98 protein-coding genes, 3 tRNA genes and 1 pseudogene (2 of these 102 cut by a window edge) are annotated in these 115343 nt (G+C 65.1%); 60 read left to right on the top strand and 42 right to left on the bottom strand.

Going from position 1 to position 115343, the window contains the following annotated elements:
• A protein-coding gene (locus tag ACY34H_RS21130) for a MipA/OmpV family protein (protein ID WP_464979425.1) crosses the window boundary here: on the top strand, positions 1–677 show its 3' portion. It extends 301 nt beyond the left edge of the window; only the last 677 of its 978 coding nucleotides appear in the window; the start codon falls outside the window, past its left edge; its stop codon occupies positions 675–677.
• A 71-nt stretch (positions 678–748) separates the two neighbouring features.
• A complete protein-coding gene (locus ACY34H_RS21125) occupies positions 749–1396 on the top strand; it encodes a hypothetical protein (protein ID WP_464979424.1) in 648 nt (215 codons plus the stop codon).
• Positions 1397–1520: 124 nt separating this feature from the next.
• Here ACY34H_RS21125 and ACY34H_RS21120 read toward each other — a convergent pair whose 3' ends face one another.
• Positions 1521–3386 (bottom strand): methanol/ethanol family PQQ-dependent dehydrogenase, encoded by a 1866-nt coding sequence (locus ACY34H_RS21120; protein ID WP_464979423.1) that lies wholly within the window; start codon positions 3384–3386, stop codon positions 1521–1523.
• Positions 3387–3699: 313 nt separating this feature from the next.
• Between ACY34H_RS21120 and ACY34H_RS21115 the strand changes: the two genes are divergently transcribed.
• Entirely contained in the window at positions 3700–5796 is a 2097-nt protein-coding gene (locus ACY34H_RS21115; protein WP_464979422.1) for a sigma-54-dependent Fis family transcriptional regulator, read from the top strand.
• Between the two features lie 64 nt (positions 5797–5860).
• Positions 5861–6808, top strand: a complete 948-nt coding sequence (locus ACY34H_RS21110; protein WP_464979421.1) for a beta-propeller fold lactonase family protein — start codon at positions 5861–5863, stop codon at positions 6806–6808.
• 112 nt (positions 6809–6920) lie between these two features.
• Here the strand turns inward: ACY34H_RS21110 and ACY34H_RS21105 are convergent, their stop codons facing one another.
• The 15 genes from ACY34H_RS21105 to ACY34H_RS21035 form a co-directional block, all read right to left on the bottom strand.
• Positions 6921–7337, bottom strand: coding sequence for a DUF4279 domain-containing protein (locus tag ACY34H_RS21105; protein ID WP_464979420.1), 417 nt, complete (start codon positions 7335–7337; stop codon positions 6921–6923).
• A gap of 131 nt (positions 7338–7468) precedes the next feature.
• A complete protein-coding gene (locus tag ACY34H_RS21100; RefSeq protein WP_464979419.1) occupies positions 7469–8434 on the bottom strand; it encodes an ATP-grasp domain-containing protein in 966 nt (321 codons plus the stop codon).
• A gap of 46 nt (positions 8435–8480) precedes the next feature.
• Positions 8481–9416, bottom strand: coding sequence for a quinoprotein dehydrogenase-associated putative ABC transporter substrate-binding protein (locus ACY34H_RS21095; protein WP_464979418.1), 936 nt, complete (start codon positions 9414–9416; stop codon positions 8481–8483).
• Positions 9413–9781 (bottom strand): c-type cytochrome, encoded by a 369-nt coding sequence (locus ACY34H_RS21090; protein WP_464979485.1) that lies wholly within the window; start codon positions 9779–9781, stop codon positions 9413–9415. The genes ACY34H_RS21095 and ACY34H_RS21090 overlap by 4 nt, the downstream gene beginning before the upstream one ends.
• A gap of 84 nt (positions 9782–9865) precedes the next feature.
• Positions 9866–10213 carry a hypothetical protein gene (locus ACY34H_RS21085; RefSeq protein ID WP_464979417.1) on the bottom strand — a complete coding sequence of 116 codons (348 nt, stop codon included), beginning with the start codon at positions 10211–10213 and terminating at the stop codon, positions 9866–9868.
• A 10-nt stretch (positions 10214–10223) separates the two neighbouring features.
• Positions 10224–10802 carry an S-(hydroxymethyl)glutathione synthase gene (gfa, locus tag ACY34H_RS21080; RefSeq protein ID WP_464979416.1) on the bottom strand — a complete coding sequence of 193 codons (579 nt, stop codon included), beginning with the start codon at positions 10800–10802 and terminating at the stop codon, positions 10224–10226.
• A gap of 40 nt (positions 10803–10842) precedes the next feature.
• Entirely contained in the window at positions 10843–11949 is a 1107-nt protein-coding gene (locus ACY34H_RS21075; RefSeq protein ID WP_464979415.1) for an S-(hydroxymethyl)glutathione dehydrogenase/class III alcohol dehydrogenase, read from the bottom strand.
• A 217-nt stretch (positions 11950–12166) separates the two neighbouring features.
• Positions 12167–14494 carry a TonB-dependent receptor gene (locus ACY34H_RS21070; protein ID WP_464979414.1) on the bottom strand — a complete coding sequence of 776 codons (2328 nt, stop codon included), beginning with the start codon at positions 14492–14494 and terminating at the stop codon, positions 12167–12169.
• 200 nt (positions 14495–14694) lie between these two features.
• On the bottom strand, positions 14695–15378 hold the full coding sequence (locus tag ACY34H_RS21065) for a response regulator (protein ID WP_464979413.1): 684 nt from the start codon (positions 15376–15378) through the stop codon (positions 14695–14697).
• Positions 15379–15472: 94 nt separating this feature from the next.
• Positions 15473–16600 carry an acyl-CoA dehydrogenase family protein gene (locus tag ACY34H_RS21060; RefSeq protein ID WP_464979412.1) on the bottom strand — a complete coding sequence of 376 codons (1128 nt, stop codon included), beginning with the start codon at positions 16598–16600 and terminating at the stop codon, positions 15473–15475.
• A 63-nt stretch (positions 16601–16663) separates the two neighbouring features.
• Positions 16664–17332, bottom strand: coding sequence for an SDR family oxidoreductase (locus ACY34H_RS21055; RefSeq protein ID WP_464979411.1), 669 nt, complete (start codon positions 17330–17332; stop codon positions 16664–16666).
• Positions 17332–18531 (bottom strand): acetyl-CoA C-acyltransferase, encoded by a 1200-nt coding sequence (locus ACY34H_RS21050; RefSeq protein WP_464979410.1) that lies wholly within the window; start codon positions 18529–18531, stop codon positions 17332–17334. The genes ACY34H_RS21055 and ACY34H_RS21050 overlap by 1 nt, the downstream gene beginning before the upstream one ends.
• The gene (gene aceK / locus ACY34H_RS21045) at positions 18528–20330 is read right to left on the bottom strand and encodes a bifunctional isocitrate dehydrogenase kinase/phosphatase (protein WP_464979484.1); all 1803 of its coding nucleotides are present in this window, start codon (positions 20328–20330) and stop codon (positions 18528–18530) included. The genes ACY34H_RS21050 and aceK overlap by 4 nt, the downstream gene beginning before the upstream one ends.
• A gap of 44 nt (positions 20331–20374) precedes the next feature.
• Positions 20375–21559, bottom strand: a complete 1185-nt coding sequence (locus tag ACY34H_RS21040) for an isovaleryl-CoA dehydrogenase (protein WP_464979409.1) — start codon at positions 21557–21559, stop codon at positions 20375–20377.
• Positions 21560–21727: 168 nt separating this feature from the next.
• Positions 21728–22138, bottom strand: coding sequence for a MerR family transcriptional regulator (locus ACY34H_RS21035; protein WP_464979408.1), 411 nt, complete (start codon positions 22136–22138; stop codon positions 21728–21730).
• Between the two features lie 78 nt (positions 22139–22216).
• Between ACY34H_RS21035 and ACY34H_RS21030 the strand changes: the two genes are divergently transcribed.
• Together ACY34H_RS21030 and ACY34H_RS21025 are read left to right on the top strand one after the other, a co-directional pair.
• A complete protein-coding gene (locus tag ACY34H_RS21030; RefSeq protein WP_464979407.1) occupies positions 22217–23257 on the top strand; it encodes an MBL fold metallo-hydrolase in 1041 nt (346 codons plus the stop codon).
• Between the two features lie 355 nt (positions 23258–23612).
• A complete protein-coding gene (locus ACY34H_RS21025) occupies positions 23613–24020 on the top strand; it encodes a hypothetical protein (protein ID WP_464979406.1) in 408 nt (135 codons plus the stop codon).
• Between the two features lie 28 nt (positions 24021–24048).
• Here the strand turns inward: ACY34H_RS21025 and ACY34H_RS21020 are convergent, their stop codons facing one another.
• Together ACY34H_RS21020 and grxD are read right to left on the bottom strand one after the other, a co-directional pair.
• Entirely contained in the window at positions 24049–24669 is a 621-nt protein-coding gene (locus tag ACY34H_RS21020; protein ID WP_464979405.1) for a UbiX family flavin prenyltransferase, read from the bottom strand.
• 6 nt (positions 24670–24675) lie between these two features.
• Entirely contained in the window at positions 24676–24993 is a 318-nt protein-coding gene (gene grxD / locus ACY34H_RS21015) for a Grx4 family monothiol glutaredoxin (RefSeq protein ID WP_464979404.1), read from the bottom strand.
• A 229-nt stretch (positions 24994–25222) separates the two neighbouring features.
• Here grxD and ACY34H_RS21010 point away from each other — a divergent pair, with 229 nt between their 5' ends.
• Positions 25223–25765 (top strand): DUF2812 domain-containing protein, encoded by a 543-nt coding sequence (locus ACY34H_RS21010; protein ID WP_464979403.1) that lies wholly within the window; start codon positions 25223–25225, stop codon positions 25763–25765.
• A 100-nt stretch (positions 25766–25865) separates the two neighbouring features.
• Here ACY34H_RS21010 and ACY34H_RS21005 read toward each other — a convergent pair whose 3' ends face one another.
• Positions 25866–28229 carry a Tex family protein gene (locus ACY34H_RS21005; RefSeq protein ID WP_464979402.1) on the bottom strand — a complete coding sequence of 788 codons (2364 nt, stop codon included), beginning with the start codon at positions 28227–28229 and terminating at the stop codon, positions 25866–25868.
• A gap of 171 nt (positions 28230–28400) precedes the next feature.
• Here ACY34H_RS21005 and ACY34H_RS21000 point away from each other — a divergent pair, with 171 nt between their 5' ends.
• The 30 genes and pseudogenes from ACY34H_RS21000 (at position 28401) to tatC (ending at position 58455) form a co-directional block, all read left to right on the top strand.
• Positions 28401–31532, top strand: a complete 3132-nt coding sequence (locus ACY34H_RS21000; protein WP_464979401.1) for a DEAD/DEAH box helicase — start codon at positions 28401–28403, stop codon at positions 31530–31532.
• A gap of 11 nt (positions 31533–31543) precedes the next feature.
• Complete coding sequence (locus ACY34H_RS20995) at positions 31544–32554, top strand: PAS domain-containing sensor histidine kinase (protein ID WP_464979400.1); 1011 nt, start codon at positions 31544–31546, stop codon at positions 32552–32554.
• 67 nt (positions 32555–32621) lie between these two features.
• Positions 32622–33302, top strand: a complete 681-nt coding sequence (locus ACY34H_RS20990; protein ID WP_137315264.1) for a response regulator transcription factor — start codon at positions 32622–32624, stop codon at positions 33300–33302.
• Positions 33303–33413: 111 nt separating this feature from the next.
• Positions 33414–34112 carry a transposase gene (locus tag ACY34H_RS20985; protein ID WP_464979399.1) on the top strand — a complete coding sequence of 233 codons (699 nt, stop codon included), beginning with the start codon at positions 33414–33416 and terminating at the stop codon, positions 34110–34112.
• A 322-nt stretch (positions 34113–34434) separates the two neighbouring features.
• A complete protein-coding gene (locus ACY34H_RS20980; RefSeq protein ID WP_464979398.1) occupies positions 34435–39150 on the top strand; it encodes a glutamate synthase-related protein in 4716 nt (1571 codons plus the stop codon).
• A gap of 29 nt (positions 39151–39179) precedes the next feature.
• Positions 39180–40643, top strand: a complete 1464-nt coding sequence (locus ACY34H_RS20975; RefSeq protein WP_131148610.1) for a glutamate synthase subunit beta — start codon at positions 39180–39182, stop codon at positions 40641–40643.
• 272 nt (positions 40644–40915) lie between these two features.
• A complete protein-coding gene (locus ACY34H_RS20970) occupies positions 40916–41719 on the top strand; it encodes an ABC transporter ATP-binding protein (RefSeq protein WP_464979397.1) in 804 nt (267 codons plus the stop codon).
• A complete protein-coding gene (gene mlaE, locus ACY34H_RS20965) occupies positions 41716–42501 on the top strand; it encodes a lipid asymmetry maintenance ABC transporter permease subunit MlaE (protein ID WP_464979396.1) in 786 nt (261 codons plus the stop codon). The genes ACY34H_RS20970 and mlaE overlap by 4 nt, the downstream gene beginning before the upstream one ends.
• A gap of 80 nt (positions 42502–42581) precedes the next feature.
• Positions 42582–43046 carry an outer membrane lipid asymmetry maintenance protein MlaD gene (gene mlaD / locus ACY34H_RS20960; RefSeq protein ID WP_464979395.1) on the top strand — a complete coding sequence of 155 codons (465 nt, stop codon included), beginning with the start codon at positions 42582–42584 and terminating at the stop codon, positions 43044–43046.
• A gap of 32 nt (positions 43047–43078) precedes the next feature.
• Positions 43079–43822: an MlaA family lipoprotein gene (locus ACY34H_RS20955; protein ID WP_464979394.1), complete on the top strand. Its 744-nt coding sequence runs from the start codon at positions 43079–43081 to the stop codon at positions 43820–43822.
• 144 nt (positions 43823–43966) lie between these two features.
• Positions 43967–44611, top strand: a complete 645-nt coding sequence (locus ACY34H_RS20950) for an MlaC/ttg2D family ABC transporter substrate-binding protein (RefSeq protein ID WP_464979393.1) — start codon at positions 43967–43969, stop codon at positions 44609–44611.
• A gap of 58 nt (positions 44612–44669) precedes the next feature.
• Positions 44670–44978, top strand: a complete 309-nt coding sequence (locus ACY34H_RS20945) for an STAS domain-containing protein (protein ID WP_464979392.1) — start codon at positions 44670–44672, stop codon at positions 44976–44978.
• 246 nt (positions 44979–45224) lie between these two features.
• Complete coding sequence (locus ACY34H_RS20940; protein ID WP_464979391.1) at positions 45225–46154, top strand: ABC transporter ATP-binding protein; 930 nt, start codon at positions 45225–45227, stop codon at positions 46152–46154.
• Positions 46151–46912, top strand: coding sequence for an ABC transporter permease (locus ACY34H_RS20935; RefSeq protein WP_464979390.1), 762 nt, complete (start codon positions 46151–46153; stop codon positions 46910–46912). The genes ACY34H_RS20940 and ACY34H_RS20935 overlap by 4 nt, the downstream gene beginning before the upstream one ends.
• Before the next feature lie 33 nt (positions 46913–46945).
• On the top strand, positions 46946–47188 hold the full coding sequence (locus ACY34H_RS20930) for a BolA family protein (protein WP_464979389.1): 243 nt from the start codon (positions 46946–46948) through the stop codon (positions 47186–47188).
• Positions 47189–47227: 39 nt separating this feature from the next.
• Positions 47228–48478 carry a UDP-N-acetylglucosamine 1-carboxyvinyltransferase gene (gene murA / locus ACY34H_RS20925; protein WP_464979388.1) on the top strand — a complete coding sequence of 417 codons (1251 nt, stop codon included), beginning with the start codon at positions 47228–47230 and terminating at the stop codon, positions 48476–48478.
• Between the two features lie 15 nt (positions 48479–48493).
• Positions 48494–49171, top strand: a complete 678-nt coding sequence (gene hisG / locus ACY34H_RS20920) for an ATP phosphoribosyltransferase (protein WP_464979387.1) — start codon at positions 48494–48496, stop codon at positions 49169–49171.
• Positions 49172–49221: 50 nt separating this feature from the next.
• Positions 49222–50541 (top strand): histidinol dehydrogenase, encoded by a 1320-nt coding sequence (hisD, locus tag ACY34H_RS20915; RefSeq protein ID WP_464979483.1) that lies wholly within the window; start codon positions 49222–49224, stop codon positions 50539–50541.
• Positions 50538–51287, top strand: a pseudogene (locus ACY34H_RS20910) (DNA-methyltransferase); the annotation flags it as partial. The gene hisD and the pseudogene ACY34H_RS20910, both read left to right, overlap by 4 nt.
• Before the next feature lie 255 nt (positions 51288–51542).
• Positions 51543–52631 carry a histidinol-phosphate transaminase gene (hisC, locus tag ACY34H_RS20905; protein ID WP_464979386.1) on the top strand — a complete coding sequence of 363 codons (1089 nt, stop codon included), beginning with the start codon at positions 51543–51545 and terminating at the stop codon, positions 52629–52631.
• A 37-nt stretch (positions 52632–52668) separates the two neighbouring features.
• Positions 52669–53271, top strand: a complete 603-nt coding sequence (gene hisB, locus ACY34H_RS20900; RefSeq protein ID WP_137315246.1) for an imidazoleglycerol-phosphate dehydratase HisB — start codon at positions 52669–52671, stop codon at positions 53269–53271.
• A 33-nt stretch (positions 53272–53304) separates the two neighbouring features.
• Positions 53305–53943 (top strand): imidazole glycerol phosphate synthase subunit HisH, encoded by a 639-nt coding sequence (gene hisH, locus ACY34H_RS20895; protein ID WP_464979385.1) that lies wholly within the window; start codon positions 53305–53307, stop codon positions 53941–53943.
• 47 nt (positions 53944–53990) lie between these two features.
• Positions 53991–54803: a 1-(5-phosphoribosyl)-5-[(5-phosphoribosylamino)methylideneamino]imidazole-4-carboxamide isomerase gene (hisA, locus tag ACY34H_RS20890; protein ID WP_464979384.1), complete on the top strand. Its 813-nt coding sequence runs from the start codon at positions 53991–53993 to the stop codon at positions 54801–54803.
• A gap of 1 nt (position 54804) precedes the next feature.
• On the top strand, positions 54805–55566 hold the full coding sequence (hisF, locus tag ACY34H_RS20885) for an imidazole glycerol phosphate synthase subunit HisF (RefSeq protein ID WP_464979383.1): 762 nt from the start codon (positions 54805–54807) through the stop codon (positions 55564–55566).
• Positions 55567–55575: 9 nt separating this feature from the next.
• The gene (gene hisI, locus ACY34H_RS20880) at positions 55576–56016 is read left to right on the top strand and encodes a phosphoribosyl-AMP cyclohydrolase (protein WP_464979382.1); all 441 of its coding nucleotides are present in this window, start codon (positions 55576–55578) and stop codon (positions 56014–56016) included.
• Positions 56013–56378, top strand: a complete 366-nt coding sequence (locus ACY34H_RS20875; RefSeq protein WP_464979381.1) for a phosphoribosyl-ATP diphosphatase — start codon at positions 56013–56015, stop codon at positions 56376–56378. The genes hisI and ACY34H_RS20875 overlap by 4 nt, the downstream gene beginning before the upstream one ends.
• A gap of 14 nt (positions 56379–56392) precedes the next feature.
• The gene (locus ACY34H_RS20870; RefSeq protein ID WP_464979380.1) at positions 56393–56764 is read left to right on the top strand and encodes a histidine triad nucleotide-binding protein; all 372 of its coding nucleotides are present in this window, start codon (positions 56393–56395) and stop codon (positions 56762–56764) included.
• 151 nt (positions 56765–56915) lie between these two features.
• Entirely contained in the window at positions 56916–57149 is a 234-nt protein-coding gene (gene tatA, locus ACY34H_RS20865) for a Sec-independent protein translocase subunit TatA (protein ID WP_464979379.1), read from the top strand.
• A gap of 14 nt (positions 57150–57163) precedes the next feature.
• A complete protein-coding gene (gene tatB, locus ACY34H_RS20860) occupies positions 57164–57694 on the top strand; it encodes a Sec-independent protein translocase protein TatB (protein ID WP_464979378.1) in 531 nt (176 codons plus the stop codon).
• Entirely contained in the window at positions 57694–58455 is a 762-nt protein-coding gene (gene tatC, locus ACY34H_RS20855) for a twin-arginine translocase subunit TatC (RefSeq protein WP_464979377.1), read from the top strand. Before tatB ends, tatC begins: the two co-directional genes overlap by 1 nt.
• A 78-nt stretch (positions 58456–58533) precedes the next feature.
• On the opposite strand, the gene ACY34H_RS20850 is transcribed toward tatC, so the two are convergent.
• The 5 genes from ACY34H_RS20850 to ACY34H_RS20830 form a co-directional block, all read right to left on the bottom strand.
• A complete protein-coding gene (locus ACY34H_RS20850) occupies positions 58534–60399 on the bottom strand; it encodes a DUF885 domain-containing protein (RefSeq protein WP_464979376.1) in 1866 nt (621 codons plus the stop codon).
• Between the two features lie 93 nt (positions 60400–60492).
• Positions 60493–60981, bottom strand: coding sequence for a hypothetical protein (locus tag ACY34H_RS20845; protein ID WP_464979375.1), 489 nt, complete (start codon positions 60979–60981; stop codon positions 60493–60495).
• Between the two features lie 54 nt (positions 60982–61035).
• On the bottom strand, positions 61036–61395 hold the full coding sequence (locus ACY34H_RS20840) for a hypothetical protein (RefSeq protein WP_464979374.1): 360 nt from the start codon (positions 61393–61395) through the stop codon (positions 61036–61038).
• A gap of 84 nt (positions 61396–61479) precedes the next feature.
• A complete protein-coding gene (locus ACY34H_RS20835) occupies positions 61480–65655 on the bottom strand; it encodes a DEAD/DEAH box helicase (RefSeq protein ID WP_464979373.1) in 4176 nt (1391 codons plus the stop codon).
• Positions 65652–67601 carry a S9 family peptidase gene (locus ACY34H_RS20830; protein ID WP_464979372.1) on the bottom strand — a complete coding sequence of 650 codons (1950 nt, stop codon included), beginning with the start codon at positions 67599–67601 and terminating at the stop codon, positions 65652–65654. The genes ACY34H_RS20835 and ACY34H_RS20830 overlap by 4 nt, the downstream gene beginning before the upstream one ends.
• Positions 67602–67671: 70 nt before the next feature.
• Here ACY34H_RS20830 and hemE point away from each other — a divergent pair, with 70 nt between their 5' ends.
• Entirely contained in the window at positions 67672–68751 is a 1080-nt protein-coding gene (hemE, locus tag ACY34H_RS20825; protein ID WP_464979371.1) for a uroporphyrinogen decarboxylase, read from the top strand.
• Positions 68752–69127: 376 nt separating this feature from the next.
• On the opposite strand, the gene ACY34H_RS20820 is transcribed toward hemE, so the two are convergent.
• Positions 69128–69361, bottom strand: coding sequence for a hypothetical protein (locus ACY34H_RS20820; protein ID WP_464979370.1), 234 nt, complete (start codon positions 69359–69361; stop codon positions 69128–69130).
• Here ACY34H_RS20820 and ACY34H_RS20815 point away from each other — a divergent pair.
• The 3 genes from ACY34H_RS20815 (at position 69353) to ACY34H_RS20805 (ending at position 74227) form a co-directional block, all read left to right on the top strand.
• A complete protein-coding gene (locus tag ACY34H_RS20815) occupies positions 69353–71386 on the top strand; it encodes a primosomal protein N' (RefSeq protein WP_464979369.1) in 2034 nt (677 codons plus the stop codon). The two genes, ACY34H_RS20820 and ACY34H_RS20815, sit on opposite strands and share 9 nt — an antisense overlap.
• 115 nt (positions 71387–71501) lie before the next feature.
• Positions 71502–72947, top strand: a complete 1446-nt coding sequence (locus ACY34H_RS20810; RefSeq protein WP_464979368.1) for a dihydrolipoyl dehydrogenase — start codon at positions 71502–71504, stop codon at positions 72945–72947.
• A 161-nt stretch (positions 72948–73108) separates the two neighbouring features.
• Positions 73109–74227, top strand: coding sequence for an HD-GYP domain-containing protein (locus ACY34H_RS20805; protein WP_464979367.1), 1119 nt, complete (start codon positions 73109–73111; stop codon positions 74225–74227).
• Between the two features lie 30 nt (positions 74228–74257).
• On the opposite strand, the gene ACY34H_RS20800 is transcribed toward ACY34H_RS20805, so the two are convergent.
• On the bottom strand, positions 74258–74740 hold the full coding sequence (locus ACY34H_RS20800; protein ID WP_464979366.1) for an SRPBCC family protein: 483 nt from the start codon (positions 74738–74740) through the stop codon (positions 74258–74260).
• 149 nt (positions 74741–74889) lie between these two features.
• Here ACY34H_RS20800 and ACY34H_RS20795 point away from each other — a divergent pair, with 149 nt between their 5' ends.
• From ACY34H_RS20795 to ACY34H_RS20780, 4 genes are all read left to right on the top strand, one after another.
• Positions 74890–76962: a UvrD-helicase domain-containing protein gene (locus tag ACY34H_RS20795; RefSeq protein ID WP_464979365.1), complete on the top strand. Its 2073-nt coding sequence runs from the start codon at positions 74890–74892 to the stop codon at positions 76960–76962.
• Positions 76959–77171, top strand: coding sequence for a SlyX family protein (locus ACY34H_RS20790; protein ID WP_464979364.1), 213 nt, complete (start codon positions 76959–76961; stop codon positions 77169–77171). Before ACY34H_RS20795 ends, ACY34H_RS20790 begins: the two co-directional genes overlap by 4 nt.
• Positions 77171–77782, top strand: coding sequence for a transglutaminase-like domain-containing protein (locus ACY34H_RS20785; protein WP_464979363.1), 612 nt, complete (start codon positions 77171–77173; stop codon positions 77780–77782). The genes ACY34H_RS20790 and ACY34H_RS20785 overlap by 1 nt, the downstream gene beginning before the upstream one ends.
• A gap of 151 nt (positions 77783–77933) precedes the next feature.
• A complete protein-coding gene (locus tag ACY34H_RS20780) occupies positions 77934–78485 on the top strand; it encodes a porin family protein (protein ID WP_464979362.1) in 552 nt (183 codons plus the stop codon).
• 31 nt (positions 78486–78516) lie between these two features.
• Here the strand turns inward: ACY34H_RS20780 and ACY34H_RS20775 are convergent, their stop codons facing one another.
• From ACY34H_RS20775 to ACY34H_RS20765, 3 genes are all read right to left on the bottom strand, one after another.
• Complete coding sequence (locus tag ACY34H_RS20775; RefSeq protein ID WP_464979361.1) at positions 78517–79143, bottom strand: response regulator; 627 nt, start codon at positions 79141–79143, stop codon at positions 78517–78519.
• Complete coding sequence (locus ACY34H_RS20770) at positions 79140–80363, bottom strand: sensor histidine kinase (RefSeq protein ID WP_464979360.1); 1224 nt, start codon at positions 80361–80363, stop codon at positions 79140–79142. Before ACY34H_RS20770 ends, ACY34H_RS20775 begins: the two co-directional genes overlap by 4 nt.
• Positions 80364–80539: 176 nt before the next feature.
• Entirely contained in the window at positions 80540–81844 is a 1305-nt protein-coding gene (locus tag ACY34H_RS20765) for a GMC family oxidoreductase N-terminal domain-containing protein (RefSeq protein WP_464979359.1), read from the bottom strand.
• A gap of 141 nt (positions 81845–81985) precedes the next feature.
• Here ACY34H_RS20765 and ACY34H_RS20760 point away from each other — a divergent pair, with 141 nt between their 5' ends.
• Together ACY34H_RS20760 and ACY34H_RS20755 are read left to right on the top strand one after the other, a co-directional pair.
• Complete coding sequence (locus ACY34H_RS20760; protein ID WP_464979358.1) at positions 81986–84127, top strand: M3 family metallopeptidase; 2142 nt, start codon at positions 81986–81988, stop codon at positions 84125–84127.
• Between the two features lie 20 nt (positions 84128–84147).
• Complete coding sequence (locus ACY34H_RS20755) at positions 84148–86241, top strand: M3 family metallopeptidase (protein ID WP_464979357.1); 2094 nt, start codon at positions 84148–84150, stop codon at positions 86239–86241.
• Positions 86242–86441: 200 nt separating this feature from the next.
• Here ACY34H_RS20755 and ACY34H_RS20750 read toward each other — a convergent pair whose 3' ends face one another.
• Positions 86442–88124 carry an alkaline phosphatase D family protein gene (locus ACY34H_RS20750; RefSeq protein WP_464979356.1) on the bottom strand — a complete coding sequence of 561 codons (1683 nt, stop codon included), beginning with the start codon at positions 88122–88124 and terminating at the stop codon, positions 86442–86444.
• Positions 88125–88286: 162 nt separating this feature from the next.
• Between ACY34H_RS20750 and ACY34H_RS20745 the strand changes: the two genes are divergently transcribed.
• Positions 88287–88571 (top strand): DUF4404 family protein, encoded by a 285-nt coding sequence (locus ACY34H_RS20745; protein WP_464979355.1) that lies wholly within the window; start codon positions 88287–88289, stop codon positions 88569–88571.
• A gap of 230 nt (positions 88572–88801) precedes the next feature.
• Here the strand turns inward: ACY34H_RS20745 and ACY34H_RS20740 are convergent, their stop codons facing one another.
• Positions 88802–89314, bottom strand: coding sequence for a DUF1269 domain-containing protein (locus ACY34H_RS20740; protein WP_464979354.1), 513 nt, complete (start codon positions 89312–89314; stop codon positions 88802–88804).
• A 280-nt stretch (positions 89315–89594) separates the two neighbouring features.
• Between ACY34H_RS20740 and ACY34H_RS20735 the strand changes: the two genes are divergently transcribed.
• The 4 genes from ACY34H_RS20735 to ahpF all read left to right on the top strand — a co-directional run bounded on the left by ACY34H_RS20735 (position 89595) and on the right by ahpF (position 97275).
• A complete protein-coding gene (locus tag ACY34H_RS20735) occupies positions 89595–91844 on the top strand; it encodes a YgiQ family radical SAM protein (protein ID WP_464979353.1) in 2250 nt (749 codons plus the stop codon).
• A 211-nt stretch (positions 91845–92055) separates the two neighbouring features.
• Positions 92056–94842 (top strand): EAL domain-containing protein, encoded by a 2787-nt coding sequence (locus ACY34H_RS20730; RefSeq protein WP_464979352.1) that lies wholly within the window; start codon positions 92056–92058, stop codon positions 94840–94842.
• A 209-nt stretch (positions 94843–95051) separates the two neighbouring features.
• Entirely contained in the window at positions 95052–95615 is a 564-nt protein-coding gene (gene ahpC / locus ACY34H_RS20725; protein WP_464979351.1) for an alkyl hydroperoxide reductase subunit C, read from the top strand.
• 67 nt (positions 95616–95682) lie between these two features.
• Positions 95683–97275 carry an alkyl hydroperoxide reductase subunit F gene (ahpF, locus tag ACY34H_RS20720; protein WP_464979350.1) on the top strand — a complete coding sequence of 531 codons (1593 nt, stop codon included), beginning with the start codon at positions 95683–95685 and terminating at the stop codon, positions 97273–97275.
• 115 nt (positions 97276–97390) lie between these two features.
• On the opposite strand, the gene ACY34H_RS20715 is transcribed toward ahpF, so the two are convergent.
• The 5 genes from ACY34H_RS20715 to ACY34H_RS20695 all read right to left on the bottom strand — a co-directional run bounded on the left by ACY34H_RS20715 (position 97391) and on the right by ACY34H_RS20695 (position 99539).
• On the bottom strand, positions 97391–98506 hold the full coding sequence (locus ACY34H_RS20715) for an AI-2E family transporter (protein WP_464979349.1): 1116 nt from the start codon (positions 98504–98506) through the stop codon (positions 97391–97393).
• Positions 98506–98991, bottom strand: a complete 486-nt coding sequence (locus tag ACY34H_RS20710; protein WP_464979348.1) for a cyclic nucleotide-binding domain-containing protein — start codon at positions 98989–98991, stop codon at positions 98506–98508. Before ACY34H_RS20710 ends, ACY34H_RS20715 begins: the two co-directional genes overlap by 1 nt.
• 222 nt (positions 98992–99213) lie before the next feature.
• Positions 99214–99290, bottom strand: a tRNA-Asp gene (locus ACY34H_RS20705).
• A 75-nt stretch (positions 99291–99365) separates the two neighbouring features.
• Positions 99366–99442: transfer RNA gene (locus ACY34H_RS20700), tRNA-Asp, on the bottom strand.
• Between the two features lie 21 nt (positions 99443–99463).
• Positions 99464–99539, bottom strand: a tRNA-Val gene (locus tag ACY34H_RS20695).
• A 157-nt stretch (positions 99540–99696) separates the two neighbouring features.
• On the opposite strand from ACY34H_RS20695, the gene ACY34H_RS20690 reads away from it, so the two are divergent.
• Together ACY34H_RS20690 and ACY34H_RS20685 are read left to right on the top strand one after the other, a co-directional pair.
• The gene (locus tag ACY34H_RS20690) at positions 99697–100974 is read left to right on the top strand and encodes an MFS transporter (RefSeq protein ID WP_464979347.1); all 1278 of its coding nucleotides are present in this window, start codon (positions 99697–99699) and stop codon (positions 100972–100974) included.
• Positions 100975–101035: 61 nt separating this feature from the next.
• The gene (locus ACY34H_RS20685) at positions 101036–101872 is read left to right on the top strand and encodes a helix-turn-helix domain-containing protein (protein WP_464979346.1); all 837 of its coding nucleotides are present in this window, start codon (positions 101036–101038) and stop codon (positions 101870–101872) included.
• A 34-nt stretch (positions 101873–101906) separates the two neighbouring features.
• Here ACY34H_RS20685 and ACY34H_RS20680 read toward each other — a convergent pair whose 3' ends face one another.
• Both ACY34H_RS20680 and ACY34H_RS20675 read right to left on the bottom strand, forming a co-directional pair.
• Positions 101907–103658 (bottom strand): methyl-accepting chemotaxis protein, encoded by a 1752-nt coding sequence (locus ACY34H_RS20680; RefSeq protein WP_464979345.1) that lies wholly within the window; start codon positions 103656–103658, stop codon positions 101907–101909.
• 14 nt (positions 103659–103672) lie between these two features.
• Entirely contained in the window at positions 103673–104764 is a 1092-nt protein-coding gene (locus ACY34H_RS20675) for a porin (protein ID WP_464979344.1), read from the bottom strand.
• Positions 104765–104978: 214 nt separating this feature from the next.
• On the opposite strand from ACY34H_RS20675, the gene dinB reads away from it, so the two are divergent.
• Together dinB and ACY34H_RS20665 are read left to right on the top strand one after the other, a co-directional pair.
• Positions 104979–106130, top strand: coding sequence for a DNA polymerase IV (dinB, locus tag ACY34H_RS20670; protein ID WP_464979343.1), 1152 nt, complete (start codon positions 104979–104981; stop codon positions 106128–106130).
• Positions 106131–106400: 270 nt separating this feature from the next.
• Positions 106401–107297, top strand: a complete 897-nt coding sequence (locus ACY34H_RS20665; RefSeq protein WP_464979342.1) for a recombination-associated protein RdgC — start codon at positions 106401–106403, stop codon at positions 107295–107297.
• A gap of 15 nt (positions 107298–107312) precedes the next feature.
• Here the strand turns inward: ACY34H_RS20665 and ACY34H_RS20660 are convergent, their stop codons facing one another.
• Together ACY34H_RS20660 and ACY34H_RS20655 are read right to left on the bottom strand one after the other, a co-directional pair.
• Positions 107313–108854 carry a methyltransferase regulatory domain-containing protein gene (locus ACY34H_RS20660; protein ID WP_464979341.1) on the bottom strand — a complete coding sequence of 514 codons (1542 nt, stop codon included), beginning with the start codon at positions 108852–108854 and terminating at the stop codon, positions 107313–107315.
• A gap of 26 nt (positions 108855–108880) precedes the next feature.
• The gene (locus tag ACY34H_RS20655; protein ID WP_464979340.1) at positions 108881–109366 is read right to left on the bottom strand and encodes an asparaginase domain-containing protein; all 486 of its coding nucleotides are present in this window, start codon (positions 109364–109366) and stop codon (positions 108881–108883) included.
• Positions 109367–109519: 153 nt separating this feature from the next.
• Here ACY34H_RS20655 and ACY34H_RS20650 point away from each other — a divergent pair, with 153 nt between their 5' ends.
• Positions 109520–110272 (top strand): L-asparaginase, encoded by a 753-nt coding sequence (locus tag ACY34H_RS20650; RefSeq protein WP_464979339.1) that lies wholly within the window; start codon positions 109520–109522, stop codon positions 110270–110272.
• A 51-nt stretch (positions 110273–110323) separates the two neighbouring features.
• On the opposite strand, the gene ACY34H_RS20645 is transcribed toward ACY34H_RS20650, so the two are convergent.
• A complete protein-coding gene (locus tag ACY34H_RS20645) occupies positions 110324–111325 on the bottom strand; it encodes a D-2-hydroxyacid dehydrogenase family protein (protein ID WP_464979338.1) in 1002 nt (333 codons plus the stop codon).
• 393 nt (positions 111326–111718) lie between these two features.
• Here ACY34H_RS20645 and ACY34H_RS20640 point away from each other — a divergent pair, with 393 nt between their 5' ends.
• A complete protein-coding gene (locus ACY34H_RS20640) occupies positions 111719–113584 on the top strand; it encodes a phosphoenolpyruvate carboxykinase (GTP) (protein ID WP_464979337.1) in 1866 nt (621 codons plus the stop codon).
• Positions 113585–113710: 126 nt separating this feature from the next.
• Positions 113711–114253, top strand: a complete 543-nt coding sequence (locus tag ACY34H_RS20635; RefSeq protein ID WP_464979336.1) for an ankyrin repeat domain-containing protein — start codon at positions 113711–113713, stop codon at positions 114251–114253.
• A gap of 18 nt (positions 114254–114271) precedes the next feature.
• On the opposite strand, the gene ACY34H_RS20630 is transcribed toward ACY34H_RS20635, so the two are convergent.
• Positions 114272–115027 carry a ZIP family metal transporter gene (locus ACY34H_RS20630; RefSeq protein ID WP_464979335.1) on the bottom strand — a complete coding sequence of 252 codons (756 nt, stop codon included), beginning with the start codon at positions 115025–115027 and terminating at the stop codon, positions 114272–114274.
• Between the two features lie 116 nt (positions 115028–115143).
• On the opposite strand from ACY34H_RS20630, the gene ACY34H_RS20625 reads away from it, so the two are divergent.
• A protein-coding gene (locus ACY34H_RS20625) for a TetR/AcrR family transcriptional regulator (RefSeq protein WP_464979334.1) crosses the window boundary here: on the top strand, positions 115144–115343 show its 5' portion. Its footprint extends 424 nt past the window's final position; the window shows 200 of its 624 coding nt (coding positions 1–200); its start codon is at positions 115144–115146; the stop codon falls past the right edge of the window.

Here is a 115343-nt window from a genome sequence, read left to right as displayed (position 1 = left end):
CGAAAATGTTCGGGCTCGGCACCGTTGGCGACAATGCCGGCAACCCCGGCGGCCCGGCCACGTGGCAGCCGGACCCGATCACCGGACTCCCGCCGCCCAAGGATGCCGGCGATGGCGTCAAGGAAGATGCGCCCCAGATGGCGGGCGGCGACGGCATCGCCGCCGATGAGGGCGGAGAAGGCATCACGCCCGACAACTCCGTCAATCTGCTGGACGGCGTGCACACCATCAAGCGCCGCGTGCTGTACGGCGGCTTTGTCAATTTCTACCTGACGCCGCAGCTGCGGCTGACGACCAATGTGCTGTACGGCGCCGGCAACGACCGCAACGGCTTGCGCATGCACGTGGCCGTGCAGCACCTGCAGCAGGATATCGCGCCGCACCACACGCTGGCGCTGTCGGCCGGCGTCACGCTCGTCAACCGCGCCTACAACATGGCGTACTTCGGCGTGACGCAGGAAGAAGCCGACAATTTCGGTTTCCATGCCGAGTACCACCCCCGTGGCGGCATCGAGGATGTGCGCGCCGGTGCGCGCTGGAACTGGGCGCTGTCGCCGGCATGGATGGCGACGACGGGCTTGCAGGTCAGCCGCCTGGTGGGCGACGCCAGGAAAAGTCCGCTCGTGGAGCGGCCGACCAATGTTTCCCTGTCGACGGCGCTGGTCTACCGGTTCTGATGATGTCCCCCCGACTCCTTGCCGCACGTGTGCCGTTGCTGCTCGCCCTGTGCCTCGGTGCGGGCGGCTGCATGGCACAGGCACAGGCACAGGCACAGGAAGCCGGCTGGGTCAGCTACCGCGATGCCTACCGGTCGATGGTGGCGTTCGCGAAATATGGCAAGGCCAAGAATTTCTTGCAGAACCATTACCAGGTGGCGCCGAAGGATGGCAACCAGCCTCTCGATGGCCTGCGCCTGACGCTTTCCGGCCGTACCACGCAGCTCAATCTCCCGCTCGACGCAACGGGCCGCACCACTTTCCCCCTGCTGAAGGCGGCTTACGACGAGAATGCCATGCTGGTATTGAATCGCCAGATCAGCCATTACACGTTCGGGCCGCAAATATCGATCGTTGCGCGGGTGGATGGCGTGTATGAAAGCGCCGACCTGCGCGCCGCCTGCGACCAGGCGCTGCAGTACCTGCGCCATACCGATGCCGGCTACAGCGGCCGCCACTGCGCCGGCGTGCGCTTTGCCTTCCTGCCGAAGAGCGACGCGGCGGTACGGGTGCGCGAACCGCTGCGCGAATCGGCGCTGCCGGCCGGGCAGGGGGCCGCGTTCGATGGCGATGCCAATACCGGTTTCCGGGTGATGGTGTACCGGTTTGCCGAGTGGCCGGAAAAGGTGCAGGTGATCAGCCAGAATGCGCCGGTGGCGATTGCACCGGTGATCGAGTGAGGCTGTCGGGGCTGGCCTTGGAGCGCATGGCGTCCTTGCGGCGCCTTGCGATGCCGAAGCACCGCAAGGCATTGCGCCTGGCGCACCGTGACGGCGAAGTGCGGCGTTTAGTGTCCTGCGGCGCTTACCGGTCCTGCGCCGCCGTCCTCTCGCCGGCGGGCACCACGGCGTCCGGCAACGCGAACACGGTCAGCACGCCACCGAGCTCGGTGTATTTCGCCAGGTCCTTATAGCCGCCGGCGGCGCCGAGTCCGTCCGTGCTCTTCGTCAGGCCGGCCGCAAGCCCGATGCCGGCCCAGCCGCCAATGCCGGACAGGACGCCGATATACTGCTTGCCCTTGTATTCCCACGTGTTGATGTTGCCGATGATGCCGGACGGCGTCTTGAATTTCCAGAGCTCCTTGCCGTTGTGGTCGACGGCCTTCAGGTAGCCTTCCAGCGTGCCGTAGAACACCACGTCGCCGGCGGTGGACAGTGCGCCGCTCCACACCGAGAATTTCTCCGGCTTCGACCAGACGATCTTGCCGGTACCGGCATCCCAGGCGATGAAATTGCCCAGGCCGCCATGGCTGTTCGGCGCCGGGTACATTTCCAGCGTCGCGCCCACGTACGGCTGACCCGCCACGTACTCCACCTTGAATGGCTCGTAATCCATGCACACGTGGTTGGTCGGCACGTAGAACAGCCCGGTCTTGCGCGAGTAGGTGGCCGGCTGCTGGTCCTTCGAGCCCAGCGCGGCGGGGCAGACGCCCTTCGAATTGACTTCCTCGCCGTTCTGGTCGGTGCTGTACTTGGCCACCACCTGCGGCCGGCCCGTCTTCATGTCGATGTGCGTGGCCCAGTTGACGGCCGGGTCGAACTTCTCGGCAATCAGCAGCTCGCCGCTGACGCGGTCCATCGTGTAGCCGAAGCCGTTGCGGTCCAGGTGCACGAGCGCCTTGCGCATCTTGCCCTTCACCTTCAGGTCGGCCAGGATCATTTCATTGACACCGTCGTAATCCCATTCGTCGTGCGGCGTCATCTGGAACGCCCATTTCGCCATGCCCGTATCGAGGTCGCGCGCGAAGATCGTCATCGACCATTTGTTGTCGCCCGGGCGCTGGCGCGGATTCCACGTGCTGGGGTTGCCGGTGCCGTAGTACACCGTGTTCAGTTCCGGATCGTAGCTGTACCAGCCCCACGTGGTGCCGCCGCCCAGCTTCCACTGGTCGCCCTTCCAGCTCTTCAACGAGGAATCCTTGCCGACGGGTGCCATCTTGCCGTTGGTCCAGGTCATCGTCTTCGCCGGGTCGATCAGCATGTCCTTGTCCGGCCCGGTGCTGTGGGCCTGCCAGACCAGCTTGCCCGTATTCATGTCGTAGGCGGTGAGACGCCCGCGCACGCCGAATTCACCGCCGCTCACGCCGGTCAGCACCTTGTCCTTGAAGATGTGCGGCGTGTTGGTCGTGGTTTCGCCCTTCTTCGGGTCGCCCGTCTTGACCTTCCAGATTTCCTGGCCCGTCTTCGCGTCGAGCGCCACGAGGGTCGTGTCGGCCTGCTGCAGGAAGATCTTGCCGTTCGCGTACGCGACACCGCGGTTGACGACGTCGCAGCACATCACGGGAATCACGGACGGGTCCTGCTTCGGCTCGTATTTCCACTTGATGCTCTGGTCTTCCAGCGCGATCGCGAAGACCTTGTTCGGGAACGGGCTGTGCACGTACATCATGTCGCCGATGACCAGCGGTCCGCCCTCGTGCCCCCTCAGCACGCCGGTGGAAAACGTCCAGGCCACCGTCAGCTGGCCGGCATTGGCGGCGTTGATCTGTTTCAGCTCGCTGTAGCGCTGGTTGGCCAGGTCGCCGGCCTGCATCGCCCAGTTCTTCGGGTCCTTCGTCAGTTTCTCGACATCGGAGTCGGCCATGGCGAATGCGGGCAGGATGGCCAGCGCGAGGCATGGCCACCAGCGGCCGGGCCGCGTGGCGCGGGTGACACGGTTCAGCAGGAACATGGGGGGTCTCCTTGGTTTTATGGCCCGGCACGATGGTGGACGAGCACTAGCCCAGGGATACGCGCATGGAACGTGCCAGCGGCAGTCAGGGCGCGGACCGTGCGAAATGTTCAAAATCAGACCAGCCGGGGTGCGCCACTGTGCCGCATCCGTGGCAACGACGCTGTGCAGGTGTCGCATGGCGCTCCACTTTTTTGTAATTTCCATATTTATTCTGGTACGGCAGCGTACTATCCTGAACAACAGCGCAACACGTTGAGAACAGCCGCGGCAGGATGCCGATGCCGGCACCGCCAGCGGCGAAGGAGACAGCATGTCCGATGGTGCCCTGGCCCATGTCCGGCGGGTGCGTTCGATCGTCCAGGGCCGCGACGGCTCCGAGGCGGCCGGCTCGTGCAACGCCATTACCCGTTCGTGGATCCGTTGCCTGCACGATTACCAGCTCGACCCCGGCCGGCGCGAAGAGCCGGAAGTGGTGGATGCGGCCGAACTGGCCGAGCGGCGCGAGCGGCTGGCGGGCGTGCAGGCCGTCGCCAAGGTCGAGATGGCCAACCTGTACCAGCAACTGGCCGGCTCGGGCTATGCGATCGTGCTGACCGACGCCGCCGGCGTGCTGCTCAATTATTTCGGCGACCCCGGCTTTACCCACGCAGCATCCCGGTCGGGCCTGATGCCCGGCGCGGTGTGGAGCGAACGGGCGCAGGGTACCAACGGCATGGGCACCTGCCTGGTCGAGCGCCGCCCCGTCACCGTGCACCAGGACGAGCATTACCTGGTCCGCCACATCGGCCTCAGCTGTGCCGGCGCCCCCATCTTTGACCATGAAGGCGAAATCGTCGCGGCGCTGGATGCGTCCGGCGAATCGCGCCTGGCGCAGCAGCACACGCTGGCACTCGTCACGATGTCCGTGCAGATGATCGAGAACCGCGTCTTCCTCGACCGCTTCCGGCACGACTACATCCTGCGCTTCCATAACCGGCCCGAATTCATCGGCACGCTGAGCGAGGGGGCGATCGCGCTGGACCCCGCCGGCAAGGTGCTGGCCGCCACTCGCTGCGCGCTGTTCCAGCTGGGCTTTACGGCGCCGGCGGACATCGTCGGCCGCGACATCACGGAACTGTTCAACAGCTCCTTCCCCGGCCTGGTCGACAGTACGGTGCGCAAAGCTTTCCATGCGGTGCCGATCTTCGGCCTGCGCAATGGCGCCCGTTTCTACAGCGTGATGCTGCCGCCGGTGCGCGTCACGTCGCCTGCCGGCAGGCAGGCCGCCGCATCCACGGGGCAGGCGCCTTCGCCGCTGGAGCGCGTGCATTTCGGCGACGCGGCCATGGCCGCCAACGTGCGCATCGCCACCCGCGTGTGCGAGCGCAACGTGGCGATCATGCTGGTGGGAGAAACCGGCACGGGCAAGGAAGTCTTCGCCCAGGCGCTGCACCGGTCCGGCCCGCGCGCCGGCAAGCCCTTCGTGGCCATCAACTGCGCGGCCATTCCGGAAACGCTGATCGAAAGCGAACTGTTCGGATACCGTGCAGGCGCCTTCACGGGCGCCAGCAAGGAAGGCCAGCAGGGCAAGCTGTACCAGGCCAATGGCGGCACGCTGTTCCTCGACGAAATCGGCGACATGCCCTACCCCTTGCAGGCCCGCCTGCTGCGCGTGCTCGAAGAGCGCACCATCGTGCCGCTGGGCGGCGGTGCCCCGTTGCCCCTGGATATCCAGGTCACCAGCGCCACGCACTGCGACCTGCAGCAAATGATCGCCGACGGCACGTTCCGCGAAGACCTGTTCTACCGCCTGCAGGGCATCACGCTGCGGCTGCCGCCCCTGCGCGAACGCAGCGACGTGCGCGCCCTCGTCAGCCTCATTGTCACCGAGGAAAGCGATGACGGCGCGCCGCTGTCGCTCGACGAAACGCTGCTGGCCGCGCTGGAACGGCAGCGCTGGCCGGGCAACCTGCGCCAGTTGCGGCACCTGCTGCGCGCGATGATCGCGCTGCGCGAATCGGATCACCTGACGGTGCACGACCTGCCGCCGGAGTACCGCACCGGGGTCGTGGCGCGGGACATGCCCGTGCGGGGCAGCGAAGCGGCCGCGCCGGGCACGCCCGATCCCGGCCTGCACGGCACAGGCCCGCTGGGCGCAGGCCTGCCGCTGGACGATGCGCTGGCCGCCGAATCCTGTGCACCCGATTCGCTTGGTGCCGATCCGCTTGCCGCCGATCCGCCTGACACTGAGCCGCAAGGCTTGAATCCGCTGGAACATGCCGAACGCGATGCCTTGCTGCGCGAGCTGCAGCGGCACGGCTGGAACATTTCCACGGTGGCGCGGCAGCTCCATATCAGCCGCAACACCCTGTATCGCAAGGTGCAGCGGCTGCATATCCGTCATCCCGGCAAGGCCGTACCTTGCTGACCGGACGATAACGATGGTGGGAGCGCTATCGGCGCCGCCACATTTGCCCTGAAAGGAACCGCCCATGCCGCCGCTTCGCCGCCTCCTTGTTCCCGCCGCCCTGCTGGCCTGCGTACCCGCCCTGTTCGCCGCGCCATTCGCCTATGTGCCGAATGAAGGTTCCGGCACGATCTCCGTGATCGATACGGCCACCGACCAGGTCGTGGCGGAAATACCCGGCGGCAGCAAGCCGCGGGGTCTGGCGGTGAGCCGGGATGCGCGCTGGCTCTACGTCAGCGACCAGCCGAAAAACCGGCTGCAGATCGTCAGCCTGGAGCGCCGCGCGCCGGAAGGCACCGTCGACCTGGGCGAATCGCCCGAGGGCGTGGCGCTGTCGCCGGATGGCCGCTGGGTCGTCGCCGCCGTCGAGGAAAAGCACGAGATCGTCGTCACGGATACCCGCACGAACACGCGTGCGTTCGCCATTCCCGTGAAGGGCCGCAATCCCGAACACGCCGTGTTCAGCCCGGACGGCAAACAGCTGTTCGTCAGCGCCGAGAACGGCGACGCGGTCGACATCATCGACATGGCGGCGCGCAAGCAGGTGGCCCAGGTTGCCGTAGGTGCCCGGCCGCGCGGCATCGGCTTCCTTCCCGACGGCAGCCGCGCCTACGTGGCGGCCGAGAATGCCAACGAGGTGTACGTGATCGACGCGGTCACCCACGCCGTCGTCGCCCGCATTCCGGCCGGCCTGCGCGCCAACGGCGTGGCCGTGCATCCAGATGGCAGCCGGGTCTACGTGTCCAACGGCGGCGCCGCCAGCGTGTCCGTCATCGACACGAAGACCAATCGGGTGGTGGCCACCGTCGGGGTCGGCGAACGGCCGTGGAACATGGCGCTGACGCCCGATGGCGCCAAGCTGTATGTGGCGAACGGCCGCTCGGGCAGCGTGTCGGTGATCGATACGGCGCGCAATGAAAAGCTGCGTGATATTGCGGTGGGCAAGCTGCCGTGGGGTGTGGTGGTACGGTGAATGCGGGGCGGTCTGGCTCCAGGCGCATTGAGTGAAGCGAACGGCTGTTCTGGCCGATTTCTACCGTAGAGTGTACGACAGCTTTCGCCCCGAAGCGGACACAGGTCACTTGTCAGTCGTCATCTAACGGAGCATAGATATCTACGGAAAGAGCGATGTTACGCTCACCGAGGGCTCGCAATGTTTGCGGCGAGACCTCGATGCCTTCGTTTGATTCCTGCATGAACCAGCCGCAGAAAATGTCCATCTCGAATCTGCTTGCAAGCGAAGCCCAGTCATCGAGGCTCACGTCGATGTCAGCCAGTAGCCGAGAAATTTGGTCATCGAAATCGGCGCTTTCAGTAGGTTCTGCGTCGAGTATCCATGCACCTGTTTTTTTCACAACGACTGCACCGGATGAGGTCGAGTATTGATAGCCCTTGACCCACCCTTGCGTATAGAAGTGACCGAACAGGCGGCTCAGTTCCTCTGGGATGAGATCATCACCAAATACACGAAGTGCGGCCCGACACCTGTTTAATGTTGTCATATTCACCTGGCTTTATGAGTGCGACGACAGTCCGCTTCTGGCCGATTGCAGACCTCTTCGAATCCAAGTCTACGGTCTATGTCGCGACAACAGCAAGTAACATCCACCCAGAGCATCGCCAATGGCTGGGCCTACCCCGGCGCAAACGCCGGCACATCCACGATGCACGCCGGCATCCGCCCCGGTGACGACATCGGCATCCCCGCCTGCAGCAGCGCCAGCACCGCTCCGGCCGGGTTGATGCCGGTCGAGGCATGCAGGCCGGCATAGGAAATCGTCAGCCGCGGGTTCACGTCCAGTACCAGCGGCCCGCTGTCGGCCAGGATGAAGTCGACACCCGCATAACCCCACAGGCCCGGCAGCGCGGCGGCGACGGCCAGCCCCAGCGCTTCGAGCTGGGGCGCCATGCCGGCCAGGCCGTTGATCGTGACGCCGAGGAAGCGGAAATGATTGTCGTGCACGGCCATGCGCTGCTCGTTGCAGGCCAGCACGCACGCGGCGCCGTCGCGGCACAGCAGCGACAGGCTGCCCACGCGGCCGGCGACGAACGGCTGCAGCACGAGTTCCCGTCCGGCGTGCGCGGCGGCCGCCTGTTGCGCCGCGCGGCGATCGTGGAACAGCCGCGTATCGGTGCAGCCCGCGCCGTCGTCCGGCTTGACGACCCAGGCGCCGGGCGCCGCCGGCAGCGTGTCGCCAGGGCTGAAGGTGGCCACGGTGGGAATGCCCGCGCCCAGCAACGCATGGCAGGCTGCCCGCTTGCTGCCGGCGAGCCGCACCGCGGCCGGCGTGCTGCCCAGCAGGATCCGCCCGTGCCGCAGCACGTCCAGCGACAAGCGTTCCAGCAGTCCGCTGCCCACGGGCGCCAGCGGCCACACGGCGTCGGCCGCCAGCACGCAGTCGGTGAAGCACCGGTCGAAGGCGCTGCCGGCAGGGCGCGCTGCCGCGTCGTCGAGCGTCAGCAGTTCGACACCGGGCAGCCGCCGCAGGTCGGCGCACAGCGCGCGCAGCATCAGCTCACCGTCGAAGCGTTGGGACGCGGACGGCCGCGTGGCTCCCGCTCCGCCGGCGCAGGCATGATCGAATGCGAAGACTTTCAAGGTTGCCACCTGCGGCCTCCGCCATGGCACGTGCCGGCCCTATGGGTCAGCGCGCCGGGTCCGTTTCGATCAGCCGCCCCTGTGCATCGAGCAGCGGCACGCCGTATTCGGCGAGGATGGCGCCGATGCGTTCGCGGTTACTGTCGATCAGGCCGTCGATGCGCTGTTTCAGTTCCTTGTCGCCGAAGCGCACCGCCATCGCGATCTCGAAGTCGAAGCGGCTGCCCGGTGACGATGCGAGCGGCACGGCCACAATGCGGTGCTGCGGCGACCGTCCGGCGAAATAGCCGGCAATCGGCCCCCAGACGAAGGCGATATCGACCTTGCCCTCGGCCAGGTCGTTCTCGACGATCTGGCCGGGATATTGCTCGGCATCGCCGGATTGCGGCTGATACGACACGACCTGGCCCATCATGCCGTGCGCCAGCAGCCAGTCCGCCACCGGCGAGCCGCCGAACACGCCCAGCTTGAGCCGCGCGCGCCGTTCCGGCGGCAGCGCCAGCAGGTCGTCCAGCGTGCGCACGCCGTCGAGACCGTTGCCGCCCACATAGGCCATCGCATAGGTGGAACGGTAATAGGGCCGCGTCACGATGCCCAGGTCGAACCCGGTCGCCACGCCGGTGACCAGGTCGCACTTGAAACGGTCCGTGCCCGGTTCCTTCGCGCGCAGCGTGTTGCGGATGAAGCCCATGCGCTGCGGGAACCACGTGTAGGCGATATCCCAGCCCAGCTCCTGCGCGAACAGCGCGGCGATGCGGTTCTCGAAGCCGGCCAGGTCGCGCCGCGAGAACGGCAGGTTGTTCGGGTCCTGGCAGACCCGCAGCACCGGCCGCCCGCCAGTCTCCACCTTGGGCTCCACCTTGGCCTCTACCCCGGGCTTCACATCGGGTACGGCCTGCCCGGCAGGTTGCGATGCCGCCGGCCCCGGCAACGCCAGGCACAGCAAGGCAGCGCCGAGCAGCGCCGCGATCCGGGGCGTCATTTGCCGGCCTCCTGCAGCTTGCCGGGCGCGATGGCGCCATCCGAGCGGCCCTTCAGGTAGGCGTACAGGTTGTCGATATTGTCGACCACCTGCTGGCTGCCGTCGAAGTTGGGCATGCCCTTGTCGATCCGGCCCTGCAGCACCGTGTTCTTGAAGTCGTCCTTTGACAGAGTCTTCAGGCTCGTCGTCAGTGCGGGGCCGACGGCGCCTTCCTGCTGCGCGCCGTGGCACCGTTCGCAGGCCAGCGCGCGCCAGGTGCGCCAGCCGCTCATGGTTCGTGCATCGACCTTGTTGCCGTCCACCACCTGGTAGGGCGTGGCGTCGGCCAGGGCCGCCGGCGCGGCCATGCACATGGCCAGCGCCATGCCATGCACCGCATAACGTACATAAAGCAGGCAACGGGGAAATGAGAGTGTGGTCACATCGAATTCCTGTCAAATTTGCACGCGCTAGCGCAGCATGCAGGCCTTTGCCGCATCGGCCTGGATTGCCTTGTACTTCGCCGCCATCGTCTTGACGCCTGGCGGGTCGCGGAATTCGGCGCCGCGCGGTCCTTCCAGCGTCTGGTAGCGCAGCGCGGCGGACATCGTCACATAGTCGTCGTACGCCAGTTGCGCGCCGACCCGGTCGATCACGCAGGCGCACTGGTACAGGGTTTCCTGCTTGCCGCCATGGTTGTTCATGCACTCGAGCACGTACTCGACCCGTGCCACGGTGGGGAAATCGTTCGGGGGCGCGGCGGGCGTTCCTCCCGCAAGCAACGGGAGCAGCAGTGCCGCGGCAAGGATCGCCTTCATGCGCGCCTCCTCAGCCGGCCTGGCGCGGCGTGCCCGCCAGTTTCGCGGCATTGGCCGCCAGCGCGTCCATCAGCGGCGGCGACAGGCAATCGTAGGGCGGCAGTCCCAGCTCGTTCAGGCGCGCGCGGATCGCCCCCATCTGTTCCGGGGCGGCGCCCGACTCGATGACGGACGAGACGAAGGCGGCGAACGTGGGCGGCGCCCAGCCGGGTTCGCCCGACAGCTCCGTGTGCACGAAATCCAGGCCGTAGAACGCGTGCTGGGCGTTGTCGATGCGCCCGTACAGGTGCACGCCGCAGCCGGTGCAGGCATGGCGGCGGATGGTGGCGGTGGGGTCCACCACCTGCAGCTTGTGGCCGTTGGCGGTGACTTCGACCTTGTCGCGACCGACCACGGCGATCTGCGAAAACAGCGCGCCGTCCGGCTTCCAGCATTTGGTGCAGCCGCAGGCGTGGTTGTGCGCCACCTGGCTGCCGATGCGCACGGTAACGGGATCGGTGGCGCAGCGGCACGTCAGCGTGCCGCCCTGGAAGCCCGGCGTTTCCGGGGCAATGCCCGCATCGATGGCGGGATGGATATGGATGGCCATGCTGTCTCCTTGTGGTGATTTGTTCGTGATGCGTGTTGGGTCAGTACAGGACGACGGAACGGATCGACTCGCCCCGTTTCATCAGGTCGAAGCCTTCGTTGATGCGCTCGAGCGGCAGGGTGTGGGTGATCAGGTCGTCGATGTTGAGCTTGCCGTCCATGTACCAGTCGACGATCTTCGGCACGTCGGTGCGGCCGCGCGCGCCGCCGAAGGCGGAGCCCTTCCATTGGCGGCCCGTCACCAGCTGGAACGGCCGTGTAGAGATTTCCTCGCCGGCGGCCGCCACGCCGATGATGAACGACTGGCCCCAGCCCTTGTGCGTGCACTCGAGCGCCTGCCGCATCAGCGCCGTATTGCCGACGCACTCGAACGAGTAATCGGCGCCGCCACCCGTCAGCTGCACGATGTGGTCGACGACGTTCTCCACGTCGCGCGGATTGATGAAGTCCGTCATGCCGAAGCGGCGCGCGATGTCGACCCGGCCGGGATTGATGTCGATGCCGATGATGCGGTCCGCGCCGATCATCTTCGCGCCCTGGATGACGTTCAGCCCGATTCCGCCCAGCCCGAACACGGCGACGTTGGCGCCTGCCTCCACCTTCGCCGAGAACACGACGGCGCCGACGCCCGTGGTCACGCCGCAGCCGATGTAGCACGCCTTGTCGAACGGCGCGTCCGCGCGGATCTTCGCCAGCGCGATCTCGGGCACCACGATGTAGTTCGAGAATGTCGAGGTGCCCATGTAGTGCAGGATGGGCTTGCCGTCGAGGGTGAAGCGGCTGGTACCGTCCGGCATCAGCCCGCGCCCCTGCGTCGTCCGGATCGACTGGCACAGGTTGGTCTTGCGGGACAGGCAGAACTTGCACTGCCGGCACTCCGGCGTGTACAGCGGGATCACATGGTCGCCGGCCCGCAGCGACGTCACGCCCGGCCCCGTTTCCAGCACGACGCCGGCGCCTTCATGGCCCAGGATCGCCGGGAACAGGCCTTCGGGATCGGCGCCCGACAGGGTGTAGTAGTCGGTATGGCAGATGCCGGTGGCCTTGATTTCCACCAGCACTTCGCCGGCCTGCGGCGGCGCAAGGTCCACGGTCTCGATCGTCAGCGGGGCGCCCGCCTGCCAGGCAATGGCAGCTTTTGTTTTCATCGTCTCTCCTGGGGCGACGGACCGTTCCGGCGCCATGGCGCGGCGCACGGCGGCCGCAAGGAGGTAATGGCAAATTGCGTGCCAATGATCCCGGCGGGGAAAACGCGGACAAATGCGCGGGATCGTGCGGGGAGCGTGCCTTGAACGCGGCATCGCGCGGGGCGGTTGTGCAGGATCGGATCACCCGGCGCCGCCGCTGTTCCGTTTCCGGGGCGTGTCAGAAACGGTAGCGCAGGCCGGCCAGCACCGTGCGCGGCGCACCGGGCGCGACAAAGCGTGCCGGCGCCGCATCGGCGCCGGGTGCCAGCGGCCGGCCACCCGGGAACACATCTTCCGCCACGGTGCCGTAGGTTTCAAAGCGCCGGTCGAACACATTGTTGACACGTACAAACACTTCCCAGCCGGGGACAGGCTGCCAGCCGGCACGCAGGTGCAGCAGGGCGTGGCCGCGGATGCGCCAGTCGGCCCGCTGCGGCGGCTCGTCGTCTTCCGCGTCTTCCGTCAGGCCGTCCTCGTTGCCCTGTGTGAGCAGGTTGGATACCGCCAGCACGTCCACGCCCACGGTCCAGCCGGGCGCGGGAGCCCAGTCCGCACCCAGCTTCAATGTGTGCCGCGGCAGGCCCGCCAGCCGAGTACCCGAGGTTGCGCGCACATTGCGTGCGCCGGTAAACAGCACGCCATCGGCGGCATACACGGCGGCCAGGTAACTGTAGCTGGCCCGCAGCGTGACGTCGCCCAGCCGCGCCATGCCGCCGGCATCGACCCCCGCGTGGCGCGTGCGCGGGAAATTGGCGAAATAGCCCTGCTGGCTGGTGCCGGCACTGTGGAACAGGATGTCGTCGCGGTTCACGGTGCGGTACAGCGACAGCGCCGCGTCCGCGCTGGCGGTACGCCAGCGGACGCCGGCTTCCACGGTGCGCGATACCACCTGGGCCAGGTAGGGATCGGCCTGCAGTCCCACCGGCAGGCGGCAGGGCTGCGCCGGATCGGCACAGCCCAGCTCGATCACGGTCGGCACGCGGTTGCTTTGCGCCACATTGGCAAACAGCGTCAGCGCGGCATCGACCTGCCGGGCAATGCCGAGCGACGGGTTGAGTTTTCGGTAGGTAAACACTTCGCGCGGCTGCACGCCTTCGTCGTTCGTCAGCGTATTCGCCACCCGGGCGTGGTTGAACCGCGCCGACAGCGTGGCATAGGTGCCGGGCGCCAGCCGCCACGTGTCGCTCGCGTAGAGTCCCGCCATGCGGGCGCGGCCGGTGACCGACGATGACGGTTCACGTTCCTCTTCCGGATCGGCCAGCACCTCGCGCGTGGCGCTGAAGAAGCCCTCCTGCTCGAATTGGGCGAAACGGACACGGTTGCGGTCGAACGACAGGCCCGCGCTCAGCTGGTGATCGCCGCGCGTGACGGCCAGCTGGACGCTGGCGCCTTCGCCACGCTGCCGCGACGCGGTGGTGTTCAGTACCGCCGGATGGGCTGGTGAATGAGCGTCTTCGTCGCAGGCCGGATCGTCCGGCTCCGCGGCGCAGTCGCCGGACTCGGCCGCCCCTTCGGCCTCCTCTTCGGCCCCCTCTTCGGCCTCCTCGCCTGCATCGTCGTTCACATCGCCATTGACGGTGTCGCGCCGGCTGTGGCGGACGTATGCCGCCGCCGTCAGCACGGCACCGCTGCCCAGCTGCTGGTGCAGGTTGAAGGCCAGCTGGCCGAGACGGTTGCGCGTGCGGTCGGGGTGGGTATAGACGGCGCGACGGTCCAGGTCGTACAAGCCGGGCGCGTCCGCCGTGCCCCCCGGCAGCAGCCCGTTGCCGAGCAGCTTGCTGCGTCCGCCCAGCAGCGAAACACTCCAGTCCGACCCGCCGGCGCTGCGGCCCACTTTCAGGAACACGTTGCCGAGCCGGCCCGCCGAGTGATTGCGCCAGCCGTCTTCGTCGAAGGCCGTTGCCGCCAGCAGCGTATGCCATCCGGCTGACGCGGTGCCATAGGACATGTCGAGCCGGCGGCGCGCGCCGCTGCCCAGCGTGGCTTCCGCCATCAGGCCGGGATGGCTGCGGCCCGACTTGGTTGTCAGCGACAGCGCGCCGCCCAGCGTATTCAGGCCATACAGGGGGTTCGAGCCAGGCACCAGCAGGATCCCGCCCAGCGCGGCTTCCGGCACCATGTCCCAGTTGATCACGTCGCCGAACGGCTCGTTGACGCGCACGCCGTCGAGGTACACGGACAGGCCCTGGCCCGAGCCCAGCACCGGCGACGCCCGGTAGCCGCGGAACGTGACGTCAGTCTGGAACGGGCTGCCGGAAATATCGTTGACATGGATGCCCGCCGCGTGGCGCGACAGGTAATCGGCCAGCGTATCGGCGCGCGCCTGCGTGACCTCCCGGTCGGTGGCGCGCTGCACCGCATAGGGCAGGCGGTCGCGCTCGATGGCGGCGGCGGATTGCGGTGCGATGCCGACGATTTCCACAATGGGCAGCGGCCCAAGGGGAAAGTCAGGCGTGCCGGCGAAGGCAGCGGGAGCAAGCAGCACCGCGCCGGCGGCGAGCGGCATGCGCAGTGATGAACGCCATGGTGAACGTGACAGCGGACAGGAAACTTGCCGGGTTGGCCGGCCGGTTTTCGCACTCTTCAAGATAGGACTCGCTGGTGGCAATATCGCTGAGTCTTATCCTGAAGCTAATTACATGCCATGCATGGCGATGCGTGGCTGGACAGGGACTGTACCGAATCCGGTACAGTTGCGCCGGATTCTTACTGGGCCCACGCGGAAGGGGAGAACAGGTAGCCCTCGCCCCACACGGTCTTGATCTTTTCCGAATCGGTATCGTCGAACTTGCGGCGCAGTTTCGAGATGCTGTTGTCGATGCTGCGGTCGAGGCCGTCGAATTCGATGCCGCGCATTTTCTTCAGCAGCGCATCGCGCGACAGCACGGTGCCGGCCGATTCGGCCAGCACCAGCAGCAGCTTGTATTCCGTATTGCTCAGCACGCAGGGTTCGCCGCGCCAGGTCACCGTGCGGTCGCTGGTGGCGATCGACAGCGCGCCGAACGTCAGCTGGTCGGTGGCGCCCTTGCCCTGGGCGCGGCGCAGCAGTGCACGCAGGCGGGCCAGCAGCACGCGCGGCTGCACCGGTTTGTTGATGAAGTCGTCCGCGCCCTGTTCCAGCAGCGATACCTCGTCGTAGGAATCCTCGCGCGCCGTCATGATCAGGATCGGCACCTTGGTGATGTCGCGCAGCTGGCGGCAGACCAGCATGCCGTCCAGCCCGGGCAGCATCAGGTCGAGGATTACGATGTCGGGCGGGCTTGCCTTGAAGCGCGCCAGTGCTTCGTCGCCCCGGCTCACCACGTCCACCTTGAACTCGTAACCCGCAAGATATTCCGTGACCAGGTCGGCCAGGCGGGCGTCGTCTTCCACCAGCATCACTCGATACATAGCAAATCTCCTATTTGTCTATTGTATAAGAGCAATGGCAAAAAAAGATCATCCGGTACGTCGGGAGGACAAAACCATACAGTTTCGCGACAACTCACAGCGCCCGGGCGATCAGCAGTTTCTGGATGTCGGAGGTGCCCTCGTAGATCTGGCAGACGCGTACGTCGCGGTAGATCCGTTCCACCGGGAAGTCGGACACATATCCATAGCCGCCGTGCACCTGGATTGCATCCGAGCACACACGTTCCGCCATTTCGGACGCGAACAGCTTGGCCATCGCCGCTTCCTTCAGGCAGGGCAGTCCGGCATCCTTCATCGACGCCGCGTGCAGGATCAACTGGCGCGCGGCCTCGATCTGCGTTGCCATCTCGGAGAGTTTGAATTGTACCGACTGGTGCTGGAAGATTGGTTGCCCAAATGTCTCACGATCTTTTGCGTAGGCGAGCGCGGCGTCGAAAGCGGCACGCGCCATGCCCACCGCCTGCGAGGCGATGCCGATGCGTCCGCCTTCCAGGCCGGACAGGGCGATCTTGTACCCCATGCCTTCCTCGCCGATCAGGTTGTCCGCCGGGATGCGGCAGTTGTCGAACACGATCTGCGCGGTATCGGACGAGTGCTGGCCCATCTTCTGCTCCAGGCCGGCAACGATGTAGCCGGGCGTGGCAGTCGGCACCCAGAAGGCGCTGATGCCTTTCTTGCCGGCGGCCTTGTCGGTGACGGCGAGCACGATCGCCACGTCGGCGTACTTGCCCGAGGTGATGAACTGCTTGACGCCATTGATCACGTAGTGATTGCCATCGCGCGTGGCCGTGGTGCGCAGTGCGGCCGCATCGCTGCCCGTGTGCGGTTCCGTCAGGCAGAACGCGCCCAGCATCGCGCCGCCCGCGAGCGGGCGCAGCCATTGCTCCTTCTGCGCCGGGTTCGCGTACATCATGGCAATGCTGCAGACGGGGCAGTTGTTGACGGAGATGATCGTCGACGTGCCGCCATCGCCGGCCGCGATTTCCTCCAGCACCAGGGCCAGCGATACATAGTCGAGACCGGCACCGCCGTTTTCTTCCGGCACCGCTACGCCGAAGGCGCCCAGCGCCGCCAGCTCCTTCAGCTCCGCCTGCGGAAAGTGGTGCTCGCGGTCCCAGCGCGCCGCCTGCGGCGCCAGCCGCTCGCGCGCATAGTCGCGCAGCGCGTCGCGGATCATCTGGTGTTCTTCGTTCAGTACCATGGGTCTCCCTGTTTTAATTGAACGCTGCAACGGCTTTTTCAGCCATTCCCACCATTACCACCATTACCACCCGATCGGCTGCCCGTCGTACGTGACGAATACCGGCTGCGCGGAAGCGGGCAGGGCGGCCAGCGTGGCGCGGATGCCGCTGGCGCTGTCCGCCGGCGCCAGGTCGGCTTCGGCGCCGCCCATGTCGGTGCGCACCCAGCCGGGGTGCAGGGCCGCGCACGTGGCGCCCTGGCCGCCGAATGCCAGCGCGGTATCGACCAGTACCGAATTGAGCGCCGCCTTGCTGGCGCGGTACAGCGAGCCGGTCGCACTATGCCGTTCGCTCAGCGAGCCCATCTTCGACGACATCACGGCCAGCTTGCCGCCGGCGGCGGCCACCATCGGTGCGACGATCGGCAGCAGCCGCATCGCCGCCAGCACATTGGTGTGCATGACATTGTCGAAATCGGCCTCGACGGGGAAGCCATCGTGCCGCGGGCCGTACACGCCGGCGTTCAGGATCGCCACGTCGAGGTGCTCGCCATCGAGTTTCCAGCCCAGCCCGGCCACCGCCTCGACGTTGTTAACGTCCAGCACGTGCATTTCCGCGCCCAGTGCGGCCAGCTCCGCGCCATCGTCCGCCTTGCGGGTGGTGGCGATCACGCGCCAGCCGTCCTGCAGGTACTGGCGCGCCAGTTCGTGGCCGATGCCGCGCGATGCGCCGATGATCAGTGCCACCGCCATTACACGAGCTCCACGCCGACTGCCGTCGCTTCGCCGCCGCCGATGCACAGCGCCGCCACGCCGCGCTTGCCGCCGCGCTCCTTCAGCGCGCCCAGCAGGGTCACGATGATGCGCGCGCCGGAAGCGCCGATCGGGTGGCCCAGCGCGCAGGCGCCGCCGTGCACGTTCACTTTGGCATGGGCGATGTCCAGCTCGTGCATGGCCGCCATCGGTACCGCCGCGAAGGCCTCGTTGATCTCGAACAGGTCCACGTCCGCCACCTTCCAGCCGTTCTTGCCGAGCAGCTTCTGGATCGCGCCGACCGGCGCCGTGGTGAATTCGTTCGGCGCCAGCGCGTTCGTTGCATGGCCGACCAGCTTCGCGATGATCGGTGCACCCAGTTTCCGGGCCGTCGATTCGCGCATCAGCACCAGCGCCGCCGCGCCGTCGTTGATCGACGACGACGAGGCCGCCGTGATCGTGCCGTCCTTTTTAAACGCCGGCCGCAGGGACGGAATCTTTTCCACCTTCGCCTTGGCCGGACCCTCGTCCGTGTCGATGACGGTGTCGCCGGCGCGGCCCGATACGGTGACGGGTGCGATTTCCCATGCGAACTTGCTGCCGGCCGCCGCCGCCTTGGCACGCTGCACCGATTCGATCGCGTAGGCATCCTGCTGCTCGCGGGTGAAGCCGAACTTCGTCGCGCATTCTTCGGCGAAGGTGCCCATCGAGCGGCCGCCGCCGGTCTTTTCATCCTTGCTGTAGGCGTCTTCCAGGCCGTCCAGCATCATGTGGTCGAACAGCATGCCGTGGCCGATGCGGTAGCCGCCGCGGCCTTTCGGCACCAGGTAGGGCGCGTTGGTCATCGATTCCATGCCGCCGGCGATGACGACGTCCGCGCTGCCGGCCACCAGCTGGTCGTGCGCGAAGATCGCCGCCTGCATCGCCGAGCCGCACATCTTCGATAGCGTGACGGCGCCGGTGGAGGTCGGCAAGCCCGCCTTCAGCAGGGCCTGGCGCGCCGGCGCCTGGCCCTGGCCCGCCATCAGGCAGTTGCCGAAATACACGTGCTCGACGAGTTCCGGCGCGATGCCGGCGCGTTCCACGGCGGCGCGGATCGCCACGGCGCCCAGGTCATTGCCGGACAGGCTGGAAAAATCGCCCTGGAAGGCGCCCATCGGGGTGCGCGCGGCGCCGACGATAACGACAGGATCATTCATTGGATGGTCTCCGGTAAGGATGGCACCGTCGCCGGTGCCGGGGAATGGCAGAATCGGATGGATTGCGGGTAGGGGAACACGTCCTCGACGATGCCGCCGAGAATGCGGTCCTTGCGCTGCTGCCACCACTCGGGCGTCAGCAGTTCGGCATGGTGCCGCAGGAAAGCGCGGCGGATATTCGGATTACCCAGCAGGAACTGGCCGAACTGTTCGGGAAACACGTCGTGGCGCGCGACCGGGTACCACGGTTCGGAGGCCATTTCATCCTCCTCGTTGCGCGCCGCCGGGATCGCCCGGAAGTTGCAGTCGGTGACGTATTCGATCTCGTCGTAGTCGTAGAACACCACACGGCGGTGGCGGGTCACGCCGAAGTTCTTGTACAGCATGTCGCCCGGAAAAATGTTGGCCGCCACCAGGTCGCGGATCGCGTTGCCGTATTCAACGATGCCGTGCTCCAGCTCCGCCGCGTTGCCGCTGCGCTCGGCCTGCGACAGCCACAGGTTCAGCGGCGTCATGCGGCGCTCGATGTACAGGTGCCGGATGATCAGCTGGTCGCCTTCTTCTTCCACCTGGGATGGCGCGTGGTGTTTCAGCTCGGCCACCAGCGCATCGGCGAAGCGCGCGCGGGGAAACGCCACGCAGGAGTACTCGAGCGTGTCCGCCATGCGGCCGACGCGGTCGTGGTACTTGACCAGCAGGTATTTCTCCTTCACCTGGGCGCGCGTGGTGTCCTTCGGCGGCGGATAGAAATCCTTGATCACCTTGAATACATAGGGGAAGGAGGGCAGTGCGAACACCAGCATCACCAGGCCGCGGATGCCGGGCGCGGTGTCGAACATGTCCGACGAATGCTTCAGGTGCTGCAGGAAGTCGCGGTAAAACGCCGTCTTGCCCTGCTTTTGCAGGCCCAGCACCGTGTAGATCTCGCTGCGCGGCTTGTGCGGCAGCAGCGTGCGCAGGAATTGCACGCAGGCGGACGGCACCTCCATGTCCACCATGAAGTAGGCCCGGGTAAACGAGAACAGGCTCTCGACCTGGCGCCGGTCCGTCAGCACGGCGTCGACCACCAGCCGCCCGGCACTGTCATGCAGCAGCGGCAGCACGAAGGGCAGCTCCTGGTCGCCGTTCACGGCCTTGCCGACGAGATAGGCTCCCTTGTTGCGGAAAAACGGGCTGGACAGGATCTGGAACTGCGCGTTCGGCGCCATCTCGTCGAAGAACGGCGCCAGGCTGTGTTCCACGCGGGCGATGTCGCGCGCCAGGTCGGCGAACGGGGTCGCGAACTGGAAATTGGTGACGATGCGGGCCAGCGTGAAGCGCATGCCATCGGCCTGCGGGTAATACACGCGGTAGGTGGGCGCCGCCTCGTCGGTATCGATGTATTCGGTGGAGACCACCGGGCGAACGAAGATGAACTCGTTGTTGAAGTAGCGCCGGTGCAGCATCTTGCAGCAGACGGAATTGAAGAACGTTTCCGCCAGCTCCGGGCGCTTGTGGCGCGTGAGCAGGCCGATGTAATGCAGCTTCGACTCGCGCCATGCCTCGTCGGTCAAGTCCTCGGGCTCGTAGTCGTCTTCCAGCGATTGCACGCATTCGTCGACGCGGCGGTCGTAAAAACCGATCCGCTGGCGCGCCGCCTCCTGCGCCGCCGCCCACTCTCCACGCTCGAAATAGCCGCGCGCGTCCTGGCTGGCCTGGCGGAACAGGCTGTAGTGCTTGTCGAAGCCGTCGAGGATCGCGCGCGCGATGTCGAACGCGATCTGCGAGGACAGCAGTTTGGGAAAGGCGGGCTCTGTCATCATCGTTCAGCGTGGCCAACGCTTTTCTGTGCTGGTCTCCCGGATTACATCGTTTCCGCGAACAGTTCGCGGCCGATCAGCATGCGGCGGATTTCGCTGGTGCCCGCGCCGATTTCGTAGAGCTTCGCGTCGCGCCACAACCGTCCCACCGGGTATTCGTTGATGTAGCCGTTGCCGCCCAGCGCCTGGATCGCCTCGCCGGCCATCCAGGTGGCTTTCTCCGCGCTGTACAGGATCGCGCCGGCCGCATCCTTGCGCAGCGCGCGCACCTGTTCCGGCGCCGCCGCACGGTCGCAGGCCTGGCCTACCGCGTACACATAGGCCTTGCAGGCCATCATGGTGGAATACATGTCCGCCAGTTTTCCCTGCATCAGCTGGAACTCGCCGATCGGCTGGCCGAACTGCTTGCGGTCGTGCACGTAAGGGACGACGACATCCATGCACGCCTGCATGATGCCCAGCGGCCCGCCGGACAGCACGGTGCGCTCGAAGTCCAGGCCGGACATCAGCACATTGACACCCTTGCCTTCGCCGCCCAGCACGTTCTCGGCAGGCACCTCGCAATCCTGGAAGACCAGTTCGCCGGTATGCGAGCCGCGCATGCCCAGCTTGTCGAGCTTCTGCGCGATCGAAAACCCTTTGAAACCTTTTTCGACCAGGAACGCGGTCATGCCGCGCGGCCCCGCCGCCAGGTCGGTTTTCGCGTAGACCACCAACGTATCCGCATCCGGGCCGTTGGTGATCCACATCTTCGTGCCGTTCAGTACGTAATGGTCGCCCTTGCGGTCGGCGCGCAGCTTCATGCTGACCACGTCCGACCCCGCGTTCGGCTCGGACATCGCCAGCGCGCCGATATGTTCGCCCGAGATCAGCTTCGGCAGGTACTTGCGCTTCTGCTCTTCATTGCCGTTGCGCTTGATCTGGTTGACGCACAGGTTCGAGTGGGCGCCGTAGGACAGCCCCACGGAAGCGGAAGCGCGCGAAATCTCTTCCATCGCCACGATATGGGCCAGGTAGCCCATGCCCGCGCCGCCGTATTCCTCGCCGACGGTAATGCCGAGCAAGCCGAGCTCGCCCAGCTTGCGCCACAGGTCCATCGGGAACTGGTCGGTGCGGTCGATGTCCGCTGCACGGGGGGCGATTTCCGCCGCGGCGAATTGCTGGACGGCTTCGCGCAAGGCGGCGATGTCTTCGCCATGGTCAAAGGTCAGGCCTGGGAGATGCAGCATGTCTTCCTCGTCTTCTCGAATAGGTTTAGCCAATGGCGCCCGGTGATGCTCAATTACACTCGGTGACGCTCATTTACGCTTATTGAAGCTTATTAGGCGCATTGACGCGCATTACGTTAACGTAAACGTAAAGCGCCGCGCAGGCAAGGGCCGTGTGGCCCTTCGAGCTCAGCCGTTTGCCCCCAGCTGTTCGCCATGTTCCTGCGCCGCCAGCAAACGCCGGCATTCGTCCTCGTGTGCGGCGATTTCCGCCAGCGACATCTCGATATCCTCGCGCTGCTGCTCCAGTGTTTCGCGGTGCTGGGCCAGCACCGTGAGGAAACGGTGCATCTGCGCCGCGGTATCCTTGGGCGTTTCATACATGTCGACCAGGCTCTTGATCTCGGAGAGCGACAGCCCGAGGCGCTTGCCGCGCAGCGTCAGTTTCAGCCGGGTGCGGTCGCGCGGCGTGTAGACCCGGTTGCGGCCGCCGGCGCCTTCGCGCGACGGCGCAAGAATGCCCTGGTCTTCATAGAAGCGGATGGCGCGCGGCGTGATGTCGAACTCGCGCGCCAGCTCGGTGATGGTATAGGTTGGCATGGCTTACAATAAGTGACTTCCGTTTACGTAACGTCAAAGCATCACGGACATTGTAGCGCACCGCCACTCTGGAGAATCATGAACCCGCTCGAAGCCCAGCTGCATTATCCATTCGGCGACACCGTGCCGGCGCCAGGCGACGCACTCGATATCGCACCGGGCATCCGCTGGCTGAGGCTGCCGCTGCCGTTCGCGCTGGACCACATCAACCTGTGGCTGCTCGACGACGCGGACGATACATATACCGTAATCGATTGCGGCGCCGCCACCGATGCCAGCCGCGCCGGGTGGGAAGACGTGATGGCGCGCCATTTCGGCGGCAAGCCGCTGGCCCGCGTGCTCGTTACCCATTGCCATCCCGATCATGTGGGGCTGGCCGACTGGCTGTGCACCCGCTGGGGCGCGCCGCTGGCGATGACGGCCGGGGAATACGGCTTCGCGCGGATGATGGCGGCCGCGCTGCCCGGCGTCGACGGCACCGGCGCGGTCGACCATTTCCGGCGCCACGGCCTGTCCGACCCGGACATGCTGGAGAAAATGCAGAGCCGCAAGAATTACTATCCGTCGCTGGTGCCGTCCGTGCCGCATGCCTATTTCCGGCTGGAGCATGGCCACGAGGTGGACATTGGCGGCCATGCCTGGCGCGTGATCACGGGGTTCGGTCACTCGCCCGAACACGCTTCGCTGTACTGCGCCGCGTTGAACGTGCTGGTTGCCGGCGACATGGTACTGCCGCGCATTTCCACCAACGTGTCCGTGTTCGCCATCGAGCCGGAGGGCAATCCGCTGCAGCAATACCTCGATTCGCTGGAGCGTTTCGCCGGCCTGCCGGACGATGTGCTGGTACTGCCCGCGCATGGCAAGCCGTTCCGCGGCCTGCATACCCGGATCGCGCAACTGCGCGACCACCATGCCGCGCGGCTGGAAGAAGTGGTGACGGCTTGCGCGCAGCCCTGCTCGGCCGCCGACATCGTCCCATTGATGTTCCGCCGTCCGCTGGACGCCCACATGCTCAGCTTCGCGCTCGGTGAAGCGCTCGCCCACCTCCACAAATTATGGCGAGATGGTATCGTGCGCCGTGAAACGGATAGTGGCGGCATCATACGTTTCCGCATTTGATACTGGCAAAGTAGCAGTCAAGCGGCAGTTCTCCTGGCTGGGTTTCCCGGGGATGGAATTGATTGGGGATGCGCATCAGGCACAACCCCGGCTTCGTGTTACTTCTGTAGTTGCATTAATCACAATTGATCTGTCTGTTGAGACAGACAAGGGCACCCGCCCCCATTGACGCCTCCTGCGATCGGTGCAATAAAGCAACATATTGCGCAAAATATTGCTTTAAAGGTAGTTTGAGGGCTGGAATCGGTGATTGATTGGAGGTTACAATGTTAATTGTATCCACCCCGATTTTGTCACAATTGGTCTGGCGGAACTTGAGACTGACATTCAGATTGTGACGTGAAATAGTGCAACTATGAATTCTTCGAATGAACGCGAGAGCTTCAGCCAGCGGCTCCAGCAGGCTTTAAAAAACGCCCACTACTCCCCTGATAGTCCGACACGGCTGGCGCGGGAATTCAACATCCGGTTCGAAGGGCGGCCGATCACCGTGCATGCGGCACGCAAATGGCTTGTCGGCGAGGCGATTCCCACGCAGGAAAAACTGCGGATGATTGCGCAGTGGCTGGGCGTGCCGGCGGAGTGGCTGCGCTTTGGCGGGCCGGAATCGGCAACGCCGGCCAGCGAAGGCGGCAATGGCTTGTCGCGTTTCGAGTCGGCGGACGTCAAGCTGATTGCGGATCTGCAGCGCCTGGATGAACACCACCGCCAGATCGCGCGCGAATTCATCCGCATGCTCGTGCGGGTCAATTACCAGAAATAAGCCGGCAGCGTGGCCGGGCAGGGGTGGGTCAGCCGCCCAGGCCGTTCCAGCGCGGTGCCGCGCCGTTTGCCCCCTCCAGGCCGATCAGGTCGAGGACGCGGGCCACCGTGTGATCGACCAGGTCGTCGATCGTCTGCGGCCGGTGATAAAAGGCTGGCAGCGGCGGAAAAACAATGCCCCCCATCTCCGTGACAGCCGTCATGTTGCGCAGGTGCGCCAGGTTGAACGGCGTCTCGCGCACCATCAGCACCAGCCGGCGGCGCTCTTTCAGCATCACATCCGCAGCGCGCGCGATCAGGTTGTCGGCGAGGCCATGGGCCACCGCGGCCAGCGTTTTCATGGAGCAGGGCGCGATCACCATCGCGTCGCTCAGGAACGATCCGCTGGCGATCGATGCTCCCACGTTGTGGGCCTTGTGCACGACATGCGCGAGCGCTTCCACGTCGCGCCGGGCCATGCCGGTTTCCTCGTGCAGGGTCAGCACCGCGGCGTCCGAAATCACCAGGTGAATCTCGACCTGGAAGGGCGCGGCGCCGGAAGGTGATGCGGGCGCGGAAAGCGCGCGCAGCGCCTGCAGCAGCCGCACGCCGTACACGGCGCCGGTGGCGCCCGTGATGGCGACGATGATCCGCCGCGCACGCCCGCTCATGGCGGCTTAGCCGTTATTGTCCAGCAGCTTCTTCAGTTCGCCCGACTCATACATCTCGCTCATGATGTCCGAACCGCCGACGAATTCGCCGCGCACGTACAGTTGCGGGATGGTCGGCCAGTTCGAGTATTCCTTGATGCCCTGGCGCACTTCGCCGTCTTCCAGCACGTTGACGGTGGCGATGTTCTCGACGCCGCAGGCCTTCAGGATCTGGATCGCGCGGCCGGAGAAGCCGCACTGCGGGAATTGCGCGGTGCCTTTCATGAACAGCACCACCGGGGTGCCGGTCACGGTTTCCTTGATCCACTGTTGTACGTCGCTCATAGCTGCCTCAATAAGAAAAATACGTTAATAGCGGCATTTTACAGGGATTCCCGTGCTTGCTGCAGTGGCGCGGCCGCGTGGCGGAAAGCGGCGGGGGCACCGTGCCGCGCCAGGCCCGTTGCGGTTGGCGTACCGGCGCCGCACTGTAGCTTTTTGTGCTGCGGTGCACAGTTGCCTCCGTGCTACCATATTCCGCTGGTAGCGCTAGCCAGGACAGGAGGATCGCGCGATGGAAGGGGACGGTGGCAACAAGCGGGTCAGGAAATTCAAGCTGGGCGCCGCCTGGCATCCCGAGCGCATCGAACGCTGGCTGGAAAGCCAGTCGGCCCAGGGACTGCACCTGGAATCGGTGGCGCCGTTCGGCATCTATACATTCCACGCCGACCTGCCCGAGCCGCATGACTACCGGATCGATTTCGCATCGACCAGGGAGATCGAAGATCCGCATTATGTGGAAGCACCCACCGCCGCCGGCTGGAAGCTGGCCGGCCACTCGATGAGCTGGATGCTGTGGCGTGCACCGAAGGGCGAGGCGCGCGACATCTTCTCGCATGCGCCAGCCCGGGTGAGTACCTATCGACGCCAGGCCGTTGCGATGCTGATCATCGCCGGCATCCAGGTGCCGCCGCTGGTCAGCGGCACGCTGGCGCTGCGCCAGCTCGACGAGCTGGCCTGGGCCAGCGTGCTGATCGTCTCTTCCGCCGTGATGTCGCTGGCGCTGTATGCGCTGGCCCGGGTGGCGGGGAGGCTGCTCAGCGTGAAGGACTCCTGAGCGCGGCACGGGAGGCCGCGCCTTCCCGTGCACGGGAGGCCGCGCCTTCCCGTGCACGGGAAGGCGCACAGGAACGTGCACTGCGGCGCGCGTTTCTCCGTCAGCCGCGCAGCTTGGCGAAGGCGGCCGCCATCGAACCGCCCAGCGCCGGTTCGCGCGCCGTGTTCTTCTGCTGCTGGCTCACGGCACGGCGGTCGTTGCGGCGCTCGTCACTGCTGCCGCCACGCTGTTCCGGACGGGAACCCGCCGCGGGTGCGCTGTCGGACAGGCGCATGGTAAGGGCGATGCGCTTGCGCTTCACATCCACTTCCAGCACCTTCACCTTGACCACCTGGCCGGCTTTCACGACCGTGTGGGGGTCTTTCACGAAGCTGTTCGACAGCGCCGAGATGTGCACCAGGCCATCCTGGTGCACGCCGATGTCGACGAAGGCGCCGAACGCGGCCACGTTGGTGACCACGCCTTCCAGGATCATGTCGGGCCGCAGGTCGGCGATTTCTTCCACGCCTTCCTTGAACGTGGCGGTGGTGAACTCGGGACGCGGATCGCGGCCCGGTTTTTCCAGTTCCTTCAGGATATCGGTCACCGTCGGCACACCGAATTTTTCATCGGCATACCTGGCCGGCGACAGCGTCTTCAGCACCGAGGACGCGCCGATCACGGACTTGATGTCCTTCTGGATGTCGGCCAGGATCTTTTCCACCACCGGATAGGATTCCGGGTGCACGGCGGAAGCATCGAGCGGGTTGTCGCTGTTCATCACGCGCAGGAAGCCCGCCGCCTGTTCGAACGTCTTGTCGCCCAGCCGCGGCACCTTCTTCAGTGCCGTGCGCGACGTGAATGCGCCCTTCAGGTCGCGGTAACTGACGATGCTCTGCGCCACACCGGCGGACAGGCCGGACACCCGCGCCAGCAGCGGCGCCGAGGCGGTGTTGACGTCCACGCCCACGGCGTTCACGCAATCCTCGACCACCGCATCCAGCGTGCGTGCCAGCTGGGTCTGGCTCACGTCGTGCTGGTATTGCCCCACGCCGATCGATTTCGGGTCGATTTTCACCAGTTCGGCCAGCGGGTCCTGCAGGCGGCGCGCGATCGACACCGCGCCGCGCAGCGACACATCCATGTCCGGCAATTCGCGCGAGGCGAATTCGGATGCCGAATAGACCGACGCGCCAGCCTCGGACACGACGATCTTCGTGAGCTTGAGCTCCTGATGCCGCTTGATCAGGTCCTGCGCCAGCTTGTCCGTCTCGCGCGACGCGGTGCCGTTGCCGATCGAGATCAGCGACACATTATGTTTCGCGGCGAGCTGGCCCAGCGTGTGCAGCGTGCCTTCCCAGTCGTTGCGCGGCTGGTGCGGATACACGGTGGCGGTATCGACCACCTTGCCGGTGGCGTCGACGACCGCCACCTTCACGCCGGTGCGCAGACCGGGATCGAGGCCCATCGTCGCGCGCGGGCCGGCCGGCGCGGCCAGCAGCAACGCCTTCAGGTTGGTGGCGAACACAGCGATCGCATCCAGCTCGGCTTTCTCACGCAACGCACCCATCAGTTCGGTTTCCAGATGCATGAAGCTTTTCACGCGCCAGGTCCAGCGCACGGTGTCGGCCAGCCATTTGTCGGCCGGGCGGCCGGCGGACTTGATGCCGAAGCGCGCGGCGATGCGGCTCTCGCAGGGATTGTGCGGCGCGTCCCATTTCGGCTTTTCCGCTTCGGTGTCGAGGCGCAGCGCAACGTCCAGCACGCCTTCGCGGCGGCCGCGCATCAGCGCCAGGGCACGGTGCGACGGCACGTTGGCGAGCGGTTCCGAGTAATCGAAGTAGTCGGCGAATTTTTCGCCTTCTTCCTGTTTTCCTTCGATAACTTTCGATTCCACCACGCCATGGTCCTGCACATATTCGCGCAATGCCTGCACCAGGTTCGCGTCTTCGGCGAAGCGCTCCATCAGGATCTGGCGGGCGCCGTCCAGTGCGGCTTTCGTATCGGCCACGCCCGGATTGTTGCCGTCCGGCGTCGTGAAGGCTTCGCGCAGGTAGCCGGCCGCCTCGGTATCGGGATTGAGCGTGGGATCGGCCAGCAGGCGCTCGGCCAGCGGCGCCAGGCCGGCTTCGATGGCGATCTGCGCCTTCGTGCGGCGTTTTTGCTTGTAGGGAAGATATAAGTCTTCCAGCCGGGTCTTGTCCTCGGCATGCAGGATGGCGTCCAGCAATTCCGGCGTCATCTTGTTCTGCTCGGTGATCGACGCGACGATGGCATTGCGGCGCTCTTCCAGCTCGCGCAGGTAGCGCAGGCGCTCTTCGAGCAGGCGCAGCTGGATATCGTCGAGGCCGCCGGTGGCTTCCTTGCGGTAGCGGGCGATGAAGGGGACGGTGGCGCCCTCGTCCAGCAGGGCGATCGCGGCGGCCACCTGGGCCGGCTTGGCGGCCAGCTCGACGGCCAGGCGTTGTTCGATGGAAGGCAGCATGTGTTTGGTTCTCAACAGACAAGCTTTTAATAATACATGACGCGCCCCTGCCATGGAGACGCCATATAAGTTGGAGGATAAGTTAGAACATAAGCAAACACAGGATGGCTGTTGGCGGATAATATTGCATGTTGCTGTTTTTGAACCGTCCTGAATACAACGATGCGACCAATGGATTTGACCCGCGACGAAGCTCCCGCAACTCCCGCTGCCCCCGCCTCTGCTCCCCCCAGCCCGCCGGCAACCCAGCTGCCGTACGCGGTCGCCATCTGGTTGCAGCGCGTCGACGCGGCTGCGCACCCGAAGGCGAAACTGGCCCCGGTCGATTCCGATCCGAAACAAACCAGCTACAAGCTGATCTACGTGCTCGCCCCGACCTCCGGCGGCCGCCATGTGGCGCTGGCCCTGTACAAGGCGCGGCTGCGTCCGAACGGCGACGTGGCCGCCGCCAGTCCCGTCAATGAGGTGTTTTCGCTGCTGTCCGCGCCGCCGCCGTTCCTGGAACCGGGCGACGAAGACCTGGTGCGCTTCTTCGTGGCCATGCGTACCGGCCCGAATTCGCCCACCGGCAGTGCGACGGAACCGCGCGGCAAGATCGGCGCGGCCTTGCTGCAGATGCTGTCCGAGCAAGAGAAATTGTTATGGGCAAATTCCTGGGCGGACGTCGGCAATGGCCTGGTGTATCCGATGAAGGCGGGCCAGGGGCGCACGGCCAACCTGGCCTGGCGCGAAGAGGGCAAGGGCTTGCGGCTGGGCTGGAAGGTGGAGGCGCCGGACAACGTGCCCGCCAGCGCGCGCCACGCCGGCGCCGACCAGATCGACTACATGCTGCCGACCGAACCGCCGTGGTATATCGACAACCTGTCGTGCGGCGTGCTGAACCTGAACCAGGGCGGGGCCGACATCCCGCTGGCCGAACTGCAGGCACTGGTTGCGCAGGCGCCATTGTTGATGCCGAACGACAAGATGCGCGTGTCGCAGCTGCTGCTGGCGCACGGCCTGCAGCAGCTGATGCCGCTGCCCCAGCCATTGCCGCAGCGCCTGCGCGAAGATGTCCGGCCGCGCCCGATCCTGGTGCTCGATGCGGCGCAACTGTCCGACGGCTCGGCGCAGAAGTGGCACGACTACGCGGTGCTGTCGTACGACTACGACGGCGAACGCGTGTCGTTCGATCCGTCGCAGCGGGTGGTGCGCCAGCGCGGCGAAGTCACCGAAATCATCGTCCGCAACGAGGCGCTTGAAAACGCGGCGCTGGACACGCTGACGCACCTGGGCTTCCGCAAGCCGACCGCCCTGCCGCTGTCATCCGTGCGCGGCGGCCTGCTGCTGGCCGGCCAGGCTGACTGGATCCGCTTTGCCGAATCGGGCATCGACGCGTTGCAGGCGGAAGGCTGGCAAGTCGAGAAGACGCCGAAATACCGCTATGACATGACGCCGGTCAACGAGTGGTATGCCGAAATCGAGGAAGAGGGCGCCGAAACGGGCCATGCGTGGTTCGAGCTGGAACTGGGCATTACCGTCGGCGACGAGCGCGTGCCGCTGCTGCCGGTGCTGGTGCAGATGATCCGCAACATGCCGAACGATTTCAGTGCCAAGGCGCTGTCGGTGCATGGCGAAACGGACCAGATGCTGGCAACGTTGCCCGGCGGCACCCGCGTGGCGCTGCCATGGGCGCGCCTGAAACCGATCCTGGGCACCCTGGGCGAGCTGTACTTCAACGACAAGATCCGCCATGCCGTACGCATGAGCACGCTGGACGCGGCGCGCCTGGACGAACTGGCCCGCACCGGCGACTTCCACTGGACGGGCGGCGAAGAGCTGCGCGACATGGGCCGCCGGCTGAACCAGTTCTCGTCGGTCAAGCGCGTGGAAACGCCGGCCAGCCTGCACGCCACGCTGCGCGACTACCAGACCGAGGGCCTGTCGTGGATGCAGTTCCTGCGCGAATACGGCCTGGCCGGCATCCTGGCCGACGACATGGGTCTCGGCAAGACGGTACAGACGCTGGCGCACATCCTGGTGGAAAAGGAATCGGGCCGGATGACGCATCCGACCCTGGTGATCGCCCCCACTTCGCTGATGGGCAACTGGCAGGACGAAACGGCCCGCTTTGCGCCCAGCCTGAAGGTGTTGTTGCTGCAGGGTAAGGATCGCGCCGAGCTGTTCGACAAGATCCCGGAGGCGGACCTGGTGCTGACCACCTATGCGCTGCTGCCGCGCGACGAGGAAAAACTGCGCGAGCACGATTTCCACATGGTGATCCTGGACGAGTCCCACTACATCAAGAACACCCGCTCGAAGGCGGCGCAAAGCGCCAGCCTGCTGCGCACCAAGCACCGGCTGTGCCTGTCCGGCACGCCGCTGGAAAACCACCTGGGCGAACTGTGGTCGCAGTTCCACTTCCTGCTGCCGGGCCTGCTGGGCGACGAGAAATCGTTCAACTCGCAATTCCGCCATCCGATCGAGCGGCAGGACGACCCGTTGCGCCGGATGTTGCTCAACCGTCGGATCAAGCCGTTCCTGCTGCGCCGTACCAAGGACAGCGTGGCCAAGGAATTGCCGCCGAAGACGGAAATGGTGCGCAAGGTCGAACTGACCGGTGCCCAGCGCGACCTGTACGAAACCGTGCGGCTGGCGATGGACCAGAAAGTGCGCGAGGAAATCGACCGCAAGGGCGTGGCGCGCAGCCAGATCGTGATCCTGGAGGCGCTGCTGAAGCTGCGCCAGGTCTGCTGCGATCCGCGGCTGGTGAAGTCGCTGTCCACCCGCAAGCAGCAGGCCGCCGGTTCCGCCAAGCTGGCCGACCTGATGCAGATGCTGGAGGACTTGCTGGAAGAGAAACGCAAGATCCTCGTGTTCTCGCAGTTCACGTCGATGCTGGAACTGATCCAGGAAGAGCTGGACTCGCGCGATATCCCGTATGCGCTGCTGACGGGCGAAACGCGCGACCGCGGCGCCCAGGTGGCCGCGTTCCAGCAGGGCGCCGTGCCGATTTTCCTGATCAGCCTGAAGGCGGGCGGCGTGGGCCTGAACCTGACCGCGGCCGATACGGTGATCCACTACGATCCATGGTGGAACCCGGCGGCCGAACAGCAGGCCACCGACCGTGCCTGGCGCATCGGGCAGGACAAGCCTGTCTTCGTCTATAAATTGATCGCCAAGGGCACGCTGGAAGAAAAAATCCAGGTGCTGCAGCAGAAGAAGGCCGACCTGGCGCAATCCGTGCTGGCCGAAGGCGAGTCGCAAAAGATGGCGTTGACGCAGGAAGACCTGCAGCAGATCTTTGCGCCGCTGGTGGATTGACGGGCGGCGCCATGGACAACGCCGACTACCGGCTGATGCTCGAGCACGGCACTGACATCCACTGGATGCTCGACTGTGCGACGGGACAGTTGCTGTACGTCAGCCCGGTTGCCACGCGGCGCTTCGACTGGCCGCCGGACCAGGTCCTGGTGCGCGCCCAGGCCATCGCCGCGCCGCTGCTGCACGACCTGCCGGAACGGCTGGAGCGCTTCCGGCGGGGCGACGACAGCCGGCGCACCGTGCTGCGCGAAGCGGAGCTGGAAGGCGTTGCCGTCGAGATCGAGTCCACGCTGGTGGATGAACACCGGCTGGTTGGCGTGGCGCGCGACATCACGGCGCGCCGCACGTTCGAGCACCAGCAGAAGAAATTCGCCTCGATGCTGTCGCATGAATTCCGCGCGCCGCTGGCGACGATCGATGGCGCCATCCAGCGCCTGGTGATGACGGACAAGGGCTCGGACGAAGGCACCACCAAGCGCTATCACAAGATCCAGACCGCGGCGGACCGGCTGCTTGCCATGGTCGACGAGTACCTGTCGCCCGAACGGCTGGCGGCGATCGGGCGGCCCCGGCGCGAGAACGGCATTGCGCCGGCGGCACTGATGGAGGCGGCCGCGGCGCAGGCGCGCACGCGGCGGTCGACGGTCATCGTGCAGGCTGGCGATGCGCCGGCCTGGGTGCGCGCCGACCCGGAAGGCATGCGCATGTGCCTCGACGTGGTGCTGGACAATGCCGTCAAGTACACCCCGGCCGATTCGCCGATCGTGCTATGGGCGGGCAAGGCTGCCGGTGGCGGGGTCGAATTCACCGTGGCCGACAGCGGTCCGGCGATCCCGGAACATGAAATCGGCCGGCTGTTCGACAAGGGTTACCGGGGCAGTGCCGCGGCGGGCGTTGCCGGGTCCGGCATCGGCCTGTACATGGCAAAAGCCGTGATCGAAGTGCACGGTGGTACCCTTAGCGTGCAAAACTTGCCTGAAAGCGGCAAGAAGTTCCGGATTTGGCTTCCGGTCGCCGTATAAACCTTGCGCCGTATCGTTACTCCCATGATAATTCTTTGAGTAGCGAAACAACACTTAATGGCTCTCGATGACGCAGATATTGATCGTGGAAGACAACCTGGAATACGCCGAAGAAATGGCGGATTACCTGGGGGAACTGGGACACGGTGTCAGCATAACGAACAATGCCGGCGAGATGTGGTCCGCGCTCAGCCAGGGCAATGTCGGCGTCGTCGTGCTCGACCTGGGTCTTCCCGATGAGGATGGTATCAATGTGATACCAAGGATGCGCCAATTGTACCCCCAGATCGGCCTGCTCGTGCTTACCGGACGCGTCAATTTCGACAGCCGCATCCTCGGCCTGCGCCTGGGCGCCGACCATTACCTGACGAAACCCATCAAATTCCCCGAGCTGGCGGCGCATATCGAGGCACTCGACCGCCGCGTCGGTCCGCAGGAAACCGCGCCGGCGCCCAGCAAGTGGACGCTGCGCCTGTCGGCCCGCCAGCTGGAACTGCAGGGCCAGGCCATCACGCTGACGGAAAAGGAATGCAACTTCCTGCATCTGCTGACGATCAACACGCGGCCGGTGCCACGGCAGGTGATCGTGGCCGGTATCGGCGGGGACGATCCCGATGCGGGCCGCCGCGTGGACATGCTGGTATACCGGCTGCGCAAGAAGGCGCGCACCGGGCTCGGCCAGGATCTGCCGCTGCGCAGCGCCTATGGCGAGGGGTACAGCCTGTCGACCAGCTTCAACCTGTCGTGAACGCGTAATCAGGGACAGAGTCGGCGGGAAATTTTGATTTTGTCAAACAATCAGGGACAGGGTCGTTGCGCCGGCGTATCATGGCGCTTTCAATCGCTTTGATGCCCCAGTATGGCCCGCCTGCCCCGTCTCATCGTTCCCTCCCAGCCCCATTACGTGATCCAGCGCGGCCTGAACGGCCAGAACGTCTTCCAGGACACGGACGATTACACGACCTTCCTCGCCTGGCTGCGCACCGCGGCCCGGACGTACAAGGTGGCCATTCACGCCTATGTACTGCTGCCGGACGGGTTGCATCTGCTGGCGACGCCCTCCGACGAGGACGGCCTGGGCCAGATGATGCAATGGCTGGGCCGCTGCTATGTGCCGTATTACAACCAGAAATACGGCCGCGCCGGCACGCTGTGGCACGGGCGCTACAAGACCTCGGTCGTCGATGCCGAGAATTTCCTGCTGACCTGCTGCCGCTACATGGAAGCGGCCCCGGTGCGTGCCGGCGTGGCGCCGGCCGCCGACGAGTATCCATGGTCCAGCTACGCCCACCATGCGGGCATGCGGGCGGACAATGTCGTCACCGACCACCCGGTCTACTGGTCTCTCGGCAATACGCCGTTCCAGCGCGAGGCGGCCTATATCGAACTGTCGGGCCAGTACTTGTCGGCTGCACAGATCGCCGTGGTCGAAGCCGCTGTCCTGAAAGGTTGGCCGCTGGGCACTGACCGGTACAAGAAGGAACTGGAGCAGAAGGCCAAGCGGCAAGTCCTGCCAGCCAAGCGAGGCCGGCCCTTCAAACAGCCGCCAACTGGTTGACATCCCAATATTTCCTAACAGCGGGGTCAGACCCCGAATTTGAGCAATATTTCCTAGATCCGGGGTCAGACCCCAGTTTTTGGCAATATTTACTGTTTGGAACGTGCTATTGCTCTGCGCGAGCAATCTTTTTTCATGTATCTTACTCTGTCCCTAATTAAAATTTTGCGCAAAATTAGTGCAATTAATTGGACTCCGACCCTAATTAATTAAGTTGAGTTTACTTGTGCGATGCACTATTCTCGGTTTTCAATTTGCAAAACCGGAGCCATGCGTACCCGCCACGGTAGGTGTTCACGGCTTCCAGCTTCGGAGAATGCCCATGAACGCGCAAGGTTTGTACGACCCAGCCAACGAACACGATGCCTGCGGTGTCGGCTTCGTAGCCCATATCAAAGGCCAGAAAAGCCATTCCATCATCGAACAGGGTCTGCAGATCCTGAAGAACATCGACCACCGCGGCGCCGTGGGTGCCGACAAGCTGATGGGCGACGGCGCGGGCATCCTGATCCAGATTCCGGACCAGTTCTACCGCGACGAAATGGGCAAGCAGGGCGTGGAACTGCCGCCGCCGGGTGAATATGGCGTGGGCATGGTGTTCCTGCCGAAGGAAAGCGCCTCGCGCATCGCCTGCGAACAGGAAATCGAGCGCGCCGTGCGCATCGAAGGCCAGGTCGTGCTGGGCTGGCGCAACGTGCCGGTCGATACGGAAATGCCGATGTCGCCGCTGGTGCGTGCGAAAGAGCCGGTGATCCGCCAGATCTTCATCGGCCGCGGCGCGGACATCATGGTGACCGATGCGCTGGAGCGCAAGCTGTACGTGATTCGCAAGTCGTCTGGCCACGCGATCCAGGCGCTGAAGCTGCAGCACGGTAACGAATTCTTCGTGCCGTCGATGTCGGCCCGTACCGTCGTCTACAAGGGCCTGCTGCTGGCCGACCAGGTGGGCGTGTACTACCGCGACCTGCAGGATCCGCGCTGCATCTCCGCGCTGGCACTGGTGCACCAGCGCTTCTCCACGAACACCTTCCCGGAATGGCCGCTGGCCCACCCGTACCGCCTGATCGCCCACAACGGCGAGATCAACACGGTCAAGGGCAACTTCAACTGGATGCGCGCCCGCGAAGGCGTGATGAAGTCCGCCGTGCTGGGCGACGACCTGCAGAAGCTGTTCCCGCTGATCTATGAAGGCCAGTCGGACACCGCCTGCTTCGACAACGCGCTGGAACTGCTGCTGATGGCGGGCTACCCGCTGGCGCAGGCCATGATGATGATGATCCCGGAAGCGTGGGAAAACCACACGCTGATGGACGACAACCGCAAGGCGTTCTACGAATACCACGCCGCGATGATGGAGCCGTGGGACGGCCCCGCCGCGATGGCGTTCACCGACGGCCGCTATATCGGCGGCACGCTGGACCGCAATGGCCTGCGCCCTGCGCGTTATATCGTCACGGACGACGACCTGGTGGTGATGGCATCCGAATCGGGCGTGCTGCCGATCCCGGAATCGAAGATCATCCAGAAATGGCGCCTGCAGCCGGGCAAGATGTTCCTGATCGACCTGGAAGCCGGCCGCATCATCGACGACAAGGAACTGAAGGATACGTACGCCAACGCCAAGCCGTACAAGGCGTGGATCAACGCGGTCCGTATCAAGCTGAACAGCCTGAAACTGGCTGAGAGCCAGCTGTCACACAACGCCGCCAAGTACACGGCCCAGGGCGAGAAGCTGCCGGCATCGCTGCTGGACCGCCAGCAAGCCTTCGGCTACACCCAGGAAGACCTGCGCTTCCTGCTGGCGCCGATGGCCGTCGCCGGCGAGGAAGCCACCGGCTCGATGGGCAATGACTCGCCGCTGGCCGTCATGTCCAACAAACTGAAGCCGCTGTATAACTACTTCAAGCAGCTGTTCGCCCAGGTGACGAACCCGCCGATCGACCCGATCCGCGAAGCGATGGTGATGTCGCTGGTATCGTTCATCGGCCCGAAACCGAACCTGCTGGACACCAACAACGTCAACCCGCCGATGCGCCTCGAAGTGTCGCAGCCGGTGCTGTCGTTCGACGACATGGCGCGCCTGCGCCACATCAGCGGCCACACGGGCGGCAAATTCAAGTCGTACGAGCTGTCGATCTGCTATCCGCTGGCATGGGGCAAGGAAGGCGTCGAGGCGTCGCTGGCATCGCTGTGCGCGGAAGCCGTCGATGCGATCAAGTCCGGCCACAACATCCTGATCGTGTCCGACCGCGCCGTGTGCGCCGACCGCGTGGCGATCCCGGCACTGCTGGCAACGTCCGCGATCCACCAGCACCTGGTCAGCAAGGGCCTGCGCGCCTCGACCGGCCTGGTCGTGGAAACCGGTTCGGCCCGCGAAACGCACCACTTCGCGCTGCTGGCGGGCTACGGCGCCGAAGCCGTGCACCCGTACCTGGCGATGGAAACGCTGGCCGAGCTGGCCCACGCGATGCCGGGCGACCTGACGCCGGAAACCGCGCTGTACAACTACACGAAAGCCGTCGGCAAGGGCCTGATGAAGGTGATGTCGAAGATGGGCATCTCCACCTACATGTCGTACTGCGGCGCGCAGATCTTCGAAGCCGTGGGCCTGAACAAGGCAGTGGTGAACAAGTACTTCAAGGGCACCGCGTCGAACGTGGAAGGTATCGGCCTGTTCGAGATCGCCGACGAAGCGCTGCGCCTGCATAACCTTGCCTTCGGCAACGACCCGGTGCTGGCCGAATCGCTGGACGCCGGCGGCGAATATGCCTACCGCGTGCGCGGCGAAGACCACCTGTGGACGCCGGACGCGATCGCCAAGCTGCAGCACTCGACCCGCGCGAACAACTTCAACACCTATAAAGAATACGCGCAGATCATCAACGACCAGAGCCGCCGTCACCTGACGCTGCGCGGCCTGTTCGAATTCAAGATCGATCCGTCGAAAGCCATCCCGCTGGAAGAAGTCGAGCCGGCCAAGGAAATCGTCAAGCGTTTCGCCACCGGCGCCATGTCGATGGGTTCCATCTCCACCGAGGCGCACGCCACGCTGGCGATCGCCATGAACCGCATCGGCGGCAAGTCGAACACCGGCGAAGGCGGCGAAGATCCGAACCGCTTCAAGGCCGAGCTGAAAGGCATTCCGATCAAGCAGGGCGCGACGATGGCCGACGTCATCGGCAAGGACCAGGTCGTGGTCGACATTCCGCTGCTGGAAGGCGACTCGCTGCGCTCGAAGATCAAGCAGGTGGCGTCCGGCCGCTTCGGCGTCACGGCGGAATACCTGAACTCCGCGGACCAGATCCAGATCAAGATGGCGCAGGGCGCCAAGCCGGGCGAAGGCGGCCAGCTGCCGGGCCACAAGGTGTCGGGCTATATCGCCACGCTGCGTTTCGCGGTGCCGGGCGTCGGCCTGATCTCGCCGCCGCCGCACCACGACATCTACTCGATCGAAGACCTGGCGCAGCTGATCCACGACCTGAAGAACGTCAACCCGCGCGCATCGATCTCGGTGAAGCTGGTGTCGGAAGTGGGTATCGGCACCGTCGCCGCCGGCGTTTCGAAAGCCAAGGCGGACCACGTGGTGGTGGCCGGCCATGACGGCGGTACCGGTGCCTCCCCGCTGTCGTCGGTGAAGCACGCCGGCACGCCGTGGGAGCTGGGTCTCGCAGAGACCCAGCAAACCCTGGTGCTGAACGGCCTGCGCAACCGGATCCGCGTGCAGGCCGACGGCCAGATGCGTACCGGCCGCGATGTGGTCATCGCCGCGCTGCTGGGCGCCGACGAAATCGGCTTTGCCACGGCACCGCTGGTCGTCGAAGGCTGCATCATGATGCGCAAGTGCCACCTGAACACCTGCCCGGTGGGCGTGGCCACGCAGGACCCGGTGCTGCGCGCCAAGTTCCAGGGCAAGCCGGAACACGTGGTGAACTACTTCTTCTTCGTTGCCGAGGAAGCGCGTCAACTGATGGCGCAGCTGGGCATCCGCACGTACGATGAACTGATCGGCCGTTCCGACCTGCTCGACAAGTCGAAGGCGATCTCGCACTGGAAGGCGCAGGGCCTGGACTTCTCCGCCATCTTCTACCAGCCGCGCGTCAACGAAGGCCTGTGCATGTACCACAACGAGGAGCAGGAACACGGCCTCGAGAACGCACTGGATCACAAGCTGATCGCGCAAGCCAAGGCCGCGCTGGAGAAGGGCGAGCGCGTCTCGTTCATCTCGCCGGTGAAGAACCGCAACCGTACCGTGGGCACGATGCTGTCGGGCGAAGTGGCGGCGCGCTACGGCCACGCCGGCCTGCCGGACGACACGATCCACATCCAGCTGCAGGGTACCGCCGGCCAGTCGGCCTGCGCCTTCCTGGCGCATGGCATCACGATCGACCTGGTGGGCGAGGGTAACGACTACGTGGGCAAGGGCCTGTCGGGCGGCCGCATCATCGTGCGTCCGAACACCGAGTTCCGCGGCTGGGCCGTCAACAACATCATCATCGGCAACACGGTGCTGTACGGCGCGATCGCCGGCGAAGCATTCTTCAACGGCGTGGCCGGCGAGCGTTTCGCGGTGCGTAACTCGGGTGCCACGGCGGTTGTCGAAGGCACGGGCGACCACGGTTGCGAATACATGACCGGCGGTACGGTGGTCGTGCTGGGCCACACGGGCCGCAACTTCGCGGCGGGCATGTCGGGCGGTATCGCCTACGTGTACGACCCGGACGGCGATTTCGAGAAGCGCTGCAACCTGTCGATGGTCAGCCTGGAAGAAGTGCTGCCGGCCGCCGATCACGACGACAAAGCGACCTGGCACGCCCAGCATCGCAACGGCACGCCGGAATCGGACGAAGCGATCCTGAAGCGCCTGATCGAACGCCACTTCAAGCACACGGGCAGCACGCGCGCCCGCCTGCTGCTGGATAACTGGGCCGAAAGCCGTGGCAAGTTCGTGAAAGTGTTCCCGAACGAATACAAGCGCGCTCTGGTCGAACTGGCGGATAACGCCTCGATCGAAGCTGAAACCCAGGCCATCGCCGCGTAATCGCGCCAATCAGTTAGGAATTAGAGAAAATGGGAAAAATCACCGGTTTCATGGAATTCCAGCGCCAGGACGAAAGCTACCTGGCCCCGGAATCGCGCCTGAAGAACTACAAGGAGTTCGTGCTCAAGCTGACGGACGAGCAGGCCAAGGTGCAGGGCGCACGCTGCATGGATTGCGGCATCCCGTTCTGCAACACGGGCTGCCCGGTCAACAACATCATCCCCGACTGGAACGACCTGGTGTACCGCCACCACTACCGCCAGGCGCTGGACGTGCTGCACTCGACCAACAACTTCCCGGAGTTCACCGGCCGTATCTGCCCGGCGCCGTGCGAAAGCGCCTGCACGCTGGGCATCAACAACGACCCGGTGGGCATCAAGTCGATCGAGCACAAGATCATCGACGAAGGCTGGGAACACGGCTGGGTCAAGCCGCAGCCGGCCGACCACAAGACGGGCAAGAAAGTGGCCATCATCGGTTCCGGTCCTGCCGGCCTGGCGGCCGCCCAGCAGCTGGCGCGCGCCGGCCATGACGTGACCGTGTTCGAGAAATCGGACCGCGCCGGCGGCCTGCTGCGCTACGGGATCCCCGACTTCAAGCTGGAAAAGTTCCACATCGACCGCCGCATCGAACAGATGGAAGCGGAAGGCGTGAAGTTCCGCATGAACACGCTGGTGGGCAAGGATTTCCCCGCCAACGTGAACAACTGGGCCAAGGAAACCATCTTCCCGGAAGACCTGGAAAAGGAGTTCGACGCCGTGGTGATCGCCGGTGGCGCGGAACAGCCGCGTGACCTGCCGGTGCCGGGCCGCGAACTGAAGGGTGTCCACTTCGCGATGGACTTCCTGCCGCTGCAGAACAAGGTCAACGCCGGCGACAAGGTGAAAGACCAGATCAAGGCCACCGGCAAGCACGTGGTCGTGATCGGTGGCGGCGATACGGGTTCCGACTGCGTGGGCACGTCGAACCGCCACGGCGCCGCGGCCATCACGCAGTTCGAACTGATGCCGATGCCGCCGGAACAGGAAAACAAGCCGCTGGTGTGGCCGTACTGGCCGACCAAGCTGCGCACCTCGTCGTCGCACGAAGAAGGTTGCGAGCGCGACTGGGCGGTGGCCACCAAGCGCCTGGAAGGCAAGAACGGCAAAGTCGAGAAGCTGGTCGCCTGCCGCGTCGAGTGGAAAGACGGCAAGATGGCCGAAGTGCCGGATTCGGAATTCGAGATGAAGGCCGACCTGGTGCTGCTGGCGATGGGCTTTGTCTCGCCGGTGCAACAGGTGCTGGAAGCCTTCGGCATCGAAAAAGACGGCCGCGGCAATGCCCGCGCCGCCACCGAGGGCAGCAATGCCTACGTCACCAGCAAGCCCGGCATCTTCGCCGCCGGCGACATCCGCCGCGGCCAGTCGCTGGTCGTGTGGGCCATCCGCGAAGGCCGCCAGTGCGCCCGCGCGGTGGACGAGTACCTGATGGGCCACTCCGTCCTGCCACGCTGATCCCAGCGATACCCCGAAAAGCCCGCCCGAACCCTCCGGCGGGCTTTTTGTTGTAAAAATTCGGGGACTGTCCCCGAATTTTTACAACAGTTGTCATGTTGCCTTGCACAAAATTAACACCGTTTGCCAAATGTAAATTACTGACTCGACGGTTATTAGTGTTGTACTATTCATTACTTAACCTGAGCCATATAAGCCTCTCTCATAGGGGTCTCAGCAGAGTCAGAGCTTTCTGCCTTACAATATGGCATTAAAAATAAAGATCGTCTGCCGTGGCAAACCTCGTTGAAATCCGTGACCTGCACTTCTCGTATGGGAAGCGCCCCATTCTGGCGGGGCTTCACATGGACTTCCAGAAAGGGAAGGTCATTGCGGTCATGGGCGGATCCGGCAGCGGCAAGACCACGGTATTGCGCCTGATCGGCGGGCAGATCCGGCCAAGCAAGGGCCAGGTCAGCGTGGATGGCCAGCTTGTCCACAAGCTGAAGACAACAGAACTGTATTTGTTGCGCCGCAAAATGGGCATGCTGTTCCAGCATGGCGCCTTGTTTACCGATCTCACCGTGTTTGAAAACGTGGCATTCCCGCTGCGCGAGCATACCGACCTGCCGGAAGAGCTGATCCGCGACCTCGTGCTGATGAAGCTGAACGCCGTTGGCCTGCGCAATGCGGCGCCGCTGAAGCCGGGCGAGATTTCCGGCGGCATGGCGCGCCGGGTGGCGCTGGCCCGCTGCATCGCGCTCGACCCGCAACTGATCATGTACGACGAGCCGTTCGCCGGCCTCGACCCGATTTCGATGGGCGTGACCGCGAACCTGATCCGCAACCTGAACGACGCGCTCGGCTCCACCAGCATCCTGGTGTCGCACGACGTGAAGGAATCGTTCACGATTGCCGACTACGTGTATTTCCTGTCGCAGGGCAAGATCGTGGCCCACGGGACGCCCGCTGAAATGATGGTATCGACCGACCCCTACGTGAAACAGTTCGTCCATGCCGAGGCGGACGGCCCGGTGCCGTTCCACTATCCCGGCAAGTCGCTGGCCGACGACCTCGGCCTGGGAGTGCGCAAATGATCGGCCGCCGCGTTCTTGCCGGTGTCGGCAATACCGTGCGCGATTACGTGGAAAGCGTCGGCTATGCCACGCGCACGTTCTTCACGATGCTGGGCCTGTCGCCGGGCATGATGCGCCGGCCCCATCTCGTGATCGAGCAACTGCACTTCATCGGCAATTATTCGCTGCTGATCATCACGCTGTCCGGCCTGTTCGTCGGCATGGTGCTGGGTTTGCAGGGGTACTACACACTGAACAAGTATGGCGCTTCCGAATCGCTGGGCCTGCTGGTAGCGCTGGGGCTGACGCGCGAACTCGGTCCCGTCATCACGGGCCTGCTGTTCGCGGGCCGCGCCGGCACGTCGCTGACGGCCGAGATCGGCCTGATGAAGGCCGGCGAACAGTTGTCGGCGATGGAAATGATGGCCGTGAATCCGATCCAGCGCGTGCTGGCACCGCGTTTCTGGGCCGGCGTGATCGCCGTGCCGCTGCTGGCGTCGATCTTTTCGGCGGTCGGCATCCTGGGTGGTTACCTGGTCGGCGTCGGCCTGATCGGCGTGGACGCTGGTGCGTTCTGGTCGCAGATGCAGGGCGGCGTCGACTTGTGGAAAGACGTGTTCAACGGCTTCATCAAGAGCGTGGTGTTCGGCATCGCGATTACCTTCATCGCGCTGTACCAGGGCTACGAGACGCGGCCGACGCCCGAAGACGTGGCCGGTGCGACCACCCGCACGGTGGTGGTGTCGTCGCTGATGATCTGGTGGCTCGACTTCATGCTGACGGCGCTGATGTTCAGCAAGTGATGTCCAGCAAGTGATGCGCAAATAAGTGCTTCGTGGGAATGCCCGGCGCGGTTACGGAAAAAAAGATAGGATAAGTAAAAATGCAACGCAAATCTCTGGATGTGTGGGTTGGCCTGTTCGTCGTGTTCGGCGTGGCCGCGCTGATGTTCCTGGCCTTGAAGGCCGGCAACAGCAGCACGTTCTCGCTCGCGAAGACCTATGAAATCACCGCGAAGTTCGACAATATCGGCAGCCTGCGTCCGCAGGCGGCCGTGAAGGCGTCGGGCGTGGTGGTGGGGCGCGTGGCGCAAATCTCGTTCGACGACAAGTCGTACAAGGCAGCCGTGACGCTGGAGATGGATTCGACGTACAAGTTCCCGAAAGACAGCTCGGCCAAGATCCTCACGGCCGGGCTGCTGGGCGAGCAATATGTCGGTATCGAGGCCGGTGGCGATGAAAACAACCTGGCCCAGGGCGACAAGATCGCCCGTACGCAATCCGCAGCGGTGCTGGAAGACCTGATCAACCAATTCATCTACAGCAAGGCCGCTGAAGGAAAGGATTAAAACCGATGCGCCGTCAAACCTCCGTTTTGCCGATGTTGGCTGTACTGGCCGCCACGGCCGTGTTGTCCGGTTGCGCCGTTGGCCCGGACAAGCGTGATCCGATGGAAAACTGGAACCGCGCCGTCTTCAATTTTAACGACAAGGTCGATACCTATGCGCTGAAACCGGTAGCCACCGGCTACAAGAACGTCACGCCGTCGTTCGTGCAGACCGGCGTCAACAATTTCTTCGGCAACCTGCAGGACCTGTGGACCGGCGGGAATAATTTGCTGCAAGGTAAGGGCGGCGATGCCGTGTCCGACATTGGCCGCTTTGCGCTGAACTCCACGTTCGGCGTGCTGGGCCTGTTCGACATCGCCTCCGAAGCCGGCCTGCGCAAGCACAAGGAAGATTTCGGCCAGACGCTGGGCCGCTGGGGCGTGCAGTCGGGACCGTACGTGATGCTGCCGCTGCTGGGTCCGTCGACCTTGCGCGACACCGTCGGCCTGCCGCTGGACATCGTGGCCGATCCGTGGTCGTACAAGGATCCCACGCACGTCCGCACGATCGGCGGCGTGGTCCGCGTGATCGACCAGCGCGCGGCGCTGCTCGACGCGTCGAGCCTGCTGGAAGATGCCGCGCTGGACCGCTACGAGTTCATCCGCGACGGTTTCCTGCAGCGCCGCCAGAGCCAGGTGTATGACGGCGACGTGCCGGAAACCAAGGCGGAAGAAAACGTGCCCGAACAGCCTGCCGTGAACCCGACCGGCGACGGTACGGCGCAGCCGGCAACGTAACGGACCGTAACGCACGGTAAGGGACAGTAACGGCCGGGAGCGGCTTGGCCACCCGGCCGTTATAATGGCGCACCGGCCGGACGTTGAACCGGCCTGTGACTGTCGTGTAACCAATATCGGTACAACCAACCTGGGTAAAACCACATGAAACTGATCAAGCAACTGCTCGCCGTCGCCACGATCGCGTTTGCCACCACTGGCTTCGCCTCGGCGCAGAACGCGAACGAAGCGCCGGACCAACTGGTCAAGCGCATCAGCTCGGAAGTGCTGAACACCGCCAAGAGCGACAAGGAAATTCAGGCCGGCAACACCCGCAAGGTGATGGACCTGGTGGAAACCAAGATCCTGCCGTACGTGGATTTCGAGCGCATGACCGCGCTGGCCGCCGGCCGCTACTGGCGTGAAGCCACGCCGGAACAGAAGCGCGCGCTGTCGACCGAATTCCGCACGCTGCTGATCTACACGTATTCCGGCGCCCTGTCGCAGGTGCGTAACGAGACGATCGAGTTCAAGCCGCTGCGCGCCGACGCCACCGACACCGAAGTGGAAGTGCGTTCCCAGGTCAACATGACCCGCGGCGAACCGGTGCTGCTGAACTACCGCGTGGCGAAGACGCCGGCCGGCTGGAAGATCTACGACATCAACGTGCTGGGCGCCTGGCTGGTGGAAACCTACAAGGGCACCTTCAACACCGAGATCAGCAAGGGCGGCATCGATGGCCTGATCAAGACGCTGGCCGCGAAGAACAAGCAGCTGGCAAGCAAGCCGCTGGCTACCGCGAAGAAGTAATCCCATCGGGCCGGATCGACTCTGGCCCGTTTTTCTCATCAAACCTGTACCGGATGCCATGAACGACGCCGCCAACAACATGCTGTCCCTGACCGCATTGACTGTCGATAACGCCACGGCGGCGCTGGAACACGGCCTCGCGGCGCTGCAGGCCGGCCAGAGCCAGTTCGACATGCGCAACGTGGTGGCCGTCGATTCGGCCGCCGTGTCGGTGATGCTGGCGTGGCAGCGCGCCGCCCACGCGGCCGGCATCACGCTGCGCCTCGTGAACCTGCCGCCGATGCTGCAAAGCCTGACCAAGCTGTATGGCGTCTGCTCCCTCGTCTCGCCGGAAGCCTGCACGGCTGCCGAACTGCATCACCATTGACCCCCGCCTTCTTCCTCTCCGCTGTATTTCCGCCGGCCCGGGCGTGATCGGGTCGAAATTCCAATATAATTGACCGTTGCTCTTGCCAGGATGGCGCGAGCGCCCGCATGAACGTGGCCGATGCAGGCCGATGCGGGTCCGATGCGCGGGTCCCGGGGGCTGTAAAGCAGCGGCGCGGCCCGCAGGTTCGACCCAGGCGCGGACCGCCAGCGTAACGGTCGGCGTTGCACAGAATACAAACAAGGCATGACAGCAATCCAAATCAGCAATGTCCAGAAGCGCTACCAATCGTTGCAGGCGCTGGGCGGCGTGTCGCTCTCGATCGAGGAAGGCGAATTCTTCGGCCTGCTCGGGCCGAACGGTGCCGGCAAGACCACGCTGATCTCCATCATCGCGGGCCTGATCCGCGCCGACGGCGGTTCCGTGTCGATCCATGGCCACGACGTGGTGACCGATTTCCGCGCGGCGCGCAGGAAGCTCGGCGTGGTGCCGCAGGAACTGGTGTTCGACCCGTTCTTCACGGTGCGCGAAACGCTGCGGCTGCAGTCCGGCTATTTCGGCCTGCCAAACAACGACAAGTGGATCGACGAGGTGATGGAAAACCTCGACCTGACCGGCAAGGCCGACACCAATATGCGCGCGCTGTCCGGCGGCATGAAGCGGCGCGTGCTGGTGGCGCAGGCGCTGGTGCACAAGCCGCCCGTCATCGTGCTCGATGAACCGACCGCCGGCGTGGACGTGGAGTTGCGCCAGACGCTGTGGAAGTTCATTTCGCGCCTGAACCGCGAAGGCCACACCATCGTGCTGACCACCCACTACCTGGAAGAAGCCCAGGCGATGTGCAAGCGCGTGGCGATGATGAAGCTGGGCAAGGTGGTGGCGCTGGACACGATGTCGTCGCTGATCCGCCGCATCTCCGGCTCGCAGCTGATCGTGCACCTGAAGCAGGGCGACCTGCCGCAGGACCTGCAACACCTGGTGCTGCATGCCGAGACCGGCTCACAACTGTCCGCCTCCGGCCGCCAGTACAGCCTGAAGGTCAACGAATACATGGAAGTGGAAACCATCCTCGCAAGGCTGCGCGAAAGCGGCGCCGTCATCGACGAGATGCAGCTGCAGCAGGCCGACCTGGAAGACATCTTCCTGGAAATCACCGGCGGAGGGGCCGCGCAATGATGTCGACCGGCTTCCGCACCCTGGTGTACAAGGAAACGCTGCGCTTCTACAAGGTGGCCACGCAGACGATCGCCGCGCCGATCCTGACCGCCATGCTGTACCTGCTGATCTTCGGCCACGTGCTCGAAGGCCGCGTGCAGGTGTACGAGGGCGTGTCCTATACGTCGTTCCTGGTTCCCGGCCTGGTGATGATGAGCGTATTGCAGAACTCGTTCGCCAATTCCTCGTCGTCGCTGATCCAGTCGAAGATCACCGGCAACCTGGTGTTCGTGCTGCTCACGCCGCTGTCGCACTGGGAGATCTTCTCGGCCTACACGATCGCCGCGATGGTGCGCGGCCTCGTCGTCGGCCTGGGCGTATTCGTGGCCACCGCCTGGTTCGCCCATATGTCGTTCGCCTGGCCGCTGTGGATCGCCGTGTTCGCGCTGCTGGGCGCCGCCATCCTCGGCACGATGGGCCTGATCGCCGGCATCTGGGCCGAGAAATTCGACCAGCTGGCCGCGTTCCAGAACTTCCTGATCATGCCGCTGACGTTCCTGTCCGGCGTGTTCTATTCGATCCACTCGCTGCCGCCGTTCTGGCTGACCGTATCGCACCTGAATCCGTTCTTCTACATGATCGACGGCTTCCGCTACGGCTTCTTCGGCCAGTCCGACATCAATCCCTGGACCAGCCTTGCCATCGTTTCCGCCTTCCTGGTGATACTGGCGCTGCTGGCCATCCGCCTGCTCAAGAGCGGCTACAGGCTCAGACACTGAGCAGACATCAAGAACATTGAAGAGGTACCCAACATGACCACGACCCCTGAAGCAATCCACGGCTACATCGCCGCCGGCCTCGACTGCACCCACCTGGAAGTGGAGGGCGACGGCCAGCACTTCACCGCCGTCATCGTCTCGAACGCGTTCGCCGGCAAGCGCCCGATCCAGCGCCACCAGATCGTCTACGCGGCGCTGGGCGACCGCATGCGCGAGGAAATCCACGCGCTGTCGATGAAGACGCTGACCCCGGAAGAATTCGCGGCCAAGGCATAACAAGAAAAAACAAGAAAAACGCACACCAAGGAAAAATCGATGGACAAACTGCTCATCACCGGCGGCAAGCGCCTGGTCGGGGACATCCAGATCTCCGGCGCCAAGAACGCGGCGCTGCCGATCCTGTGCGCGGGCCTGCTGACCGCCGGCGACCTGCAACTGTCGAACGTGCCGAACCTGCACGACGTGTCGACGATGCTGAAGCTGCTGCGCCAGACCGGCCTGGCGGTCGAGCAGGATGGCGACAAGGTCACGCTGAACGGCGCGGCCATCAACAAGCTGGAAGCGCCGTACGAGATGGTGAAGACGATGCGTGCGTCGATCCTGGTGCTCGGCCCGCTGCTGGCGCGCTTCGGCGAAGCCAAGGTATCGCTGCCGGGCGGCTGCGCGATCGGTTCGCGCCCCGTTGACCAGCACATCAAGGGCCTGCGCGCGCTGGGCGCGGACATCTCGATCGACGCCGGCTACATCTACGCGAAGGCGAAAAAACTGCAAGGCACCCGCGTCGTGACCGACATGATCACGGTGACCGGCACGGAAAACCTGCTGATGGCGGCCACGCTGGCCGAAGGCGAGACGATCCTGGAAAACGCCGCGTGCGAGCCGGAAGTGACCGACCTGGCCAACCTGCTGGTGGCGATGGGCGCGAAGATCGACGGCATCGGCACCAACCGCCTGGCGATCCAGGGCGTGCCGGCGCTGAACGGCGCGGCGCATGCGGTGATCTCCGACCGTATCGAAGCGGCCACTTTCCTGTGCGCCGTGGCGGCTGCCGGCGGCGACATCACGATCCGCAATACCCGCACCGACATCCTCGACGCGGCGCTGGAAAAGCTGCGTGAAATGGGTGTGCGCCTGACCGTGGGCGATACCTGGATTCGCGCGCAGATGGATGGCCGCCCGACACCGGCCTCGTTCCGCACCACCGAATACCCGGGCTTCCCGACCGACATGCAGGCGCAGTTCATGGCCGTCAACACCATCGCCAGCGGCCATAGCAGCGTGACGGAAACGATCTTCGAAAACCGCTTCATGCACGTGCAGGAAATGCACCGCCTGGGCGCGCAGATCCGCATCGACGGCAATACCGCGTGGATCGACGGCGTACCGCAACTGATCGGCGCGCCGGTGATGGCAACCGACCTGCGCGCCTCGGCGTCGCTGGTCATTGCCGGCCTGGCCGCCAAGGGCGAAACCCTGGTCGACCGCATCTATCACCTCGATCGCGGCTACGACCGCATGGAAGTGAAGCTCTCCGCCGTCGGCGCCAACATCACCCGCATCAAGTAAATTCGCCAGATAACCATGAGCACACTCCCTGCCCAGGCCACCGACCGCTCGCAACTGATCCTCGCCCTGTCGAAGGGCCGGATCTTCGAGGACACGCTGCCGCTGCTGGCGGCGGCCGGCATCACCGTCACGGAAAACCCGGAAACCTCGCGCAAGCTGATCCTGCCGACCAACGACCCGCACGTGCGCGTGCTGATCGTGCGCGCCACCGACGTGCCGACCTATGTGCAGCATGGCGCCGCCGATTTCGGCGTGGCAGGCAAGGACGTGCTGTTCGAGCATGGCGGCGAAGGCCTGTACCAGCCGATCGACCTGAACATCGCGCGCTGCCGCATGTCGGTTGCCGTGAAGGCGGGCTTCGACTACGAGACCGCGGTGCGCCAGGGCGCGCGCCTGCGCGTGGCCACCAAGTTCACCGAGATGGCGCGCCAGCACTTCGCCAAGAAGGGCGTGCACGTCGACCTGATCAAGCTGTATGGCTCGATGGAACTGGCACCGCTGGTGGGGCTGTCCGACGCGATCGTCGATCTGGTCAGCACCGGCAGCACGCTGCGCGCCAACAACCTGGTGGAAGTGGAAGAGATCTGCGATATCTCTTCCCGCCTGGTGGTCAACCAGGCCGCGCTGAAACTGAAGCGCGCCCGCCTGCAGCCGATTCTCGAAGCCTTTGAAAAAGCCTCGCAAGGCAAGTAAGCCGGTAAAACCAGTCAGCAAGTAAAACCAGTAAAACCGTAAAGCCAGCCATCATGATCCAGATCCGCAAGCTCGACTCCTCCGCCATCGACTTCCAGGAAACGCTCGACGCGCTGCTCGCGTTCGAAGCGGAAACCGACTTCGCCATCGAACAGGCAGTCACCGAGATCATCGCGCAGGTGCGCGCGCGCGGCGACGAAGCGGTGGTCGAGTACACCAACAGGTTCGACCGCATCCCGAACGGTGGCGCGGCCGACCTGCAGGCGTTCGAGATCGGCCAGGCCGAACTGGATGCCGCGCTGGCGGCACTGCCGGACGCGCAGCGCGCGGCATTGCAGACCGCGGCAGAGCGCATCCGCGTGTTCCATGAACGCCAGAAGCAGGAGCTGCAAGGGTTTACCTATACCGAAGCCGATGGCACGATCCTCGGCCAGCGCATCACGGCACTGGACCGCGTCGGCATCTACGTACCCGGCGGCAAAGCCGCGTATCCGTCGTCGGTGCTGATGAACGCGATTCCGGCAAAGGTGGCCGGCGTCGGCGAGATCGTGATGGTGGTGCCCACGCCGGACGGCGTGAAGAACCAGATGGTGCTGGCCGCCGCGGCAATCGCCGGTGTCGACCGCGTGATCGGCATCGGCGGTGCGCAGGCCGTGGCCGCGCTGGCCTATGGTACCGAGTCGATCCAGCCGGTCGACAAGATCGTCGGCCCCGGCAATGCCTACGTGGCCGCCGCCAAGCGCCGCGTGTTCGGCGCGGTGGGCATCGACATGATCGCCGGTCCTTCCGAAATCCTGGTGGTGTGCGACGGCACCACGGACCCGGACTGGGTGGCGATGGACCTGTTCTCGCAGGCCGAGCACGACGAGCTGGCGCAGGCGATCCTGCTGTGCCCGGACGCCGGCTACATCGCGCAAGTCGAGGCTTCGATTCAGAAACTGCTGCCGACGATGCCGCGCCAGGAAACCATCCGCACGTCGCTGACCGACCGCGGCGCGCTGGTGAAGGTGCGCGACATGGAAGAAGCATGCGAGATCGCCAACGCCATCGCCGCCGAGCACCTGGAGATTTCCGCCGAGGAGCCGCAGCAGTGGGCCGACAAGATCCGCCACGCCGGCGCGATGTTCCTGGGCCGCTTTTCGTCCGAATCGCTGGGCGACTATTGCTGCGGCCCGAACCACGTGTTGCCCACGGCGCGCACGGCGCGCTTCTCGTCGCCGCTGGGCGTGTACGATTTCCAGAAGCGTTCGTCGGTGATCCAGGTCAGCGAGGCCGGCGCCCAGACACTGGGCAAGATCGCCGCCGAGCTGGCGTACGGCGAAGGCCTGCAGGCGCACGCGCGCAGCGCGGAGCTGCGGCTGAAATCATGAGCGCCTGGCTCGATCAGGTGTTCTGCGAGGATGCCCTGGTTGGCTTGCAACGCATCCCGGATGGCTCGATCGACCTGATCCTGACGGACCCGCCGTACAACCTGGGCAAGGATTACGGCAATACCTCCGACCAGCAGACGGTGGACGATTTCCTGGCATGGACCGAGCAATGGGTCGATGCCGCGCTGCCGAAGCTGAAGGAAAACGGCAGCCTGTACGTGTTCACGACATGGCGCTCGGCGCCGGAGATCTTCGTGATGCTGAAACGGCGGATGACGATGATCAACGAGATCATCTGGGACCGCCGGGTGCCGTCGATGGGCGGCACCGTGCGCAGTTTTACGTCGGTGCACGACACGATCGGCTTTTTCGTGCGCCGCAAGGATTATTATTTCGACCTCGACGCCGTACGCATCCCGTACGACGCCGAAACCAAGAAGGCCCGCTCGCGCTCGATCTTCGTCGGCGCGAAGTGGCTGGAACAGGGCTACAACCCGAAAGACCTGTGGAGCGTATCGCGCTTGCACAGGCTGCATGCGGAGCGGGTCGATCACCCCACGCAAAAGCCGCTCGAGATCATCGAACGGATGGTGAAGGCATCGTGTCCGCCCGGCGGCGTGGTGCTCGACCTGTTCATGGGCAGCGGCACCACGGCCGTCGCGGCGCGCAACACGGGCCGCCACTTCACCGGCTTTGAACTGAATCCCGACTATTGCAGGATCCTGGCCGAGCGCCTGGCAGAGCCACCGCCCGCCGAGCCGCACGGGCTTGAACCCAGGGCCCGTGCGAAGCGCCTGGTACCGCCGGCCGTCGAGCAGCAGGGGTCTGACCCCAAGGCTCGCGCCAGGGGCCGGGTCCGTGCCGCCGATCCGGGGTCCGACCCCGGTTTTTCGGCGGCGCCACCCAAGGCCGCGCCGAAAAAGCCCAGGACCGGCAAGGCAGCAAACCGGGCCGCCGTCCCCGTCGACAGCGCCGAATAACGCATTGGAGTAATTGAAAGCATGTCCCTCGACAGCCTGATCGCCAACACCATCCGCCCCGACGTGCGCAGCGACAAGAGCTACCACGTGCCGGATGCCAGCGGCTTTGTAAAGCTGGACGCGATGGAAAACCCGTACCAGCTGCCGGAGGAGCTGCGCCGCGAGCTGGCCGACCGGCTGGCCGAGGTGGCGCTGAACCGCTACCCGGCGGCCGCCTACGGGCCGCTGAAGGAGCGCATTCGCGCGAAGCTGGGTATCCCGGCCGGTTATGACGTCCTGCTGGGCAACGGTTCCGACGAGCTGATCGCCATCATGGCCGCCACCTGCGCCTGGCAGGAGCGGCGCGCCGTGATGCTGGCGCCGGTGCCGGCCTTCGTGATGTTCCAGCGCTCGGCCCAGGTGGCCGGCATGGATTTCGTCGGCGTCCCCCTGAAGGCGGACCTGGGGCTCGATCTTCCGGCCATGCTGACGGCGATCGCGCAGCACCGGCCCGCGCTGATCTTCCTGGCATACCCGAACAACCCGACCGGCAACCTGTTCGACACGGCCGATATCGAAGCGATCCTGCGCGCGCAGGGCGAGCATGGCCTGGTGGTCGTCGACGAAGCCTATGAACCGTTCGCGCAGCAGAGTTTCATGCCGCGCCTGCCGGAGTTCGCCAACCTGATCGTGATGCGCACCCTGTCCAAGCTGGGGCTGGCCGGCATCCGGCTGGGCTACATGAGTGCCGCGCCGGCGCTGCTGGAGCAGTTCGAGAAAGTGCGCCCGCCCTACAACATCAATGTGATGACGCAGGCGGCGGCCGAGTTCGCGCTCGACCATGTCGAGGTCCTGAACGAGCAGGCCCGCCTGCTGCGCGAACAGCGCGCGGAACTTGCCGCCGCGCTGGCGGCGTTGCCGGGTGTGCAGGTATTCCCGTCGGCGGCCAATTTCATCACGATCCGTGTGCCGGATGCCGACAGCGTCCATGCCAAACTGGTAAGTCGTAAAATCCTGATTAAAAATTTGAGTAAAATGCACAGTGTGCTGGCGAACTGCCTTCGCGTTACCGTCAGCACGCCGGACGAGAACGCCGCTTTCCTCGACGCCCTGAAAGACTCGCTGAGCTGAAACCGAGTTCGCGCCCCATCCTAACCCTGAGTTTCCCATGAATTTGCCCGCAGCCCGCATCGCAGAAGTCATCCGCAACACCAACGAGACGCAGATCCGCGTCGCCCTGAACCTGGACGGTACCGGCGTGCAGAAGCTCGATACCGGCGTGCCATTCCTGGACCACATGCTGGACCAGATCGCGCGCCACGGCCTGATCGACCTGGACGTCAAGGCCACCGGCGACACGCACATCGACAACCACCACACCGTCGAGGACGTGGGCATCACGCTGGGCATGGCGGTGGCCAAGGCCATCGGCGACCGCAAGGGCATCCGCCGCTACGGCCATGCCTACGTGCCGCTGGACGAGGCGCTGTCGCGCGTCGTCATCGATTTCTCCGGACGCCCGGGCATCGAATACCATATTCCGTTCACCCGCGCGATGATCGGCACGTTCGACGTCGACCTGACGCTGGAATTCTTCCGCGGCTTCGTCAACCACGCCGGCATCACGCTGCACATCGATAACCTGCGCGGCACCAACGCCCACCACCAGTGCGAGACGGTCTTCAAGGCGTTCGGTCGCGCGCTGCGCATGGCCGCCGAGTTCGACGAGCGTGCCGCGGGCACTATTCCCTCCACCAAAGGAAGCCTCTAAACCCGCCGCTTTTTCATACTTGGCTTTCACACCATGAAAAAAATCGTTGTAGTTGACTACGGCATGGGTAACGTGCGCTCCGTTGCGCAGGCCCTGCGTGCCGTCGCGCCGGAGGCCGACGTGTCCATTTCCGGCGTACCGGCCGATATCGACGCGGCCGAGCGCATCGTCCTGCCCGGCCAGGGCTCGATGCTCGACTGTATGACCCACCTGCGCGAATCGGGCGTGCACGATGCGCTCATGCGCGCCGCGCAGACCAAGCCGCTGATGGGCGTGTGCGTCGGCGAGCAGATGCTGCTCGAGCGCAGCGAGGAGCGCAATGCCGAAGGCCTGGGCCTGTTCCCGGGCTCGGTGGTGCGCTTCCAGCTCGACGGGCAGTTGCAGGAAGACGGCTCGCGCTTCAAGGTGCCGCAGATCGGCTGGAACAAGGTGAAGCAGACCGCGCCGCATGCGATGTGGGCCGGCATCCCCGACGATGCGTATTTCTACTTTGTGCACAGCTATTACGCGCAGCCGGAGAATCCCGCGCACAGCGTGGGCGAAACCGTGTACGGCTCGCCGTTCTGCTGCGTGATTGCGCGCGACAACATTTTCGCCACCCAGTTCCATCCGGAGAAGAGCGCGGCCACCGGGCTGCATCTGTACAAGAACTTCGTCCACTGGAATCCCTGAGCACTCCGACGTATCCATTCATCCACTTACTCGACCTTTAAACAACCATGCTGCTCATCCCCGCCATCGACCTCAAGGACGGTCACTGCGTTCGCCTGAAACAAGGCGACATGGAACAGTCCACCGTGTTTTCCGACGACCCCGCCGCGATGGCCCGCCACTGGCTGGAGCAGGGCGCGCGCCGCCTGCACCTGGTCGACCTGAACGGTGCGTTCGCCGGCAAGCCGAAGAACGAAGGCGCCGTGAAGTCGATTTTGAAGACGGTGCAGGAGTTCGCGCTGGAGAACGATATCGACGAGATCCCCGTGCAGCTGGGCGGCGGCATCCGCGACCTGGACACGATCGAGCGCTACCTCGATGACGGCATCAGCTACATCATCATCGGCACCGCCGCCGTGAAGAGCCCCGGCTTCCTGCACGATGCGTGCGGCGCCTTCCCCGGCCACATCATCGTCGGCCTGGACGCCAAGGACGGCAAGGTTGCCACCGACGGCTGGAGCAAGATGTCCGGCCACGAGGTGATCGACCTGGCGCAGAAGTTCGAGCAGTACGGCGTGGAATCGATCGTCTACACCGACATCGGCCGCGACGGCATGATGGGCGGCGTGAACATCGAGGCCACCGTGCGCCTGGCGCAGGCGGTGCGCATCCCGATCATCGCCTCCGGCGGCCTGCACAACCTGGCCGACGTGGAAGCGCTGTGCGCGGTGCAGGACGAAGGCATCGAAGGCGTCATCTGCGGCCGTTCGATCTACGAAGGCACGATCAACCTGAACGAGGCGCAACTGCGCGCCGACGAACTCAGTGGCGACACCCTCGACGAATTCGCGGAAGAGCCGTCCAACGCGGGCGAAAAATAATATGCTGGCCAAACGCATCATCCCCTGCCTGGACGTGACCGACGGCCGCGTCGTCAAGGGCGTCAATTTCACCGAGTTGCGCGACGCCGGCGACCCCGTCGAGATCGCGCGCCGTTATGACGAGCAGGGCGCCGACGAGCTGACGTTTCTCGACATCACCGCCTCGTCCGACAATCGCGGGCTGATCCTCGACATCATCGAACGGGTCGCCGCGCAGGTCTTCATTCCGCTGACGGTCGGCGGCGGCGTGCGCAAGGTCGAAGACGTGCAGCGCCTGCTGAACGCGGGCGCCGACAAGATCAGCCTGAATACCTCGGCCGTCAGCAATCCCCAGCTGGTGTTCGACGCCGCCCAGAAGCACGGTTCGCAGTGCATCGTGGTGGCGATCGACGCCAAGCAGGTGGCACCCGGCAAGTGGGAAGTCTTCACGCACGGCGGCCGCAACGCCACCGGGCTGGATGCTGTCGAATGGGCGCAGAAGATGGCGTCGCTGGGCGCCGGCGAACTGCTGCTGACCAGCATGGATCGCGACGGCACCAAGAGCGGCTTCGACCTGGCGCTGACGCGCGCCGTGTCCGATGCCGTGGGCATTCCCGTGATCGCCTCCGGCGGCGTGGGCGGCCTGCAGGACCTGGCCGACGGCGTGACGAAAGGCCATGCCGATGCGGTACTGGCCGCCAGCATCTTCCACTATGGCCAGCACACGGTACAGGAAGCCAAGCGTTTCATGGCGCAGCAGGGCATTCCGATGCGCGAGGCCTGAGAGAACACGATGAGCATTCCAACGACGACGCCTAGCGTAGCCAAGGCAAAATGGCTGAACCGCGTGCACTGGGACGAACATGGCCTGGTGCCCGTGATCGTGCAGGAGAGCGGCAGCAACGACGTGCTGATGTTCGCCTGGATGAACCGGGACGCGCTGTACAAGACGGTGGAATTGCGCGAAGCCGTGTACTGGAGCCGTTCGCGCAAGAAGCTGTGGCACAAGGGCGAGGAATCCGGTCACGTGCAGAAGGTGCTCGACATCCGCCTCGACTGCGACGAGGACGTGGTGCTGCTGAAGGTGGAGCAGGCCGGCGGCATCGCCTGCCACACGGGGCGGCATTCGTGTTTCTTCCAGCAGTTCGACGGCGATGCCAAGGATGGCGACTGGAACAGCGTGGAACCGGTGCTGAAGGATCCTGGCACCATTTATACGGAAAAAAAGAAATGAGCACGGTAACGGATAATGTCGGCAACGACGAGGCTGGAATCCTGGGCCGCGTGGCCGCCACGATCGAGTCGCGCAAGGGCGCCGATCCGTCCACGTCGTATGTCGCCAAGCTGTTCTCGAAAGGCGACGACGCGATCCTGAAAAAGATCGGCGAGGAAGCCACCGAGACCGTGATGGCGGCCAAGGATGCGCGCGTGTCGGGCGATGGCGCCAAGGTGCTGTACGAAGTGGCCGATCTGTGGTTCCATTCGCTGGTGCTGCTGGCGCAGTTCGACCTGTCGCCGCAGCAGGTGCTCGATGAGCTGGCGCGCCGCGAAGGCATCTCCGGCATTGCCGAAAAAGCCGCCCGTCAAGACAGCTAACTGGAAGGATAACCGTGGATAACTGCCTGTTCTGCAAGATCGCCGCCAAACAAGTTCCTGCTTCCATCGTTTACGAAGACGACGAACTGCTGGCCTTCAAGGACATCAACCCGGCCGCGCCGGTGCATTTGCTGGTGATCCCCAAGAAACATATCTCCACGCTGACCGAAGCGCAGCCGGAAGATACGCTGTTGCTGGGCAAGATGCTGGCGCTGGCGCCGAAGCTGGCCGAGGAGCACGGCGTTGCGGTGGCCTACGCCGAAGACGGCAGCCCCACGCGCGGCTACAAGACCCTGATCAACAGCGGCCCGGATGGCGGGCAGGTGATCTATCACCTGCACATGCATATCTATGGCGGCCCGCGGCCGTGGCGCGGCATGCACTGAGCCGCCGCGCGGCCGGTATCGGACAGCGCCAAACAAGCAGCCGGAAGACTTATTTCCGGTCGTTATCGTGACAGGAACATGACAAGGTAAGAGTCGCGTATACTGTCCATTCAACCGAATTCGGGCGTTGTCGCCCTGCAAGGAGAATAGTATGGGTTCCATGAGCATCTGGCATTGGGTGATCGTGCTGGTCGTTGTCATGCTGGTTTTCGGCACCAAAAAACTGGGCAATATCGGCTCGGACCTGGGCAAGGCCGTCAAGGGCTTCAAGGATGGCGTGAAGACCGACGACAAGGAAGCGGCCGACCAGCCTGCACCGCCGCCCGCGCACGTGACCGACAAGGGCACGATCGAGGTCGACGCCAAGGAAAAGACCAAGCACTGATCGCAAGCTGATACATGATCGATCTCGGTCTTTCCAAACTGGCCATCATCGGCGTCGTGGCGCTGATCGTCATCGGTCCCGAAAAATTGCCGAAAGTGGCACGCATGGCCGGCACGCTGTACGGCCGCGCGCAGCGTTATCTTCACGATGTGAAGAGCGAGGTCAGCCGCGAAATCGAACTGGACGAGCTGCGCAACCTGCAAAAGAACGTGCAGGAGCAGGCGCAGAACATCAAGGCCGATGTCGAGAATTCGATCCAGAAGAACATGTCCGAAGTGGAGAGCGCCTTCGATATCGAAGGCGGTATCCTTTCCGACGACTCGTCCGGCGCCTCCACCAGCTATACGTCGGACTTTCATTCGGCCTCCGCGGAAGACCAGTCGCGCAAGGCCAAGGAATTCCGCCGCAAGCGGCTGGTGCGCACCTCGGCCGTGCCGCTGTGGTACAAGCAGCGCAACGGCGGCCGCATGCACGTGGTGTCCGGCGCGGCGCGCGTGGCGCGCTTCCGCCCGCGCAACGGTAAACCTCCCGCCTCCTTTTACTGATGAGCACTGAACAACCGGCCGAAGAAACCTTCATCAGCCACCTGGTAGAACTGCGCGACAGGCTGCTGAAGGCTTCCATCGGCGTCCTGATCGTCACCGCCCTGCTGATGGCGTGGCCGGGCCCCACCGTCCTGTACGATTTTCTCGCCCAGCCGATGATCGATGCGCTGCCCACCGGCGCAAAGATCATCGCCACCGGCGTGACCGCACCGTTCCTGGTGCCGATGAAGGTCACGCTGATGCTGGGCATCATCCTGGCGCTGCCATGGGTGCTGTACCAGGCTTGGGCCTTCGTGGCGCCCGGCCTGTATACGCATGAAAAGCGCCTGGTGGCGCCGCTGGTGATTTCCTCGTCGCTGCTGTTCATGGCCGGCGTGGCGTTCTGCTACTTCTTCGTGTTCGGCCGGGTCTTCCACTTCATCGCCACGTTCGCTCCATCGTCGATCGCGGTCACGCCGGACATCGAGAATTACCTCGATTTCGTCATGTCGATGTGCCTGGCGTTCGGTGCCGCATTCGAAGTGCCGATCGTGGTCGTGATCCTGGTGCGCATGGGCATCGTGTCGCTGGCCAAGCTGAGGGAATGGCGGCCATACGTGATCGTCGGCGCATTCGTCATTGCCGCCATCGTCACGCCGCCGGACGTGGTCAGCCAGTTCGCGCTGGCCATCCCGATGTGGATGCTGTTCGAACTGGGACTGCTGGTGTCGCCGATGTTCGTCAGGATGACGCAGGCGCCCGAGGAAAAACCGGAGAGCTGAACGAAAAAAAAGGAGCCCGCCGGCTCCTTTTTTATTGCCTCAAAAATGGGGACGTACCCCATTTTCCGAGCAACTATTTCACTGCATCAATTCGCGGATCACTTTTACCGGTGCGCTGCCGTAGCCGAGGAACTGCTCGTTGAAGGCCTTCTGCGAGAACTTGTCGCCCAAGGCGGCGCGGCGCTGCTCGCGCAGTTCCATGATTTCGCTGTAGCCGCTGAAGTACGACGTCAGCTGTACCGACGTCAGCGTGGCGCGGCGCCATTTTTCGGCGGCTTCCTGCTGCGTCTGGAATGCCTGCCGGGTCAGCAGGTCGAGTGCCTGGTCCTGCGGCATGTCCAGCACGTGCACGCTGTAGTCGAGGATCGTGTTGGTCACGCTGCGCAGGTTCCACTTCGAATACATCAGCCACATTTCCGGCGAATTGTCGTAGCCCGATTCCAGCATCATCCGTTCGCTGAACACGGCCCAGCCTTCGACCATCGCGCCGTTGCCGAAGATCGACTTCACCAGCGACGGCGACTTGTTCGCGTACACCAGTTGCGCATAGTGGCCGGGGATCGCTTCGTGCATGTTCAGGATCTGCAGGATCCAGTGGTTGTATTCGCGCAGGCTGCTTTCGGCCTGCTCCGGCGTGGCGCCCGTCAGCGGCGTCACGTTGTAGTAGGTGCGGTCCTGCGGGCGGTAGGGGCCGGGCGCCTCGATGCTGGCGCCGGCCACGCCGCGCTGGTAGGCGGGCGTTTCGCGCACCACCAGCGGCTTGTTCTCATCGAGCGTCAGCAGGTCGTTCTTCGTCACCCATTCCTGCAGCTTCGGAATCTGCGCCTTGATCTCTTCGACGAAGCGCTCGGGTGCCACGTGGTTGGCCGAGAGCTTGTCGATCATCATGCCGATCTTGGCGTAGCGGTCGGCCGGTTTCTGCACGTCGGCCAGGTATTTCGGCCACAGTTCGTCGCTGATGCGGTCCATGTTCGCCAGCAGTTCGTCGCGCGCCACCAGCGCCTTGCGATAGGTCTGCTCGCCGGTGCTGGCCGACTGGATGTCGAACGCGAATTTCTGCTCGTACAGCTCGCGGCCGATGCGGAACGGGCGGGCGCCGGATACCGCCAGCAGCTTGTCCGTTTCGCCCAGCCAGGCGGCATAGGCCTCGACGGCGGTCTTCGCCGCGGCGATGCGCTGCGCGAACAGGCCTTTCTCGTTGGCGGCCAGCGGAGAATTCTGCGCCTCCCTGCCCAGCTCGTCGAGCAGTGCGATCACGCCCGGCGCCTGGGCGATCGCCAGTTGCGTGTGTTCGCGCGTGGGCGTGGTGATGTTGTTGCGTGCGGCTTCGTAATACGCCGGCACGTTGGCGATGCGCCGCAGCAGCGTGCGCAGGCGCTGCGCCCGCGCCGCGTATTCGGTGTGCAGGATGTAGTCGATCGGGCCGGCGATGTTGTACATGGCCGGGTTCCATTCGAATTCGCGGAACGTGGTCAGGTACCAGCGGTCCGAGTTCAGCTTGTTGACCAGCAGCGCCATGTCGGTGCGCTGGCGCGGCGACAGCTGGCGCGCATCGATCTTGCCGAAACGGCCCAGCCACTCGTCGATGAAGGCCAGTTGCAGCTGGCGCGTGGCCAGGTCGGGCACCGTCAGCGTGGCGGCAGTATCGTACTTGCCCACCGTGATCGCCGTTTCCGGATCCATCCGCCATAGCGCCGTCAGGAACTGGTTGGACTGCGAATTGAAGATGCGGTCGGCGCGGCTTTCGGATGCCAGCGCTGCCGCGCCTGCCGTGGTGGCAGCGGCGGCGGCAACGGCCTTCTTCGCCTTGGACTTGGATTTCGAGGATTTCTTGGCGGAGACGGACTTGCTGGTCTTGGCCTTCGACGGCTTCTTGGCCGCCTCGGCAGGCGCGAACGCCAGCGCGGCCATGATGGCGGCCAGCGCGAGTTTTGTCTTGATCATCGTGTAACTTTCTCTTACCGGGGTCGTGCAGGGGGCGAGATTATCATTAATCAGCTCGCCTGGACCCGGCATGTTACACGACGGTACAAACGCTCACGCCAGCCGGTCGTCGCGCAGCACCTGCTGGTGGCGTTCGTTGATGATGGCCACCGCCTCGCGGCCGCGCGCCATCTGGGACAGCACGATGTGGTTGGCATCCGTGAACCGGTGGGCCACGCGGAGCTTCCACGAACGCAGCAGCCAGCTGCCGAACGACTGCACGTAGGACGCCTCGTCCAGGTCGCGCCACTTGATGCCCCGCACGCCGCGCTGCCAGGGCAGGACGCCCGAATACAGCCAGACGCCCGTATCGTCGTAATACAGCTGTACGCTGCGGATCAGCAGCACGCGGTAGCCGATCAGCAGCGTGGACGCGGCCAGCACGCCGGCGGCGGCCAGCTGCGAATGGTTGAAGGCGAGCCGCAGCACGAACACCATGATCACCGCCAGCAGCAAGGGGTTGATGTAGGCGGTCCAGGCCTTGCGGCACAGCGGGATGCCGTGCGTGGCGGCGTAAAGGTCTTTTTCCTTGTGTCGTTCCATGCCCGGATGATTGCATGGAACGGCCGTTCCGGGAAAGGGGCAGTCAGTGGACGGTCAGACGGGGCCTTGCCGGCTGTCCAGCCGCTCGGCATGGTCGCGGCCGGCGAAACGGTCCAGGATGCCGGCGGCGCGCGTGCCATCCCGGTCGTTGTCCACTTCCACCTGCAGCAGGCAATTGCTGCGCTGGACCGGCGTGCGCATTTCGCCGGCGGCGGACTGCCGGTTCGGGTTGTCGAACGACGGCGTGGGTTTTTCGGTCAGATCGACCACGAAGTTGCCCTCGACGGGGCCAGCTTCATCTTCGTGGATGTTCATGGAGATGGCGGAAGCGGCGATGCCGGAGGCGATCAGCGCCTCGCGCGCCTGCTCCGCCACTTCCATGCTGTCGAATACGCGTAGCAGTGTGTCGGCCATGATGTGCTCCTGGTGTATTAGGTGATTGCAATCATCATAGCGAAGGCTGGCGGGCGGCAGCGTCCCGTTAGCCTCAGGAAAATTTTAACGACGCAGACCTTCCTCCAGCATTGCCAGCATGTCCTCGGCCTTCATGCGCGCCGCCATTTCGCTGCCGTCCAGCAGGCTGTCGGCCAGCTCGCGCTTGTGCGCGTGCAGGTCGACGATGCCTTCCTCGATCGTGTGGCGCGCCACCAGCCGGTAGATCGTCACGGGGCGCAGCTGGCCCATCCGGTGCGCGCGGTCGGACGCCTGGTCTTCCACGGCCGGGTTCCACCACGGATCCATGTGGATCACGTAGTCGGCAGCCGTCAGATTGATGCCCACGCCGCCCGCCTTCAGGCTGATCAGGAACACGTCGCCGTCGCCGGCCTGGAACGCATCCACGCGCGCCTTGCGGGCCGCCGGCAGCGTGGAACCGTCCAGGTACTGGTAGGCGATGCCGTTGCGGTCGAGATGCGCGCGGATCAGCGCCAGGTGGTCGACGAACTGGCTGAACACCAGCACCTTGTGGCGGTTTTCCAGCAGGCCGGCCAGCAGCTCGGCGAACGCGGCCAGCTTGCTGCTGTCGAGTTTCAGTTCCGGCGCCACCAGGTTCGGATTGCAGCAGGCACGCCGCAGTTTCATGATCTCGGCCAGGATCTGGATCGACTTCCTGTCCGCCGGCGCATCGATGGAAGCCAGCTTGTCCAGCGCCTCGCGGCGCAGCGATTCGTACAGCGCCGTTTCTTCCGCCGACAGATCCACTTCCAGCACGATCTCGGTGCGCGCCGGCAGTTCCGCCAGTACCTGCGCCTTGGTCCGGCGCAGGATGAACGGCCCGATCAGCCGGCGCAGCCGGTTGCGCGCGCCCACTTCGGCCTTGCGGTCCTGCTGGCGTTCGATCGGCCCGGCAAAGCGCAGGTTGAACTGGTCCAGCGATCCCAGCAGCCCGGGGTTGATGAAGCGGAACAGGTTCCACAGTTCGCCCAGGTGGTTTTCCAGCGGCGTGCCGGTGCAGGCCATGCGGAAGTCGCCCGACAGCGCCATCACGGCCTGCGAGCGCTTGGTGGCCGCGTTCTTGATCGCCTGCGCTTCATCGAGCACGATGGTGTGCCAGCGCGGTTTGGTGAAGCGCTCCGATTCCAGCTGCAGCAGGCCGTAGCTGACGATCACCAGGTCGAACGGACCGGCGCTGTCGATCATTTCCGCCCGGTCGCCGCTGCCGAACATCTTCACGTTCAGCGTCGGCGCGAAGCGCGCCGCTTCGCTGGCCCAGTTCAGGCATACGGAAGTGGGCGCCACCACCAGCGCCGGCCCGTACGGCGCGCGCAGCAGCGCCAGTGCCAGCGCCTGCACCGTCTTGCCGAGGCCCATGTCGTCCGCCAGGCAGGCGCCCACGCCCCAGTGGGCCAGCCGGGCCAGCCACTCGAAGCCTTCGCGCTGGTAGTCGCGCAGCTCGGCCTGCAGGGTGGACGGCACCTGCGGCTGGTACTCGGCCTGGGCGGCGATGCGGGCGATATGCTCGCGCCACAGCCTGTCCGCTTCCAGGCCGCCTACTTCGCCGGCCAGTTCCTCCAGCACGAAGGCAGCCAGCTGGTGGACCTTGGCCCCCGCATCGTCGTCCTCGCCATAGGCATCGAGTTCCGACAGGCGCCGGTACAGCTCTTCCGACAGGGCCAGGAACTGCCGGTCCTTCAGTTCGATGAAGCGGCTCCTGCCGGCGCGGATCAGCTCCAGCAGCGAGCGCAGGTCCACCACGCGTTCTTCGTCCACCTGCAACTGGCCGCTGACGGCGAACCAGTCCTTCCTGCTCTTGATCGACAGCTTCAGCTGCTTGGTATGCAGGGTTGGCGAGACCCTGAACTTTTCTCCCTCGGGCCAGCCGACCACCACGCGCTCCGGCCCCAGTTCCTGCAGTTCGGTCAACAGTTGCAGGCACAGCGCCGGCTGGCCGATCAGCCATTCGCCGTGTTCCTGCTCTGCCCCTTCCAGTGCCGTGCAGCGGAGCACCAGCTGGCGCTCCGCATCGCGCTCGCCGGCCAGGTCGCGGCGCACCTGCACCGGCTTGCCGCCGACGTCCGTGATGACGGTTTCGGCACCCGCGCCGGGCGCATAGTAGGGGCCCGCATCCGGCAGCGGCCGCACCTGCACCTGCATGCGCAAGCCTTGCTGGTAGGGCAGCAGGTGCACGTGCAGGCGGATATCCGGATCGACCGCGCCGGCACCGGCACTGCCGCCGCCGATGTCCGACTGCACGGTCACGCTGGTGGCCACCGTGCCGATCGCCTTCAATACCTGGTCTTTCGCATGCAGCGGCACCGTCAGGCCATCGCCGACGATGGCGGCGATGCGGCGGTGCTCGTCGTTGACGGCGATCACGCGGATGCGGTTCGGCGCTTCGCGCAGCGCGACGACCCGGTCGGTGCCGGACAGGCTCGGGTGCAGCGTCAGGCGCAGCTTGCCCTTGGTTTCCTGCACCAGCAGTTCCGGCTCGCCGCCGCCGATCTCGACGCGGGTTTCCGGCGCGTCCATCCAGAACACCAGAGGGTGGCCGACCAGCGCCGGCAGGGCCTCGAGCGGATCGATGTCATAGCGCAGGCCCGACGAATAGGCCTGCCGCGACGGCGCGATGTGCGTGCTCAGGCGTACGTCCTGCGGCGTCAGGAAATCGAGCTCCGCCGCATCCTCGGCCAGCCGCTTCAGCGCGATCGGGCGGCCGTTGCTCCACTGGCCCTTGGCGCTGCGCTTCTGTTCGCGCGGTTCGAGTTCGCCGATGCCGGAGCGGTCGCTCCAGGTGATCATCCACACCAGGCGCGTCTCGCTGGCGGCCGGCGACGCCAGCTGGTGCAGGTTGATCAGCGCGTCGAGCTGGCGCTGCCAGCCTTCCTGCCGCTCGAACCAGGTGGCCATGTCGGGCAAGCCCAGTGCCGACAGCATGTTGCTGGCGCGGGCTTCGGCCGCTTCGTCGCCCAGGTGCCCCAGCAGGCTTTCCGCCTGCGCGGCAATGAGGATGTAGCCGGCGGCACCGGCGTTCTGCGCCAGGTCCTGCAATTCGGCGCGGCGCTGTTCCAGCTGCGGCAGTCCCAGCCACCAGTACACCAGCGCCTGGAACAATTGCGCCTGCAGCGGCGTGTCCCAGGCGCGGGACAGCACCACGTCGGCCTGCAGCGTGCCGGCGCGCACCTGGCGCAGCATCGACAGCATGCTGTATGTATTGCTGTCGGGATTCTGCTGCGCATGCACGGCCACCTCGAGGTAGCTCTCGGCCGTCTTCAGTGCTTTCGCATCGCCGGCGCGCAGCAGCGCCAGCACGTACAGGTAGCCGCCGAAGCCCGCGAACACCTGCTTGCGCTTGCCCGTTTCGCGGCGCACCGATTTCAGCGCGCCTTCGAAACCGGCGACGGCATCGGCCACGTGGCCGCGCAGCAGCATCAGCGTACTGGCATAAAACAGCGCCAGCGGGCTTTGCACGGCTTCCAGGTATGCGACCGCCTGCGGCAGATTGCCGGACAGGATCGCGTCCTCGCCCAGCGCCAGCCGCAACGCGCCCGACACATCGTCGCCGGCCTTGCTGCGGCGCTCGAAGTGACGCTCGGCGGCGCCGCGCACCGGCGGCGCCAGCAAGGGCTCGCGTTGCGCATGCTGGAGCAGCAGCATCAGGATGTCGTCCTGCATCGACGGGTGCACCAGCAGCAGCATGCCGGCCTCGAACGGCCGCGCGAAAATGTCGACGATCGGGTGCAGCTGCGCCGCTTCGTACGAGCGCAGGCAGGCGGCCAGCAGCGGCGCCACGTCCTGCGGCGGCTGGCCACGCAGCAGCGCCATGCGCAGGCGCGCCACGCCGTGCCGGTAGCTGCGCGGTTCCGGCGTGCCGTCCCAGCTGCGGCGCATCGGGGTCACCGCTTCATAGGCCTGGCAGATGTCGCCGAGCATGTGGGCACCGATGGCGGCACGGATCGCCGGCCAGCGCAGCTTCGCATTGCAGACATAGCCACGGCCGACGACGAGGCTGATGAAGGCCAGGCGCTCCAGGTGCGACAGCATCTCGTCGCTGGCGGTCTGCTTGATGGAACGGCCGTCGTCGTCATGCAGGCCCATCTTGGCGATGTGCTCGTGCACCGCCGATTTTCCCATCGGCTCGCCCACCAGCGCCAGCAGCGCCAGCACGGTTTTTTCGTTGGGATGCAGCGCGCCGAATTGGTCCTGCAATGACTGGTCCTGCAATGCCCGGTCGCTCATGCCGCGCCGTCCAGGTTATGGATCTCCACCGGCGCCGATGCGGTGGCATCGTGCAATCCGAACATGCGCCGATAGAAATACAGCTCGGCTTCCAGCGTGCGCACGATGGTCTCGGCCTTGCGGAAGCCATGTCCTTCGCCTTCCAGCTCGACGTAGGCGACCGGCACGCCGCGCTCGCGCAAGGCCTGCACCATCGCCGCCGACTGCTGCGGCGGCACCACCATGTCGTCCAGGCCCTGGAAGAAGATCATCGGGCAGGCCAGCTTGTCGGCGTGATGGCTGGGCGAGCGTTCCAGGTACACCTGGCGCGCCTGCGGCTGCGGTGCGATCAGGTATTCGTTGTAGTGCGATTCGAACTTGTGCGAATCGTCGTCCAGCCCCTGCAGGTCGGATACGCCGTAGTAGCTGGCGCCCAGCTTGAACACTTCGTGGAAGGCCAGCGCGCACAGGGTGGTGTAGCCGCCGGCGCTGCTGCCGCGGATGATCAGCCGGTCGCCGTCGGCGCGGCCCTGTTCGACCAGCCAGCGCGCGCCGGCCACGCAATCCTCCACATCGACCACGCCCCATTGCCCCTTCAGCAAGTCGCGGTAGGCGCGGCCGAAGCCCGTGCTGCCGCCGTAGTTCACGTCCAGCACGCCGAAGCCGCGGCTGGTCCAGAACTGCGTGGCCAGTTTCAGCGTGCTGGCCGCCATGCCGGTGGGGCCGCCGTGGCCGATCACGATCACCGGCGGCTTTTCACCGGCCGGCGCGGCGCAGTCGCGATTGCGCGGCGGGTAGAAAAAGGCATAGGCGATACGGCCCTGCGCGCTCGGGTAGCGGATGCTTTCCGGAACCGACAGGTAGCCGATGTCCGGCAGCGTATCGATCGAACGGGCCAGTACCTGCAGTTCGTCGGAACTCACGTCGATACGCGCGATCTCGGCCGGAATGGTCGGGCTGCCGCCCAGCACCACGATGAAGCCGTCGCCGGTGCGCAGTTCGCGGATTTCCTGGTACGGGTTGGCGACCGGTTCGAGCCGGCCGCTGCCGATCGCCAGGCGCGCCAGCCTGCTGACGCCTTCCTCGATATAGGTGCAGGCGATCTCGCCGGCGGAGAGGAAGCCGTACATGGAGTTGCCAAACGTCCATTGCGGACCGGCGAATTCCGCTGCCAGGGGGCAGATGGCTTCGACCTGTTCGCCATGGCGGTACAGGTTCCACCAGCCGCTGCGGTCGGAAACGAAGTACAGCCGTCCATCCGGCGACCATTCGGGCTGGCAGACCGCTTCTTCCGGGCCGCCGGCCACCAGGATGGGTGCGGCCAGCGTGCCGTCGGCCGCCACCTCGGCCAGCCACAGCTCGGTACCCTGCCACGGCATGCGCGGATGGTCCCACGTCAGCCAGGCCAGCCGGCCGCCATCCGGCGACAGCCGCGGCGACGAATAAAAGTCATGGCCCTGCGCCAGCACCGTTTCACTGCCGTCGAAGCCCACCGCGCACAGCGTGTTTTCCGGCTGCGCATGGGAGGCCGGGTCGGTTGGATGCTGTTCGCGCACGGCGACCAGCCGGCCGCGCGCGCGGTCGACGATGAAATCGGCGAAGCGCTGGCGGCCCTCGGCGGTGAAGGGCGCCGCATCCGCGCCGCCGTCTTTCCGGTACAGCCGGTTGTCGCCGGCATGGGAAAAGAACACGGTGTCGCCATCCGCGGCATAGGCGCCGCCGCCATATTCGTGCACGCGGCTGCGCACGTTCAGCGGCAGGGGCGTCAGCTCGTCCGTGCGTTCTCCGCGAAGCCGCAGCAGCGTGTTGCGGCCCCCTTCGCTGGCGCGGCCGGCCAGCCACAGGATATCGCTGCCCTGGACTGCAATGGAGGACAGCGGGGTGGCGCCGGCGGCCACCATGGCGGCGCCGATCGGCGACGGCCAGGTACCGAAGGAAGCGGTTTGCAAGGAGGTGTGAGCGGTCATTTTCGGGACGGGTGAAAAGAACGGGGGGATGCGATAATACCTTCTTTCGTCCCGCCTTTCATTGTCAGCCATGCCACAATTCGCCCCGCTTCAGAACGACACCTTCCTGCGTGCGCTGCTGCGCCAGCCGACCGATTACACGCCTGTGTGGCTGATGCGCCAGGCGGGCCGATACTTGCCCGAATATAAGGCCACGCGTGAAAAGGCCGGCTCTTTCATGGGGCTGGCCACGAATCCGGACCTGGCCACCGAAGTCACGCTGCAGCCCCTCGAGCGCTATCCGCTGGACGCGGCGATCCTGTTTTCCGACATCCTGACGGTGCCCGACGCGATGGGCCTGGGCCTGTATTTCGTCGAAGGCGAGGGCCCGAAGTTCGAGCGGCCCCTGAAAACCGAGGCCGATGTGCAGGCGCTGCGCCTGCCCGAACCCGGCTCGCTCGACTACGTGTTCAAGGCCGTCACGCAGATTCGCACCGCGCTGAACGGCCGCGTGCCGCTGATCGGTTTTTCCGGCAGCCCATGGACGCTGGCCTGCTATATGGTCGAGGGCCAGGGCTCGCGCGAGTTCCACACCATCAAGAAGATGCTGTACAGCCGGCCGGACCTGATGCACCACATCCTCGATATGAACGCGCGCGCGGTGGCCGAATACCTGAACGCGCAGATCGAGGCGGGCGCCCAGGCGGTGATGATCTTCGATTCCTGGGGCGGCGCGCTGGCCGATGGCGCCTATCAGCAGTTCTCGCTGCACTACATGCAGCGCGTGGTGGCGCAACTGAAGCGCGAGCATGACGGCGTGCGTATTCCGGCAATCGTGTTCACGAAGGGCGGCGCGCACTGGGCGGAAGAAATCGCCGCGATCGGCGCCGACGCGATCGGCCTGGACTGGACTGCCGATATCGGCAAGGTGCGCGCGGCGGTGGGCGACAAGGTTGCGCTGCAGGGCAACCTCGATCCGGCCATCCTGTTTGCCGGGGCGGAGCAGATCCAGGCGGAAGTGTGCCGCGTGCTGGACGCCTATGGTCCCCACACTACCGGCCACGTCTTCAACCTGGGCCATGGCATTTCCCAGTTCACGCCGCCGGAATCGGTGGCCGTGATGGTGGACACCGTGCATTCCCACAGTCGCAACCTGCGGTTCGGGGCGTAAAGCGCCGTTAATCCCACAGGCAAACCCGACTTATGCACAATTTTTCTGGTTGCCAAAGCAAAAGGCAATCAGAAAAGCCTGGCTCGATCAAAAAATCCAAGTGATTGATTTGACTGGATAAAATCCAGCCTGAAAGTTAGTGTACTTTGCGATAAGTAAACCTTATCGTCGTCTTCGTGAAATGTTGCGATGGCATTCTCCACAAAGTTATCCACATAAACTGTGGAAAAAAGATAAAAGCGCTTAGTAAACCGCGACTTATGCCTGATTCTGCGGCATTGCACAAATTTTGGGCAGGCAACGGAGCTTCCTACGGTAGAGCCTGCTTGGTAGAATAGCCGGTTTTCTCCGCCGCCCGGCTGCCCTTCGCGAACGATCAGGCGTTTGAGCAGAGCGACTTATGCACAGCAAGATTAAAAAATCCCGTAAATTTGCCGCTCTCGGACGCGATTTTCAAGTCATTGATTTTAAAAGAAAAAAATTGTGAAATTTGTCGTTTCCATGCTTCATCTTTGGCTGGAAAATGCAGGTTTCCGGGAATTACGGGTTCAATGTCCACAAAGTTATCCCCAGAATTTGTGGATAGTTCACGGGTGATCTGATGTCGCACTGCATACTCCGGATCGCACTCGACACGCCGCTGCACGCGGTCTTCGACTATCGCTGGCCATGTCCGGAAACGGCGCGGCCCCAGGTGGGCCATCTGGCGCTGGTGCCGTTCGGTCGGCGCGAGGTAATGGGCATCATCGTCGGCGTTGCCGACGATACCGATGTGCCGGAGGAAAAGCTCAAGGACGCGCTGGCCGTCCGCACCCAGCTGGCTCCGCTGCCGGCGCAGTGGCTGGCGCTGGCCGGTTTCGCGGCCGAGTATTACCAGCGCCCGCTGGGCGAAGTGGCGCTGCCGGGGGTACCGAAGAACCTGCGCCTGCCGACCACCGTGGCGCTGGATCGCGCCATCAAGAAGCTGGCCAAGGCACCCATCGGGCATGACCCGGCCCCCGTCGGCATGCCGCTGCTGAATCCGGAACAGCAACGCGCCGCCGATGCGATCGGCGGCGCGCAGGGCTTCTCGCCGCTGCTGCTGTACGGCGTGACGGGGAGCGGCAAGACCGAGGTGTACCTGCGCGCCTGTGCGCAAGTGCTGGCGCGCGAGCCGGACGGGCAGATCCTCGTGCTGGTGCCCGAGATCAACCTGACACCGCAGCTGGAATCGAACATTCGCGCCCGCTTCCCTGGCGTGATGGTGGCTACGCTGCACAGCAGCCTTGCCGAGGGCGAGCGCATGCTGCACTGGCTGGCCGCGCACCAGGGCCAGGCCCGCATCGTGCTCGGCACGCGCCTGGCGATCCTTGCCTCGCTGCCGCACCTGAAGCTGATCGTGATCGACGAGGAGCACGACCCCTCGTACAAGCAGCAGGAAGGCTTGCGCTATTCGGCACGCGACCTGGCCGTGTGGCGTGCCTGGCAACTGAAGATTCCCGTCGTGCTGGGTTCGGCCACGCCATCGCTGGAAAGCTGGCACCACGCGCAATCCGGGCGCTACCGCAAGCTGGAACTGCGCGAGCGCGCCGTAAAGCAGGCTGTGCTGCCGGCCGTGAAGCTGATCAACCTGGAGCACGACAAGCCGCGCGATGGCCTGACCACGCCCCTGATCGATGCGCTGAAGCTGCGGCTCGAACGCGGCGAACAATCGCTGCTGTTCCTGAACCGGCGCGGCTACGCGCCGGTGATTTGTTGCGATTCCTGCGGCTGGGTCAGCGATTGCCAGCGTTGCACCGCATTCATGGTGCTGCACAAGGGCGAGTTCAAGCTGCGCTGCCACCACTGCAGCCTGGAGATGCGCATCCCCCGCCATTGCCCCACCTGCGGCAATATCGACCTGCAGCCGCTGGGCCGTGGCACCCAGCGCATCGAGGAAGGCTTGCAGGCGATGTTCCCGGAAGCGCGCATCCTGCGCATCGATGCCGATTCCACGCGCCGCAAGGGCAGCGCGCAGGAGGCGTTCGATACGGTGCACCGCGGCGACGTCGATATCCTGATCGGCACGCAGATGGTGGCCAAGGGCCACGATTTCAAAAAGCTGACGCTGGTCGGCATCCTGAATCCCGATACGGCGCTGTTCTCGCAGGATTATCGCGCCAGCGAGCGGCTGTTCGCGCAGCTGATGCAGGTGGCGGGCCGCGCCGGCCGCACCGCGCAGGCCGAAGGCGGCAGCGCCAGCGAAGTGCTGGTGCAGACGCGCTATCCCGAACATCCGCTGTACGGCGCCGTCGTCCGCCACGATTACGACCGTTTTGCCGGCGCCCTGCTGGCAGAGCGCGGGCAGGCAGGCCTGCCGCCCTACCTGTACCAGGCCATGCTGCGCGCCGAGGCGCCGGAACTGGCGAAGGCGCTGGAATTCCTGCAGGCGGCGCGCGATTGCATGCAGGGGGAGGATTTCATGGACGGCATCACGATCAACGACCCCATCCCGATGAGCATGACGCGGGTGTACAACGTCGACCGCGCGCAGTTGCTGGTGGAGTCGCCGTCGCGGCCGGCATTGCAGGCCTTCCTGAAAGAGTGGATGGCGCGTTTGCGGGAGATGAAGTCGCGCGTGAAATGGTCGCTGGAAGTCGACCCGGTCGATATCTGACCAGCCGCCTCCCCGGAGAATCGCAGGTCCCGGGTCCGGCGGCGCACGGTCGTCGCGGCGCGCCGCTCGCGCGGTGCCGCCGTGGTGTACGATGCAAAAAATTCCCGGAGGAACAATGAACACCATTCGTTGCGATGTGGCTGTGATCGGTGCCGGCACTGCCGGCCTGTCCGCTTACCGCGCCGCCCGCGCGGCCGGCAAGCATGCGGTGCTGATCGAAGGCGGGCCTTACGGCACCACCTGTGCGCGCGTGGGGTGCATGCCCAGCAAGCTGCTGATCTCGGCCGCCGAGGCCGCTCATGCGCTGCGGGAGGCGCCCGCCTTCGGCGTACACGCCGGCACCGTGCGGGTCGACGGCCGGGCCGTGATGGCGCGCGTGCGCCGCGAGCGCGACCGCTTCACCGGCTTCGTCGTCGAGAATGTCGAAGGCTTGCCGGCCGCCGACAAGATCCGCGGCTACGCCCGCTTCGCGGCACCCGGCCGTTTGCTGGTGGACGACCATACCGAGGTGCATGCCGAACGGATCGTCATCGCCACCGGATCGGTGCCGGTCGTGCCCGAGGAATGGGCGCAGGCGGGGCCGCGCGTGATCAACAGCGATGCCGTGTTCGAATGGACCGACCTGCCGGAATCGGTGGCCGTCATCGGTACCGGCGTGATCGGCCTGGAGCTGGGCCAGGCGCTGCACCGGCTCGGCGTGCGCGTCGCGCTGTACGCGCGCGGCAACAGCGTCGCCCAGCTGAGCGATCCCGCCGTGCTGGCCGAGGCCACCGGTGTGCTGAAGCAGGAGCTCGACATCCGCTTCCAGACCCAGGTGGTCTCGGTGCAGCCGGATGGCGGGCAACTGGCGCTGGTCACGCGCGACGCCGCCGGCAACGAGCAGCGCGAGCACTATGAGTATGTGCTGGCGGCGATCGGCCGCGCGCCGAACGTGCAGGCGCTGCGGCTGGACCTGGCCGGCATCGAGCGCGACCGCGGAGGCGTGCCGCTGTACAACCACACCACGATGCAATGCGGCACCAGCCCGATCTTCATCGCCGGCGACGCCAACGACGAACTGCCGCTGTTGCCCGAAGCGGCCGACCAGGGAAAGATTGCCGGCCACAACGCCGCGCTCTACCCGGACGTGCAGCCCGGCCTGCGCCGCACACCGCTGGCGATCGCCTTCACCGAGCCGCAGATCGCCACCCCCGGCGCCGGCTGGCGCGCGCTGGCCCAGAGCCACGAAGGGCGCTTTGCCGTTGGCGAGGTGTCGTTCGCCAACCAGGGCCGCAGCCGCGTCATGCTGCAAAACCACGGCATGCTGCGTGTCTACGGCGAATATGGCAGCGGCCGTTTCCTGGGCGCGGAGATGATCGGTCCGCGCGCCGAGCATATCGGCCATTTGCTGGCCTGGGCCGTACAGGCCGGGCTGACGGTGTCCGCCATGCTCGACATGCCGTTCTACCACCCGGTCGTGGAGGAAGGCGTGCGCACCGCCTTGCGCGACCTGGCCGAGGCGCTGAAGCATCCGCCGCCGGAGCCGCCGCAACCGTGCCCTGATTGCACACCGGGAACATAAATCGGCAAGATTAAAACTGAACTTTAAAACAACGCCGCTTGATTTTCGTTAAAAGCCTCCTCGATGTCTTACCTTATTGCTATAGACTATTGATATAAAGCAAAAAGCTAATTGCGCGACCATCCTAGCGTCATACGCGCAGGCAATATTTTGGGGGCATCATGACGATACGGCGATTAACCAGCGGCGACATCCGCGTGGGCGAACTGCTCGCCTGGGATGTGTTCGGCGAAAACGGCGCACTGCTCGTGCGCAAGGGCTTCCTGCCGTCTTCGGAGGTGCAGGCCAATAACCTCGTCGAACGCGGCTTCATCGACGACCCGGCGTCCGGCGATGGCCGCGCGCACGGCGCCAGCGCCGAGCCGCCCTCCGTATTGCGCCTGTTGAACCACGCGGTAGCGGAACTGGAGCCGCTGCTGCATCGGATCGCGGCCGGCGGCGGCAGCGTGCAGGCCGAGCTGGAGCAGGTGGCGCTGCTGGTGGCGCACGCCGTCGACATCAATCCGGAGGTGGCTGCCGCCTGCATCCTGCACAACCAGCGCGCCGCGGCCTATGCGGTACGGCATTGCGTCGACACCGCCGTGGTGGCGCATATCCTGGCCCGCGCGGTGAAGCGGCCGGCCGCCGAAACGCTGTCGATGTCGCTGGCCGCGCTGACGATGAATGTGGGAATGCTGCGGCTGCAGGAAGAGCGCCGCGGGCTGAACGACGAGGAGAAGGCGCTCGTGCGCAGCCATCCGGAGCGTGGCGTGGCACTGCTGCGCCAGGCCGGCGTCAGCGACCCGGTATGGCTTGCCTGCGTACTGTCGCATCATGAAAACGAGGACGGCAGCGGATACCCGCAGGCGCTGGTCGGCGATGCGATCGCCGTTCCGGCGAAACTGATCGCACTGGCCGACCGCTATTGCGCGCGCGTGTCGGACCGGCCATACCGCAAGCCGATGCTGCCGAACGCGGCGCTGCGCGACATCCTGCTCGATGCGCGCCATGCGCTGGATGGGCAACTGTGTGCGGTGCTGATCCGCGAGCTGGGAATCTATCCCGTCGGTACCTTCGTGCGGCTGCTGAACGGCGAAGTGGGTGTCGTGTCGCGCCGCGGCCTGAATTCAACCACGCCGTACGTGCAGTCGTTCATCGGCCCGCGCGGCGCGCCACTCGACGTGTTCCTGCAGCGCGACACGCGCGGCGACCTGTCCGGCATCCGCGATGTGCTCAGCGCGGACCAGGTCGACAGGGCCATCCGGATGGACCAGGTATGGGGCAGGACAGCGCTGCCCTGAAGGTTTTGTCAGGCGCTCCAGGATTTCTTGTCAGTTCAGCGTTGCGTCGAGCCGGCCATCCTCGGCCAGTTCGCGCAGCACGCGGATCGTGTCGATGTCCGATTCCTGGTAGGCCGAGCGGCGGAACTCGTCGAACATGGCATTTTCCTCATCCTCGCGGGCGTTGTGCGCATCCTCGTATTCGAAGCGCACGAACAGGCGATCCTGGCCATGCGACTCGATCGTCATCGTCAGGCTCGACTTGCTGATCTCGCCCTGCGCGGCCACCTCGTAGCGAATCTGGTTCGGGTAGTCCAGCACCACCGTATCCTCGATCACCAGGTCGCCATAGCGCTGCGTGCGCTTGAACCCGTTGCCGGTACGCTCGCCGATGCGCACTTCGTCCAGGTGCGGCACGAACAGCTTCGGCGATTCTGCGCGCAGCACGAGCCCGCGCCAGACCTGCTCGTGGGTGAGGGTATCGATCAGCGGGTTCATGGGATCGTTGATTTCTATCAGATGTTCGAATTTCATAGCGTGGCGTAGTTGTCGTGAGCCGAATGCCACTATATTCCTCCGGAGCCGGAAATATCAATGGAGAGACGTTACAATGGCGGGCTGCGTGGCTGGCTGTGCCTGCTTCATCCGCGCCCTCGACCCCCGCTTTCGATTCTCTTTCCACCATGTCCAATGCACCCAGATTCGGCCTGAACGGGCCGCAAAGCGAAGCCGTGCTGTACCTCGACGGACCCGCCCTCGTACTGGCCGGCGCCGGCTCCGGGAAGACACGCGTGATCACGCAAAAGATCACCTACATGATCGAGGAACGCGGCTACGACCCGCGCACCATCGCCGCGCTCACGTTCACCAACAAGGCCGCGCTGGAGATGCAGGAACGCGTCGCCAAGCTGCTGAAGCAGCCGAAGCAGGCCAAGCAGCTGACGGTATCCACCTTCCATTCGCTGGGCGTGAGAATCCTGCGCCAGGAAGCCAACCACCTGGGCCTGAAGGACCGCTTTTCCATCATGGACAGCGACGACTGCTATTCCCTGGTGCAGGACATGGCGCTCACTACCGACAAGGGGCTGATTCGCCGCATCCAGAACGACATCTCGCTGTGGAAGAATGCGCTGGTGACGCCGGAACTGGCGATCCGCAATGCCAAGGATGAAGACGAGGCGCAGTCGGCGCGCATCTACGCCAGCTACGTCAGTACGCTGTCGGCCTACCAGGCGGTCGACTTCGACGACCTGATCCGCCTGCCGGTGGAACTGTTCCGCGACAACGATCCGGTGCGCGACAAGTGGCAGCGCCGCCTGCGCTACCTGCTGGTCGACGAATACCAGGACACCAACACCTGCCAGTACGAGTTGCTGAAGCTGATGGTGACGGGGATCGGCAAGAAGCCGATGTTTACCGCGGTGGGCGACGACGACCAGGCGATCTACGCGTGGCGCGGCGCGTCGGTGGAGAACCTGGCCAACCTGCAGGTGGATTTCCCGGATCTCCGCCTGATCAAGCTGGAACAGAACTACCGCTCCACCACGCGCATCCTGCAGGCGGCCAACGCGGTCATCTCGAACAACCCGAAGCTGTTCGAGAAGGCGCTGTGGTCCGAGCATGGCCTGGGCGAACCGATCAAGGTGCACGCCATGGCCAACGACGAGCAGGAGGCCGACCAGGTGGCGATCATGATCTCGGCCGACCACTTCGAGCGCCGCAACAAATGGTCGGATTACGCCATCCTGTACCGCGGCAACCACCAGGCCCGCATCATCGAGCAGGCGCTGCGCAACCAGCGCATCCCGTACACGATCTCCGGCGGCCAGAGCTTCTTCGACAAGGCCGAGATCAAGGACATCATCGCCTACCTGCGCCTGCTGGCCAACCAGGACGACGATCCCGCCTTCATCCGCGCCGTGACCACGCCGCGCCGCGGCATCGGCCAGTCCACGCTGGAAGTGCTGGGCGCTTTTTCCGGCCAGTGGCAATGCTCGCTGTTCGAAGCCGTGTTCAAGGGCGGCATCGAGGCAAAGCTGACGGACCGCCAGCTGCAGCCGCTGCGCGACTTCTGCAATTTCATCAACGACCTGGAATCGCGCGCCAGCCGCCCCGGTGCCGCCGGCAGCGGCGACAATGCCGCCCAGGTGCTGGACGACATGATGGAAGCGATCCACTACGAGCACTACCTGTACGACACGCTCGAAGAGCGGGCCGCGCAGAGCCGGTGGCAGAACGTGCTCGATTTCATGGGCTGGCTGAAGGACCGCGGCCGCGGCGGCAAGGAACGCGACGGCGAGGAAAAGAACGTGCTGGAGCTGACGCAGATGGTCGCGCTGATGTCGATGCTCGAGGGGAAGGACGAGGATCCCGATGCGATCCGCATGTCCACCCTGCACGCGTCGAAAGGCCTGGAGTACCCGCACGTGTTCCTGGTCGGCGTGGAGGAGGGCATCCTGCCGCACAAGGGCGATCCGGATGCGCCGGTCGAAACGCTGGCCCAGCGCATCGAGGAAGAGCGCCGGCTGATGTACGTGGGCATCACGCGCGCACAGCGCACGCTGCAGCTCACCTGGTGCAAGAAACGGAAGCGCGCAGGCGAGCAGGTACACTGCGACGTTTCCCGCTTCATCGCCGAGATGCAGCTGGACGTGGGCGATGCGCCACCGAAGGAAACCGAGGTGATCTCGCCGCGCGAACGCCTGGCCCGCATGAAGGAATTGCTGGCCACCTCGAAACCAAAGGAAATCACGTGAACCAGGAACAAGAACAGGAATCACGCTTCGTCGACATCGAAATCAAGCTGGCCCACCAGGAAGACCTGGTCGAGTCGCTGAATGCCCGCATCTACGAGCAGCAAAAGCAGATCGACCAGCTCGAAGCGATGGTCGCCCGGCTGATCGAGCACATGCGCACGCGCGATACCGCGCAGGCGCCGCTCAACGAACGGCCGCCGCATTACTGATGGAACGCCCATCGATGGAACGCTATCTTGCTCCCTCGACGTGGATCGACTCCGAGCACCCGCAAGTAAAAATGCAGGCCGACGCGCTGGCGCAGGGCAGTACCGGCATCGACGACACGGTGCGCCGCTGCTTCGAGTTCGTGCGCGACGAGATCCGCCACAGCTGGGATCATTGGCAAGATCGTCGGCAGGATCCTGTGACCTGCCGGGCCTCGGACGTGCTGGCGCACCGCACCGGCTACTGCTACGCCAAGAGCCACCTGCTGGCCGCACTGCTGCGCGCCAACGGCATCCCGGCGGGCCTGTGCTACCAGCGCCTCGCGGTCGGCACCGAAGGGCCGCCGTTCTGCCTGCACGGGCTGAATGCCGTCTGGCTGCCGGAGCATGGCTGGTACCGCATCGATGCGCGCGGCAACAAGGAAGGCGTCGATGCGCGGTTCACGCCGCCGGTCGAGCGTCTGGCGTTTCCCGTGCTTGCGCGCGAGGAGCGCGACCTGCCCGAGATCTGGGCCGAACCGCTCGATGCGATCGTGGCCGCGCTGACCGGTTACGCCACCGTGGAAGACGTGGCGGCCAACCTGCCCGATATCGAACTGCTGCCCCGCACATAAGCGGACACCAGCGGCACATCAGCGGCGCGCCAGTGCCATAAGTCATGGCCCGCAGCCGTGCCGAACGGCACATGCGGCGCGCCACTCCTTTTCCTACACTTGCGCAGCGATGCCGCCGGATGGTCCGGCGGCACGCAAGTGAAAGGAAACCATGAAACGTTCGATTCTCGTTGCGCTGGTGCTGACCCTCGGCGCATCTTCCGCCTTCGCCCAATCGTACGCCGGAATTTCGCTCGGCAAGCGCGGCAACCAGCAATGGCGCGAAGATTCGGGCACCGTGCTGAAACCCGACAACCGCGACCTGCCGATCACCGTGTATGGCGGCTACCGGTTCACCGACATGCTGGCGCTGGAAGCCGGCTACGCGCGGCTGTCGGATGCCGGCTACGCCACCGCCGGCGGCGAAACGTCCGCACGCTCCGGCGCGCTGTATGTCGCCGGCAAGGCCACCTTCGGCATCAACGACCGGCTGGCGTGGTACCTGAAGGGAGGGATCGCCCGCAATTACCTGGTGATCGAGACCCCCGATGGCCGCGAGGAAAAGGACCACAGCTTCCGGCCGATGGGGGCCGCCGGCATCGAGTACCGCTTCACGCCGCGCGTCGCCGCCGTGGCCGAATTTGCCGCCTACGGCAAGGTCAGGACGTCCAAAGCGTACATGCGGCACAACGTGGTGCAACTGGGTTTGCGCTTCGATTTCTGATCCATGCGTCTTCAGGGGCAAAGGGTTCCGGTCAGATGATTTCTTGCTCGATGCCGCGCAGTACCGCGCGCACGCGGTCGCGCACGCCCAGCTTGGCGAGGACGCTCGATACGTGATTCTTCACGGTGCCTTCGCCGCAACCCAGGCTGGCGGCGATTTCGGCGTTGGAGAGGCCGCCGGCCATCAATGCCAGCACTTCCGTTTCGCGCCCTGTCAGCGAGGCCAGTGGTGCGACGGCAGGCTCGCCGTTGCGGCGGAACGAGGCGCGCGTGCGTTCGGTCAGCGCGGGGCGGAACAGCGTCTCGCCGGCCACCACGGCACGGATGCCGTCGGCCAGCCGTTCCAGTGAAATATCCTTCAGCAGGAAGCCGCGCGCGCCGGCGCGCATCGCATCGAACAGGGCATCGTCGTCGTCGAACGTGGTCAGCATGATCGTCGGCGGCAGGTTCACAGCCCCGCGCAGCAGTTCCACGCCACTGCGGCCGGGCATGCGCACATCGAGCAGCAGCACATCCACCGCCGTCTGGGCCAGCATGCGCCCGGCGTCGATGCCATCGACCGCTTCGGCCACCACGCGGATATCGTCGGTCAGGTCCAGCAGACCGCGGATGCCGCTGCGCACCAGTGTCTGGTCGTCCACCAGCGCCACGCGGATCATGCCGGCACCCCCGGCAGGCGCATCTCGAGGGTCAGCCCGCGCGGCATGCCGCCGGCGATGCGCAACTCGCCACCCATGTCCGTCAGCCGCTCGCGCATGCCGCGCAAGCCATTGCCTTCGGCGATCGCCGGCGTGCCGAGGCCATTGTCGGTAACGCGCGCGACCGTGGTGCCCGCGCTGGCATCGAGCTGGATCGTCAGCGCCGTCGCCTGCGCATGGCGCAGCGTGTTCGTCACCGCTTCCTGGATGCAGCAGAACAGCGCGTGGGCCACGTGCGGCGGATGGCGGGCCGCCCGTGCATCGATGCGCACTTCGGTCCGCAGCGCCGGCAGCCCGGCGCACATCACGCGCAGCGCCTCGGCGAGATCGATCGGACGATCCTGGCGCGCATGGGTGACCACGCCGCGCACCTCGGCCAGCAGGTCCTGGCCGAGCGCATGCGCGGTGCCGAGCGCGGCGGGCGCCGTGCCGCCGGCCTGGCGCACCGCCAGGTCGAGATGCAGGTTCAGTGCCGTCAGGTGATGGCCGAGGGTATCGTGCAGGTCGCGCGCGATGCGCATGCGCTCGGCGCCACGTACCGTTTCGCCCAGCAGCGTTTGCGTGGCCAGCACCTGGGCATGGGCGGCGGCAAGCGCCAGGCGCGAACGGCGCTCGCGCAGCACCAGGCTGCCCACGAAGAAGGCGGCGCCGATCAGCAGCCGTTCCGCCGACAGGTAGGCCAGCATGGGTACCACTCGCCCCGGGGGCAAGGTTGCCGAGAGAAGCAGCGTGGTGTCGGCAATAACGCCGAGCAGGTATTGCGCGGCAAGCCAGCGCAGGCCGGTGCGCGCCGGCAGCAGCAGCGCCAGCTGGGCCGACACGAGCATGTTGAAGACCAGCGAATCCATTACCAGCGCGCAGGCCAGCTGGGCGCCCAGGAACAGGCGGCGCCGGCCCGGCAGGGGCGTGGTGCAGGCGCCGTACGCCAGGGCGGCGCACAGGCAGAGCACTGCGCACTTGCTTGCCACGTAAAGGCCGACGGCGTGCACGGCCACCGGCATCCCGAGCACCTTCAACAGTCCGATCGCGAACCAGCCGGTAAAGGTGTGCAGCGAGAGCCGCTCGGGCGTTTCGGTCAGCACGGCCGCCACGTCCAGCGAACCGAACATCAGCGGCCCGGCGACCGCGAGCGCCCAGGGCGGCAGCTGGAGGGCTTTCAGCCCCGTGAAGAATGTGCGCATTGTCGCAATGGCAATTGGAAAAACGCATTGTAGTGCGGGTGCGTGCTCGCCAAAGGAAAAATATGCGGCGCCAGGGTGCATCGATGCCAGGCCGCGAGTGCCTGCGGCCTGGGCTCTGCAAGCCGGGGTCGCCGGCCAGCATCCCGCTTCCGCCGCGGGCGTGGGAAAGATGCCGCTCAGGCGGCTGGCCGCGCCGTGGCTGCGGCGGCCAGTTGCCGCCCCAGCCGCCGGCCCAGGCACAGCAGCGTGAGGGTCGGCGGCAGGCCCCAGGGCGCCGGCAGCACCGATGCGTCGCAGACGAACAGGCCCGGCGTGCCGGTCTGCAGGCCGCTGTCGACCACCGTACCGATCGCCGCGGTGCCGCCCGGATGCGCGGCAAAGTGATGGCTGGTAAACACATGCCTTGCGCCGGCCTGGCGCAGGATGTCGCGCGCGACCGCCACACCACGGCCCAGCCTTGCCTTGTCGGCCGCCGTCAGTGTCTTGTCCACCCAGCGCGGCCCCACGGCGCCGCCCGCTTCGTCGGCGATCTTCACCATGATCGACAGCGTGCGCGCATGGGCGTGCAGCCGGTCGAAGCGGCCTGCCTGGGCGGCGAAGGCGGCGTACATCGGCCGCGGCAAGGCCAGGTCGGCAAACGATATACCCTCGTCCGGCAGCGCCAGGCCGGCCGCCATCGGCACCTCGGCGCCGCCGTCGAGACCATCGACGCTGCCCATCACCGCCACCACCGGATCGCTGAAGAACGGCACGGCGGCAGGTGCCAGCCCGGAGCGGTGCAGCAGGCGCGGGCTGCCGATACCGCCGGCCGCCAGCACGACCAGCGGCGCACGCACGGCGTGCACCGAGCCGTCGACCGTGACGTCGACACCCGCCGCGCGGCCTTGTTCCACGATCACCCGCTCCACGCGCGCATCGGCCGCCAGTTGCGCGCCGTGGCGGCAGGCTTCGTCGAGAAAATCGCGGGCGGTCCACTTGGCGCCGAACGGGCAGCCATAGACGCAGCGCCAGCAGCCGGTGCGGCAGATCGCGGGGCGGATCATCTTGTCCAGCTTGTGCCAGTGCAGGCCGGCGTCGCGCGCAGCCGTCATGACGCGCCGCGCCATCGGCCCGACGAGGTCGTCGGGCAGCGGGCCGAGCGGCAATTCGCCGCGCAGCGCCCGTTCGTCGTCCGCCAGGTCGATGCCGAGGCGCGCGAACGACGCCGGCGGGGATGCCGCGGTGGCGAAGTTGATGGTGGAGCTGCCACCCGCCGTGATGCCGCGCACCAGCAGCGACGCGTCGCGGTGGAAGAACGCGCCCTTGCCGGGTACGGCGGCCATGGCCGCCATCTGCGCGAGCGTGCCGGCCACCGGCGCGGCGCTGCCGCGTTCCAGGATCAGTACGCGCGCACCCGTGGCCGCCAGCGTGCGCGCCACGCTGGCGCCGCCGGGGCCGCTGCCGACGACGATCGCGTCGTAATGGGAGTGGAAGGAAGCCATGGCCGTCATGCTACACGCTGCTGGAGCGGGCACCGCGGTTTGCATTATCATCTTGCCTTCATGCTTGCCACCGGGCAGGTGTTTCCCGACACGGAGCCGGCGACGATCTCGCCGGCTGCGACTGGTTAATCGAAAGACGATATGACCCCTCCACGTATGCTCGTTCTCGCGGCCAGCCTTGCGCTGGCCATCATCCCGGCAGTGCATGCCGCGCCAGCCGCCCAGGCGGCTTCACAGGTGACGACGATGAATCCTCTTCTCAACGCCAGCGCGCTGCCGCTGCATTACCCGCGGTTCGACCAGATCCGCAACGAGCATTTCCTGCCCGCGTTCCAGGCCGGCATGACCGAGCAGCTGAAGGAGATCGACCGCATCGCCAGCAGCAAGGCGGCGCCCACCTTCGAGAACACGATCGTGGCGATGGAAAAGAGCGGCCAGCTGCTGCACCGCGTGCACAGCATCTTCTCGAACCTGGTCGGCGCGAACACGAACGACACGCTGGACGCGGTCGACCGCGAGATGTCGCCGAAGCTGGCCGCGCACAGCGATGCGATCCACCTGAACCCGCAGTTGTTCAAGCGTGTCGACACGCTGTACGCGCAGCGCGGCAAGCTGGGGCTGGACGCGGAATCGACATACCTGATCGAGCGCTATCACGAAGACTTCGTGCTGGCCGGCGCAAAACTGTCGGCGCAGGACAAGGAAAAGCTGAAACGCCTGAACGGCGAGATCGCCACCCTGCAGACCACCTTCACGCAGAACGTGCTGAAGGAGATCAACGCGTCCGCGCTGGTGGTCGATACGCGCGAGGAGCTGGCCGGCATGCCGGAAGCGGCGATCAATGCCGCCGCCACCGCGGCCAACGAAAAGGGCTTGAAAGGCAAGTACCTGGTCGCGTTGCAGAACACCACCGGCCAGCCGCCGCTCGCTGAACTGACGAATCCGCAGGTGCGTGCGCGGCTGATGGCCGCATCGCTGGCGCGCGGCAGCCGCGGCGGCGAGTTCGACAACCGCGAAGTGGTGAAAAAGCTGGCACGCCTGCGCGCCGAACAGGCCCGCCTGCTGGGCTACGAGAACTTCGCCGCCTATTCGCTGGCCAACCAGACGGCAAAGAACACGGCCAACGTCAACAAGCTGCTGGCCGAGCTGGCGAAACCGGCCGTCGACAATGCGCGCCGCGAAGGTAACGACCTGGCGGCGATTGCCGGTGCCCCCATCACCGCTGCCGACTGGGATTTCTATACCGATAAGGTGCGCGCCCAGCGCTTTGCGTTCGACGAAAAGCAGCTCAAGCCCTACTTCGAGCTGAACAACGTACTGGTGAACGGCGTGTTCTTCGCCGCCACCAAGCTGTATGGCATCACCTTCAAAGAACGCAAGGACCTGCCGGTGTACGACCCGGACGTGCGCGTGTTCGACGTACTCGATGCCGACGGCAAGCCGCTGGCGATCTTCCTGGCCGACCTGTATGCGCGCCCCAACAAGCAGGGTGGCGCGTGGATGAACGAATACGTGTCGCAATCGTCGCTGCTGGGCGAGAAGCCGGTGGTGGGCAACCACCAGAGCATTCCCAAGCCGCCGGCCGGCGAACCGACGCTGCTGACGTTCGATGAAGTCACGACCATGTTCCACGAATTCGGCCATGCGCTGCACGGCATGTTCTCGAATGTGAAGTACCCGCGCTTCTCGGGCACCAGCGTGCCGCGCGATTTCGTCGAGTACCCGTCGCAGGTCAACGAGATGTGGGCCGTGTGGCCGGAAGTGCTGGCCAACTATGCAAAGCACTACCAGACCGGCGCGCCGATGCCGAAGGAACTGCTGGACAAGATCACCGCGTCGCGCAAGTTCAACAAGGGCTTCGCCACCACCGAGTACCTGGCCGCCTCGCTGCTGGACCAGAAATGGCACCAGCTGCAGCCGGACCAGGTGCCGGACGACGTGCTGGCCTTCGAGGCCGCCGCGCTGAAGGAAGCCGGCGTCGACTACGCGCTGGTACCGCCGCGCTACCGCACCACGTATTTCTCGCACAGCTTCTCCGGCGGCTATTCGGCCGGTTACTACGCCTACCTATGGGCGGAAAAGCTCGATGCCGAAAGCGTATTGTGGTTCAAGGAAAACGGCGGCCTGCTGCGCAAGAATGGCGACTGGTTCCGCAAGACGCTGCTGTCGCGCGGCGGCACCGCCGATGCGATGGAACTGTTCCGCAACTTCCGCGGCCGTGATGCCGCCATCGAACCGCTGCTGGAACGCCGCGGCCTGAATGTCCAGCCAACCAAGGAATAATGTTGAAATACCCGAAACTGATGATTCTCGTCGCTAGCCTGGCCTTCGCCGGCCTGGCGCAGGCCGCGCTGCCGGCCGCCAATCCCTTCGCCGCACCCAGCTCGCTGCCGCTGCAATATCCGCCGTTCGACCGGATCGGCGACGCCGATTTCGCGCCGGCATTCGACGAAGGCATGAAGGCGCAGGCCGCCGAGATCGAAAAGATCGCCAGCAACAAGGCCGCGCCCACGTTCGAGAACACGATCGTGGCGATGGAACGTACCGGCCGTCTGCTGAGCCGCGTGTCGACCGTGTTCTTCAGCCTGAACGGCGCCAACACCAACGACACGCTGCAGGCGCTTGACCGGGTGCTGGCGCCGAAGCTGTCCGCGCACAGCGATGCGATGCTGCTCAATGAAAAGCTGTACGCCCGCATCAAGACCCTGTACGACAAGCGCGACAAGCTGAAGCTGGATCCCGAATCGAAATACCTGCTCGAGCGCTATCACACCGACTATGTGCGCGCCGGCGCGAAACTGTCGGCGGCGGACAAGGAAAAGCTGAAGGCCTACAACGCGAAGCTGGCCGGATTGCAGACGGCGTTCGCGCAGAACGTGCTGAAGGAAATGAACGCTTCCGCGCTGGTGGTCGACACGAAGGAAGAGCTGGACGGCATGTCGGACGCGGCGATCGCCAAGGCCGCCAACGACGCCAAGGCGCGCGGCCTGGAAGGCAAGTTCGCGATCCCGGTCGTCAACACCACTGGCCAGGCGCCGCTGTCGGTGCTGAAGAACCGTGCCACGCGCGAGCGCCTGCTGGCCGCCTCGATGGCGCGCGGCAGCCGTGGCGGTGAATTCGACAATCGCGAACTGGTGCTGCAACTGGCGAAACTGCGTGCCGAACGGGCTGCGCTGCTGGGCTATGCCAGCCATGCGGCGTATCACCTGGAAGACCAGACCGCCAAGGACACCACGGCCGTGAACCAGCTGCTGGCCGAATTCGCCCAGCCGGCGGTGCGCAACGCGCGCCGCGAAGCGGCCGATATCCAGAAGGTCATCGATGCAGAGAAAGGCGGTTTCCAGCTGGCCGCGCACGACTGGCAGTTCTACGCGGACAAGGTCAGCAAGGAGCGCTACGCCTTCGACCAGAACGAACTGAAACCGTATTTCGAATTGAACAGCGTGCTGGAAAACGGCGTGTTCTTTGCGGCGAACAAGGTGTTCGGCCTGACGTTCAAGGAGCGCAAGGACCTGCCGGTGTACCAGGCGGACGTGCGCGTGTGGGACGTATTCGATGCCGACGGCAAGCAGCTGGCCATCTTCATTGGCGACTTTTATGCGCGCGGCAACAAGCGTGGCGGCGCCTGGATGAATGCCTATGTCGGCCAGAACAAGCTGCTCGGCACGCAGCCGGTGGTGGCCAACCACCTGAACATCCCGAAACCGGCGAACGGCGAGCCCACGCTGCTGACGTACGACGAAGTACGCACCGCCTTCCATGAATTCGGCCATGCGCTGCACGGCATGTTCTCGAACGTGAAGTATCCGCGCTTCTCCGGCACCCGTGTGCCGCGCGACTTCGTCGAATTCCCGTCGCAGGTCAACGAGATGTGGGCCACCTGGCCGGACATCCTGAACAACTACGCGAAGCACTACCAGACCGGCGCGCCGATGCCGAAGGAACTGCTGGACAAGGTGCTGGCAGCGCAGAAGTTCAACGAAGGCCACCGCACCACCGAGTACCTGGCCGCCGCGATCCTCGACCAGAAGTGGCACCAGCTGTCCGCCACCCAGGTCCCGACGGACGTGCTGGCATTCGAGGCCCAGGCACTGAAGGACGCCGGCGTCGACTTCGCACCGGTGCCGCCGCGCTACCGCACCACCTACTTCTCGCACGTCTTCGCCGGTGGCTACTCGGCGGGCTATTACGGCTACCTGTGGGCCGAGAAGCTCGATGCCGAAAGCGTGTTGTGGTTCAAGGAAAACGGCGGCCTGTCGCGCAAGAACGGCGACTGGTTCCGCCAGAAGCTGCTGTCGAAGGGCGGCACGATGGATGCGATGCAGATGTTCCGCGAATTCCGCGGGCGCGACGCGAAAGTCGAGCCGCTGCTGGAACGGCGCGGCTTGACCGACTGATCCGCCCCTCCCGCAAAACCGCGCCACCCGGCGCGGTTTTTTTTTCGCCCTACACTGCCGCGCTGGTCGCAAAACAACACCGGGGGAACACCGGGGACGGTCCCCGATTTTTTACAACACCACCACGCCATGCGCGTTATTGCTGAGCTGGTCGCAATGCAACACCAGGGACAGTCCCCGATTTTTTACAACACCTGCCGTCAGCCGGCGACGATCTTCCGGTTCGCGGCTCCCGGCAGCATGCGCAGCACCTTGCCGACCGTTGCGGAGTACGTTTGCGACCGGATCGTGTCCACGTAGCGGTATTCGGCACGGGTTTCGGTTGGCGTGACCGTCAGCACCACGAAGCCGCGCGAGCCCGTTTCGGCGTATTGCAGCGGGCCGATCAGTTGTTCCAGGCCGGCCGCCACGGTACGCGCGGGGAAGGTGGGGAAGTAGCTCTCGAAGCCGGGCGAGGTGACCGACGGCACGCCGAATTCCACGCCGACCGCCTGGCCGTTGATGTCCGCCAGGTCGCTGGCCCACGCATTGTGCGTGTCGCCGGCCAGCACGACCAGGTTCTTGTTCAGCGTGCGCGCCATGCTCAGCACGGTCTCGCGCGCGGCCGCGTAGCCATCCCACGCGTCGAGGTTGTACGGCACCGGCGTGGCGGCCAGCTGCTGCCGCTCGGCTTCGGTCAGCGCCACGCCGGCCTGCACCTTGGCGGCGATGGCGAAGTACGCCGCGTAGCCCACCGTGCCCAGCACCATCGGCGCCGGCAGCAGCATGCGCGCCATCAGCACCTGCTGGCCCAGGATCTGCCACGTGGCGGTGGATTTCGACATCTGCCCCTGCAGCCACGCGGTCTGCTCGGCACCCATCAGCTGGCGTGCCGGGTTCGTCAGGTCCGCCGTGAACGCGGCGGCGTTGAAGCTGCGGTCGGCGCCCACGTAGCCGGCGTAGGCCAGCTGCTTGTCGCGGCCGATCACGCGCGTATCGAGCATGTGCAGCGACAGCAGGTTGCCGAAGTCGAACGAGCGGTAGATGCGGTCCGGCCGCGCCGCATCGGGCTGGCGGATCGGCATCCATTCGTGGTAAGCCTGGATCGCCATCTGGCGGCGCGCCGCCCACAGGCCCTCGGTGGCCGGGTCGTGGTTCTCGGCACCCTCGCGCCAGGTGTCGTTGGTCAGCTCGTGGTCGTCCCACACGGTGATGAACGGCATGCGCGCATGCACGGCCTGCAGGTCGGGATCGGTGCGGTATTGCTGGTAGCGGCGGCGATAATCGGTGAGCGTGATGATCTCGGTGGCCGGCTGCGACACGCGGCCCATCGCGGCGGCGTCCTGCGACGCGTAGCCGCCGGCGGCGTATTCGTAGATGTAGTCGCCCAGGTGCAGGCCGACGTCGATATCGTCGAACTTCGCCGCGTCGCCGTATACGTTGAAGTAGCCGGCAGGGTAGTTCGAGCAGCTGAACACCGCGAAGCGTGCCTGCGTGACGGTGCCGGTCGGCAGCGTCTTCGTACGGCCCACGGGCGAATCCACACCCTGGCAGCGGAAGCGGTAGTAATAGCGGCGGTTGGCCGCCAGGCCCGTGGCATCCACCTTCACCGTGAAGTCGCGTGCCGCGCCGGTGCGCGTCGACCCGGACGCCACGATCTTCGCGAAATCGCTGTCTTCCGCCACGCTCCAGCCCACGTCGACATCGTCCGCGCCGGCAGGTGCCGAGATGCGCGTCCACAGGATCACGCGGTCGGCCAGCGGATCGCCGCTGGCGACGCCGTGGGCGTAGGCGATGTTCTCGTACGAGGTATCGTCGTCGCCGCCGCAGGCGGCAAGCGGAATGGCGGACAGGGCGACGGAGAAATTGCGGATGAACTTGCGACGTGCGTTCGATTGGGTCATGGATGGGCCATTGCCGAAAGTGAAAGACGGCGCATCTTAAGCAGCCGAAGTTACCCATTGATGACATCGGCAACGGCATGCATTGCTCAGCCGTGAGCAGCGTGGCCGCAAGCGGCCGATTCGGTGTATAAGTGGCGTTATCGTTACTCAGGAAGGAACGCCATGGACAACAACCTGAAGGCATCGCTGCGCGAAGTACATGCCGCGCTGGCAAGCGGGGCACCGGTGGACGAGGAACTGCAGGACCTGCTGCGCCAGCTCGACGGCGACATCGAGCGCGTACTGGAACAGCGCGCGGAGGACGGCGCGGTCAGCGAGGAAGGCACGACGACTTACGGCCTGGCCGAGCGCACGCAGGAAATCTCGGCAAAGTTCGCGGCAAAGCACCCGGCGCTGGAGCCAACGCTGCGCGAACTGGGCCGCATCCTGGGCAATATGGGAATCTGAAGAAGAACTGCGGCGCGACCCCGCGGAGCACTTGCGGGGAAAGTGCCTGTAATTACCGGTAATCACCGTAATTGCAGGGAAATGCAGGAAACTGCCGGGAACCGCAGGGGCATTTCGGCGAACTGCGGAGATCTACCGAAAAATTGCCGAAGAACCGGAACACTACCCGGTTCACACCGCCCGCATTGCGGGAGGCAGGAACCGGGCCGGTGGCAGCGCACCCGGTAAAACTAGGGAAACGCCACCATGGGCGGTTCTTCGCCGCCGAAATTGAAGTCTGGGTGCCGCTCGGCGATCATCGCCTCGACTTCGCGCACGCGCCGCACGGGCACATCCACGATCATCAGCACCCGCCCCTGCTGCACGCGGTCCGCGAACTGTTCCAGCTTCTTGTTCGGGATCGCGCTGCCGTTCATGCCGGAAGCCCAGGCGCCGAACAGCGCGCCGCCGAGGGCCAGCAGCAGGATCGTTGCCGTACGCATCGTCAGCCCTTCCGGCGGCATCAGCACGAGGAGGAAGCCGGCCACGAAGCCGACGATGCCGCCGATCAGCATGCCCAGCTGCGCACCGTGGACCAGATCGGTTTTCATCATGAAACTGCAGCCGGGCATATCGTCCGGCAGGGTGCCCTCGCGGGCCAGGAAGCGGATGTGCCGCTCCTCGATGCGCGCCAGCAGGAGTTCATCCAGCATGGCGCGCGCCGACGGGATGTCGGGCAGCACGTAGTAGAGTCGGCGTCGCATGTTTTTCTCCTCGCTCCAGCATTGGCTTATTGATTCGCTTATTGATTCGTTATAGGCCGCCGCCCACGCATTGCAATGGCGCCCCGGATACTTTTCCGGTCTTTCCGCTATCTGCAACACAAGTTATTGAATAATAAAAGCTTTTTCGCCGACAAATAACACCGCGATGCGCGCCGCGGCACGCTTTTTGGTACAATCCTGCCTTATGAACGCCCCCCAGAACCTCTTCGCGACCGTCCCCAAGCGGTCTGCCCGCGCTCCCGTCGCGCCTTTCCTGCCCATGACCCGCGCCGAAATGGACAAGCTGGGCTGGGACGAGTGCGATGTCATCCTCGTTACGGGCGACGCCTATATCGACCATCCCAGCTTCGGCATGGCGCTGGTCGGCCGCCTGCTGGAAGCGCAGGGGTTCCGCGTCGGCATCATCAGCCAGCCGGACTGGCAGTCGGCCGATGCCTTCCGCGCGCTGGGCAAGCCGCGGCTGTATTTCGGCATCACGGCCGGCAACATGGATTCGATGGTGAACCGCTATACGTCGGACCGCAAGATCCGTTCGGACGACGCGTACACCCCGAATGGCGAGCCGAACAAGCGCCCGGACCGCGCGGTGAGCGTGTATGCGCACCGCGCCCGCGAAGCGTTCCCGGGTACGCCGGTGATCATCGGCAGCATCGAGGCCTCGCTGCGCCGCATCGCCCACTACGACTACTGGTCGGACAAGGTACGCAAGTCGGTGCTGATCGATTCCAAGGCCGACCTGCTGATCTTCGGTAACGCCGAGCGCGCGCTGGTGGACCTGACCCACCGCATGGCGAAGGGCGAAGACATCAAGGCCATCAAGGACCTGCGCGGTACCGCTTTCCTGGTGCCGCAGGGCTGGCTGCCGTCGGAAGAGTGGGGCGTGCACAACTCGACCCGCGTGGACGTGCCGGGCCGCATCGATGCGCATCCCGATCCGTATGCGATGGCCAAGGAAGACAAGGAAGCCTGCGCCACCGAGAACGCCGCGCCCGAGCCGACGGTCAAGCCGATCCGCATCATGACGCGCGAGGAACGGCTGGCGATGGCGAAGGAAAAGCACAACCGCACCGTGGTGCGGCTGCCGTCGTACGACACCGTCAGCACCGACCCGGTCATGTATGCGCACGCCTCGCGCGTGTTCCACCTGGAATCGAACCCGGGCAATGCGCGCGCGATGGTGCAGCAGCATGGCGACCGCGACGTGTGGATCAACCCGCCGCCGCTGCCGCTGGCGATGGACGAGATGGATGGCGTGTACGACATGAACTACGCGCGCGCGCCGCACCCGGCGTATGGCAATGCGCGCATCCCTGCCTGGGAAATGATCCGCTTCTCGGTGAACATCATGCGTGGCTGCTTCGGCGGCTGCACGTTCTGCTCGATCACGGAACACGAAGGCCGCATCATCCAGAGCCGCTCGGAACCGTCGATCCTGCGCGAAATCGAGCACATCCGCGACAAGACCAAGGGTTTCACGGGAACCATCTCCGACCTGGGCGGCCCCACGGCGAACATGTACCGGCTGGCCTGCAAGGAAAAGACCATCGAGGAATCGTGCCGCCGCCTGTCGTGCGTGTACCCGTCGATCTGCTCCAACCTGGGCACCGATCACAGCAAGCTGATCCAGCTTTACCGCAAGGCGCGGGCGATTCCCGGCGTGAAGAAGATCCTGATCGGTTCCGGCCTGCGCTACGACCTCGCCGTGCGCTCGCCCGAGTATGTGAAGGAACTGGTCACGCACCACGTGGGCGGCCTGCTGAAGATCGCGCCGGAGCACACCGAATCGAACGTGCTGTCGAAGATGATGAAGCCGGGCATCGGCGCCTATGACGAGTTCAAGGCGATGTTCGAGAAATTCTCGCTCGAGGCCGGCAAGAAGCAGTACCTGATCCCGTACTTCATCGCTGCCCACCCGGGCACGTCGGACGAAGACATGCTGAACCTGGCGCTGTGGCTGAAGAAAAACAACTTCCGGCTCGACCAGGTGCAGACCTTCATGCCGACGCCGATGGCGATGGCGACCACGATGTACCACAGCCGCAAGAACCCGCTGAAGAAAGTGACCGACACGTCGGAAGCGGTGGAAACGCCGCGTACGGCCAAGGTGCGCAAGGCACACAAGGCATTCCTGCGCTACTACGATCCGGCCAACTGGCCGATCCTGCGCGAGACGCTGAAGGCGATGGGCCGTGGCGACCTGATCGGCAACGGCGAGAAGCACCTGATCCCGGCGTGGACGCCGGGCGAGGAAAACATGACGGCGGCCCCGGAAGGCAAGCGTGCGATGCCGACGCTGGCGCCGGGCGCACAGCGCGGTGCGCGGCCGGGGCAGCCCGCCGGTGGCCGTACGCCTGCGCCGCGCGGCGGCCGCCCGAATGCGCTGACCGGTTCGATGACGGCGCGTGAAACGGTGGAGACCAAGGCACGGCCGTCGATCCTCGACACCATCAAGGTCAAGCCGAAGGCGCAGAAGCCGGCAACGAATTCCGCCACCAAGGGCCGCCGCTAGGAACGGCGCCGGCAGGCATCTCGCCGGGCGGGTGGTTGTTCCGATAAGTAGTTGTCGGCTCGACCACCTGGCCGGCCGGATTGCGGCCCGGAAGCCACACACGGGCGTTGACGGCCCCGCTCAGCCGTGATGCCGGCGCTGCCGGAGGTACAATCGGTAACGCATCACGGCAACGGCCAGGGGCCGTCCTTCGAACGTTCCGGCGCCTTCCGTGCTTCCCGAATCCATCTTCCTTCTTCCGGTGCGCCGTGTCTTTGCCTACCTGCCGCTGGTGCTGGGGATCGTTGCATTTCCCTTGCATGCCGAGGACCGGGTGGTGCTCCAGCTGAAGCATACCCATCAGTTCCAGTTCGCCGGCTATTACGCGGCAGTGGAAAAAGGGTACTACCGCGATGCGGGGCTGGACGTGCAGATCGCCGAAGGCGTCGATGGCGAGGCGCCGCTGCGCGAAGTGCTGGCGGGCCGGGCGCAGTACGGCACCGGCAGCAGTTCGCTGCTGCTGGCGCGCCTGTCCGGCAAGCCCGTCGTCGTGCTGGGCGTGATCTTCCAGCATTCGCCGTACGCGCTGGCGGTGCGGCAGCACGGCGAAACGCCGGACCTGCGCCGGCTGGCCGGCAAGCGCGTGATGCTGGGGCCGCTTTCGGCAACGTTGAACCACGCCGACGAACTGTCGGCCTACCTGAAGCGGGAAGGCGTGTCGCTGCAGGCCTTGCACCGTATCGAGCATTCCTATGATCCCGTTGACCTGATCAACGGCCGGGTCGAGGCGATGTCGATCCACACCACCAACGAACCCGATTACTTCGACCGTGCCGGCTTCGCGTACGACATCCACAGCCCGCGCGCCGCCGGTGTGGATTTCTACGGCGACAATCTGTTTACCAGCGAGCAGGAACTCGGTACGCACCCGGAAAGGGTGAAGGCATTCCGTGCGGCCTCGCTGCGCGGCTGGCAATACGCGATGAGCCACCAGGAGGAGATTGCCGACCTGATCCTGGCAAAGTATTCGCGCCGGCACGACCGCCAGCACCTGCTGTACGAAGCGCGCCAGATGGTGCCCCTGGTCCAGCCCGTGCTCGTGGAAACCGGCTACATGAACCCCGAGCGCTGGCAGCACATCGCCGATGTGTATACCGGCCTGGGGCTGCTGCCGAAAGGCGTGACGTTCGACGGTTTCCTGTATAACGCCGAGCCGGGCACCGATCTGGCATGGCTGTACCGCATCGGCGGCGGCGCCGCGCTGCTGCTGTTGCTGGGTGCGGCGATCCACTTCGCACTGCTGGCGCGCGAACGGCGCCGCTCCGCCGATGCGATCCGCGCGGGGGAGGAGCGCTTTCGCACGATGTTCGAAGCCTCGCCGATCGGCATCGCGCTGATCGACGGCGTCAGCGGCGCGTTCTCCGACGTCAATCCCCGCTACCGCGAAATCGCCGGCCGCTCCGAAGACGCCTTCGCCTCGCACAGCTGGCTCGATTTCGTGCACCCGGAAGACGTGGCCGACTGGACGCTGCGGATGGGGCGCCTGGCGGCGGGCGACGTGCAGGAATTCCGCACCACGCTGCGGCTGGTCCGCACCGACGGGACGACCGTGTGGGTGGAAGCTTCCGTGGTGCCGCTGCAGGCCGGACCGCACCTGAAGCTGTGCATGATCGAGGATGTCACGGACCAGAAGAAATCGGAGGCGCTGATCTGGCAGCAGGCCAACTTCGACCCGCTGACGCAGTTGCCGAACCGCCGCATGTTCCTCGACCGGCTGCAGCATGACGTGGTCAAGAGCCGGCGCGACGGTACCCGGATCGCGATCCTGTTCATCGACCTCGACCACTTCAAGGAAGTCAACGACACGCTGGGCCACCACCAGGGCGACGTGCTGCTGGTCGACGCGGCGCGCCGCATCGCCGGCTGCGTACGCCAGGCGGACACGGTGGCGCGCCTGGGCGGCGACGAGTTCACGGTGATCCTGACCGAACTGCAACTGACCGACCGGGTGGATGCCATCGCCCAGGACATCATCGACAGCCTGCTGGCGCCATTCCAGCTGGGCCAGGAACAGGCCTTCATTTCCGCCAGCATCGGCATCACGCTGTACCCGGACGACGCCGCCAGCGTGGGCGACCTGCTCAAGCATGCCGACCAGGCCATGTACGCGGCCAAGGGCGCCGGCCGCAACCGCTTCAGCTATTTCACGCCGGCGCTGCAGGTGGCGGCACTGAACCGCATGCGCCTGACCAACGACCTACGCAGTGCGATCAAGGGGGACCAGCTGAAGCTGTACTTCCAGCCGATCGTGCACCTCGCGACGGGCCGCATCCGCAAGGCCGAGGCACTGCTGCGCTGGCAGCATCCGCAGCGGGGTCTCGTCAGCCCGCTCGAGTTCATTCCACTGGCGGAGAGCTCCGGCCTGATCGTCGACATCGGGCAATGGGTCTTCAACGAATCGATCCGCTGGGTGCAGCGCTGGCGCCGCGACGTCCATCCGGATTTCCAGGTCAGCCTGAACCAGTCGCCGGTCGAATTCCAGCGCGAGGGCGGCAGCTACGAGGTATGGCTGCGCGCGCTGCGCCAGGCCGGCGTGTCGGGGCAGGCCATCGTGGTCGAGATCACCGAGGGCCTGCTGCTCGACGCCAGCACGATGGTCACCGACAAGCTGCTGCAATTGCGCGACGGCGGCATCCAGGTGGCGCTGGACGATTTCGGCACCGGCTATTCGTCGCTGTCCTACCTGAACAAGTTCGACATCGACTACCTGAAGATCGACCGCAGCTTCGTGCGCAACCTGGCGCCGGATTCAGGCGACATGGCGCTCTCGGAGGCGATCATCGTGATGGCGCACAAGCTGGGCCTGCACGTCATCGCGGAAGGGGTGGAAACGCCCCGGCAGCGCGACCTGCTGGCCGCCGCCGGCTGCGATTACGGCCAGGGCTACCTGTTCGACAAGCCGTTGCCGGCCGAGGAATTCGACGCGCTGCTGACGGCCGCGCAGGTCAACCGGGCCTGATCCGCGGGCCGATCGATCACCCGGCCGTGGCCGGCTTGGTGTTCTTCCAACATTCATCTTTTTGCAGGAACGACGATAATAGCCGTCTCGCTATACCGTTTCGATAGCCAAACTCAATTGAAACTATTGGAACAATCAATTTTCCAAATAGCCGAGATCCCTCTAAACTAGCAACTCATTGATTCACAACCCTCACGAGGAAAACACAAATGTCTCTGATCAACACCCAAGTCAAACCGTTCAAGGCAACTGCTTACCACAACGGCAAATTCGTTGACCTGACCGAAGATTCCCTGAAGGGCAAATGGTCGGTATTCGTGTTCTACCCGGCTGACTTCACCTTCGTCTGCCCGACCGAACTGGAAGATCTGGCCGACAACTACGCAGAATTCTCGAAGCTGGGCGTGGAAGTGTACGGTATCTCCACCGACACTCATTTCGCCCACAAGGCATGGCACGACACGTCGGACGCCATCAAGAAAGTGAACTACCCGCTGATCGGCGACCCGACCGGCCTGCTGTCGCGTAACTTCCAGGTCATGATCGAAGAAGAAGGCCTGGCCCTGCGCGGTACCTTCGTGATCAATCCGGAAGGCTTCATCAAGGTGCTGGAAGTCCATGACAACGGCATCGGCCGCGACGCTTCGGAACTGCTGCGCAAAGTGAAGGCAGCCCAGTACGTTGCTTCCCACCCGGGCGAAGTGTGCCCGGCCAAGTGGTCCGAAGGCGCAGCAACCCTGACCCCGTCCCTGGACCTGGTCGGCAAGATCTAAGTAAGTCGTTATTGAGCAGTACCGCTGCCGGCATGTGCCGGCAGCAAAATCAAAAAGGAAGAAAGTCATGCTGGATGCAAATCTCAAAACCCAACTGAAAGCCTATCTGGAAAAAGTGGTGCAGCCGATTGAGATCGTTGCATCGCTGGATGATTCCGCGAAGGCGCGGGAAATGAAGGAACTGCTCGCCGATATCGACGGCTTGAGCGACAAGATTACCCTGGTCGAAGACAACGCCGCCAACGTGCGCAAGCCGTCGTTCTCGATCAACCGTGCCGGCACCGACATCGGCGTGCGTTTTGCCGGCATCCCGATGGGCCATGAATTCACCTCGCTGGTGCTGGCCCTGTTGCAGGTGGGCGGCCACACGATCAAGCTCGACGAAGCCGTGATCGAACAGATCCGCAACCTGGAAGGCGATTTCGAATTCGAGACCTTCATCTCGCTGTCGTGCCATAACTGCCCGGAAGTGGTGCAGGCACTGAACGCGATGTCGGTCATCAATCCGCGCATCAAGGTCACCACGATCGATGGCGGCGTGTTCCAGAAAGAAGTCGAAGAGCGCCAGATCATGGCGGTACCGATGATGTTCCTGAACGGCCAGCACTTCGGCCAGGGCCGCACCAACGTGGAAGAGATCCTCGCCAAGCTGGACACCAATGCCGGTGCCCGCCAGGCAGCTGAACTGAACAAGAAAGACGTGTTCGACGTGCTGGTCGTCGGCGGCGGCCCTGCCGGTGCGGCATCCGCGATCTACGCGGCCCGCAAAGGCATCCAGACCGGTGTGCTGGCGGAACGCTTCGGCGGCCAGGTGCTCGATACGCTTTCGATCGAGAACTTCATCTCGATCAAGGAAACCGACGGCCCGAAATTCGCCGTGGCGCTGGAGCAGCACGTCAAGGAATACGAAGTCGACATCATGAACACCCAGCGCGCCGTGAAGCTGGTGCCGGGCAAGCTGACCGAGGTGCATACCGCCACCGGCGCGGTGCTGAAGGCGAAGACCGTGATCCTGTCCACCGGCGCACGGTGGCGCGAGATCAACGTGCCGGGCGAGAAGGAATACCGTAACCACGGCGTGGCGTACTGCCCGCACTGCGACGGCCCGCTGTTCAAGGGCAAGCGCGTGTCGGTGATCGGCGGCGGCAACTCCGGCGTGGAAGCGGCGATCGACCTGGCCGGCATCGTGCAGCACGTCACGCTGATCGAGTTCGGCAACGAACTGCGCGCCGACGCGGTGCTGCAGCGCAAGCTGCGCTCGCTGCCGAACGTGAAGATCATCCTGTCGGCGCAGACCACCGAGATCCATGGCGACGGCAAGAAGGTGAACGGCCTGTCGTACAAGGACCGCACCACGGGCGAACTGCAGCGCGTGGACCTGGAAGGTGTGTTCGTGCAGATCGGCCTGGTGCCGAACACGGAGTGGCTGAAGGGCACCGTGGCACTGTCGAAGCACGGCGAGATCGAGATCGATGCCAAGGGCCAGACCTCGGTACCGGGCGTGTTCGCCGCCGGCGACGTGACGACCGTGCCGTACAAGCAGATCGTGATCGCCGTCGGCGCCGGCGCCACCGCCGCGCTGTCCGCCTTCGATCACCTGATCCGCTCGGGTGACGATGAAGTGGAAGCCGAGCAGGCCGCCATCGCCGCTGTCGCGTAAGGCAGCAGCGCAGCAAACGAAACGGGAGCCTCGGCTCCCGTTTTTTTTTTCCTCAAAAACAGGGTCCGTCCCTATTTTTGTGCCGGAGCGCCGTACCGCCCTGTTTTTGAAGAAATTATTTCAGGTCGACGCTGGCCTGCTTGACCCGCAGCGAGCGGGCGTAGCGGTGCCGGGCCTGCAGGCGCGCATCGGTGATCAGCACGCCGATGGTCTCGCCGACCACCATCACCACGCCCAGCAGGGGCAGCACCAGCATCAGGCCGGTCACGCCGGCCAGCGCGCCGCCGACGAACAGCATCACCACCGTGACCAGCGGATGCATGCGCAGGCTGCGGCCCAGCGTCATCGGCATGAAGACGAAGTCGTCGAGCAGGCGGGCGATGATGAAGACGAAGATCGCGCTGTAGGCCGCGGCATTGTTGTCCGGTGCATCGGCCGACGCCACCAGCACCACCAGCAGGCAGCCGGCGATCGAGCCGACGTAGGGCACCCAGGCCAGCATGGCGGCGATGAAGCCGAGCAGCAGCGGCGAGGGCAGGCCGATGGACCACAGGCCGATGGCCAGCACGATGGTGTCGATGATCGTGAGCTTGAGCATGCCGTGGAAGTAGCGGCGCGCGGTCTGGTCGACTTCATGCAGCAGGAACAGCGTCTTCTCGAAGAACGCGTTGGGCACCGCACGCGCCAGGAAGCGCTTGAAGCGGCGGCCGTCGCGCAGGAAGAAGAAGGCCAGGAACGGCGCGAGCAGCAGCGACGGTACCCACGCCGCGGCGGCCACCACCACGTCCGCCAGGTGGCGCTGGAAGAATTCGCGCGAGTATTCGGCCAGGTTCAGGTTCACCGAATCGCCCAGCCGGGCCTGTCGCAGGATCGGGAACTGCCGTTCCAGCGCGCCCAGCATATTGCGCAGGAAGCGCACGCCCGCGTCCAGGTAGCGCCCCGGCATGTCCTGCCAGTCAGTTGCCGGCGCCGGGATCCATATCGCCGCTACCAGCACCGCCAGCAGCATGGCGAGCCCGAAGCCGGCGCCGACCAGCATGGCGGAAGTATTGCGGGTGAACCCCATCCGCAGCAGGCGCTGGAATGGCGACAGCAGCATGTAATAGAGGATGATCGCCAGCAGGAACGGCACCGACAGCCACAGCACGCGCTGCATCAGGTACAGCAGCACGCAGGTGGCGGCGACGATGCCGCACCAGACAATGGGGCCCGACTGCTGCCGGTCCACCATTACAGCACCTCGATGTGCGGCGAATCGATCGACATCCGTTCGCGCAGCCGGGAGCCGATATGGCGCGCCAGCGCCAGCGATATCTTGTAGCCGATCACGGCGTCGGTTTCCATCAGGCCCATGAAGTCGGCGCGGAAGAATACCGCCAGTTCGCAGTCATCCCACGCACGCGCCTGCGCCGTGCGGGGCGAGTTGTCCAGCAGGGCCAGGTCGCCAAAGAACGCGCCCGGCGACAGTTCGGTAATGATCTCGGGCATGCCGTTGATGTTGCGGTTGATCTGCACGTGGCCGGCCGTGATCAGGTACAGCGCCTGGCCTTCTTCGCCTTCGTCGAAAATGATCTCGCCCGCGAGATAGCGCCGTTCATGCATCAGGCCGTCGACGATCTTCAGTTCCAGCGGTGTCAGCGAGTTGAGGAGGACGGTTTCGCGCAGCCTGGTGAGGCGTGGCGACAGCGGGGGCGGCTTCAAAAAACCGAAAATCACACAGGACTCCAAGGAAGGGATGGTTGCATTGCCATTGTCGCCGGTTTTGCATGGACATTGGTGTTGCAGGACGCACACAGTGGAGCGGAATGCAAAAAAGCCTGGAATGCCGGGAATTTTCGGGATGCTGGCGGTGTGGAGGGGGCAGGGTTGCGTGATGCCGCGTGCCACGGCAGCGATAGACGCAAAAAAGCCCGGCAAGCCGGGCTTTTTTACTGATGCTGGCGGAGCGGACGGGGCTCGAACCCGCGACCCCCGGCGTGACAGGCCGGTATTCTAACCAACTGAACTACCGCTCCAATCAATTCCCGTCAAACGGCAACTGAAGAAACTGCAAGAAAAAAGCCCGATGCTTCGGGCTCTCTTCGAAATCCTGGCGGAGCGGACGGGGCTCGAACCCGCGACCCCCGGCGTGACAGGCCGGTATTCTAACCAACTGAACTACCGCTCCAGGTCTTCAACATCGAATGCGTGGTGGGCGCTGAGAGGCTCGAACTCCCGACCTAATCCTTGTAAGGGATCCGCTCTACCAACTGAGCTAAGCGCCCTCATCACCTTCGATGCTTCGAACGTTTGTCACAACGTTCAGAAGAGGCCGTATTCTACTGCGCTGTTTTGAGATTCCGCAAGGGATTTCGCTAAATAATTTCCATCCAGCCTCATCCAGTGGTGCTACGCTGCGGTTTTTCCAGCCTGGGAGAACCGATGAACGCCATCAAGGACGATGCCCGTCTCGATGCGCTGTATGCCCGCGTGAGCCGCCGGCTGCTGCCGTTCCTGTTCCTGTGCTACGTGGCCGCCTACCTGGACCGCGTCAACGTGGGCTTCGCCAAGTTGCAGATGCAGGCCGACCTGGCGCTGTCGGATACCGTCTACGGCATCGGCGCGGGCATTTTCTTCATCGGCTATTTCGTGTTCGAAGTGCCGTCGAACCTGGTGATGGAAAAGGTGGGCGCGCGGCGCTGGATCGCGCGCATCATGATCAGCTGGGGCCTCGTGTCGGCCGCCACCATGTTTGCCACCGGCCCGATCAGCTTCTACGTGCTGCGCTTCCTGCTCGGTGTCGCCGAGGCGGGCTTCTTCCCGGGCGTGGTGCTGTATCTCACCTACTGGTATCCGGCGCAGCGCCGGGCCCGCATCGTGGCGCTGTTCATGAGCGGCGTGGCCGTGGCGGGCGTGCTGGGCGGGCCGCTGTCCGGCGCCATCATGGCGGGGTTTGCCGGCCAGGCGGGGCTGCATGGCTGGCAGTGGCTGTTCCTGCTGGAGGGCATGCCGTCGATCGCGCTGGGCATCTGGACCCTGTTCTATCTCGATGACGGCATCCGCGCCGCGCGCTGGCTGGACGATGCCGACAAGGCCGTGCTGGAGCGCGGGCTGGCGGCGGAAGCGGCGGCGAAGCGGCACCTGCCGCTGCGGCAGGTGTTCGCCAGCGGCACCGTGTGGCTGCTGGCGCTGGTGTACTTCCTGTTCGTGATGGGGCTGTACGGCGTCAGCTTCTGGCTGCCGCAACTGCTGAAGAACAGCGGCGTGCAGGATGTCTTCCACATTGGCCTGCTGACGGCGATCCCGTATGGCGTGGCGGCGGTGGCCATGGTGCTGGCGGCGCGGCATTCGGACCGCAGCGGCGAGCGGCGCTGGCATATCGCCATCGCCGGGTTCGCCGGTGCCGCCGGCCTGGTGGCGGCTACCGCCTGGGCCAGCGATACGGTGCTGGCGCTGGCCGCGCTGTCGCTCGCCACCGCAGGCATCCTGACCACGTTCCCGATCTTCTGGAGCCTGCCGACGGCGCTGCTGGGCGGCACCGCGGCGGCGGCCGGCATCGCGCTGATCAATTCTGTCGGTAACCTGGCCGGCTTCGCCAGCCCTTACCTGGTGGGTGCGATCCGCGATGCGACCGGCAGCACGGCCATCGGCATCTCGCTGCTCGCGGCCAGCCTGGTGCTGGGCGGCGTGCTGGTGCTTGCACGCGGCCCTGGCACGTAATCGCCGCAGGCCGGTTTGCCGGCCACAATGGCTGCCTTGCACCGTACCGAAGGAGACGAGCATGAATGCACCGGACCAGTACTTCAGCGACTTCGCCCATGCCTTGCGCTACTGGCGCGGCAGGCGCGGCCTCTCCCAGCTGAAGCTGGCGACCGAGGCGGCGATCTCGCAGCGCCACATCAGTTTTCTCGAAAGCGCCCGCGCGCAGCCCAGCCGCGAGCTGATCCTGAAGCTGGGCATCGTGCTCGACGTGCCGCTGCGGCACCGTAATGGCATGCTGCTGGCCGCCGGCTTCGCGCCCGCCTACCAGGAGCGCCAGCTGGCCGATCCCGAGATGCAGGCCGTGCGCAAGGCGCTGGAATTCATGCTGGCGCAGGCCGCCCCGTACCCGGCGCTGGTGGTCGACCGGTTGTGGAACCTGGTGATGGCGAACGAGCCGGCGGCCGCGATGATGCGCTTCTTCCTTGGCCTGCCGTCCAACGCGCCGATCCCGTGCGACGGCAGCGTGAACGTGGTGCGGATGACGCTCGATCCGCAAGGGCTGCGGGCCGCGATCGTCAACTGGGAAGACGTGTGCGCCGACCAGCTGCAATGGATTGCCCGTGAAGCGCTGAGCGACGGGCCAGGCAGCGAAGCCCAGGCGCTGCTGGAGGAATTGCTGGCGCTGCCGGGCATCCATGCGGCTGCCCAGGTGGCGAACCTGGAGCGCCGCGCACTGCCTTTCCTGCCCGTGACGCTGGCGAAGGATGGCGTGTCACTGAACCTGTTTACGACGATCACCACGCTGGGTACGCCGCGCGACGTGACCGTGCACGAACTGCGGCTCGAATCGTTCTTTCCCGCCGACGACGCCAGCGCGGAATGGTTCAGGGCACGATCGCGGCAGGCCGGATCGTGACCGGGGCAATGGGCAGCGCGGCGCGGCGGCTGGCTTAGAACTCCTCCCAGTCGTCGCCCTCCGGCGCCTTTTTAGCGGGCGGTGTTTTTGCATTACTCCGGCCGGCGCCGGTGCGCGCCTGCACCGGTGGCTTGCCCGCCAGCCTCGGGTGAGGCGGATGCGCCACCGCGGAGGCGGCTGGAACCGCCGGCGCATGCGCGGGCGAATGCACGGGTGCGGGGAACGCCGGCGCCATGGCCCCATCGTCGATGCGGAACACGGCGATCGCGGCCACCAGCCGCTGCGCCTGTTCGCGCATGCTGGCCGCGGCGGCGGCCGCTTCCTCGACCAGCGCGGCATTCTGCTGCGTGGCCGTGTCCATCGTGGTGATCGTGGTGTTCACCTGCGCGATGCCGGAACTCTGTTCCTGGCTGGCGGACGCGATCTCGTTCATGATGTCGGCCACCTGCTGGACCGAGGTCACGATGCGGTCCATCGTCGTGCCGGCCTGGTCGACCAGCCGGCTGCCGGCGTCCACTTTCTCGACCGAGTCGTTGATCAGTTCCTTGATCTCGCGCGCCGCGCTTGCCGAGCGCTGTGCCAGGTTGCGCACCTCCGATGCCACGACGGCGAAGCCGCGGCCCTGTTCGCCTGCGCGGGCCGCTTCCACCGCGGCATTCAGCGCCAGGATGTTGGTCTGGAAAGCGATGCCGTCGATGACGCCGATGATGTCGACGATCTTCGAGGAGCTTTCCTTGATCGAACCCATCGTCTCGACGACCTGGCTGACGACCTGGCCCCCTTCGTTCGCATGGCTGGCCGCCGACACCACCAGCTGGTTGGCCTGGCGCGCGTTTTCCGCGTTGGCCTGCACGGTGGAGGTCAGCTCCTCCATCGACGATGCGGTTTCTTCCAGGCTGGCGGCCTGCTGCTCGGTGCGGTTGGACAGGTCCATGTTGCCGCTGGCAATCTCGGCTGCCGCGGTATTGATCGTGTCGGTACTGTCGCGCACCGTGCGCACGGTGCCGGTCAGCGCCGCCGTCATGTCGCGCAGCGCGCCGAGCAGGCGGCCCATCTCGTCGTTGCGGGTCGTGACGATCCGCGCCGTCAGGTCGCCGGAGGCCACGGTTTCGGCAACCCGCACCGCTTCGTCGACCGGGCCGGTCACGGAGCGCGTGATCAGCCAGCCGATCACCGCCGACACGATCGTGGCCAGCACCAGCAGCACGATCATCAGCGTGGTCGCCGATCTTGCCGCCGCCGTGGCGGCCTGCGCATCGCGCGTCATCAGGTCGCTCTGCACTTTCAGCAGTTCGTCGAGGTGACGGAAGTACACCGTCTGCGCCGGGATCACGCTGGCGAACATGGCCTGCACGGCGCCTTCGCGGTCGCCGCCGCGGAATTGGGCGACCGCCTTGTCGAGCCGCTCCTTGTAGGCGAAATAGGCGGTGTTCTGCTGGTCGAAGACGGCGCGCACGTCCGGCGTCAGGTCCGATTTGGCCATCTCCGCCGCGGACACGCCGCCGGCTTCGTCGGCCGCCGCCATCTGGCGCAGGAAGTCCTCGGTTTGCGCCGCGTCCGGCGTCAGCATCGCGTTGCGCACCGCCTGCGCACCGCGGTTGACCTGGCTGCGCATGTTGTTGAGCAGCGTGACCTTGGCATAGCGGTCGTTCACGAGCTGGTCGGTACGCCCCGCCACCTCCTGGATCCGGCTGATGCCGACCAGCGACATGATCAGCATGATGACGATGGCCACCGCGAAGCCGAGGGCAAGGCGGGCACCGATACGCATATTGGAAAGAGTCAAGATCAGTCCCCTGGTCAGAATGAATGGCGTACGCCGGCGCCATAGCTCATGGCGGATGGCAGCGTGGTGATGCGGTCGCGCATGGCGACCGTGTAGAAATCGGTGCGCTTCGACAGCCGGTAGTCGTAGCCGAGCGATGCCGTGCGACGCGAACGCTGGTTGCCGAACAGGGTACCACTGCGGCGCGTATCGGCCACGTCGAACAGCACGGCACCGGGGCCGGCCGGCATCGCGAAGCCCAGGCTGACGGTACGGTCGCGCAATCCTTCGGTGCCGGCCGCGTCGTTGACGGTGCGCTGCCAGGTGCCATACAGCTTGATGCGCGTGAAATCGTAGGTAGCGCCGACGAACAGAGCGCGCTGTTCGTCCAGCAGCGCGTAGTTCACCGGGGCGCGCGTGGCATCGATGATGGGCAGGCCGGAGTTCGGGTTGCTGACGCGCACCCGATGCACGAATGCCGTCAGCGCCAGCGGGCCCTTGTTGTACATCGTGCTGACGGCCAGGTTGTTGCGGTCCGAGTTGCCGCCCTGTTCGCCGGCCTGGTAGTGCAGGCCGGCACGCAGGCCGCCGAACGATGGCGTGGTGTACACCACCTGGTTGCTCCAGCCGCTGTCGGCGGCGTTCGTCGATGCCCAGGTGCGCGCGCCGAACGGGCCGGTGGGCACGTAGGAATGCAGTACCAGCGGCGAGAACGTGAACGAATCGCCGAACGGGTTGAACAGGATGTTCGGCAGGAAGCTGGGCGCCGAGGCGCGGCCCACCTGCAGCCGGCCGAGGCGGCCGACGAGTGCCACGTTGGCGTCGCGCGAGAACAGGTTGTCGCCGGCGAAACGGCCGGACACGCCGGTATCGGCCTGGAAAAATCCGGTCAGGTAGAACTCCGCATACAGGCCGTCGCCCAGGTCTTCCTTGCCGCGCAAGCCGAACCAGGAGGTGGTCATGCCGCCGCTGCCCAGCACGGTGGTGCGTCCGGCATCGCCGCTGTTTTTCATCGAGCCCACGAAGGCATCGACGCCACCCATGATCGTGATGGCAGTTTGCGCCGTGGCGGGCAGGGTGCAGGCAAGCAGGGAAACACAGCAATAAAGACGGAAGTGGGGCGTCATGTTCACGTGACTGGTTGAAAGAACCGATGGTACCCGCCTTCTCCCCGCGCACGATACCTGCGCACCCCTGCTGTTGCGTAAATACGATGGATGAAAATGCACGCTAAGTGATTGAAAAATAAACAAAATAAGACAATGCGGCGCGGTGCTGGCGGGCGCTGCCGTGCACTGTATATAATCCCAGTATCCGTTTAGCCCAAGCCTCCGACAAGCCATGGTTCCGCCGCGCCGCATTGCCCACCTCGACATGGATGCGTTTTTCGCGTCGGTCGAACTGCTGCGCTATCCGGAATTGCGCGGGCAGCCGGTGGTGGTGGGCGGTGGTTCGCGGCACCAGCCGGTACTGCAGCCGGACGGCACGCGCCGCTTTTCAAAGCTGCGCGATTACGCCGGCCGCGGCGTCGTCACCACCTCCACCTATGAAGCGCGCGCGCTGGGCGTGTTTTCCGCGATGGGCACGATGAAGGCCGCGGCGCTGGCGCCGGAGGCGATCCTGCTGCCGACCGACTTCGAGTCGTACAAGCGCTATTCGCGGCTGTTCAAGGCGGCCGTGGCCGGGATCGTGCCGGATATCGAAGACCGCGGGATCGACGAGATCTACCTCGACCTGACCGGCCACCCGGAAGAGACGCGCGCCCTCGGCATGCGGCTGAAGGAGGCCGTGAAGGAAGCGACCGGACTGACGTGTTCGATCGGCATCGCGCCGAACAAGCTGCTGGCCAAGATCAGCTCGGACCTGGACAAGCCCGACGGCCTGACGATCATCACGCTTGAGGATGTGCCGAAGCGGATCTGGCCGCTGTCGGCCAAAAAGATCAACGGGATCGGCCCGAAGGCGTATGCGAAGCTGACGTCGCTCGGCATCGAGACCGTCGGCCAGCTCGCCCAGGCCGACCCGAAGCTGCTGCAGGAGCATTTCGGCCTCAATTCCGCCGAATGGCTGCACCGCGTGGCGCATGGCCACGACGAGCGGGAGGTGGTGACGCGCTCCGACCCGAAGGGCGTGAGCCGCGAAACCACGTTCGAGCGCGACCTGCATGCCAAGCACGACCGCGACGCCTTGTCCGAGATATTCACCCGGCTGTGCACCAAGCTGTCGGACGACCTGCACCGCAAGCGCTTTGCCGGCCGCACCGTGGGCATCAAGCTGCGCTATGCCGATTTCCGCACCGTGACACGCGACGTGACCTTGCCGTCGCCGACCGCCGACGCCGCCACGATCCGGCGTGCCGCCGGCGAATGCCTGCGGCGCGTGCCGCTGGATCAGCGCCTGCGCTTGCTGGGGGTAAGGGTCAGTGCGCTGGTGCCGCTCGACGAAGCCGGGCGCTACCGGGCGGGGGAGCAGGGGGAGCTGTTTCCCATGTGAGTGCTACGGGATCGGCGCGATGCGCAGGTTCGACAGCACCGGTTCATACAAAGCCGGTCAATTCACCTGCCAGCGTACAGACCGTATCGCTGCCCTGGACTGTTTGTGTCTCGTCCTCTGCCGCTTCGATCCAGTGCGCATGCAGTTTCCCCCTGGAAGGGTTATTACAGCCAGGGAGGCGCATGAAATCGAAAAGATCGCGGTAGTCCGCCCGCCGGGCCGGGTGTAAAATGCTGAGCTTTGCAACGCGTAAAACAAGGTCATTTGAGCATGTGGTTCAAGAATCTACAGATCTACCGACTGCCCGCTCCGTGGGCATTCGCTCCCGAAAAACTCGACGAAGCATTGCGTCCCCATTCGTTCACGCCGGCCAGCAGCAACGAGATGCTGCGCCAGGGCTGGGATTCCCCGCGCGGCAATGGCTCGCTGGTGCACGTGGTGAACCAGCAGATGCTGCTGTTGCTGGGCACCGAGAAGAAACTGCTGCCGTCGACCGTCGTCAACCAGGTGGCGAAGGCCCGCGCCGCCGAGATGGAAGAACAGCAAGGTTTCGCTCCCGGCAAGAAGGCGATGAAGGAATTGAAGGAGCGCGTGCATGACGAACTGCTGCCGCGCGCGTTCACGATCCGCAGCAATGTGTGGACGTGGATCGATCCGGTCAACGGCTGGCTGGTCGTCGATGCCGCCAGCCCGGCCAAGGCGGACGACGTGATCAAGCTGCTGCTGAAGGCGGTCGACCGCCTGCCGCTGGAAAGCCTGCGCGTGCAGCGCTCGCCGGTGGGCGTGATGACGGCATGGCTGCAGGAAGACGAAGCGCCGGCCGGCTTTACCGTCGACATGGATACCGAGCTGCGCGCCACCGGCGAAAGCAAGGCCGCCGTGCGCTACGTGCGCCACACGCTGGAGCCCGAGGAAGTGCGCCGCCACATTGCGGCCGGCAAGCAGTGCACGCGCCTGGCCATGACGTGGGAGAGCAAGATCTCGTTCGTGCTGACCGAGTCGCTGGCCATCAAGAGCATCAAGCCGCTCGACGTGCTGAAGGAAAACGATGCCGTCACCCGCAATGACGACGAGCGTTTCGACGGCGATTTCATGCTGATGACAGGCGAGCTGTCGCAGCTGCTGAAGGACGTCGTCGAAGCGCTGGGCGGCGAAGCCACCGCCTGATTCACCGGCCGTGGCTCAGGCCACGGCCCCCAGCTGTATCAGCAGCGGCAAGACCTTATCGCGGAACTTCACCGCCCGGTTCACCAGCTCGTTCAGCTGCTGCTCGTCGGTCTCCACAGGCTTGCCGTCCACCACAAGGCGCTGGCCCTGGCGTGCCAGGGTCCCGTTGAGGAATCCGGCCCACGCTTCCGGGTCCTTGCCGCCCCGTGCGCGTGCCAGCAGAAACAGCAGGTGGAACCGTTCCGCCAGGAACGCGCCACCGGTTGCCGGTAATGCCAGCCACTGCAGCTCCGCGTTCGAGACAGCCAGTTCGCACAGCCGCAGGTTCAGGCGCTGTGCCGCCGGTGTCGCGTGCGCGATCACCGCATCGGTCTGCATCACCGACAGTTGCCCCATTCCCACCAGGATTGTTACGGCCTGCATGACTTGTTGCGGTGTCATGCCGTGGTGCGCGCGGAGGAATTCGAACAGTTCGCCGACCGTGTGCGGCTTGCGGTCGGCCAGGAAATCGAGCAATGGATCGTAGATTTGCGGCTGCAGCGTCACTTCGCCGAGCCCGGCCGCTGTTTTCATCGGGACATCGGCGCGCGGCGTGGTCAGGATGACGCGCATGCGCAGCAATTGTTCGTCGCGCTCGATGCCGCCCAGCCGGCGTGCGCCCTTCACCCAGTAGTCGCGCCGGAACGACTGGTTCACCATGTAATCGCGCACCGTCTGCGCAAACACCGGATCGGCGATCTCGCCCAGCAGCTTGCGCTGGTCTTCTGTCAGGTTGATGGCGTCGATGCCGTCCAGGTAGTGGGCGGAGCATGCGTAGCCGAGCTTGGCTGGCTCCAGCCACGTGGCCATCTGCGAAAACGAGAATGGCATCCAGTCGCGGTTGAAATATTCATGCGCCACGTAGGAACGGTTCTGCGTCTTGAGCTTGTCGAAGCGCGCGGCGATGCGCGGATTTGCTTTCAGGAACGAGGGATCGGTGGCGAACAGGCGTTCGGCAAATGCGATGCTCTGGTCCACCCGCCCGACGGAGCCGGCTCCGGCCGGGGTCATGGTATTTGCGTACTCGTTGAGCAGGTCGCGCACCGGCGCCATTGCGGCCCACCCGGGCTGCGTGTTGTAGCTGATGTAGAGCACGCCGCCGACCTTCAGCTTGCGGCGGATGAAGTCGACGACGATGCCGCGGTTCTCGTCCGAGATCCAGCTGAAGATGCCGTGCAGGCCGATGAAGTCGAAATCCGGCAGGTCCTCGCGCGAACAGAATTCCGCGAACGACTGGTCATGCAGGCGGGCCTGCGCCCCGGAAGCCGCAGCCAGTTCCTGGGCGAAGCCGGCCTGCGAGGGATTGAAGTCGGTGCCATGCCAGGCCACGTCCGACGCCGCGGCGTGGATGTTTACGGAAAGGCCCTGGCCAAAGCCCAGTTCGCACGCGGTAGCCACTTTCGGTGGCGCCAGCCCGGCCGTCAGGAACGCCAGCTGAAGACGGTGCGGATTGAGTTCGGAGTAAGTACCGTAGGTATATCCAATGTCGGCCACGTAGCCGGCGGACCATTCGGGCATGCACTTTCCTTTCAGGTGTGGAAGTACTACATCGGTTGGAAGACGCCTGCCGCACGGTTTTTCTGCACGTTGTCCCACGCGAAAATGCGGCCGTTCATCGCCACGTATACGCCAGCCGGCAGTGCCTGCGCGACACCGCAGGCGAAGCCCAGGTTGAAGAGGGCGTCGGAGCCATCGATTTCGTAGGGAATCATCGCGCCGGTGAAGACGATCGTCTTGTCCAGCGCGGCGGGACCCAGCACGGCGGCGGTTTCCTTCATCGTGTCGGTGCCGTGCACGATGACGATGGCGCGCTCCGGCGCGGCCTGGCACGAGGCCAGCACGCGTTCACGGTCAGCATCCTGCATGTCCAGCGAATCGAGCAGCGGCAGCAGTTCCAGCTCGACGGGTGCGGTAATGCGGGCACGGGCGAGGGCGGCGGGCAGGTGGCTGTCGGCAAAGCCCAGCGTGCCGTTCAGTTCGTTGTAATGCTTGTCGAAGGTGCCGCCCGTGGCGATGATGCGCAAAGTCATGGTGTTTCGTAAAAGGTTGCAGAAAAATCCAATGATAGCTTGCGCGTACGCAGAAACGTCAACAAAACGTCAACAAAAAAGTTTATCTGTACTCGTCTGGCAAGATGGCACGTCGTTGAGTACACTAGATTTTTTGCCCCCTTCGCCATGTCCGTGAAAGCGCTCGCCCCGGGAACCGTCATCTTCCACCGCCATCGCGGCTATGGCGTGATCACGGCCGTCAATTTGCTGACGGGCTGGATCGCGGCGCGCTTCGGCAGCGAAGCGCGCACGCTCGACCTGAATCTTTCCTCCGACGAAGTGCAATTCGCTGACGGCGAAGCCATCCTTTTCCGCCGTGCCCCGCCGGACCGCATGCCGCACGCGCGCCTGATGGCGATGGTGCGGGCGCTGCACCAGGCCGGCTACCAGAGGCTGTACCTGTATTCGTGGCCGAAGCCTTCCGGCCTGCACTGGCGCTGGCACATGTTTACCAGGCAGCGCGACTGGATGCAGCGCTCCTGGCGCGAGGGCTGGTATGGCTCGGGGGCCGACTACAACGTGAATCCCGTGATGGGTTGGGGCGATTCGCCCGGCGCCTCCACCGAGGAGCTGATCCACGCGCTGGCGAAGTTCGATCCGCAGGGCCTGGCGCAGGCGCTGGGCCGCGACGAAGACCACACCGCCTGGTTCGCCAGGGTCTGCGATGCGCTGCTGCCGGGCTACATGTACAGCCTCGACATGCAGCGCCCGCGCGGCGCGCCGCTGACGGACATGCCGCCGGTACCTGTCGTCCCCGTGCGTGCCGGACTGGCGCCGTACACTGGCCCCGCCATCGGCTGGCCACCCGGCTGGGCCGGGCTGTGGTCGAAGGTGCATGCGATGCCGGCGCCGCGCATCAATCTCACCGGCATTCCCGAGGCCTGACCCGGTCTGCCGAACTCAGCCGACCTGGCCGACCTTGGCTGAACCCAGCCTTTACCCTGCACGCACGTTGGCCCGGTAGCCCGGATTCAGGATCGTCCGGCATTCGCCTTCGAAAAAATCCACCAGGTTACGGAACGCGTGACCGAAGTACAGCTCGTAGCTGTCCTTCTCCACATAGCCCAGGTGCGGCGTGGCCAGCACGTGCGGCATGCGCAGCAGGATGGAGTCGGCGGGCAGCGGTTCGCTGTCGAATACGTCCAGCGCGGCGCCGCCGGGGCGGCCGGAACGCAGCGCCGCTTCCAGCGCGCCCTCGGCCACCAGTTCGGCGCGGCTGGTGTTGACGAACAGCGCGGTCGGCTTCATCCGGGCCAGGTCTTCCGCGGTGACGATGCCGCGCGTTGCTTCGGCCAGGCGCAGGTGCAGGGTCAGCACGTCCGCCTCTTCGAAGAGTGCTTCCCGGGACGATGCCACGCGCCAGCCATCGGCAGCCGCGGCGGCGCGGCTGCCGTCACTGCCCCAGACCAGCACGTCCATGCCGAATGCCTTGCCGTAACCGGCCACGAGCTTGCCGATCTTGCCGTATCCCCAGATGGCCAGCGTGCGGCCCTTCAGTACCGTGCCGAGCGTATTGAAGGGCTGGCTGGTCGATACGGTTTGCCACGTGCCTTCCTTCAGGTTTGCAGCGTACGGCACGATCTTGCGCTGGGCGGCCATGATCAGCGCCCATGTCAGCTCGGCAGGTGCAACCGGCGAACCGGTGCCTTCGGCGATTGCGATGCCGTATTCGGTGGCGGCGGCCACGTCGATGTGCCCGCTCGCCTTGCCTGTTTGCGATATCAATTTGAGGTTTGGCAGCTTGGCCAGCAGTGCGCGGTTGAGCTGGGTACGCTCGCGGATCAGCACCAGCGCGTCGAACGGTGCCAGCCGGGCAATCAGCTGGCCAAGGCCGCGTGTCGAGTGATTGAATACTTTTACGTCATGACTGTCGAGAAGCGCAAAGCAGTCCAGTTCGCGCACGGCATCCTGATAATCGTCGAGTATGGCAATTTTCATGAGAGTTAGACGAAATTCCTTTTGAATTAGTAGCCAGTTAACGAGATTGTGAATATCTCGAATAGCTTACTACTTTAGTCAACCATTTTTCCTACATTTTTGTCGGAAAGCGTTTTAGGCAGGTGTACAATCGATCACGCCGTTGAGCGCATAGATGTGCTCCGGCCGTTCCTTCTCCTGTTGTAGCGCTCACAATCGCACCAGGAGCGCGCCTTGATTTTGCTGATTTTGCTGATCTGCAATGGGCGCACCGACAGACCGCCGTACTCCGCCGCGCATTCTTCCCTTGTGAATGTGGCCCGAGCGAACTAGCCAAAAGCTGACGACGATCCTGCCGCCGGGACAACATCGCGGGACGAGACAGAATTCTTTATTGGCATTGGAGGTAGTACCATGAACCAACCCCTGATGGAGGGCGTTGCCGCAATGAACGCACCAGCTTACATCAAACATCAAAAGCTGATCAATTGGGTGGCCGAAGTGGCCGCGCTGACGAAGCCCGACCGCATCTACTGGTGCGACGGCTCGCAGGAAGAGTATGACCGCCTGTGTGCCGAGATGGTGGCCGCGGGCACGATGAAAAAACTGAACGAGGCCAAGCGGCCGAATTCCTACCTGGCGTGCTCGGACCCCACCGACGTGGCACGTGTCGAAGACCGCACCTTCATCTGCTCGGCAAAGAAGGAAGACGCCGGCCCCACCAACAACTGGATCGCCCCGACCGAAATGCGCGGCACGCTGAACGGCCTGTTCGACGGCGCCATGGTCGGCCGCACGCTGTACGTGGTGCCGTTCTCGATGGGCCCGCTGGGCTCGCCGATCGCGCACATTGGCGTGGAACTGTCCGACTCGCCATACGTGGCCGTCAACATGCGCATCATGACGCGCATGGGCAAGGCCGTCTACGACGTGCTGGGCGAGAACGGTGACTTCGTGCCGTGCGTGCACACCGTGGGCGCACCGCTGGCCGCTGGCCAGAAGGACGTGCCGTGGCCATGCAACAAGACCAAATACATCGTGCACTTCCCGGAAACCCGTGAAATCTGGTCCTACGGTTCCGGCTACGGCGGCAACGCGCTGCTGGGCAAGAAGTGCTTTGCGCTGCGCATTGCCTCGAACATGGGCTACCAGGAAGCGCAGCAGGGCGGCAAGGGCTGGCTGGCCGAACACATGCTGATCCTGGGCGTGGAATCGCCGGAAGGCAAGAAGCACTACGTCGCGGCGGCGTTCCCGTCCGCCTGCGGCAAGACCAACTTCGCGATGCTGATCCCGCCGGCCACGTTCAAGGGCTGGAAGATCACCACGATCGGCGACGACATCGCCTGGATCAAGCCGGGCGCCGACGGCCGCCTGTATGCGATCAACCCGGAAGCGGGCTACTTCGGCGTGGCTCCGGGCACGAACGAAAAAACCAACTTCAACTGCATGGCTTCGCTGAAGGAAAACGTCATCTTCACCAACGTGGCGCTGACCGACGACGGCGACGTGTGGTGGGAAGGCATGACGAAGGAAGCACCGGCGCACCTGGTCGACTGGCAGGGCAAGGACTGGACCCCGGCATCGGGCACCAAGGCCGCGCATCCGAACGCGCGCTTCACCGTGTCCGCCGTGCAGAACCCGGTGATCGACCCGGCCTGGGACGATCCGGCCGGCGTGCCGATCTCGGCCTTCATCTTCGGTGGCCGCCGCTCGACCACGGTGCCGCTGGCCACCGAGGCGCGCGACTGGGTCGAAGGCGTGTACATGGCGGCCACGATGGGCTCGGAAACCACCGCCGCCGCCGCAGGCCAGATGGGCGTGGTGCGCCGCGATCCGTTCGCGATGCTGCCGTTCATCGGCTACAACATGAGCGAGTACTTCCAGCACTGGCTGGACCTGGGCAAGAAAGTGTCCGGCGCCAACCCGGCTGCGCTGCCGAAGATCTTCTGCGTCAACTGGTTCCGCACCGACGAGCACGGTCACTTCGTGTGGCCTGGCTTCGGCGACAACATGCGCGTGCTGAAGTGGATGCTGGAACGCATCGAAGGCACGGCCGGCGGCATCGAAACGCTGTTCGGCACCACGCCGCGCTACGGCGACCTGCACTGGGACGGCATTCCGTTCTCGCCGGAAGAGTTCGAGACGATCACGTCGATCGACAAGGATGCCTGGCGCGAAGAGCTGAAGCTGCATACCGAACTGTTCGACAAGCTGGCCTATCGCCTGCCGGAAGAGCTGCTGGCCAACAAGGCGAAACTGGAGCAGCGCCTGGGCGTGTAATCAGCCACCGGTTGCAAAGCTGACAGAGGAAGGGCGCGCGCCGCGAGGTGCGCGCCTTTTTTTGCGCTTTTTTTTTCAGGCGCCCGCCGGTAAGATGCGGCAGGCAATCAACCATACGGAGCAAGCATGCACGGTCCTGAATCCAGCCCCCCACCCGCGGACGCCAATGCACTCGACGACGATACCCTTGCCTTCGCACGCAAGGTGTTCCAGATGGCCCGCGGTGGCGAAACGGATGCGCTGGCCACGCTGCTGGGGCAGGGCATGCCGGCAAACCTGCGCAACGAGCGGGGCGACAGTCTGCTGATGCTGGCCAGCTACAACGGCCATCCCGACACGACCAGGGCCCTGCTCGAACAGGGCGCCGATCCCGAACTGCAGAATGACGCCGGCCAGAGCCCGCTGATGGGTGCCGCCTTCAAGGGCGACCTGGCAATCGCCACGCTGCTGCTCGAGCATGGCGCCCAGGCCGACGGCCCGGGCCGCGACGGCAAGACGCCGCTGATGTTTGCAGCCATGTTCAATCGCGTCGAGATTGCCCGGCTGCTGCTCGAGCGGGGCGCCGATCCGTTCGCGGTCGATGCCGCCGGCGTCTCGGCCCTGGACGCGGCCCGGAAAATGGGCGCTGCCGACACCGCCGCGCTGCTGGAGGCATTGCCGCCGCGATAAGCGGCGGATCGTGCCGTCTCATGCGCCGCCCAGCTTGGAAAGCGCAAAGGCGGCCAGGAAACCGGCGACGGTAACGAGGCCGGCGAAATCGTGTGTCTCCTCGAAGGCTTCGGGGATCATCGTGTCCACCAGCATCGCCAGGATCGCACCGGCAGCCACCGCCGTGGTGGCTGCCACCACTTCTGGCGAAAAGCGCTGGAACACCGTATAGCCGGCCAGCGCCGCGGCGCCCGAGGCAAGGGCGATGCCACCCCAGATGCCGAAGATATACCGCATCGAACGGCCGGCCCGCTTCATGCCCGCGGCGCTGGACAGCCCTTCCGGGATATTCGACAGGAAAATCGCTGCGACCGTGACCGTGCTGACCGCGCCGCCCTTCAGCAGCGACAGGCCGATGACGATCGATTCCGGTATCCCGTCCATCAGCGCGCCGACCGCCAGCGCAAGACCGTTGCCTTCGTCGGCCTGCCGCCCGCTGGAGCGCTTGCGGTGCTTGGCGCCGTACGAGGACAGCACCCGGTTGGCCGCCGTAAAGGCAATGGCGCCGCCAAGAAAGCCGAGCGCGGTGGCCTGGAAACCACCCTGGCGGAATGCTTCATCCATCATGTCGAACGACAGCGCCGAGATCAGCACACCGCTGCCGAACGCCATGATGGCGGCGATCAGCCGCTGCGGCACCTGCAGCCAGTAGCCGGCGGCCGCCCCCAGCAGCAGCGCCGCACCGGCGACGCAACCCCAGAATCCCGCCTGGGCCCACAAAGCAATACCGTCCATGTTTTTCCTTGCACAATGGCCACGGACGATTGTCGGGCCATTCCAGCCACAGTGGCGTCCGGCAGGGCAGCGAAATTATTGCTTGATGTTTCGCACACCTGTGCTAAAGTTTCGGCATGAAACTCCCGCACAGCACCGCCAAGAGCGAAACCACCTTTGCCACGATCATCGACGCGGCCATCGGCATGGCCGCGGCCGAAGGCATCGGCAAACTGTCGCTGGGCGAGCTGGCCAAGCGCACGGGCATCAGCAAGAGCGGGGTGTTTTCGCGGGTCGGCTCGCTGGAAGCCTTGCAGGCCGCCGTGCTCGATGAATA

This window comes from Pseudoduganella sp. jia 9 (genome assembly GCF_055502615.1).
Note: the sequence above shows the minus strand (reverse complement) of the source record. Positions and strands in the feature narration are given on the sequence as shown.

Excerpts from the sequence above, each read along its gene's own strand:
- ACY34H_RS21125 (WP_464979424.1), top strand. The coding sequence starts at position 749 with ATGGCACAGGCACAGGCACAGGCACAGGAAGCCGGCTGGGTCAGCTAC.
- ACY34H_RS21120 (WP_464979423.1), bottom strand. The coding sequence starts at position 3,386 with ATGTTCCTGCTGAACCGTGTCACCCGCGCCACGCGGCCCGGCCGCTGG.
- ACY34H_RS21115 (WP_464979422.1), top strand. The coding sequence starts at position 3,700 with ATGTCCGATGGTGCCCTGGCCCATGTCCGGCGGGTGCGTTCGATCGTC.
- ACY34H_RS21110 (WP_464979421.1), top strand. The coding sequence starts at position 5,861 with ATGCCGCCGCTTCGCCGCCTCCTTGTTCCCGCCGCCCTGCTGGCCTGC.
- ACY34H_RS21105 (WP_464979420.1), bottom strand. The coding sequence starts at position 7,337 with ATGACAACATTAAACAGGTGTCGGGCCGCACTTCGTGTATTTGGTGAT.
- ACY34H_RS21095 (WP_464979418.1), bottom strand. The coding sequence starts at position 9,416 with ATGACGCCCCGGATCGCGGCGCTGCTCGGCGCTGCCTTGCTGTGCCTG.
- ACY34H_RS21090 (WP_464979485.1), bottom strand. The coding sequence starts at position 9,781 with ATGGCGCTGGCCATGTGCATGGCCGCGCCGGCGGCCCTGGCCGACGCC.
- ACY34H_RS21085 (WP_464979417.1), bottom strand. The coding sequence starts at position 10,213 with ATGAAGGCGATCCTTGCCGCGGCACTGCTGCTCCCGTTGCTTGCGGGA.
- gfa (WP_464979416.1), bottom strand. The coding sequence starts at position 10,802 with ATGGCCATCCATATCCATCCCGCCATCGATGCGGGCATTGCCCCGGAA.
- ACY34H_RS21075 (WP_464979415.1), bottom strand. The coding sequence starts at position 11,949 with ATGAAAACAAAAGCTGCCATTGCCTGGCAGGCGGGCGCCCCGCTGACG.
- ACY34H_RS21070 (WP_464979414.1), bottom strand. The coding sequence starts at position 14,494 with ATGCCGCTCGCCGCCGGCGCGGTGCTGCTTGCTCCCGCTGCCTTCGCC.
- ACY34H_RS21065 (WP_464979413.1), bottom strand. The coding sequence starts at position 15,378 with ATGTATCGAGTGATGCTGGTGGAAGACGACGCCCGCCTGGCCGACCTG.
- ACY34H_RS21060 (WP_464979412.1), bottom strand. The coding sequence starts at position 16,600 with ATGGTACTGAACGAAGAACACCAGATGATCCGCGACGCGCTGCGCGAC.
- ACY34H_RS21055 (WP_464979411.1), bottom strand. The coding sequence starts at position 17,332 with ATGGCGGTGGCACTGATCATCGGCGCATCGCGCGGCATCGGCCACGAA.
- ACY34H_RS21050 (WP_464979410.1), bottom strand. The coding sequence starts at position 18,531 with ATGAATGATCCTGTCGTTATCGTCGGCGCCGCGCGCACCCCGATGGGC.
- aceK (WP_464979484.1), bottom strand. The coding sequence starts at position 20,330 with ATGACAGAGCCCGCCTTTCCCAAACTGCTGTCCTCGCAGATCGCGTTC.
- ACY34H_RS21040 (WP_464979409.1), bottom strand. The coding sequence starts at position 21,559 with ATGCTGCATCTCCCAGGCCTGACCTTTGACCATGGCGAAGACATCGCC.
- ACY34H_RS21035 (WP_464979408.1), bottom strand. The coding sequence starts at position 22,138 with ATGCCAACCTATACCATCACCGAGCTGGCGCGCGAGTTCGACATCACG.
- ACY34H_RS21030 (WP_464979407.1), top strand. The coding sequence starts at position 22,217 with ATGAACCCGCTCGAAGCCCAGCTGCATTATCCATTCGGCGACACCGTG.
- ACY34H_RS21025 (WP_464979406.1), top strand. The coding sequence starts at position 23,613 with ATGAATTCTTCGAATGAACGCGAGAGCTTCAGCCAGCGGCTCCAGCAG.
- ACY34H_RS21020 (WP_464979405.1), bottom strand. The coding sequence starts at position 24,669 with ATGAGCGGGCGTGCGCGGCGGATCATCGTCGCCATCACGGGCGCCACC.
- grxD (WP_464979404.1), bottom strand. The coding sequence starts at position 24,993 with ATGAGCGACGTACAACAGTGGATCAAGGAAACCGTGACCGGCACCCCG.
- ACY34H_RS21010 (WP_464979403.1), top strand. The coding sequence starts at position 25,223 with ATGGAAGGGGACGGTGGCAACAAGCGGGTCAGGAAATTCAAGCTGGGC.
- ACY34H_RS21005 (WP_464979402.1), bottom strand. The coding sequence starts at position 28,229 with ATGCTGCCTTCCATCGAACAACGCCTGGCCGTCGAGCTGGCCGCCAAG.
- ACY34H_RS21000 (WP_464979401.1), top strand. The coding sequence starts at position 28,401 with ATGGATTTGACCCGCGACGAAGCTCCCGCAACTCCCGCTGCCCCCGCC.
- ACY34H_RS20995 (WP_464979400.1), top strand. The coding sequence starts at position 31,544 with ATGGACAACGCCGACTACCGGCTGATGCTCGAGCACGGCACTGACATC.
- ACY34H_RS20990 (WP_137315264.1), top strand. The coding sequence starts at position 32,622 with ATGACGCAGATATTGATCGTGGAAGACAACCTGGAATACGCCGAAGAA.
- ACY34H_RS20985 (WP_464979399.1), top strand. The coding sequence starts at position 33,414 with ATGGCCCGCCTGCCCCGTCTCATCGTTCCCTCCCAGCCCCATTACGTG.
- ACY34H_RS20980 (WP_464979398.1), top strand. The coding sequence starts at position 34,435 with ATGAACGCGCAAGGTTTGTACGACCCAGCCAACGAACACGATGCCTGC.
- ACY34H_RS20975 (WP_131148610.1), top strand. The coding sequence starts at position 39,180 with ATGGGAAAAATCACCGGTTTCATGGAATTCCAGCGCCAGGACGAAAGC.
- mlaE (WP_464979396.1), top strand. The coding sequence starts at position 41,716 with ATGATCGGCCGCCGCGTTCTTGCCGGTGTCGGCAATACCGTGCGCGAT.
- mlaD (WP_464979395.1), top strand. The coding sequence starts at position 42,582 with ATGCAACGCAAATCTCTGGATGTGTGGGTTGGCCTGTTCGTCGTGTTC.
- ACY34H_RS20955 (WP_464979394.1), top strand. The coding sequence starts at position 43,079 with ATGTTGGCTGTACTGGCCGCCACGGCCGTGTTGTCCGGTTGCGCCGTT.
- ACY34H_RS20950 (WP_464979393.1), top strand. The coding sequence starts at position 43,967 with ATGAAACTGATCAAGCAACTGCTCGCCGTCGCCACGATCGCGTTTGCC.
- ACY34H_RS20945 (WP_464979392.1), top strand. The coding sequence starts at position 44,670 with ATGAACGACGCCGCCAACAACATGCTGTCCCTGACCGCATTGACTGTC.
- ACY34H_RS20940 (WP_464979391.1), top strand. The coding sequence starts at position 45,225 with ATGACAGCAATCCAAATCAGCAATGTCCAGAAGCGCTACCAATCGTTG.
- ACY34H_RS20935 (WP_464979390.1), top strand. The coding sequence starts at position 46,151 with ATGATGTCGACCGGCTTCCGCACCCTGGTGTACAAGGAAACGCTGCGC.
- ACY34H_RS20930 (WP_464979389.1), top strand. The coding sequence starts at position 46,946 with ATGACCACGACCCCTGAAGCAATCCACGGCTACATCGCCGCCGGCCTC.
- murA (WP_464979388.1), top strand. The coding sequence starts at position 47,228 with ATGGACAAACTGCTCATCACCGGCGGCAAGCGCCTGGTCGGGGACATC.
- hisG (WP_464979387.1), top strand. The coding sequence starts at position 48,494 with ATGAGCACACTCCCTGCCCAGGCCACCGACCGCTCGCAACTGATCCTC.
- hisC (WP_464979386.1), top strand. The coding sequence starts at position 51,543 with ATGTCCCTCGACAGCCTGATCGCCAACACCATCCGCCCCGACGTGCGC.
- hisB (WP_137315246.1), top strand. The coding sequence starts at position 52,669 with ATGAATTTGCCCGCAGCCCGCATCGCAGAAGTCATCCGCAACACCAAC.
- hisH (WP_464979385.1), top strand. The coding sequence starts at position 53,305 with ATGAAAAAAATCGTTGTAGTTGACTACGGCATGGGTAACGTGCGCTCC.
- hisA (WP_464979384.1), top strand. The coding sequence starts at position 53,991 with ATGCTGCTCATCCCCGCCATCGACCTCAAGGACGGTCACTGCGTTCGC.
- hisF (WP_464979383.1), top strand. The coding sequence starts at position 54,805 with ATGCTGGCCAAACGCATCATCCCCTGCCTGGACGTGACCGACGGCCGC.
- hisI (WP_464979382.1), top strand. The coding sequence starts at position 55,576 with ATGAGCATTCCAACGACGACGCCTAGCGTAGCCAAGGCAAAATGGCTG.
- ACY34H_RS20875 (WP_464979381.1), top strand. The coding sequence starts at position 56,013 with ATGAGCACGGTAACGGATAATGTCGGCAACGACGAGGCTGGAATCCTG.
- tatA (WP_464979379.1), top strand. The coding sequence starts at position 56,916 with ATGGGTTCCATGAGCATCTGGCATTGGGTGATCGTGCTGGTCGTTGTC.
- tatB (WP_464979378.1), top strand. The coding sequence starts at position 57,164 with ATGATCGATCTCGGTCTTTCCAAACTGGCCATCATCGGCGTCGTGGCG.
- tatC (WP_464979377.1), top strand. The coding sequence starts at position 57,694 with ATGAGCACTGAACAACCGGCCGAAGAAACCTTCATCAGCCACCTGGTA.
- ACY34H_RS20850 (WP_464979376.1), bottom strand. The coding sequence starts at position 60,399 with ATGATCAAGACAAAACTCGCGCTGGCCGCCATCATGGCCGCGCTGGCG.
- ACY34H_RS20845 (WP_464979375.1), bottom strand. The coding sequence starts at position 60,981 with ATGGAACGACACAAGGAAAAAGACCTTTACGCCGCCACGCACGGCATC.
- ACY34H_RS20840 (WP_464979374.1), bottom strand. The coding sequence starts at position 61,395 with ATGGCCGACACACTGCTACGCGTATTCGACAGCATGGAAGTGGCGGAG.
- ACY34H_RS20835 (WP_464979373.1), bottom strand. The coding sequence starts at position 65,655 with ATGAGCGACCGGGCATTGCAGGACCAGTCATTGCAGGACCAATTCGGC.
- ACY34H_RS20830 (WP_464979372.1), bottom strand. The coding sequence starts at position 67,601 with ATGACCGCTCACACCTCCTTGCAAACCGCTTCCTTCGGTACCTGGCCG.
- hemE (WP_464979371.1), top strand. The coding sequence starts at position 67,672 with ATGCCACAATTCGCCCCGCTTCAGAACGACACCTTCCTGCGTGCGCTG.
- ACY34H_RS20815 (WP_464979369.1), top strand. The coding sequence starts at position 69,353 with ATGTCGCACTGCATACTCCGGATCGCACTCGACACGCCGCTGCACGCG.
- ACY34H_RS20810 (WP_464979368.1), top strand. The coding sequence starts at position 71,502 with ATGAACACCATTCGTTGCGATGTGGCTGTGATCGGTGCCGGCACTGCC.
- ACY34H_RS20805 (WP_464979367.1), top strand. The coding sequence starts at position 73,109 with ATGACGATACGGCGATTAACCAGCGGCGACATCCGCGTGGGCGAACTG.
- ACY34H_RS20800 (WP_464979366.1), bottom strand. The coding sequence starts at position 74,740 with ATGAAATTCGAACATCTGATAGAAATCAACGATCCCATGAACCCGCTG.
- ACY34H_RS20795 (WP_464979365.1), top strand. The coding sequence starts at position 74,890 with ATGTCCAATGCACCCAGATTCGGCCTGAACGGGCCGCAAAGCGAAGCC.
- ACY34H_RS20785 (WP_464979363.1), top strand. The coding sequence starts at position 77,171 with ATGGAACGCCCATCGATGGAACGCTATCTTGCTCCCTCGACGTGGATC.
- ACY34H_RS20780 (WP_464979362.1), top strand. The coding sequence starts at position 77,934 with ATGAAACGTTCGATTCTCGTTGCGCTGGTGCTGACCCTCGGCGCATCT.
- ACY34H_RS20775 (WP_464979361.1), bottom strand. The coding sequence starts at position 79,143 with ATGATCCGCGTGGCGCTGGTGGACGACCAGACACTGGTGCGCAGCGGC.
- ACY34H_RS20770 (WP_464979360.1), bottom strand. The coding sequence starts at position 80,363 with ATGCGCACATTCTTCACGGGGCTGAAAGCCCTCCAGCTGCCGCCCTGG.
- ACY34H_RS20765 (WP_464979359.1), bottom strand. The coding sequence starts at position 81,844 with ATGGCTTCCTTCCACTCCCATTACGACGCGATCGTCGTCGGCAGCGGC.
- ACY34H_RS20760 (WP_464979358.1), top strand. The coding sequence starts at position 81,986 with ATGACCCCTCCACGTATGCTCGTTCTCGCGGCCAGCCTTGCGCTGGCC.
- ACY34H_RS20755 (WP_464979357.1), top strand. The coding sequence starts at position 84,148 with ATGATTCTCGTCGCTAGCCTGGCCTTCGCCGGCCTGGCGCAGGCCGCG.
- ACY34H_RS20750 (WP_464979356.1), bottom strand. The coding sequence starts at position 88,124 with ATGACCCAATCGAACGCACGTCGCAAGTTCATCCGCAATTTCTCCGTC.
- ACY34H_RS20745 (WP_464979355.1), top strand. The coding sequence starts at position 88,287 with ATGGACAACAACCTGAAGGCATCGCTGCGCGAAGTACATGCCGCGCTG.
- ACY34H_RS20740 (WP_464979354.1), bottom strand. The coding sequence starts at position 89,314 with ATGCGACGCCGACTCTACTACGTGCTGCCCGACATCCCGTCGGCGCGC.
- ACY34H_RS20735 (WP_464979353.1), top strand. The coding sequence starts at position 89,595 with ATGACCCGCGCCGAAATGGACAAGCTGGGCTGGGACGAGTGCGATGTC.
- ahpC (WP_464979351.1), top strand. The coding sequence starts at position 95,052 with ATGTCTCTGATCAACACCCAAGTCAAACCGTTCAAGGCAACTGCTTAC.
- ahpF (WP_464979350.1), top strand. The coding sequence starts at position 95,683 with ATGCTGGATGCAAATCTCAAAACCCAACTGAAAGCCTATCTGGAAAAA.
- ACY34H_RS20715 (WP_464979349.1), bottom strand. The coding sequence starts at position 98,506 with ATGGTGGACCGGCAGCAGTCGGGCCCCATTGTCTGGTGCGGCATCGTC.
- ACY34H_RS20690 (WP_464979347.1), top strand. The coding sequence starts at position 99,697 with ATGAACGCCATCAAGGACGATGCCCGTCTCGATGCGCTGTATGCCCGC.
- ACY34H_RS20685 (WP_464979346.1), top strand. The coding sequence starts at position 101,036 with ATGAATGCACCGGACCAGTACTTCAGCGACTTCGCCCATGCCTTGCGC.
- ACY34H_RS20675 (WP_464979344.1), bottom strand. The coding sequence starts at position 104,764 with ATGACGCCCCACTTCCGTCTTTATTGCTGTGTTTCCCTGCTTGCCTGC.
- dinB (WP_464979343.1), top strand. The coding sequence starts at position 104,979 with ATGGTTCCGCCGCGCCGCATTGCCCACCTCGACATGGATGCGTTTTTC.
- ACY34H_RS20665 (WP_464979342.1), top strand. The coding sequence starts at position 106,401 with ATGTGGTTCAAGAATCTACAGATCTACCGACTGCCCGCTCCGTGGGCA.
- ACY34H_RS20660 (WP_464979341.1), bottom strand. The coding sequence starts at position 108,854 with ATGCCCGAATGGTCCGCCGGCTACGTGGCCGACATTGGATATACCTAC.
- ACY34H_RS20655 (WP_464979340.1), bottom strand. The coding sequence starts at position 109,366 with ATGACTTTGCGCATCATCGCCACGGGCGGCACCTTCGACAAGCATTAC.
- ACY34H_RS20645 (WP_464979338.1), bottom strand. The coding sequence starts at position 111,325 with ATGAAAATTGCCATACTCGACGATTATCAGGATGCCGTGCGCGAACTG.
- ACY34H_RS20640 (WP_464979337.1), top strand. The coding sequence starts at position 111,719 with ATGAACCAACCCCTGATGGAGGGCGTTGCCGCAATGAACGCACCAGCT.
- ACY34H_RS20635 (WP_464979336.1), top strand. The coding sequence starts at position 113,711 with ATGCACGGTCCTGAATCCAGCCCCCCACCCGCGGACGCCAATGCACTC.
- ACY34H_RS20630 (WP_464979335.1), bottom strand. The coding sequence starts at position 115,027 with ATGGACGGTATTGCTTTGTGGGCCCAGGCGGGATTCTGGGGTTGCGTC.